Annotated in this window: 112 protein-coding genes, 2 tRNA genes and 2 pseudogenes (2 of these 116 cut by a window edge); 51 read left to right on the forward strand and 65 right to left on the reverse strand. The window is 57.5% G+C overall.

Annotated elements, in window-relative coordinates; genetic code table 11:
- Positions 1 to 841, forward strand: the final stretch of a protein-coding gene (gene betT, locus ACA053_RS01025) for a choline transporter BetT (RefSeq protein WP_497396106.1). The gene continues 1,115 nt to the left of window position 1, outside the view; 841 of the gene's 1,956 nt are visible here — the last part of the coding sequence; the start codon falls outside the window, past its left edge; it ends in the stop codon at positions 839 to 841.
- An 18-nt stretch (positions 842 to 859) separates the two neighbouring features.
- Here the strand turns inward: betT and ACA053_RS01030 are convergent, their stop codons facing one another.
- Entirely contained in the window at positions 860 to 1,120 is a 261-nt protein-coding gene (locus tag ACA053_RS01030) for a hypothetical protein (RefSeq protein WP_497394355.1), read from the reverse strand.
- A 296-nt stretch (positions 1,121 to 1,416) separates the two neighbouring features.
- Between ACA053_RS01030 and ACA053_RS01035 the strand changes: the two are divergent.
- From ACA053_RS01035 to mgrA, 4 genes and pseudogenes are all read left to right on the forward strand, one after another.
- A pseudogene (locus tag ACA053_RS01035) lies at positions 1,417 to 1,679 on the forward strand (type 2 periplasmic-binding domain-containing protein); the annotation flags it as partial.
- Between the two features lie 129 nt (positions 1,680 to 1,808).
- Positions 1,809 to 1,990, forward strand: a pseudogene (locus ACA053_RS01040) (type II toxin-antitoxin system HicA family toxin).
- Entirely contained in the window at positions 1,987 to 2,451 is a 465-nt protein-coding gene (locus ACA053_RS01045; protein ID WP_497394356.1) for a type II toxin-antitoxin system HicB family antitoxin, read from the forward strand. Before ACA053_RS01040 ends, ACA053_RS01045 begins: the two are co-directional and overlap by 4 nt.
- Before the next feature lie 137 nt (positions 2,452 to 2,588).
- Entirely contained in the window at positions 2,589 to 3,626 is a 1,038-nt protein-coding gene (gene mgrA, locus ACA053_RS01050) for an L-glyceraldehyde 3-phosphate reductase (protein ID WP_102593420.1), read from the forward strand.
- A gap of 136 nt (positions 3,627 to 3,762) precedes the next feature.
- On the opposite strand, the gene tauD is transcribed toward mgrA, so the two are convergent.
- From tauD to ACA053_RS01085, 7 genes are all read right to left on the reverse strand, one after another.
- The gene (tauD, locus tag ACA053_RS01055) at positions 3,763 to 4,605 is read right to left on the reverse strand and encodes a taurine dioxygenase (RefSeq protein ID WP_497314917.1); all 843 of its coding nucleotides are present in this window, start codon (positions 4,603 to 4,605) and stop codon (positions 3,763 to 3,765) included.
- 55 nt (positions 4,606 to 4,660) lie between these two features.
- On the reverse strand, positions 4,661 to 5,494 hold the full coding sequence (gene tauC / locus ACA053_RS01060; protein ID WP_109627318.1) for a taurine ABC transporter permease TauC: 834 nt from the start codon (positions 5,492 to 5,494) through the stop codon (positions 4,661 to 4,663).
- Positions 5,491 to 6,285, reverse strand: coding sequence for a taurine ABC transporter ATP-binding subunit (gene tauB, locus ACA053_RS01065; protein ID WP_497394357.1), 795 nt, complete (start codon positions 6,283 to 6,285; stop codon positions 5,491 to 5,493). Before tauB ends, tauC begins: the two co-directional genes overlap by 4 nt.
- Before the next feature lie 16 nt (positions 6,286 to 6,301).
- Positions 6,302 to 7,279, reverse strand: coding sequence for a taurine ABC transporter substrate-binding protein (gene tauA, locus ACA053_RS01070; protein ID WP_497394358.1), 978 nt, complete (start codon positions 7,277 to 7,279; stop codon positions 6,302 to 6,304).
- A 296-nt stretch (positions 7,280 to 7,575) separates the two neighbouring features.
- Positions 7,576 to 9,159, reverse strand: a complete 1,584-nt coding sequence (gene gshA, locus ACA053_RS01075) for a glutamate--cysteine ligase (RefSeq protein ID WP_497394359.1) — start codon at positions 9,157 to 9,159, stop codon at positions 7,576 to 7,578.
- Between the two features lie 271 nt (positions 9,160 to 9,430).
- Entirely contained in the window at positions 9,431 to 9,814 is a 384-nt protein-coding gene (locus tag ACA053_RS01080; protein WP_497314922.1) for a PaaI family thioesterase, read from the reverse strand.
- Positions 9,814 to 12,138 carry a Tex family protein gene (locus ACA053_RS01085; protein ID WP_497394360.1) on the reverse strand — a complete coding sequence of 775 codons (2,325 nt, stop codon included), beginning with the start codon at positions 12,136 to 12,138 and terminating at the stop codon, positions 9,814 to 9,816. Before ACA053_RS01085 ends, ACA053_RS01080 begins: the two co-directional genes overlap by 1 nt.
- 360 nt (positions 12,139 to 12,498) lie before the next feature.
- On the opposite strand from ACA053_RS01085, the gene ompR reads away from it, so the two are divergent.
- Together ompR and ACA053_RS01095 are read left to right on the forward strand one after the other, a co-directional pair.
- Positions 12,499 to 13,239, forward strand: a complete 741-nt coding sequence (ompR, locus tag ACA053_RS01090; RefSeq protein WP_010464774.1) for an osmolarity response regulator transcription factor OmpR — start codon at positions 12,499 to 12,501, stop codon at positions 13,237 to 13,239.
- Between the two features lie 101 nt (positions 13,240 to 13,340).
- The gene (locus tag ACA053_RS01095; protein ID WP_109627327.1) at positions 13,341 to 14,654 is read left to right on the forward strand and encodes an ATP-binding protein; all 1,314 of its coding nucleotides are present in this window, start codon (positions 13,341 to 13,343) and stop codon (positions 14,652 to 14,654) included.
- A 182-nt stretch (positions 14,655 to 14,836) separates the two neighbouring features.
- Here the strand turns inward: ACA053_RS01095 and rimK are convergent, their stop codons facing one another.
- From rimK to rimA, 3 genes are read right to left on the reverse strand one after another with little or no spacing between them, the layout of a single operon-like run.
- The gene (rimK, locus tag ACA053_RS01100; protein ID WP_007949201.1) at positions 14,837 to 15,742 is read right to left on the reverse strand and encodes a 30S ribosomal protein S6--L-glutamate ligase; all 906 of its coding nucleotides are present in this window, start codon (positions 15,740 to 15,742) and stop codon (positions 14,837 to 14,839) included.
- The gene (rimB, locus tag ACA053_RS01105) at positions 15,739 to 16,218 is read right to left on the reverse strand and encodes a retropepsin-like aspartic endopeptidase RimB (RefSeq protein ID WP_010464766.1); all 480 of its coding nucleotides are present in this window, start codon (positions 16,216 to 16,218) and stop codon (positions 15,739 to 15,741) included. The genes rimK and rimB overlap by 4 nt, the downstream gene beginning before the upstream one ends.
- A gap of 17 nt (positions 16,219 to 16,235) precedes the next feature.
- On the reverse strand, positions 16,236 to 17,015 hold the full coding sequence (gene rimA, locus ACA053_RS01110) for a S6 modification regulatory phosphodiesterase RimA (protein WP_497394361.1): 780 nt from the start codon (positions 17,013 to 17,015) through the stop codon (positions 16,236 to 16,238).
- A 116-nt stretch (positions 17,016 to 17,131) separates the two neighbouring features.
- Between rimA and ACA053_RS01115 the strand changes: the two genes are divergently transcribed.
- Positions 17,132 to 17,539, forward strand: coding sequence for an RNA-binding S4 domain-containing protein (locus tag ACA053_RS01115; protein WP_497394362.1), 408 nt, complete (start codon positions 17,132 to 17,134; stop codon positions 17,537 to 17,539).
- Between the two features lie 168 nt (positions 17,540 to 17,707).
- Here ACA053_RS01115 and ACA053_RS01120 read toward each other — a convergent pair whose 3' ends face one another.
- Entirely contained in the window at positions 17,708 to 18,511 is an 804-nt protein-coding gene (locus tag ACA053_RS01120; RefSeq protein ID WP_497394363.1) for a phosphatase PAP2 family protein, read from the reverse strand.
- 103 nt (positions 18,512 to 18,614) lie between these two features.
- Between ACA053_RS01120 and hslO the strand changes: the two genes are divergently transcribed.
- Together hslO and ACA053_RS01130 are read left to right on the forward strand one after the other, a co-directional pair.
- The gene (gene hslO / locus ACA053_RS01125; protein WP_109627335.1) at positions 18,615 to 19,517 is read left to right on the forward strand and encodes an Hsp33 family molecular chaperone HslO; all 903 of its coding nucleotides are present in this window, start codon (positions 18,615 to 18,617) and stop codon (positions 19,515 to 19,517) included.
- 182 nt (positions 19,518 to 19,699) lie between these two features.
- Positions 19,700 to 21,241: a phosphoenolpyruvate carboxykinase gene (locus tag ACA053_RS01130; RefSeq protein ID WP_077747502.1), complete on the forward strand. Its 1,542-nt coding sequence runs from the start codon at positions 19,700 to 19,702 to the stop codon at positions 21,239 to 21,241.
- Positions 21,242 to 21,314: 73 nt separating this feature from the next.
- Here ACA053_RS01130 and ACA053_RS01135 read toward each other — a convergent pair whose 3' ends face one another.
- The 9 genes from ACA053_RS01135 to ACA053_RS01175 all read right to left on the reverse strand — a co-directional run bounded on the left by ACA053_RS01135 (position 21,315) and on the right by ACA053_RS01175 (position 30,015).
- Entirely contained in the window at positions 21,315 to 23,504 is a 2,190-nt protein-coding gene (locus ACA053_RS01135) for a DEAD/DEAH box helicase (protein WP_497394364.1), read from the reverse strand.
- A gap of 3 nt (positions 23,505 to 23,507) precedes the next feature.
- Positions 23,508 to 24,446 (reverse strand): HamA C-terminal domain-containing protein, encoded by a 939-nt coding sequence (locus ACA053_RS01140; RefSeq protein WP_497394365.1) that lies wholly within the window; start codon positions 24,444 to 24,446, stop codon positions 23,508 to 23,510.
- 658 nt (positions 24,447 to 25,104) lie between these two features.
- Positions 25,105 to 26,376, reverse strand: a complete 1,272-nt coding sequence (locus ACA053_RS01145; RefSeq protein ID WP_497394366.1) for a type II toxin-antitoxin system HipA family toxin — start codon at positions 26,374 to 26,376, stop codon at positions 25,105 to 25,107.
- Positions 26,377 to 26,378: 2 nt separating this feature from the next.
- A complete protein-coding gene (locus ACA053_RS01150; RefSeq protein ID WP_497394367.1) occupies positions 26,379 to 26,867 on the reverse strand; it encodes a helix-turn-helix domain-containing protein in 489 nt (162 codons plus the stop codon).
- 190 nt (positions 26,868 to 27,057) lie between these two features.
- Complete coding sequence (locus ACA053_RS01155) at positions 27,058 to 27,411, reverse strand: DUF1493 family protein (RefSeq protein WP_497396108.1); 354 nt, start codon at positions 27,409 to 27,411, stop codon at positions 27,058 to 27,060.
- A gap of 267 nt (positions 27,412 to 27,678) precedes the next feature.
- Positions 27,679 to 27,978, reverse strand: a complete 300-nt coding sequence (locus tag ACA053_RS01160; RefSeq protein ID WP_497394368.1) for a hypothetical protein — start codon at positions 27,976 to 27,978, stop codon at positions 27,679 to 27,681.
- A 322-nt stretch (positions 27,979 to 28,300) separates the two neighbouring features.
- Positions 28,301 to 28,483: an antitoxin PaaA2 family protein gene (locus ACA053_RS01165; RefSeq protein WP_438661621.1), complete on the reverse strand. Its 183-nt coding sequence runs from the start codon at positions 28,481 to 28,483 to the stop codon at positions 28,301 to 28,303.
- Positions 28,484 to 28,535: 52 nt separating this feature from the next.
- The gene (locus tag ACA053_RS01170) at positions 28,536 to 29,663 is read right to left on the reverse strand and encodes a hypothetical protein (RefSeq protein WP_497394369.1); all 1,128 of its coding nucleotides are present in this window, start codon (positions 29,661 to 29,663) and stop codon (positions 28,536 to 28,538) included.
- Positions 29,664 to 29,751: 88 nt separating this feature from the next.
- Entirely contained in the window at positions 29,752 to 30,015 is a 264-nt protein-coding gene (locus ACA053_RS01175; protein ID WP_109627351.1) for a hypothetical protein, read from the reverse strand.
- A 269-nt stretch (positions 30,016 to 30,284) separates the two neighbouring features.
- Between ACA053_RS01175 and ACA053_RS01180 the strand changes: the two genes are divergently transcribed.
- Positions 30,285 to 30,788, forward strand: coding sequence for a polysaccharide deacetylase (locus ACA053_RS01180; RefSeq protein ID WP_109627353.1), 504 nt, complete (start codon positions 30,285 to 30,287; stop codon positions 30,786 to 30,788).
- An 18-nt stretch (positions 30,789 to 30,806) separates the two neighbouring features.
- On the opposite strand, the gene ACA053_RS01185 is transcribed toward ACA053_RS01180, so the two are convergent.
- Positions 30,807 to 30,953: a hypothetical protein gene (locus ACA053_RS01185; protein WP_497394370.1), complete on the reverse strand. Its 147-nt coding sequence runs from the start codon at positions 30,951 to 30,953 to the stop codon at positions 30,807 to 30,809.
- A 263-nt stretch (positions 30,954 to 31,216) separates the two neighbouring features.
- On the opposite strand from ACA053_RS01185, the gene ACA053_RS01190 reads away from it, so the two are divergent.
- From ACA053_RS01190 to ACA053_RS01200, 3 genes are all read left to right on the forward strand, one after another.
- Positions 31,217 to 33,151 carry a RecQ family ATP-dependent DNA helicase gene (locus ACA053_RS01190; protein WP_497394371.1) on the forward strand — a complete coding sequence of 645 codons (1,935 nt, stop codon included), beginning with the start codon at positions 31,217 to 31,219 and terminating at the stop codon, positions 33,149 to 33,151.
- Between the two features lie 142 nt (positions 33,152 to 33,293).
- Positions 33,294 to 34,520 carry a 3-hydroxyacyl-CoA dehydrogenase gene (locus tag ACA053_RS01195; RefSeq protein WP_497394372.1) on the forward strand — a complete coding sequence of 409 codons (1,227 nt, stop codon included), beginning with the start codon at positions 33,294 to 33,296 and terminating at the stop codon, positions 34,518 to 34,520.
- Positions 34,521 to 34,694: 174 nt separating this feature from the next.
- Positions 34,695 to 35,126, forward strand: coding sequence for an acyl-CoA thioesterase (locus ACA053_RS01200; protein ID WP_497394373.1), 432 nt, complete (start codon positions 34,695 to 34,697; stop codon positions 35,124 to 35,126).
- Between the two features lie 67 nt (positions 35,127 to 35,193).
- Here ACA053_RS01200 and ACA053_RS01205 read toward each other — a convergent pair whose 3' ends face one another.
- The 4 genes from ACA053_RS01205 to ACA053_RS01220 form a co-directional block, all read right to left on the reverse strand.
- Positions 35,194 to 35,682 (reverse strand): glycine zipper domain-containing protein, encoded by a 489-nt coding sequence (locus tag ACA053_RS01205; RefSeq protein ID WP_109627361.1) that lies wholly within the window; start codon positions 35,680 to 35,682, stop codon positions 35,194 to 35,196.
- A 356-nt stretch (positions 35,683 to 36,038) separates the two neighbouring features.
- A complete protein-coding gene (locus ACA053_RS01210; RefSeq protein ID WP_497394374.1) occupies positions 36,039 to 38,387 on the reverse strand; it encodes an FdhF/YdeP family oxidoreductase in 2,349 nt (782 codons plus the stop codon).
- A complete protein-coding gene (gene fdhD / locus ACA053_RS01215; RefSeq protein ID WP_109627367.1) occupies positions 38,384 to 39,223 on the reverse strand; it encodes a formate dehydrogenase accessory sulfurtransferase FdhD in 840 nt (279 codons plus the stop codon). Before fdhD ends, ACA053_RS01210 begins: the two co-directional genes overlap by 4 nt.
- A 94-nt stretch (positions 39,224 to 39,317) precedes the next feature.
- On the reverse strand, positions 39,318 to 40,205 hold the full coding sequence (locus ACA053_RS01220) for a LysR family transcriptional regulator (RefSeq protein WP_497394375.1): 888 nt from the start codon (positions 40,203 to 40,205) through the stop codon (positions 39,318 to 39,320).
- A gap of 135 nt (positions 40,206 to 40,340) precedes the next feature.
- Here ACA053_RS01220 and lysM point away from each other — a divergent pair, with 135 nt between their 5' ends.
- Positions 40,341 to 40,781, forward strand: a complete 441-nt coding sequence (gene lysM / locus ACA053_RS01225) for a peptidoglycan-binding protein LysM (protein ID WP_109627370.1) — start codon at positions 40,341 to 40,343, stop codon at positions 40,779 to 40,781.
- A gap of 120 nt (positions 40,782 to 40,901) precedes the next feature.
- Here the strand turns inward: lysM and yrfG are convergent, their stop codons facing one another.
- A complete protein-coding gene (gene yrfG, locus ACA053_RS01230) occupies positions 40,902 to 41,564 on the reverse strand; it encodes a GMP/IMP nucleotidase (protein ID WP_497394376.1) in 663 nt (220 codons plus the stop codon).
- A 90-nt stretch (positions 41,565 to 41,654) separates the two neighbouring features.
- Between yrfG and nudE the strand changes: the two genes are divergently transcribed.
- Both nudE and cysQ read left to right on the forward strand, forming a co-directional pair.
- Positions 41,655 to 42,221 (forward strand): ADP compounds hydrolase NudE, encoded by a 567-nt coding sequence (gene nudE, locus ACA053_RS01235; RefSeq protein ID WP_109627374.1) that lies wholly within the window; start codon positions 41,655 to 41,657, stop codon positions 42,219 to 42,221.
- Positions 42,218 to 43,045: a 3'(2'),5'-bisphosphate nucleotidase CysQ gene (gene cysQ, locus ACA053_RS01240; RefSeq protein WP_497394377.1), complete on the forward strand. Its 828-nt coding sequence runs from the start codon at positions 42,218 to 42,220 to the stop codon at positions 43,043 to 43,045. Before nudE ends, cysQ begins: the two co-directional genes overlap by 4 nt.
- Positions 43,046 to 43,202: 157 nt before the next feature.
- Here cysQ and ACA053_RS01245 read toward each other — a convergent pair whose 3' ends face one another.
- The 7 genes from ACA053_RS01245 to rfbB are packed head-to-tail and all read right to left on the reverse strand — an operon-like array spanning position 43,203 to position 50,296.
- On the reverse strand, positions 43,203 to 43,658 hold the full coding sequence (locus ACA053_RS01245; protein WP_497394378.1) for a YiiD C-terminal domain-containing protein: 456 nt from the start codon (positions 43,656 to 43,658) through the stop codon (positions 43,203 to 43,205).
- A 39-nt stretch (positions 43,659 to 43,697) separates the two neighbouring features.
- Positions 43,698 to 45,092 carry a sigma-54-dependent transcriptional regulator gene (locus ACA053_RS01250; RefSeq protein WP_109627380.1) on the reverse strand — a complete coding sequence of 465 codons (1,395 nt, stop codon included), beginning with the start codon at positions 45,090 to 45,092 and terminating at the stop codon, positions 43,698 to 43,700.
- Positions 45,089 to 46,897 carry a sensor histidine kinase gene (locus ACA053_RS01255; protein WP_109635917.1) on the reverse strand — a complete coding sequence of 603 codons (1,809 nt, stop codon included), beginning with the start codon at positions 46,895 to 46,897 and terminating at the stop codon, positions 45,089 to 45,091. The genes ACA053_RS01250 and ACA053_RS01255 overlap by 4 nt, the downstream gene beginning before the upstream one ends.
- 36 nt (positions 46,898 to 46,933) lie before the next feature.
- Entirely contained in the window at positions 46,934 to 47,803 is an 870-nt protein-coding gene (rfbD, locus tag ACA053_RS01260; RefSeq protein ID WP_497394379.1) for a dTDP-4-dehydrorhamnose reductase, read from the reverse strand.
- Positions 47,800 to 48,345 (reverse strand): dTDP-4-dehydrorhamnose 3,5-epimerase, encoded by a 546-nt coding sequence (gene rfbC / locus ACA053_RS01265; protein ID WP_497394380.1) that lies wholly within the window; start codon positions 48,343 to 48,345, stop codon positions 47,800 to 47,802. Before rfbC ends, rfbD begins: the two co-directional genes overlap by 4 nt.
- Positions 48,342 to 49,217 (reverse strand): glucose-1-phosphate thymidylyltransferase RfbA, encoded by an 876-nt coding sequence (gene rfbA / locus ACA053_RS01270; RefSeq protein WP_497394381.1) that lies wholly within the window; start codon positions 49,215 to 49,217, stop codon positions 48,342 to 48,344. The genes rfbC and rfbA overlap by 4 nt, the downstream gene beginning before the upstream one ends.
- A complete protein-coding gene (gene rfbB / locus ACA053_RS01275; RefSeq protein WP_497394382.1) occupies positions 49,214 to 50,296 on the reverse strand; it encodes a dTDP-glucose 4,6-dehydratase in 1,083 nt (360 codons plus the stop codon). The genes rfbA and rfbB overlap by 4 nt, the downstream gene beginning before the upstream one ends.
- 177 nt (positions 50,297 to 50,473) lie before the next feature.
- Here rfbB and ACA053_RS01280 point away from each other — a divergent pair, with 177 nt between their 5' ends.
- From ACA053_RS01280 to ACA053_RS01295, 4 genes are all read left to right on the forward strand, one after another.
- Positions 50,474 to 53,386: an aminotransferase gene (locus ACA053_RS01280; RefSeq protein WP_497394383.1), complete on the forward strand. Its 2,913-nt coding sequence runs from the start codon at positions 50,474 to 50,476 to the stop codon at positions 53,384 to 53,386.
- Between the two features lie 241 nt (positions 53,387 to 53,627).
- Complete coding sequence (aguB, locus tag ACA053_RS01285) at positions 53,628 to 54,506, forward strand: N-carbamoylputrescine amidase (protein ID WP_497394384.1); 879 nt, start codon at positions 53,628 to 53,630, stop codon at positions 54,504 to 54,506.
- Positions 54,507 to 54,510: 4 nt separating this feature from the next.
- Positions 54,511 to 55,617, forward strand: coding sequence for an agmatine deiminase (gene aguA, locus ACA053_RS01290; protein ID WP_497394385.1), 1,107 nt, complete (start codon positions 54,511 to 54,513; stop codon positions 55,615 to 55,617).
- A 246-nt stretch (positions 55,618 to 55,863) separates the two neighbouring features.
- A complete protein-coding gene (locus ACA053_RS01295) occupies positions 55,864 to 56,076 on the forward strand; it encodes a hypothetical protein (RefSeq protein WP_094469623.1) in 213 nt (70 codons plus the stop codon).
- A 221-nt stretch (positions 56,077 to 56,297) separates the two neighbouring features.
- On the opposite strand, the gene ACA053_RS01300 is transcribed toward ACA053_RS01295, so the two are convergent.
- The gene (locus tag ACA053_RS01300) at positions 56,298 to 58,391 is read right to left on the reverse strand and encodes a TonB-dependent receptor (RefSeq protein ID WP_497394386.1); all 2,094 of its coding nucleotides are present in this window, start codon (positions 58,389 to 58,391) and stop codon (positions 56,298 to 56,300) included.
- 244 nt (positions 58,392 to 58,635) lie between these two features.
- On the opposite strand from ACA053_RS01300, the gene ACA053_RS01305 reads away from it, so the two are divergent.
- The 6 genes from ACA053_RS01305 to ACA053_RS01330 all read left to right on the forward strand — a co-directional run bounded on the left by ACA053_RS01305 (position 58,636) and on the right by ACA053_RS01330 (position 63,219).
- Positions 58,636 to 59,250, forward strand: a complete 615-nt coding sequence (locus tag ACA053_RS01305) for a DsbA family protein (RefSeq protein WP_497314961.1) — start codon at positions 58,636 to 58,638, stop codon at positions 59,248 to 59,250.
- Positions 59,251 to 59,482: 232 nt separating this feature from the next.
- Positions 59,483 to 60,769, forward strand: coding sequence for an OprD family porin (locus ACA053_RS01310; RefSeq protein WP_497394387.1), 1,287 nt, complete (start codon positions 59,483 to 59,485; stop codon positions 60,767 to 60,769).
- Positions 60,770 to 61,000: 231 nt separating this feature from the next.
- A complete protein-coding gene (locus tag ACA053_RS01315) occupies positions 61,001 to 61,750 on the forward strand; it encodes a 2OG-Fe dioxygenase family protein (protein WP_094469618.1) in 750 nt (249 codons plus the stop codon).
- Positions 61,751 to 61,796: 46 nt separating this feature from the next.
- The gene (locus ACA053_RS01320; protein WP_178082335.1) at positions 61,797 to 62,210 is read left to right on the forward strand and encodes a GNAT family N-acetyltransferase; all 414 of its coding nucleotides are present in this window, start codon (positions 61,797 to 61,799) and stop codon (positions 62,208 to 62,210) included.
- Complete coding sequence (locus ACA053_RS01325; RefSeq protein ID WP_010464674.1) at positions 62,207 to 62,923, forward strand: AzlC family ABC transporter permease; 717 nt, start codon at positions 62,207 to 62,209, stop codon at positions 62,921 to 62,923. The genes ACA053_RS01320 and ACA053_RS01325 overlap by 4 nt, the downstream gene beginning before the upstream one ends.
- Entirely contained in the window at positions 62,902 to 63,219 is a 318-nt protein-coding gene (locus tag ACA053_RS01330; RefSeq protein WP_497314967.1) for an AzlD domain-containing protein, read from the forward strand. The genes ACA053_RS01325 and ACA053_RS01330 overlap by 22 nt, the downstream gene beginning before the upstream one ends.
- On the opposite strand, the gene ACA053_RS01335 is transcribed toward ACA053_RS01330, so the two are convergent.
- Positions 63,136 to 64,062, reverse strand: coding sequence for a LysR family transcriptional regulator (locus tag ACA053_RS01335; protein ID WP_109627420.1), 927 nt, complete (start codon positions 64,060 to 64,062; stop codon positions 63,136 to 63,138). The genes ACA053_RS01330 and ACA053_RS01335 overlap by 84 nt on opposite strands.
- A gap of 787 nt (positions 64,063 to 64,849) precedes the next feature.
- Between ACA053_RS01335 and ACA053_RS01340 the strand changes: the two genes are divergently transcribed.
- The 5 genes from ACA053_RS01340 (at position 64,850) to fic (ending at position 70,399) form a co-directional block, all read left to right on the forward strand.
- Positions 64,850 to 65,863, forward strand: a complete 1,014-nt coding sequence (locus ACA053_RS01340) for a 2-keto-3-deoxygluconate permease (RefSeq protein ID WP_109627424.1) — start codon at positions 64,850 to 64,852, stop codon at positions 65,861 to 65,863.
- Entirely contained in the window at positions 65,860 to 67,140 is a 1,281-nt protein-coding gene (locus ACA053_RS01345; RefSeq protein WP_497394388.1) for a four-carbon acid sugar kinase family protein, read from the forward strand. The genes ACA053_RS01340 and ACA053_RS01345 overlap by 4 nt, the downstream gene beginning before the upstream one ends.
- 5 nt (positions 67,141 to 67,145) lie before the next feature.
- Complete coding sequence (gene pdxA, locus ACA053_RS01350; RefSeq protein ID WP_497396110.1) at positions 67,146 to 68,147, forward strand: 4-hydroxythreonine-4-phosphate dehydrogenase PdxA; 1,002 nt, start codon at positions 67,146 to 67,148, stop codon at positions 68,145 to 68,147.
- A gap of 55 nt (positions 68,148 to 68,202) precedes the next feature.
- Positions 68,203 to 68,976 (forward strand): DeoR/GlpR family DNA-binding transcription regulator, encoded by a 774-nt coding sequence (locus tag ACA053_RS01355; RefSeq protein WP_497394389.1) that lies wholly within the window; start codon positions 68,203 to 68,205, stop codon positions 68,974 to 68,976.
- 298 nt (positions 68,977 to 69,274) lie between these two features.
- Positions 69,275 to 70,399 (forward strand): protein adenylyltransferase Fic, encoded by a 1,125-nt coding sequence (gene fic, locus ACA053_RS01360; RefSeq protein WP_497394390.1) that lies wholly within the window; start codon positions 69,275 to 69,277, stop codon positions 70,397 to 70,399.
- 58 nt (positions 70,400 to 70,457) lie between these two features.
- On the opposite strand, the gene ACA053_RS01365 is transcribed toward fic, so the two are convergent.
- The 3 genes from ACA053_RS01365 to ACA053_RS01375 all read right to left on the reverse strand — a co-directional run bounded on the left by ACA053_RS01365 (position 70,458) and on the right by ACA053_RS01375 (position 73,358).
- Positions 70,458 to 70,751: a DUF3077 domain-containing protein gene (locus tag ACA053_RS01365; RefSeq protein WP_497394391.1), complete on the reverse strand. Its 294-nt coding sequence runs from the start codon at positions 70,749 to 70,751 to the stop codon at positions 70,458 to 70,460.
- Between the two features lie 826 nt (positions 70,752 to 71,577).
- A complete protein-coding gene (locus ACA053_RS01370) occupies positions 71,578 to 72,429 on the reverse strand; it encodes a hypothetical protein (RefSeq protein WP_497394392.1) in 852 nt (283 codons plus the stop codon).
- An 11-nt stretch (positions 72,430 to 72,440) separates the two neighbouring features.
- Positions 72,441 to 73,358, reverse strand: coding sequence for a hypothetical protein (locus ACA053_RS01375; protein WP_497394393.1), 918 nt, complete (start codon positions 73,356 to 73,358; stop codon positions 72,441 to 72,443).
- A 314-nt stretch (positions 73,359 to 73,672) separates the two neighbouring features.
- Between ACA053_RS01375 and dgt the strand changes: the two genes are divergently transcribed.
- From dgt to ACA053_RS01405, 6 genes are all read left to right on the forward strand, one after another.
- Positions 73,673 to 75,154 (forward strand): dGTPase, encoded by a 1,482-nt coding sequence (gene dgt, locus ACA053_RS01380; RefSeq protein WP_497394394.1) that lies wholly within the window; start codon positions 73,673 to 73,675, stop codon positions 75,152 to 75,154.
- Entirely contained in the window at positions 75,151 to 75,729 is a 579-nt protein-coding gene (locus ACA053_RS01385; protein ID WP_497394395.1) for a primase 1D-like protein, read from the forward strand. The genes dgt and ACA053_RS01385 overlap by 4 nt, the downstream gene beginning before the upstream one ends.
- 396 nt (positions 75,730 to 76,125) lie before the next feature.
- Complete coding sequence (locus ACA053_RS01390; RefSeq protein ID WP_094469609.1) at positions 76,126 to 76,347, forward strand: tautomerase family protein; 222 nt, start codon at positions 76,126 to 76,128, stop codon at positions 76,345 to 76,347.
- A complete protein-coding gene (locus tag ACA053_RS01395) occupies positions 76,344 to 77,000 on the forward strand; it encodes a DsbA family oxidoreductase (protein WP_497394396.1) in 657 nt (218 codons plus the stop codon). Before ACA053_RS01390 ends, ACA053_RS01395 begins: the two co-directional genes overlap by 4 nt.
- A 46-nt stretch (positions 77,001 to 77,046) precedes the next feature.
- Positions 77,047 to 77,757: an SDR family NAD(P)-dependent oxidoreductase gene (locus ACA053_RS01400; RefSeq protein WP_497394397.1), complete on the forward strand. Its 711-nt coding sequence runs from the start codon at positions 77,047 to 77,049 to the stop codon at positions 77,755 to 77,757.
- Between the two features lie 67 nt (positions 77,758 to 77,824).
- Complete coding sequence (locus tag ACA053_RS01405; protein ID WP_497394398.1) at positions 77,825 to 78,667, forward strand: oxidoreductase; 843 nt, start codon at positions 77,825 to 77,827, stop codon at positions 78,665 to 78,667.
- 152 nt (positions 78,668 to 78,819) lie between these two features.
- On the opposite strand, the gene ACA053_RS01410 is transcribed toward ACA053_RS01405, so the two are convergent.
- The 8 genes from ACA053_RS01410 to ACA053_RS01445 all read right to left on the reverse strand — a co-directional run bounded on the left by ACA053_RS01410 (position 78,820) and on the right by ACA053_RS01445 (position 84,873).
- Positions 78,820 to 79,026, reverse strand: a complete 207-nt coding sequence (locus ACA053_RS01410; protein ID WP_497318154.1) for a hypothetical protein — start codon at positions 79,024 to 79,026, stop codon at positions 78,820 to 78,822.
- A gap of 320 nt (positions 79,027 to 79,346) precedes the next feature.
- Positions 79,347 to 79,422, reverse strand: a tRNA-Thr gene (locus ACA053_RS01415).
- Positions 79,423 to 79,500: 78 nt separating this feature from the next.
- Positions 79,501 to 80,325, reverse strand: coding sequence for an FkbM family methyltransferase (locus tag ACA053_RS01420; protein ID WP_497314981.1), 825 nt, complete (start codon positions 80,323 to 80,325; stop codon positions 79,501 to 79,503).
- Between the two features lie 344 nt (positions 80,326 to 80,669).
- Positions 80,670 to 81,899 (reverse strand): methyltransferase, encoded by a 1,230-nt coding sequence (locus ACA053_RS01425; protein ID WP_497394399.1) that lies wholly within the window; start codon positions 81,897 to 81,899, stop codon positions 80,670 to 80,672.
- A complete protein-coding gene (locus tag ACA053_RS01430) occupies positions 81,880 to 82,569 on the reverse strand; it encodes an ABC transporter permease (RefSeq protein WP_109627445.1) in 690 nt (229 codons plus the stop codon). The genes ACA053_RS01425 and ACA053_RS01430 overlap by 20 nt, the downstream gene beginning before the upstream one ends.
- Entirely contained in the window at positions 82,566 to 83,261 is a 696-nt protein-coding gene (locus ACA053_RS01435; RefSeq protein WP_059406395.1) for an ABC transporter permease, read from the reverse strand. The genes ACA053_RS01430 and ACA053_RS01435 overlap by 4 nt, the downstream gene beginning before the upstream one ends.
- A gap of 78 nt (positions 83,262 to 83,339) precedes the next feature.
- Positions 83,340 to 84,086, reverse strand: coding sequence for an ABC transporter substrate-binding protein (locus ACA053_RS01440; RefSeq protein WP_109627446.1), 747 nt, complete (start codon positions 84,084 to 84,086; stop codon positions 83,340 to 83,342).
- 13 nt (positions 84,087 to 84,099) lie between these two features.
- On the reverse strand, positions 84,100 to 84,873 hold the full coding sequence (locus ACA053_RS01445; protein WP_007897462.1) for an ABC transporter ATP-binding protein: 774 nt from the start codon (positions 84,871 to 84,873) through the stop codon (positions 84,100 to 84,102).
- Between the two features lie 553 nt (positions 84,874 to 85,426).
- On the opposite strand from ACA053_RS01445, the gene gabP reads away from it, so the two are divergent.
- Entirely contained in the window at positions 85,427 to 86,818 is a 1,392-nt protein-coding gene (gabP, locus tag ACA053_RS01450; protein ID WP_109627448.1) for a GABA permease, read from the forward strand.
- Between the two features lie 358 nt (positions 86,819 to 87,176).
- Positions 87,177 to 87,503 carry a hypothetical protein gene (locus tag ACA053_RS01455; protein WP_497314988.1) on the forward strand — a complete coding sequence of 109 codons (327 nt, stop codon included), beginning with the start codon at positions 87,177 to 87,179 and terminating at the stop codon, positions 87,501 to 87,503.
- Positions 87,504 to 87,583: 80 nt separating this feature from the next.
- Here the strand turns inward: ACA053_RS01455 and vapC are convergent, their stop codons facing one another.
- From vapC to ACA053_RS01485, 6 genes are all read right to left on the reverse strand, one after another.
- Positions 87,584 to 87,991, reverse strand: a complete 408-nt coding sequence (vapC, locus tag ACA053_RS01460; RefSeq protein ID WP_497394400.1) for a type II toxin-antitoxin system tRNA(fMet)-specific endonuclease VapC — start codon at positions 87,989 to 87,991, stop codon at positions 87,584 to 87,586.
- Entirely contained in the window at positions 87,991 to 88,221 is a 231-nt protein-coding gene (gene vapB / locus ACA053_RS01465) for a type II toxin-antitoxin system VapB family antitoxin (RefSeq protein ID WP_497314992.1), read from the reverse strand. The genes vapC and vapB overlap by 1 nt, the downstream gene beginning before the upstream one ends.
- A 176-nt stretch (positions 88,222 to 88,397) precedes the next feature.
- Entirely contained in the window at positions 88,398 to 88,850 is a 453-nt protein-coding gene (locus tag ACA053_RS01470) for a hypothetical protein (RefSeq protein WP_497314993.1), read from the reverse strand.
- 5 nt (positions 88,851 to 88,855) lie between these two features.
- Positions 88,856 to 89,272 carry a hypothetical protein gene (locus ACA053_RS01475; RefSeq protein ID WP_109627451.1) on the reverse strand — a complete coding sequence of 139 codons (417 nt, stop codon included), beginning with the start codon at positions 89,270 to 89,272 and terminating at the stop codon, positions 88,856 to 88,858.
- 34 nt (positions 89,273 to 89,306) lie between these two features.
- Complete coding sequence (locus ACA053_RS01480; RefSeq protein ID WP_497394401.1) at positions 89,307 to 90,284, reverse strand: alpha/beta hydrolase family protein; 978 nt, start codon at positions 90,282 to 90,284, stop codon at positions 89,307 to 89,309.
- A 72-nt stretch (positions 90,285 to 90,356) separates the two neighbouring features.
- Positions 90,357 to 91,397, reverse strand: coding sequence for a PDDEXK nuclease domain-containing protein (locus tag ACA053_RS01485; RefSeq protein ID WP_497314997.1), 1,041 nt, complete (start codon positions 91,395 to 91,397; stop codon positions 90,357 to 90,359).
- Positions 91,398 to 91,660: 263 nt separating this feature from the next.
- On the opposite strand from ACA053_RS01485, the gene ACA053_RS01490 reads away from it, so the two are divergent.
- Entirely contained in the window at positions 91,661 to 92,110 is a 450-nt protein-coding gene (locus tag ACA053_RS01490; protein WP_497314999.1) for a carboxypeptidase regulatory-like domain-containing protein, read from the forward strand.
- A gap of 37 nt (positions 92,111 to 92,147) precedes the next feature.
- On the opposite strand, the gene ACA053_RS01495 is transcribed toward ACA053_RS01490, so the two are convergent.
- The 6 genes from ACA053_RS01495 to ACA053_RS01520 form a co-directional block, all read right to left on the reverse strand.
- Positions 92,148 to 92,609, reverse strand: a complete 462-nt coding sequence (locus ACA053_RS01495) for a DUF4234 domain-containing protein (protein WP_010464610.1) — start codon at positions 92,607 to 92,609, stop codon at positions 92,148 to 92,150.
- 335 nt (positions 92,610 to 92,944) lie between these two features.
- Positions 92,945 to 93,020 (reverse strand) — tRNA-Phe (locus ACA053_RS01500).
- 102 nt (positions 93,021 to 93,122) lie between these two features.
- On the reverse strand, positions 93,123 to 93,395 hold the full coding sequence (locus tag ACA053_RS01505; RefSeq protein ID WP_010464608.1) for an oxidative damage protection protein: 273 nt from the start codon (positions 93,393 to 93,395) through the stop codon (positions 93,123 to 93,125).
- Complete coding sequence (mutY, locus tag ACA053_RS01510; protein WP_497394402.1) at positions 93,392 to 94,459, reverse strand: A/G-specific adenine glycosylase; 1,068 nt, start codon at positions 94,457 to 94,459, stop codon at positions 93,392 to 93,394. The genes ACA053_RS01505 and mutY overlap by 4 nt, the downstream gene beginning before the upstream one ends.
- Complete coding sequence (locus ACA053_RS01515) at positions 94,456 to 96,678, reverse strand: AsmA family protein (protein ID WP_497394403.1); 2,223 nt, start codon at positions 96,676 to 96,678, stop codon at positions 94,456 to 94,458. Before ACA053_RS01515 ends, mutY begins: the two co-directional genes overlap by 4 nt.
- A gap of 78 nt (positions 96,679 to 96,756) precedes the next feature.
- On the reverse strand, positions 96,757 to 97,161 hold the full coding sequence (locus ACA053_RS01520) for an acetyl-CoA sensor PanZ family protein (RefSeq protein WP_497394404.1): 405 nt from the start codon (positions 97,159 to 97,161) through the stop codon (positions 96,757 to 96,759).
- Between the two features lie 224 nt (positions 97,162 to 97,385).
- On the opposite strand from ACA053_RS01520, the gene ACA053_RS01525 reads away from it, so the two are divergent.
- The 6 genes from ACA053_RS01525 (at position 97,386) to hisF (ending at position 102,368) form a co-directional block, all read left to right on the forward strand.
- On the forward strand, positions 97,386 to 99,050 hold the full coding sequence (locus ACA053_RS01525) for an OFA family MFS transporter (protein ID WP_109627467.1): 1,665 nt from the start codon (positions 97,386 to 97,388) through the stop codon (positions 99,048 to 99,050).
- A gap of 268 nt (positions 99,051 to 99,318) precedes the next feature.
- On the forward strand, positions 99,319 to 99,912 hold the full coding sequence (gene hisB / locus ACA053_RS01530) for an imidazoleglycerol-phosphate dehydratase HisB (RefSeq protein WP_003218037.1): 594 nt from the start codon (positions 99,319 to 99,321) through the stop codon (positions 99,910 to 99,912).
- Complete coding sequence (gene hisH / locus ACA053_RS01535) at positions 99,912 to 100,550, forward strand: imidazole glycerol phosphate synthase subunit HisH (RefSeq protein WP_090176778.1); 639 nt, start codon at positions 99,912 to 99,914, stop codon at positions 100,548 to 100,550. Before hisB ends, hisH begins: the two co-directional genes overlap by 1 nt.
- Complete coding sequence (locus tag ACA053_RS01540) at positions 100,551 to 100,808, forward strand: DUF2164 domain-containing protein (RefSeq protein WP_008024930.1); 258 nt, start codon at positions 100,551 to 100,553, stop codon at positions 100,806 to 100,808.
- Positions 100,809 to 100,850: 42 nt separating this feature from the next.
- Positions 100,851 to 101,588 carry a 1-(5-phosphoribosyl)-5-[(5-phosphoribosylamino)methylideneamino]imidazole-4-carboxamide isomerase gene (gene hisA, locus ACA053_RS01545; protein WP_010464588.1) on the forward strand — a complete coding sequence of 246 codons (738 nt, stop codon included), beginning with the start codon at positions 100,851 to 100,853 and terminating at the stop codon, positions 101,586 to 101,588.
- A gap of 9 nt (positions 101,589 to 101,597) precedes the next feature.
- Entirely contained in the window at positions 101,598 to 102,368 is a 771-nt protein-coding gene (gene hisF, locus ACA053_RS01550; protein ID WP_497394405.1) for an imidazole glycerol phosphate synthase subunit HisF, read from the forward strand.
- A gap of 30 nt (positions 102,369 to 102,398) precedes the next feature.
- On the opposite strand, the gene ACA053_RS01555 is transcribed toward hisF, so the two are convergent.
- Positions 102,399 to 103,928, reverse strand: a complete 1,530-nt coding sequence (locus ACA053_RS01555; protein WP_497315006.1) for a trypsin-like serine peptidase — start codon at positions 103,926 to 103,928, stop codon at positions 102,399 to 102,401.
- Positions 103,929 to 104,142: 214 nt separating this feature from the next.
- Here ACA053_RS01555 and ACA053_RS01560 point away from each other — a divergent pair, with 214 nt between their 5' ends.
- Entirely contained in the window at positions 104,143 to 104,898 is a 756-nt protein-coding gene (locus tag ACA053_RS01560; RefSeq protein WP_497315008.1) for a substrate-binding periplasmic protein, read from the forward strand.
- Between the two features lie 144 nt (positions 104,899 to 105,042).
- Here ACA053_RS01560 and ACA053_RS01565 read toward each other — a convergent pair whose 3' ends face one another.
- From ACA053_RS01565 to gpmI, 4 genes are all read right to left on the reverse strand, one after another.
- Complete coding sequence (locus ACA053_RS01565) at positions 105,043 to 105,819, reverse strand: divergent polysaccharide deacetylase family protein (RefSeq protein WP_109627472.1); 777 nt, start codon at positions 105,817 to 105,819, stop codon at positions 105,043 to 105,045.
- A 1-nt stretch (position 105,820) separates the two neighbouring features.
- Positions 105,821 to 107,137: a S41 family peptidase gene (locus ACA053_RS01570; RefSeq protein ID WP_109627473.1), complete on the reverse strand. Its 1,317-nt coding sequence runs from the start codon at positions 107,135 to 107,137 to the stop codon at positions 105,821 to 105,823.
- A gap of 34 nt (positions 107,138 to 107,171) precedes the next feature.
- Positions 107,172 to 108,464: a murein hydrolase activator EnvC family protein gene (locus tag ACA053_RS01575; protein WP_497315010.1), complete on the reverse strand. Its 1,293-nt coding sequence runs from the start codon at positions 108,462 to 108,464 to the stop codon at positions 107,172 to 107,174.
- Between the two features lie 251 nt (positions 108,465 to 108,715).
- On the reverse strand, positions 108,716 to 110,245 hold the full coding sequence (gpmI, locus tag ACA053_RS01580; RefSeq protein WP_497315012.1) for a 2,3-bisphosphoglycerate-independent phosphoglycerate mutase: 1,530 nt from the start codon (positions 110,243 to 110,245) through the stop codon (positions 108,716 to 108,718).
- Between the two features lie 153 nt (positions 110,246 to 110,398).
- Between gpmI and ACA053_RS01585 the strand changes: the two genes are divergently transcribed.
- From ACA053_RS01585 to secB, 3 genes are read left to right on the forward strand one after another with little or no spacing between them, the layout of a single operon-like run.
- The gene (locus ACA053_RS01585; RefSeq protein ID WP_010464571.1) at positions 110,399 to 110,812 is read left to right on the forward strand and encodes a rhodanese-like domain-containing protein; all 414 of its coding nucleotides are present in this window, start codon (positions 110,399 to 110,401) and stop codon (positions 110,810 to 110,812) included.
- Between the two features lies 1 nt (position 110,813).
- Positions 110,814 to 111,068: a glutaredoxin 3 gene (gene grxC / locus ACA053_RS01590; RefSeq protein ID WP_010464569.1), complete on the forward strand. Its 255-nt coding sequence runs from the start codon at positions 110,814 to 110,816 to the stop codon at positions 111,066 to 111,068.
- 41 nt (positions 111,069 to 111,109) lie between these two features.
- Positions 111,110 to 111,595: a protein-export chaperone SecB gene (gene secB, locus ACA053_RS01595; RefSeq protein WP_007949026.1), complete on the forward strand. Its 486-nt coding sequence runs from the start codon at positions 111,110 to 111,112 to the stop codon at positions 111,593 to 111,595.
- A 129-nt stretch (positions 111,596 to 111,724) separates the two neighbouring features.
- Here the strand turns inward: secB and ACA053_RS01600 are convergent, their stop codons facing one another.
- Positions 111,725 to 111,770 carry the 3' portion of a tRNA (cytidine(34)-2'-O)-methyltransferase gene (locus ACA053_RS01600; protein WP_007949025.1) on the reverse strand. It continues 410 nt past the right edge of the window, so the window shows 46 of its 456 coding nt (coding positions 411-456); its start codon lies off the right edge, out of view — the gene reads right to left on this strand; it ends in the stop codon at positions 111,725 to 111,727.

The raw sequence follows: 111,770 nt of genomic DNA on the forward strand, positions 1-111,770 counted from the left end.
GCTCGGCATGTCGGCCGTCGACAACCCGTCGATGACCCTCTACCTGCTGCTGGAAACCTATCCGTGGAGCAAAACCGTGATTGCGGTCACGGTGTTCATCAGCTTCGTGTTCTTCGTCACCTCGGCCGACTCCGGCACCGTGGTGCTGTCGACGCTGTCCGCCAAGGGCGGTAATCCGGATGAAGACGGGCCGAAATGGCTGCGGGTGTTCTGGGGCGCCATGACCGCGCTGGTAACCAGTGCGCTGCTGTTCTCCGGCAGCATCGATGCGCTGAAGTCAGCGGTGGTGCTGACCTCGTTGCCGTTCTCGATGATTTTGCTGCTGATGATGTGGGGGCTGCACAAGGCGTTCTACCTGGAGTCGCAGAAACAGATCGCACAGCTGCATTCCCTGGCACCGGTGTCCGGTTCGCGGCGTGGCGGTTGGCGTCAGCGCTTGACTCAGGCCGTGCACTTCCCGTCTCGCGATGAGGTTTATCGATTCCTCGATACGACGGTGCGCCCGGCGATTGAAGAGGTGAGTGCGGTGTTCGTCGAGAAGGGTTTGAACGTGGTCACTCAGCCGGACCCGGCCAACGACAACGTCAGCCTGGAAATCGGTCACGGCGAGGAGCATCCCTTTATCTATCAGGTGCAGATGCGTGGTTACTTCACGCCATCGTTTGCCCGGGGTGGCATGGGTTCCAAGGAACTCAACAACCGTCGTTACTACCGGGCCGAGGTGCATTTGAGCGAGGGCAGTCAGGACTACGATCTGGTGGGTTACACCAAGGAACAGATCATCAACGACATCCTTGATCAGTACGAACGGCACCTGCAGTTCTTGCATCTGGTGCGTTGATCGCCGGGGCGGTGGTGCTCATGTTTCAGTGCTCAGCACCATGAACAGCACCATCGCCGCCACGGGTACACCGAACACCGCGCTGCCGACTGCCAGTTCCGTGCTCAACGGCTGGCCGGCATGCACCATGCCGACTGCGCCGTTGATCAGCGTCAGTGCCAGCCACAGCACCACAAAACTATAGGCCAGGGTCTGGCGGCTGAAGCCGATTTTCTCGCCGATGAACAGCATCAGCGCCAGCAGGATCAGGCCGAAGGTGATGATGATCGTGGTGTGCATGATGCATTCCGTCCTTTAGATGTGTGCTGCCCTTTAGATCGCCTTCGCGGGCAAGCCCGCTCCCACAGGGATCGTCAGTGAACATAATGCTTGTGTTTACCGGCGTCCCCTGTGGGAGCGAGGCTTGCCCGCGAAGGCGTCTGGCCTGCCTGCAAACCAGCTTAAACCAATCCACCATTAGCCCGCAGAATCTGTCCATTGACCCAAGCCGAATCCGATCACCGCGCCGATGCCGCGGGGGGCGCCGGTCACGAGGGCAACTTTCGAAGTTTGAGGGGTCATGGCGGTGATTCCTACTGTCCATCAGCGAGGCCGACCGCTTTGTCGACCTGATCGCAGAAGGCGTCGACTGCGTCCTGCGCGCCGGCACCTTGAGTGATTCGGCGCTGATCGGAAAACGCATCGCCAACCTGCGCCAGATTACCTGCAAGAAGTCCTCATCGACATGCCGCCACCGTCAATGCCGGTCTCGGTGCTGTACCCCCCCAACCGACACATGTCGCCACGAGTTCGGGTGTTTGTGGATTGGCTGGGGGAGGTGTTTGCGAATGCACGGTAGCCGCTGGTCCGGGAGCAAAATCCGGTTGCACCAGAACCGCTAATATTTATCGGAGTGTGTATGGTGTGTATTAAAAATACGTTCGTCGCGTAGTGTGCGCAGCAGAAGCTGCCCACAAGGACGAAGCTGATGCGAAGTCGAGAAATGATCAGGATGATCGAGGACGATGGTTGGTATCTGGTAGCCGTGAAGGGCAGTCACCATCAGTACAAGCATCCGGGCAAGCCTGGAGGGTGACGATAAAACACCCTGACTCGGATCTTCCAAAAGGGACGATCAATAGCATATTGAAACAGGCGGGTCTGAAATGAGGCCCGAGATCGGAAACGAGAGCCTCGAAGAGGCCACATCACAGGAAGGGCTCGCCGAAATGAAATTCCCGGTCGTTCTGCACAAGGATGCCGACTCAGACTACGGAGTGATTATCCCGGACGTACCGGGTTGCATCTCCGCAGGCGCTACTGTGGCGCAGGCATTTGAAAACGTAAAAGAGGCGTTGTCATTGCACTATGAAGGTCTGGTCGCCGATGGCGATCCGCTTCCGCAAATACGCGAAATCGATGCTCACCTTGATAACCCCGATTACGCTGGTGGCGTGTGGGGTGTGGTCGAGTTTGATATCACGCCGTACTTCGGTAAATCAGTGCGTTTCAACGCCACATTGCCAGAGCAATTGCTTGAGCGTATCGATCAGACGGTCAGGCGGGACCAGCGCTACAGTTCAAGGTCAGGCTTTTTGGCGGCTGCCGCGCTACGTGAGTTGTCGGCTTAAACGTTGAAGGATCAAAAATCTGTGAAACGTTTCAGCATTTTCTCGAGTCCGAGGTTTATCGGCTTTTGTCTGGGCGTATGCTGGGCAACTTGCGAAGCAGTCGATACCAACTTCAAAGACAGACAAGAGAGGATTCGATGACTTACACCGCTGCCGAAAACCGCTACGACTCTATCCCTTACCGCCGCGTGGGCCGCAGCGGTCTGGTGCTGCCGGCGCTGTCCCTGGGCTTGTGGCACAACTTTGGCGACAGCACGCCGATCGACACTCAGCGCTCGCTGTTGCGCACCGCTTTCGACCTGGGCATCAACCACTTCGACCTGGCCAACAACTATGGCCCGCCGTACGGCAGTGCCGAGATCAACTTCGGTCGTTTGCTGCGTGAAGACTTCAAGCAGTACCGCGACGAGCTGATCATCTCGAGCAAGGCCGGTTGGGACATGTGGCCCGGTCCTTACGGCCAGGGCGGCGGTTCGCGCAAATACGTGCTGGCCAGCCTCGACCAGAGCCTGCAACGTCTGGGCCTAGACTACGTGGACATCTTTTATTCCCATCGCTTCGACCCGGACACCCCACTGGAAGAAACCGCCAGTGCACTGGCCACCGCCGTGCAGCAGGGCAAGGCGTTGTACATCGGTATCTCGTCGTATTCCGGGGTGAAAACCCGTGAGATGGCGGCGCTGTTGAAAGAGTGGAAAGTGCCGTTGCTGATTCACCAACCGGCGTACAACCTGCTCAATCGCTGGGTGGAAAAGGACCTGCTGGATGTCACCGACGAACTTGGCACCGGTGTGATTGCATTCACGCCGCTGGCGCAGGGCTTGTTGACCGACAAATACCTCAATGGCATTCCGAAGGATGCTCGGGTCAACCGTCCGGGTGGTGGTTCGTTGCAGGAATCTCATCTGTCCGAAGCCAACATCGCCCATGTGCGTGGGCTCAACGAAATCGCCAAGCGTCGCGGTCAGAGCCTGGCGCAACTGGCGCTGGCGTGGACGCTGCGCGATCCGCGCGTGACTTCGGCGCTGATCGGCGCGAGCCGGCCGGAGCAGATTATCGAGAACGTCGGGGCGTTGAAGAATTTGAGCTTTAGTGCTGAGGAGCTGGCGGAGATTGATCGGTTTGCCCAAGAGGGTGGGATCAATCTTTGGGAGAAGCCTTCGACGGCTGAATAAGTGTTCGGCGCCGGGTCTTCCGGCGCCTGTCATGTCGCCTTCGCGAGCAAGCCCGCTCCCACAGGGGAACGCATTCCCAATGTAGGAGCGGGCTTGCTCGCGAAGGGGCCAGACCAGTCAATAAAGAAATCAGCGTTCAGTTAAAAAACGGCACATCCCCCAACACCGTAGCCCGCTGCATCACCCGCCGTGCCGGCCGGTAATCGTCCACGGCGTAATGCTGTGTCACACGGTTATCCCAGAACGCCACATCGTCTTTCTGCCAACGCCAGCGGATCGTAAATTCTGGCCGCGTTGCGTGAGCAAACAGAAACTTCAGAATCGTTTCACTCTCGGTTTCCGACAGCTCATTGATCTTCGATGTGAAGCCTTCATTGACGAATAACGACCGACGCCCGCTCACCGGATGCGTGCGAATCACCGGGTGCGAAAGCGGTGGATTCTTGCGGCGCGCTTCTTCCCACTGAGCCAATGCTTCAGGCGTGTTGCCATAACGCTCCAGCGGGAACGAGCGAGTGAAATCGTGAGTGGCGGTCAGCCCTTCGAGCAAGCTTTTCAGCGGCGCCGACAACGCTTCATACGCCGCAATGCCGCTGGCCCACAACGTGTCGCCACCAAACTCCGGCAACAGCTTGGCACTCAGCACCGCGCCCATGGCCGGGGTCGGCAGGAAGGTCACGTCGGTGTGCCAGATCGCGTTGTCGCGCACGTCGGTGACGGCGGTGTCGAGGATCAACACTTCGGGCTGTTCCGGCACGTTCGGGTAGATAGGGTGGATGTGCAGATCGCCAAAGTTTGCGGCGAATCGTGCCTGCTGCTGAGGTGTGATCGGCTGGTCGCGGAAGAACAATACTTGATGCTTGAGCAGCGCTTGCTCGATGGCATCGCGCTGTTCCTGATTCAGCGGCTGGCTCACGTCGATGCCGCTGATTTGCGCGCCGAGGGCGTAGCTGAGGGGAACGATGGTCAGGTTACTCATGGTCTTTCTCTTCAATCCAGGGTGCCGAGCTGTCGGCATGGTCAATGACAAATCTTTAGTGAGCCTGGCCGTGCCACGGCACCAGTTTGCGCTGCAGGGCGCGCAGGCCCATTTCCATGGCGAAGGCGATCAGCGCGATGACCAGAATCCCCAGCACCACCACATCGGTGACCAGGAACTGCGCGGCCGACTGCACCATGAAGCCCAAACCGCTGGTGGCGGCAATCAGTTCGGCGGCGACCAGTGTCGACCAACCCACACCCAGACCGATACGCACGCCAGTCAAAATATCCGGCAAGGCACTCGGCAGAATCACATGGCGAATCAACTGCGCCCGGGTCGCGCCCAACGATTGCGCGGCGCGCAATTTGGCCGGGTCGACGGTACGCACGCCGGTCGCGGTAGCGATGGCAATCGGGGCGAAGATCGCGAGGTAGATCAGCAAGACTTTCGACAGCTCACCGATGCCGCACCAGATCACGATCAGCGGCAGATAAGCCAGCGGTGGAATAGGGCGGTAGAACTCGATCAGCGGATCGAGAACGCCGCGCGCGATGCGGTTGTGGCCGATGGCGATGCCGACGGGCACTGCGGTCAGCACGGCAAAGCCAAGGCCCAGACCGATACGGCTGAGACTCGCGCCCAAGTGCTGCCACAACGTGGAATCCATGTAGCCGGTGGTCACCAGTAGCCAGCCTTTTTGCAGCACGGCGGACGGTGGCGGCAGGAACAGCGGTTCGATCATTCCAGTGGCGGTGACGGCCCACCAAATGACAACGAGCGCCACCAGCGTCAGCAAGCTGATCCACCGAGTGCTGAGGCTGCGTCGCACCGGAATGGCTGCGGACCCTGGTTTCACCGCAACGGTAGGAATTTCATAGCTGCTCATGCGCGCTCCTTCCGCTGGGCGGTACTGCGTTGGGAGAACACTTTGGCGAGCACGTGTTCGCGGGTTTCGATGAAGCGCGGGTCGGACTTGATCGAGCGAGCCGACTCACCGGCCGCGTAACGCTGACCGAAATCCAGGCTCAGGCGCTCAACGATTTGCCCAGGATTCGGCGCCAGCAGAATCAAATCCGTGGCGAGGAACACCGCTTCTTCGATGTCGTGGGTAATCAGGAATACCGGTTTGGCGGTGCGCTGCCAGACTTGTAGCAGCAGCTCCTGCATCTGTTCGCGGGTGAAGGCATCGAGGGCGCCGAAGGGTTCATCCATCAGCAACACGCGCGGGTCGGCGGCGAGGGCTCGAGCCAAACCGACACGCTGTTTCTGACCACCCGAGAGCTGCCAGATGCGGCGATTTTCGAAGCCGGAAAGGTCCACCAGCGCGAGCATTTCCCGAGCACGGATTTCGCGTTTTTCTCGGCTAACCCCCGCCAGTTCCAGACCGAAACCGACGTTGGTCAATACGTCCTGCCAAGGCAGCAGGGCGTCATCCTGGAACACCACGCCGCGCTCGGCACTCGGGCCTTTGACCGGCACGCCATCGAGGGTGATGCGCCCGGCACTGGGCTCGACGAAACCGGCAATCAGGTTCAACAGCGAAGTCTTGCCACTGCCGGACGGGCCGAGGGCCACCAGCAATTGCTGGGGCCCCAGGCTCAGGGAAATATCCGCCAGTACCGGTTCGGCGGCGCCGGGGTACTGTGCGCTGATGCGCTCCAGCTGTAGCAAAGCCATCGCGGTTAACTCCCGATTAGTTGGTGATGTACTTGGCGCTGACGTACGGCGCGTAGTCCGGCAGCACAGCCTCGACCTTGCCTTGTTCCTTGAGGAACACAGCGGTGTCGGTGATGGCCTTGGTGGTCGGCGCGCCGAGGGTGATCACTTGATCCGCCGCCAGCGGGAAGACGTTGCCTTGCAGCAGCAACGGAATGTCGCTGGCTTTGGCGCCGGAGAGTTTCATCAGTTTGTCGACGTTGGATTGGTTGGCGAGCCAGGCTTCCGGGTCTTTGCGGTAATCGGCGTAGGCGTCGAGGGTCACTTTGGCGAATGCGGTGACGATTTCCGGGTGCTTCTCGGCGAAGTCTTTACGCACGATCCAGGCATCGAAGGTCGGCGCGCCGAACTTGGCCAATTCGCCGGAGGTGATCAGCACCTTGCCGTTTTCCTTGGCGACGCCGAGTGCTGGGTCCCACACGTAAGTGGCGTCGATGTCACCGCGTTTCCATGCGGCGATGATGGCGGGCGGAGCGAGGTTGAGTACGGTGACTTTCGACGGGTCGATGTTCCAGTGCTTCAGCGCCGCCAGCAGGCTGTAGTGACCGGTGGAAACGAATGGCACGGCGATTTTTTTGCCGATCAGGTCCTGCGGGGTTTTGATCCCGGAACCGTCGCGGGCGACCAGGGCTTCGGCGGCGCCGATCTGGGTGGCGATGAGGAAGGTTTCGACCGGGACTTTGCGGGTGATGGCCGCCGTTAGCGGGCTGGAACCGAGGTAGCCGATCTGTACGTCGCCGGAAGCGATGGCGGCGATGATATCGGCGCCATTGTCGAATTTGCGCCAGTCGATTTTGGCGTTGGTGGCTTTTTCGTAAGCGCCGTCGGCCTGGGCGACTTTCGCCGGGTCTACGGTGGTCTGGTAGGCGACGGTGACGTCAGCCGCCTGGGCAAAGAAACTCGCCGCAGCCAGAGACGCGGCCGCCAGGAGGCGAAGGGGGAAAGTCAGTTTCATTGAGAAGCTCCTTGTCAGGCGACCGAGAGTCGGCGTGAAAAGGAGACTAAATGATATAAGAATCCTAAAATAAATAACTTTTTAGAATGAGCTTATGAGCGGAAAATTCTAAGGCCCGTTACTGTGGATTGCTTTTGTGGCGAGGGGATTTATCCCCGTTGGGCTGCGAAGCGGCCCCAAAACCTTCAATCGCGGTGCATCAGTAAAACCGAATCGAATAGCTTGCGACTGCTTCGCAGCCGAACGGGGATAAATCCCCTCGCCACAGAAAACCCTGTTACCAGAGAGATTGCAGATTAGTTGCTGATCGCCAGAATGCTCGCCTGGTACGACCCGACAAACACATCGAAATCGCCGACTTCGTTCTGCTCCAGCTCCACTTGCTCAGCCAGAGAGGAACGGGCGCGTTCTTCAAACTTCGCCTGGTCTTCGCTATTCAACGGCTCGCTGCGGAAAAACTCCGCATGCGCCTGGCTTTGGCGCAGGGAGAATTGAGCAAAGCTCTCCTTGTGCTCCGCCATCGCCGCCAGCACTTGGGCCGATGGCGTCAGGGACGAGTCCTTGACCTTGGCCAGTTGCGCATCCAATGCCTTGCTGTGGGCATCGCCGCCATGGCTCTGATCCAGCAACGCTGCCAAAGGCGCAATCTTCTCCAGCAATTCGCCGGCCCATTCCTTCAGGTCGACCGGTTGACCGTCGCGCTGCAATTGCAGGCCCGGACGACGACCTTCCTTGACCACGCTGAGGAAGTTCGAGGTCGCGTTGCCGCACGAAGTATTGGTCAGCAGCGGGCTGTCGTTCAGCGCGCAATACAGCAGGAACGCGTCGAGGAAGCGCGACTCGGTGAGGTCGATGCCCATCGGCAGGAACGGGTTGATGTCCAGGCAACGCACTTCGACGTACTGAATGCCACGGGCCACCAGTGCCTGGATCGGCCGCTCGCCGGTGTAGGTCACGCGTTTCGGGCGGATGTTGGAGTAGTACTCGTTTTCAATCTGCAGGATGTTGGTGTTGAGCTGAACCCACTCACCGTCCTGATGCGTGCCGATTTCGACGTAGGGCGCATACGGCGTGGCGACCGCTTTGCGCAGGCTGTCGGTGTAGCTGGCCAAATCGTTGTAGCACGGCGTCAGGCCGGCCTGGGCGTTGCTCTGGTAACCCAGGTCACTCATGCGCAGGCTGGTGGCGTACGGCAAATACAACGTGTCCGGGTCCAGTTGTTCCAACTGGTGCGAACGACCGCGCAGGAAACCGGCGTCCAGCGCCGGCGAAGCACCGAACAGGTACATCAGCAGCCAGCTGTAGCGGCGGAAGTTGCGGATCAGCGCGATGTAGGCCGACGATTGATAGTCGCGGTCGGTGCCGACAAAGCCTTCAGTCTCGCTCAGCAGCGGCCAGAGCTTCTCGGGCAGGGAAAAGTTGTAGTGAATCCCGGCAATGCACTGCATGGTCTTGCCGTACCGCAGGGCCAGGCCCTTGCGGTAGACGTACTTGAGCTGACCGATGTTGGACGTGCCGTAATAGGCGATCGGGATGTCTTCCTCGGCCGGCAACGGGCACGGCATCGATGGGCTCCACAGAAACTCGTTGCCGAGCTTGCTGTAGGCAAAGCGGTGGATCTTGTCCAGGCTCGCCAGCGTATCGGCCGGGTCTGGCAGGGCCGGGGTAATGAATTCCAGCAGCGACTCGGAATAGTCGGTGGTGATTTGTTCATTGGTCAGCGCGGAACCCAATTCTTCCGGGTGCGGCGTTTGCGCCAGGCGACCTTCGCCGGTCACGCGCAGGCATTCACGTTCGATGCCGTGAAGGCACTGTTCGAGCAGAGAGAGGTTAGCGCGCTCGCCGAGCAGAGCCAGGCGGCGGTTGAGAAGTTCGCTCAAGTTGGATTCCTTCACGCGTCAGTCGCCCCAATATGGGGGTGGGCAAGACGGTCTACAAGGGTGAAGTTAAAACTGGCGTTTTCGCCTGGTTTTTGAGCCTGACAGGCCATTTGCCGATTATTCAAGAACTGCACGTTCCCTGTGGGAGCGGGCTTGCCCGCGATGAGGGAGTGTCAGTCACCGTTTACATCGTCTGACACACCGCCATCGCGGGCAAGCCCGCTCCCACAGGTTCTTTGCGCTGAAATTAACTCAAATGGGTGACATCTAGCTACAGGACAGCGAACGTGCCTTGTGCTTTTGCGACGAGTTTGTCGCCTTGCATCACGTCAGCTTCGACCACCAGCGTGCGACGGCCCGGGTGAATCACCCGCGCCGTACACATCACTTCACCGTCCGAAACGGCGCGAATGTAGTTGATCTTGCATTCGATGGTCGCGCTCTGCTGGTCAAAGCCGTGGGTGCTGGAACAGGCCAGCCCCATGGCAATGTCCACCAGACTGAACAAGGCCCCGCCGTGCAGCTTGCCGCCGCGATTGCGCAGTTCTGGCTCAAGCGCCAGGGCGACTTGCGCCACCCCGGTTTCCAGGCTGTGCAAGCGACACCCCAGCAGCTTGAAAAACGCGCTTTCGGTCAGGCCGGCGGGAACCTCCATCAACGCTTCTTCAACTGCTTGGCGTTGGCGAACAGCGAAGCCATGGCGTTGTTGGCCGGGGCCGCCGCCGTGGTTTCCTTGCGCGGTGCGTTGTTCTGGGACTGGCGTGGAGCCGACCCCGGACGTGCACCACGGGCACCGTCGATTTTCTCGCCCGGGGTGTCGCTCATGCGCATCGACAGACCCACGCGTTTACGCGGGATATCGACTTCCATGACCTTCACTTTCACCACGTCACCAGCCTTCACCGCTTCACGCGGATCCTTGATGAACTTCTCCGAAAGCGCGGAGATGTGCACCAAACCGTCCTGATGCACGCCAATATCAACAAACGCGCCGAAGTTGGTCACGTTAGTCACGACGCCTTCGAGGATCATGCCCAGTTGCAGATCCTTCAAGTCTTCGACGCCTTCCTGGAACTCGGCAGTCTTGAACTCGGGACGCGGGTCGCGACCGGGTTTTTCCAGCTCTTGCAGGATGTCGGTGACCGTTGGCAGACCGAAAGTCTCGTCGGTGTACTTCTTCGGATCGAGGCGCTTGAGGAAGCTCGCGTCGCCGATCAGCGAACGAATGTCTCGGTCGGTTTCAGCGGCGATGCGCTGCACCAGCGGATAGGCTTCCGGGTGAACCGCCGACGAATCCAGCGGGTTGTCGCCGTTCATGACACGAAGGAAACCGGCGGCCTGTTCGAAGGTTTTTTCACCCAGGCGTGCGACTTTCTTCAACGCGGCGCGGGTTTTGAATGCGCCGTGCTCGTCGCGGTGGCTGACGATGTTCTGCGCCAGGGTCGCGTTGAGGCCGGAGATGCGCGCCAGCAGCGCCACGGAAGCGGTATTCACGTCCACGCCCACGGCGTTCACGCAGTCCTCGACCACAGCGTCCAGGCCACGCGCCAGTTTCAGCTGCGACACGTCGTGCTGGTACTGACCGACGCCGATGGATTTCGGATCGATCTTCACCAGTTCGGCCAGCGGATCCTGCAGGCGACGGGCAATCGACACCGCGCCACGGATCGACACGTCGAGGTCCGGGAATTCCTTGGAAGCCAGTTCCGACGCCGAGTAAACCGATGCACCGGCCTCAGAGACCATGACCTTGGTCATCTTCATGGCTGGGTATTTTTTGATCAGCTCAGCGGCGAGCTTGTCGGTTTCACGGCTGGCGGTGCCGTTGCCGATGGCGATCAGGTCGACCGAGTGCTTGGCGCACAGGGCGGCGAGAATCGCGATGGTCTGGTCCCATTTGTTATGCGGCACGTGCGGGTAAACCGTGGCGTGATCCAGCAGTTTGCCGGTGGAATCGACCACGGCGACCTTGCAGCCGGTGCGCAGACCCGGGTCGAGGCCCAGGGTGGCGCGCGGACCGGCCGGGGCCGACAGCAGCAAGTCGTGCAGGTTGTGGGCGAACACGTTGATCGCTTCGGTTTCCGCGCCATCGCGCAGCTCGCCCAGCAAATCGGTTTCGAGGTGGGTGTAAAGCTTGACCTTCCAGGTCCAGCGCACCACTTCGCCCAGCCACTTATCGGCGGCGCGGTTCTGGTTCTGGATGCCGAATTGCTGGCCGATCATGCCTTCGCACGGGTGCATGGTGCCCGGCAGCTCGTCGCCGACTTTCAGTGCGGAGCTGAGAATGCCTTCGTTGCGGCCACGGAAAATGGCGAGCGCGCGGTGCGACGGCATGCTTTTCAGCGGCTCGTCGTGTTCGAAGTAGTCGCGGAATTTGGCGCCTTCCTCTTCCTTGCCGGCGATGACGCGGGCACTGAGGGTGGCTTCCTGCTTGAGGTAGCTGCGCAGTTTGTCCAGCAAGCCGGCGTCTTCGGCGAAGCGTTCCATCAGGATGTATTTGGCGCCTTCGAGGGCGGCTTTCACATCGGCGACGCCTTTTTCGGCATCGACGAAGCGCGCGGCTTCAGCGTCTGGCGTCAGGGTCGGGTCGTTGAACAGGCCGTCGGCCAGCTCGCCGAGGCCGGCTTCCAGGGCGATCTGGCCCTTGGTGCGGCGCTTCTGCTTGTACGGCAGGTACAAGTCTTCGAGGCGGGTCTTGGTGTCGGCGAGCTTGATGTCGCGTTCGAGCTGCGGGGTCAGCTTGCCTTGCTCTTCGATGCTGGCGAGGATGCTGATGCGCCGTTCGTCGAGTTCTCGCAGGTAGCGCAGACGCTCTTCCAGATGACGCAACTGAATGTCATCGAGGCTGCCGGTCACTTCTTTCCGGTAACGGGCGATGAAGGGAACGGTAGAGCCTTCATCGAGTAGCGCGACGGCCGCTTCGACCTGTTGTGGGCGTACACCGAGTTCCTCGGCGATGCGGCTGTTGATGCTGTCCATAAAACCACCTGACAAATTGTGAAAGCAGGCTCGCAGGCGCAGAGATAAAGGCTCGGCGAGTCTGGTTGAGCGGCCTGGCCTGCGCCGCTACCTGGATCAACAGGTATCCCGTTGACCCGTGAAATCGAACAATGACTGCCGGCGCCATGAAAATAAAAAGCGGCCACCTGCAGCCATGATCAGACGTTGCCTGACACAAAAGGCCGCGCATTATAACCAGCGTTCTATCATTCAGGGGCATCGCAGGCGGTAGCGCGAGGGCCGGATTTCTGGCGGTGAAGGAAAAATCTGCTAACAATGCACACGGTGCGTATAACGGCAGCTACGCCATAATGCGCGCCGAGATCAAAGGAGCATCTAATGAGCAGCACTGCAAACAATGCTGAAGGCGAAAAAATTCTTATTGTTGACGACGATCCAGGGCTGAGCAGCCTGCTGGAACGTTTTTTCGTCAGCAAGGGCTACCGAGCCCGCGCCGTACCGAACACTGAACAAATGGATCGCCTGCTGGCGCGTGAAGTGTTCAACCTGGTCGTCCTCGACCTGATGCTGCCCGGCGAAGACGGTCTGACCGCCTGCCGCCGGCTGCGCACGGCGAACAATCAGATCCCGATCATCATGCTGACCGCCAAGGGCGATGAGCTGAGCCGCATCAAGGGCCTGGAACTGGGCGCCGACGATTACCTGGCCAAGCCGTTCAACCCGGATGAGCTGATGGCCCGTGTCAAAGCGGTCCTGCGTCGCCAGTCGACGCCTGTGCCGGGCGCACCGGGCAGCGAAGACGAAAGCGTGACCTTCGGTGACTACGAGCTGTCCCTGGCCACCCGCGAACTCAAGCGCGGTGACGAAGTGCACATGCTGACCACCGGTGAATTCGCGGTGCTCAAGGCCTTGGTCATGAACGCGCGTCAGCCACTGACCCGCGACAAGCTGATGAACCTGGCCCGTGGCCGTGAATGGGATGCCCTGGAGCGTTCCATCGACGTGCAGATCTCCCGTCTGCGCCGGATGATCGAACCCGATCCATCCAAACCGCGTTACATCCAGACGGTCTGGGGCGTGGGATACGTGTTCGTACCGGATGGCGCCGCCACCAAGTGATCGGCGATTTGTAGGAGCGGGTCTTGCGGACGATTGTCCGCAGACTCGCGATCCGCAATATGCGAGCATCGCTCGCTCCTGCAAGTGTGTAGCGGTTATCCATGAAAACCCCCGTTTGGTTCCCCCAGAGTTTCTTCTCCCGCACCCTGTGGCTGGTGCTGATCGTCGTCCTGTTCTCCAAGGCGCTGACCCTGGTTTATCTGTTGATGAACGAAGACGTGCTGGTGGATCGCCAATACAGCCACGGCGTCGCCCTTACGCTGCGCGCCTATTGGGCTGCCGATGAAAAAAATCGAGAGAAAATTGCTGATGCCGCCACGCTGATCCGGGTCGTGGGCGCGGGTGTGCCGGAAGGCGAGCAACACTGGCCTTACAGCGAGATCTATCAGCGGCAGATGCAGGCGGAGTTGGGTGCCGACACCGAAGTGCGATTACGCATGCACTCGCCGCCGGCCCTGTGGGTTCGGGCGCCTAGCCTGGGCGACGGCTGGCTGAAAGTGCCGCTCTATCCGCATCCGTTGCGCGGCCAGAAAATCTGGAACGTGCTTGGGTGGTTCCTTGCTATCGGCTTGCTGTCCACCGCCTCGGCGTGGATCTTCGTCAGCCAGCTCAATCAACCGTTGAAACGTCTGGTGTATGCCGCACGGCAACTCGGTCAGGGGCGCAGCGTGCGCCTGCCGATCAGCGACACGCCGAGCGAGATGACCGAGGTGTACCGTGCCTTCAACCAGATGGCTGAAGACGTCGAGCAGGCCGGTCGCGAGCGTGAGTTGATGCTGGCCGGGGTATCACACGACCTGCGTACGCCGCTGACCCGTTTGCGCTTGTCCCTGGAGTTGATGGGCGACCATAGCGACCTGTCGGACGATATGGTGCGTGACATCGAGGACATGGACGCGATTCTCGACCAGTTCCTGGCGTTTATCCGCGATGGTCGTGACGAGTCTGTCGAGGAAGTAGACCTGAGTGACCTGGTTCGTGAGGTTGCGGCACCGTACAACCAGAACGAAGAAAAAGTGCGGCTGCGCCTGGAGCCGATTCAGCCGTTTCCCCTGCGTCGGGTATCGATGAAGCGGTTGCTGAACAATTTGATCGGTAACGCTTTGCACCATGCTGGCAGCGGGGTTGAGGTGGCGGCTTATGTGTCTGGCGATACCAGCGCGCCTTATGTGGTGCTGAGCGTCATGGACCGTGGGGCGGGGATTGATCCGTCCGAGCTGGAAGCGATCTTCAACCCATTCACCCGGGGTGATCGTGCCCGGGGTGGGAAGGGGACAGGACTTGGACTGGCCATCGTGAAGCGGATTGCTTCGATGCATGGCGGGAATGTTGAGTTGCGCAATCGGGCCGGTGGTGGTCTCGAAGCTCGGGTGCGGTTGCCGCTGGGGTTGATGTTGCCTAGAGACGCGGTGTAGCCAAGAGCCACCCCTCACCCCAGCCCTCTCCCCACAGGGGAGAGGGGGAAAGGGAGCAGATCTCGGTTGTTTTCAAAACCTGAGCTCGACTCGATTTTTCAGGTCGATGTAGCTCGAAAGAACACCACTGTCAGTCCCCTCGCCCCTTTGGGGAGAGGGTTAGGGTGAGGGGGCTCTTAGCTTTAGCCCTTGCCTTTGGTCCGGGTCATATTCGGCCCGCCATTTTTCTCAAGATGCTCAATGATGATCCCCGCCACGTTCTTCCCGGTGGTGGTCTCAATCCCTTCCAATCCCGGCGACGAGTTCACTTCCATCACCAGCGGCCCGTGATTGGAACGCAGGATGTCCACCCCCGCCACCGCCAGACCCATGACCTTCGCCGCACGCAACGCCGTCATGCGTTCTTCCGGGGTGATCTTGATCAGGCTGGCGCTGCCGCCGCGATGCAGGTTGGAGCGAAATTCTCCAGGCTTGGCCTGGCGCTTCATTGCCGCGATCACCTTGTCGCCGACCACGAAGCAGCGAATGTCCGCGCCCCCGGCTTCCTTGATGTATTCCTGAACCATGATGTTCTGCTTCAGGCCCATGAAGGCTTCAATCACCGATTCTGCGGCGGTCGCCGTTTCACACAACACCACGCCGATGCCCTGAGTGCCTTCCAGCACCTTGATCACCAGCGGTGCGCCGTTGACCATGTCGATCAGGTCGGGAATGTCATCCGGGGAGTGCGCAAACCCGGTCACCGGCAAACCGATCCCGCGGCGCGAGAGCAATTGCAGCGACCGCAGTTTGTCCCGCGAACGGGCAATGGCCACCGATTCATTAAGCGGGAAAACCCCCATCATTTCGAACTGGCGCAACACCGCGCAGCCATAAAACGTCACAGACGCACCGATCCGCGGGATCACCGCGTCGAAACCTTCCAGCGGCTTGCCGCGGTAGTGGATCTGCGGCTTGTGGCTGGCAATGTTCATATAGGCGCGCAGGGTGTCGATCACCACCATTTCATGGCCACGCTCGGTACCGGCTTCGACCAGACGACGAGTGGAATACAGACGCGGGTTCCGCGACAGCACAGCGATCTTCATGCAACACCTGTGGAGGAGGTAGATACCGGGAACACCGGCTTGTCTTGTACATATTTAATCCCCGGATTGACCACCAGCTGGCCGTCGATCAGGGCTTTGGAACCGAGTAACAGGCGATAACGCATGGATTTGCGGCAGGCGAGGGTGAATTCGACCCGCCATACCCGATCACCCAGGGCCAGTGTGGTGCTGACCACATAACGCATCTGCGCGTGACCGTTGGAGCTTTTAATGGTTTTGCGCGTCACCAGTGGCGCCTCGCAGCGTCGATGACGCAACTGCACCACCGTGCCCAGGTGCGCGGTGAAGCGCACCCAGCTTTCACCGTCGCGCTCGAACGGCTCGATGTCGGTGGCGTGCAGGCTCGAGGTGCTGGCGCCGGTGTCGATTTTTGCGCGCAGGCCCGCGACTCCCAGATCCGGGAGCGCCACCCACTCGCGCAGACCGATAACGGTCAAATGGTCAAATGTCTTCAATAGGAAAAAACCGGCGATTAACGCGTCCACGCCTCAGGCGTTACCTGGGCCAACGCTTTGAATACAGGCTTGGCGAACCAGTAACCCTGCATCAGAAATATTCCACAGTCCGCCAGGAAATCCCGTTCTCCGGCGCTTTCGATGCCTTCGGCGATGACTGTAACGTTCAACTCCGCACACATTGTGACAACCCCTCGAACGATAGCCTGACGAACACGATCGCGATCGACATCGCGGATCAGTGCCATGTCGAGTTTGATCAGGTCCGGTTGGAAATCAGCCAGCAGATTGAGCCCCGAGTAGCCCGCGCCGAAATCGTCGATGGCGGTCTTGAAGCCGAATTCGCGGTATTCACGCAGAATATTAGTCAAATGGCGATAGTTATCTACGTGCTGGCTTTCCAGCGTTTCGAAAATCAGACGGTTGATGGGGAAGTTGTGTTTTTTTGCAGCCTCCAGAGTGGTGCGGATGCACAGTTCCGGGCGGTACACGGCGTTGGGCATGAAGTTGATGGACAAGTGTGTCTGCATGTTTAGATTGGCCGCCCCTTCAATGGCGCGGGTCCGGCAGAGCTGGTCGAAGCGGTAGCGATTTTCCTCGTTGACCTGATCGAGCACCGACAGTGCGCCTTCCCCGGCAATGCCGCGGACCAACGCTTCATGAGCAAAAATCGACCGGTCGCGCAGATCGACGATCGGTTGGTAGGCAAAAGAAAAATCGAAGCCCAGCGGCTCGCTTTGCTGACAGCCTTGGCAACCGCCCTGGGGCGAAGTCAATGAAGACGGGAATATAGTCACTCGATCACTCCATGCCGGTGAGCCGGCCAAGATCACAGTTTATCTGGAGGGCCGAGTTCTTGCGCCCGACAGAAACGGTAGTACAGTTCCGACTATGGGCTGAAAGAGGAATTCAAGTGGCACAAAAAAACGAAGAGGACGACAAGGTCCGTCTCGATAAGTGGTTGTGGGCTGCGCGTTTTTACAAAACACGTGCCTTGGCCAAGGCGGCGATTGAAAGTGGCAAGGTGCATTGCCGGGGTGAGCGCTGCAAACCGGGCAAGGAACCGAGGGTCGGCGACGAGTTTCAGATTCGTGCAGGGTTCGAGGAACGTACGGTGGTGGTTCAGGCGCTATCGATTGTGCGTCGTGGCGCGCCTGAGGCTCAGACGTTGTATGTGGAAACCGATGCCAGCATCGCCAAGCGCGAAGCGGCCGCGGCCATGCGCAAGGCCGGCGCGTTGGGCGTGAGCACCGATGGCAAGCCGAGCAAGAAACAGCGGCGGGATTTGTTCAAGTTTCGCGGTAGTAGCAACGACGAGTAGTCATTGCTCACATGATTTGTGACGAGGGAGCTTGCTCCCGCTGGAGGCCGAAGGACTCCCTATACCGACAACCGGGTTCTTTCAGATAGATCCCTGTCGCCTGGTTTTGCGGCTGCTGCGCAGCCGAGCGGGAGCAAGCTCCCTCGCCACAGAAATGGCATCAAGGCATTAGCCGGCCGCCCTTACCACACTCATCCGCGAAACCACCGGCAATTTCCCTAGCAACCCGAACACCGGTGCCGTCACCTTCAGGAAAAACGCCGAAGCGTGATAGGCAAACGGCGTGTAGTAACCCCAGCCCAACGCCCATACCGCCAGCAACACACCACCAATGTAATCGTCCTGGCCCCAATGGGCGCCCGCCACCAGGCGCGGCATCATGAACAGCAGCGCCAGGGCCCAAATCACCAATGTCTGCCAGGAATTTCGGCTGAACACGGTCATGAACAGCGCCCAGATCAGCAACACCGAAGCGTGGTCACCCGGAAAGCTTTGCGTCGACCGATCCTTCAATTCCCAGGACTTCTCAAGGCCCGGGAAATAGTCACTCATACGAATCGCACCCTCGATCATCATCGACGGGCTGCTGTGTTGCCAGCTCATGTATACGGCAAGCTTTGAGAACAGCATGCGGATAAACAGCAGCACCAGCAGAACCGCGAGAAAACCGAAAAACGCCTGACGCACCTCAGTCTTCTCGAACACCCAATCGCCCTTGATCAGCAGCGTCAGCAGAATCACTCCAACCACCACATCGAACGGGCGCAGACTTGCAATCGCCCAGATGCGTAGCCATATCGGGTTGCTGGCCAGCGGCGCATTCAGCAGATGAAATAGCCACTCGTCGAAAATCACACACAGCATCTGACCCGTAGGCCATAACCAGAAGGCCAGCAGTGCCAGAGGCACGAAATTGCACAGAGCCAACCGGCGGAGGTTCCACCTTGCTTGGAACAAACCCGGATTGTTCATAAAATGCCTCCCATGGCTGAACATCGCGCACCAAAGCGGTGCTGCAAAGGCGCAATCTTCACGATTTGTAACCATTTTGTCATTACTTCAGATACCCAGACCTATGACCGATCTACCGGATACCGACTACACCCAACGCTTCATCTTCGATGACAGCGACACCCGCGGCGAGCTGGTTTCGTTGGAACGGAGCTACGCCGAAGTCCTCGCCAAGCACCCGTATCCGGAGCCGGTCGCGCAACTGCTCGGCGAGCTGATGGCGGCCGCGTCGTTGCTGGTCGGCACCTTGAAGTTTGATGGCTTGCTCATTCTTCAGGCCCGTTCCGACGGCCCGATTCCGCTGCTGATGATCGAATGCTCCAGCGAGCGCGAAATCCGTGGCCTCGCCCGTTATGAAGCCGACCAGATTGCCCCCGACGCAACCCTCGCCGACTTGATGCCCAACGGCGTACTGGCGCTGACCATCGACCCGACACAAGGCCAGCGTTACCAAGGCATCGTTGATCTGGATGGCGAAACCCTGTCGGAGTGCTTCACTAATTACTTCGTGATGTCGCAACAGGTCGGCACCCGTTTCTGGCTGTACGCCGATGGCCGTCGCGCCCGTGGTCTGTTGCTGCAGCAGCTGCCTGCCGATCGCTTGAAAGACCAGGAAGAGCGCGACGCCAGTTGGCAGCACATCACCGCGCTGGGCGGCACCCTGACCGCTGACGAATTGCTGAGCCTGGACAACGAAACCGTGCTTCACCGCCTCTACCACGAAGAACAGGTGCGCCTGTTTGATGTGCAGAGACTGCGTTTCCGTTGCAGCTGCTCGCGAGAACGTTCAGGCAATGCACTGGTCAGTTTGGGTATGGAAGACGCGCAGGCGTTGGTTATCGAGCACGGCGGCAACATCGAGATCGATTGCCAGTTCTGCAACCAGCGTTACCTGTTTGATGCGGCCGATATCTCCCAACTGTTCGCTGGAGCGGGTGTCGATACGCCGTCAGATACCCGGCACTAAAACGGTTCAGCGCAGGTAAATTCACTGGATAGCGCCGGAATAACGCCGTTCTGACGGGAGGGCCCTACTATTTTTGGGCGTTTCTGGCATAATCCGGCCCACTTTTTGTCGCGGTAGTAGTGCACGACTTTCTACTACAAAACGTTTGGAGCACACTCGGCCACTGGCCGACGGGGAATCTCATGACGCAAGCCAATAACGCCGTGTACACCGATCTGAGTGTTGATGATCTGGTAAAAGAAGCCTTGAATCGCGGTGAAGGCGAGCTTGCCGACACTGGCGCGCTGGTTGTTCGCACCGGTCACCGTACCGGTCGCTCGCCAGTCGACCGTTTCATCGTTGAAGAACCGTCCACTCAGGCCGCCATTGCCTGGGGCCCGATCAACCGCAAGTTCCCGGCCGACAAGTTCGATGCCCTGTGGGACCGCGTCGAGGCCTTCAACAACGCGCAAGAGCATTTCGTTTCCCACGTTCATGTAGGTTCGGCTGAAGAGCACTACCTGGCCGTGAAAATGACCACGCAGACTGCCTGGCAGAATCTGTTCGGTCGTTGCCTGTTCATCAATCCGGCTCAGTACAACCCGGCCGGTCGTGAAGAGTGGCAAGTTCTGAACGTCGCCAACTTCGAGTGCGTTCCAGAGCGTGACGGCACCAACTCCGACGGCTGCGTGATCATCAACTTCGCCCAGAAGAAAGTGCTGCTCGCCGGCATGCGTTACGCCGGTGAAATGAAGAAAGCCATGTTCTCGGTGCAGAACTTCCTGCTGCCGGCCGCCGACGTGCTGCCAATGCACTGCGCTGCCAACATCGGTGAAGCGGGCGACGTAACCCTGTTCTTCGGTCTGTCGGGCACTGGTAAAACCACCCTGTCCGCCGACGAAAGCCGTTACCTGATCGGTGACGACGAACACGGCTGGGGCGAAGGCGTTGTCTTCAACATCGAAGGCGGCTGCTACGCCAAGTGCATCGACTTGTCCGAGAAGAACGAGCCGGTCATCTGGAAAGCCATCAAGCACGGCGCAGTCCTGGAAAACGTCGTGATCGATGACGCCAAGCACGCCGACTACGCCGACGTCAGCCTGACCCAGAACAGCCGCGCCGCTTACCCGCTGGAGCACGTTGCCAAGCGTTCCGAGAAGAACCTCGGTGGCGAGCCAAACGCTGTGATCTTCCTGACTTGCGACCTGACAGGCGTCCTGCCGCCAGTCTCGATCCTCAGCGAAGAACAAGCGGCCTACCACTTCCTGTCCGGCTACACCGCTCTGGTGGGCTCGACTGAAATGGGTTCCGGTAGCGGCATCAAGTCGACCTTCTCCACCTGCTTCGGCGCACCGTTCTTCCCGCGTCCGGCCGGCGAATACGCAGAGCTGCTGATCAAGCGTATCCGCGGCTTCGGCTCCAAGGTCTACCTGGTCAACACCGGCTGGACCGGCGGTGGCTACGGCGTTGGCAAGCGCTTCAACATCCCGACCACGCGTGGCGTGATTGCAGCGATCCAGAGCGGCGCGTTGATCGGTGCTGAAACCGAGCACCTCGACACCATCAACCTCGACGTGCCATTGGCTGTGCCGGGCGTTGAGACTGGCCTGTTGAACCCACGTAATACCTGGGCTGACAAGGCTGCTTATGATGAAGCTGCGAAAGCACTGGCCGGGTTGTTTGTTGAGAACTTCAAGAAGTTTGAAGTGAGCGACGCGATCAAGGCTGCGGGTCCTAAGCTGTAAGGCTTGGATTTAGCGAATGAAAAAGCCGCCCTTTGAGGGCGGCTTTTTTATTGAGCTGTATAATTCGAAAATGTTAAGTTTGTGACACTACGCCAATTATTTTTTCTTTTTCATAGGTTAAAAATTCTTTATTGTTGTAGCAAGCTGTACTTCTAATTATGTTTAATACTTTTTCCTCGTTTGCATCTTCTGGAATGTACTTTCCGAGTTTTTCAATTGCAGATTTAGGAATTCCATACTCATCAAGAATGGTAAGATTCCCTCTTAAGAAATCATTTTCAATTTGACTTGCGAAGTGTAGATAGTTACCAGGCTTAATGCCCCGCTCTGAGCATATATAGCTCTGAAGGCTATTCATAACTATTAGCCATTTTGGTACTTTGTATTGTAGCCAGTGCCTTAGGATCTGAAACCCGTCTCTAATGGCCGCATCCCAAACTTCCTGTTCTGATGTTCCTTCCTTTTTCCTTTTTAGCTCGTATTCATAGATGTTTCTAATGATAGGGAATATAGACTCGTTTATACTATAAATTGACGTTAGCGTAATTAACCTCGGTTTCGACATTAGTCGACTCTTTTCATGAGGTGGCGCGAGTAAGTCGTAAGCCGTTCCTAATACATACTCAAGTTGGGCCTTTGTTGGGTATGTTGTCCAATTAATAAGGTGGTAGTGGCTCGAAAGCTCTGATCTCAGTTTTTGAATGACAGAGTGCTGGCCTTGAATGTTTATTTGGTTTTGTTTGAGTATATTAAACTCCGTTGGATCGAACCTTTTCAGAGTTTTGTATTGGTCACTCTGCTGGTCTCTTACCTCGTTGTCGTCAAGTTGTATTAATATCTCCGTGGAGATAGGGTTCTGTTCAAAAAACGGGATATCAACTACTGTCTCTTCTTTTTCAGGCGGCGGACTGAAGTTATAGATGTATCCACTGTAATGTTTCATCATTCGACCAGCTCGACCTTTGATGTTTGAATAATCAAAATAATCGATAGCATTGTCACCTTTTTTGCTGTCGAAATATATTACGTTTTTTGCACTGGTGTTTACACCTTCAATAATCGTCGCCGTACAGAATAGATAGCTAATGGACCCGCTTTCGAAATAATCGATAATGGATGAAGTGATGTGTTTTTGAAGCGCTCCGTCATGGAATGCTATACCGTGCCTTAAAAAATCAATAAGCGACCATCTTTCCGAGATGTTTTGCTGTATCCATGGGATGATACTTAGCTCTTCGCGAACTGTGGAGTTTCTAGCTGTTAGATATTTATAGAACCCATACGAAAGCTGCCTAGCCTTACGTGGTGATGAGCAGTATATTATATTTTGATCTGCTGATAATTTTGTGAGCAGTTCATATAATGTTTCTTCTTTGTATATTTTTTTTGGGCCGCTAATTCCAAATTTGCCAATATGATCTTTGTATAGATCTATTTCTATGTTTCTAACGAGTTTGAAGTTTGTCTTTATAAATTCGGCATTATACTTTTCTTCAAAGCCAGGGGAGATGCCATCGATATTCGGTCCAAGCAAATAGAACCTACATTTGAATCTTTGCAGTACGTGGTGGAATGCATTATTAAGCGAGTCCGATCGCTCATCGTCCCTTTGAGCACTTAGCTTGTAAAATTCGTCAATTATTAAGAAATCAACATCTTTAAAATATTGATATTCATTCACTCGTTCAGCGGTTAGAAGGAACAAGTTACCTAGGGCTGTGGACGGCTCTTGAGTTGTACGAACTATTATTTTGTATGAGTCTCTATACTTGGTTAGTTTTTTTCTAGTCTCATCGAGTAACGCTAGTGTAGGTTGGATGATTACAATATTTTTGTGTTTTTTCGAAGCTACTATTTCCTCTATTAGAAGACTTTTCCCAAAACTTGTTGGAGCGCTGACTATCAAGTTTTTTGTTGAGGTTTTAATTTTTTCGAGAATGTATTTTTGAGCATCGTGGAAGCTGAAACTCGTTCCGGAGTCGGATTTATGGTAGGCGCTTCGAATTTCTGAAGATGTAGAAGTAGGGTTGAGCTTTTCTCGATTTAAATATGGATATAGTCCATATGCTTCGATTAAATCCGTGAGAATTTCATCGAGTTGTGGTGAGAATTTCTTTCTATGCTCGATGGTCGTAATGATAAGTTCGTTAGACTCATCCTCACTCAACAAGAGGCTTGAACATTTCTTATAGATTCCAAAGGTCTCATTGAAATCAAAATTATCTTTTTGTTCAATATGCTTTACTAGAGCAGTAACATCCATGTGTTAATCTCCGACAGCTTGTAGTAATGAAAGCTTTGTATGGAGTCTTTTGACAAGTTCGTTTTTGCACTTGACGGGAAAAAACATTAATACGATGTTGATTTTTTCTTTTAGGGGGTGGTCATTTTTACTCAAGAATAGCTGGCTAAGCTTGCTAATTTCTACCCTGAGTTCTTCTTTGAAATCTTCGAGCTCATCGTCGTCATGGTTCGCAAATGACTGTGAGCTGTAAGTGCATAACATAGGAATAACAATGTCGTTTAGTCTTGTCTTGAGCTTTTCACTTGTAGATAGTTTGTTGGTCCAGTACTCAACGTCTGGGTGGAAGTTAAAATGTTTGGTTTTTTTTGTAATTATATTAAATTCGGAATTTATATAGTCTGCGGTTATATGTTCCTTTAGATCTTGTATCAGCGCATTGACCCCAAGTGTCGGGTCGATGTAGAGCTTTGATTCACCTAACCATAATGTTTTTGTAATGGGGTTGATATGTACAGAGTCGAAGCCGTGGACGGTGAACCCATAAGAGTCTTTAAAATAAATTTTTGATAGGAGAGGAATTGTCTGATGATGGTCTCTCAGCAATAGATGCAATATAAGCTCTCCAAACTCCCCGCGTCGTAGATATTTATCTTCTATATCGTCTGCGATATGTCCTCCGCTTAGATATAGTTTCTTTACGTTCTCAAAGTTTTTAATTTTGTACACGGAATTGGCAGCTTCGATTACCTTTTCAACCGTCTCTGTGTTGTTAGTGACAGCCTCTTCATGCAGGCCAAATGCAAACTCATGAATTGCAGATATTATTGTTTTTACTAAAGGCTTCCATCTGTATGCTTGTGCCCCTTGATCATCTAGATCGTATCCTACAATGTAACACCGGAGGTTCTCTTTAGAGAAAAACTCTTCAATGATACCGTTAGATTTAAAAGGTTTAGACATTGATGGTTCTTCTTTTTTCAGAGTTGCTCGGTATGGCCGAGAGGTACAAGATGGTATCGCATGGATGCTGTGTCGATTCTTGCTTAACAGAGGAGTAAGGATGTTGCGCTATTTTAAACTGAAGTTTCAGACGTTTTCCAGATGAGGCTGCGTTGCAATAGTATAAGGAGGATGAGAAATACATGCCGCAAGGAAGGGGGATCAAATGTCTAATTGAATATATAGCTTTGGAGTTATAATTTTTTCTTTTGAAACGTAGAGGCTTTCGACTCCCCTCTGTTGTAGGACTATAATTTTTGCGGGGGTAATTGAGTTGTTTGATTTTAAGCGTCATGGCTTTGGTTCATCCCTGGCTGACCTCACACAGTTAGGCAGTCGCTACATCCTGTTAGCCTGAGATTAAACTGGAATGGCATCATTTTGCTAGCATTTGCTGGTGTGAGGCCATCGGCTCAGGTTGAGCCATTCAAAGTAATTGCTGCCTCGCTGCGGTAATCAGTTAGAAGTCCTTGAAAGGCCTGATCTTCACGAAGAACGCTCAAAAAACGACCTTATCAATACAGGAGGAATGCTTCATCGCTGTGGAAGCTTTCTGCTCAGGGTCCTGAGCGTCCCCGCGTTGGGCATTGATGGCTTGGTAGAGAATTTGGCCGCACAGCTATTTACCAGACAAGCGAAACGCCGGAGCCATATTGTCTTGCTCACGCTTCGACAACCCCGCCGCGCTGGCCACTTTTGGCCACTGGCTCACCACCTCCTGGAAACGCTCAATAATCTCTTGTGCATCATCACGGCTGACTCGGAAGATCTCGGCGACTTCGCGAGCGAGTTCGAGATCCAACGCATTGTCGGCTTCGGTAATGTTGAGCTTCAACCCATCGGCATGTGCGACCGGATTCATGTCGTAGGCATCTGACAAACGCCATCCACGCCCAGGATCAAGAAGAAAACCATGGTTACGCATGTGGTCGTCGGTGTTGGAAACCAGGATGTTGAATATGATCCGCGACCACAACTCGCGGAGATCTTCGTCGGGTTCTGAGCCGTGCTGCACGAGTACTTCAGCCAACTCAAGGTAGCTGGCGCCTACCGACGCATCATCACCGTCCACGCGGTCGGTCATGGTCATGGCTGAGGCGAAATGCAGTCGCCCACTCGTTGCGGTGCGGTCGAAGCGTTTGACCATGAAGCAGTGATGGTCGCTCGCATAACGTTGCGCCATCCCCCTGGCCACTCGCAGACCACATTGTTCCGCGAGGGCATTTACCACGAATTCCCACCCGCCGATGTCATAGTCGTCGCGCGTGCTCGGGAACTTGGCGATCCACAGATGACCGTTCTTGTCAGCAACGCTGGCCTTGGGTCTGGCGCCGCCCAGTGAGCCACCGGGCGCGATCAACATTCTCAACCACTCACGCCCATCGAGCGAGGTGTTGTCTGGATCGTTTTCCAGCGCGCGACTTGCCTGTTCCAGTTCACGTAACTTGATAAAGGGCGGCGCTGCCAACCCATCCCGATCGTCCAGAAAACTACCTTCGTCATTCAACTTGTAGCGAATAGCACCCACTCGATAGAGGTCATGAACGCCTAGCAGGTAATCCGACTCGTATAGTTTTGTACCTTTCGGGATGAGTCCGTCGCGGATGTCTCGCTCCAGTCGGCGCTTCATCAGCAATTGTCCCCAGCGATCCGGGCTTGAGTCCGCAAAAACGCCAAAGCGGGTCTGGTGCTGCCCAGGGAATTGTCGTCCTTCGAAGAGACCGATGCGGGGATCCAGCGTCGTGAAGTTCAGCTCGGGATCGGCCAAAGCGGCAGGGTCGTATTCAAACTCGAACACGTTGGTGGAGCGAGCCTTTCGGGCATGGAGAAATCCAAGACGCCTTGGTCCGTTCAGGGTTTCCCAATCGGCATACACCGCGATCAGCGTCATTTTCAATCCGTCTCAGGCTTGGTTTTTTTCGTGGTAAATAACTTGGAAAACGAATGGGTGTTCAACGGGAAATCAACCTCAATGTCCGAATCGGAAATGGGGCTTTCCGATGCGTCCTCTGTCCTGTCGCGAATCGGTGACGACGTTTTCGTTGCAGTCATGTTGCGTACTCGTTGACGTTTACTGGCTGCTGCGTTCGCTTGTGGAGTTAAACGCGCGTCTTGCAGCTGGCGCCCCAACTCATCCGTTGCTGCGAGCTTGCTCAAATCTTTCTCCAAGCCCAGAACCTGCATCACAGACACATAGGCGCCCATCGTCACGCCTGAACCGCCTGACTCCAGAGAGCGAAGCGTTGTCAGCGACATGCCCGCCCTTTCGGCAACTTGCTTTGCGGTCAGCCTTCGACGCAGTCGAGCGAGTTTCAGACGTTCGCCAAACTCCGCGAGCAGTCTGGATGCGGATGGCATGAGAGGCGCTGTTTTCTTAGCCATGTGCCATTATTCCTTCACTTTTAGGCTTTAACTGCCAGAATAATAGCACTTATGTGGAGATTTACAGGGCGTTGCTAGACTCTGTTTTCGGGACAGCCGCAATCGGTGGGGCCGAATTCAGTTTTATAACTGTCGTTATTCCAGCTGAATTCCAGATAAACAGCCAGAATAATGCCACTTATTGGCTCGCCTAGAGACCTTCCAGAGTTTGCGTTTCCCAGCGCTGTACTTTGACCGCGTGGTAAAGCATGCCAATGGTCAGCGAAACCTTGTCGCCGCGTCCTTTTGCCCTTCGCTTGAGATGCACATCAAATCCTTCCGGCTGAAAATAGCGATAGGCGTCGTAGTCCACGAGGTCGATCCCGAACTGTTCTTCCAGCGCTTCCATCAAATGTCGCGCATCAGCGCCGTTGCAGCCCAGGTCGAAGTTGATCGAGGTGATGAGGCTGATGGTTTTGCGTTCGGGCAGGCCGAGTTCTTCGTGCAGTAGCTGCATGAGCAGGTGCATGGTGTGGTCGTCGGGGAAGTTGGGGGCGAGGTTCATGGAGCGTCTTCCGTTAGGGGTGTTTCGATGAGACTGATTAAGCCTGATTTTGCGATGTTGATCAGTGCTGTTTACATGATGCACTCGGGAAGGTTGGCGCTCGCCGCGTAGGATTTCGTTCATCTGTTGCACGCTTTCCATTAGCTCATCGAAAAACTTGCTCATGGTTATCTCCGATGGGTGACGTTTGACGTTCCAAGAGCCGAACGCGGAGCTTCCGTAGAGGCATTCCCACGCAGAGCGTGGGAACGTTCTTTTCACTCGACGTCAGGCAGGTGCTTTCCAGCCCATCATGCGTTGTTGGGCGACTTGGAGCAGGTCGCAGCCGTCCTGGGCCAAGAGGAAGAGCGCGTGGGTAATGTGGGGGATGTCTTCGACGTCGCCGTGTTTGAAGCAAACGCAGTGCAGGGTTTTGAGGAGGTCACTGGAAGCCCGGATGCGCTGGAGGGCGGCTTCGAGGATGTCCTGGGGGTTGGCCTCTGTGTCGATGATCAGGGGCGGAGATTCGGTAAGGTTGGTTTTCAGCGGGAGGTAACGATCGTTTGTGGACGGATTCCATGTTTTCATTTTATGTATTCTCAAATGCATTAGATGAAGCCAACACCATCGTGACCAAGCGATGGAGGCGACTGCGTTCGGGTTGGTCAACCGGAGGAATACATAAGACCGGCACGCCTAAAGGCGTCCCAAACACAGCCACCATATAGCGTGCAGACACTTGAGTGCCGGCAGCATACAACGGACGCGTTTATGTATTCCATCGGGTGACCAAGCCCGAGTCGCTGATTTGGCAGCGACAGTCACGACTATAGATATGAGCCTCCAACCCGCGATAGGCGACAAAGAGTCCCCGCTTGTAGGATCGGGCCGAACCTCGGATAGGCCCTTTCTATAGGATTATTCCGCGACGTATTTTCTCGCGTTTTTCCGCCATCAGCTTCCTTGCGTCCTCATCGGAAATGCTCGGTCGTGGATCATCGATGCTGGCTTGAACCTGCCGGATGAACCACGCCTCGTAGGCAGCATCGTCGATGGGAGCCTCACAGCATTTGCATGTCGCTTTTTCCTTCATCGGTTTTACCTCTAATTATTTGCAATTGAGCTGACGACCCCACCCTCATCACTTAACCAATATGCTGATAAGCCGCCACATCCATCAGGCCAGTGGTCAACCCAGTCGCCGGCGCGTAGATCGTGCCTTTCACTGCCGAAAACTTGACCCCGTTGCTGCCCAGCGAAACATAGCGCTCGCCCTGGTCCAGTTCGGTGAAGTAGGTGTAGGAGAATTTTTCCATCGCTTTGTATTTGGCGGCGGCGCTGGCCATGGCGTTGTGGTGGTTTTGCAGGCCGGCTGGGGTCAGGTTGGAGGTTTTGATCAGCGGAACGCCCCAGCGTTTCAGGCACACTTCGGCAAAGTGGCGGACGATCAGGCCGGGTTCGGCCAGCGCTTTAGGGCCGCTGACGCCATCGACTGCTGCGTTGCCGACCAGCGTGCCGTGGCGGCCGGGCATCGGGTAGATGTGGGTTCGGGTGCCGGTGGCCGTTTGCGGGATGACGCAGCTGAAGCCTTTGGAGCGTTCGTCCCGGGCGTAGAAGCCGACGTACTCTTTGACGTTGGAGTTGAGTTTTACTTTGTCTTCCTGAAAGTTGCCGATGCCGGGGACCGGATCAATAGCGAAGATATTCACCGGGATGTTCTTCAGTGCGCTGTCCTTGAACATGGCATTGGCCAGCATGTGGCAACTAATGCCGCCGCGACTCCAGCCAACCAAGTTGATTTTTGTTGGAATAATGCCGTCCTTGCGGAATGTCTTGATGATTTGCTCCTGTAACTTCTGTTGTGTCACGCTGCGGTCGCCGTAGTTGTACTTGCGCCACATCCAGGAGCCTTCGACGATCACATCTTCAATAGGAATGCCGGCAGCCTTGAGACGGTTGTATTCTGCCTCCGTCAGTTTTTCACGCTCCCAGTCACACTTGCCTTTGATGATGTTGATGGCGTGCTTGACGTTCTCTTCCCAGCCCTTGCCGAACAGCGTGCCGCTCAGGCCGTAGTCCTTGGATTGGGTAAACAGTTCGTCAGCTTGCAGATTGCTGGTGCCAGGGCCGTCAATCACGATCCATTCGGCAAATTCGCGACCACCGTGATGGGAAGCCAGTGTCGAGACCAACTCTCCATTCCAGTAAGTTGGGTTCTGGCTGTCGAATTTGGTCGAGCCGGTGCCGCAAAAGAAAATAGTTAATGTAGTCATTGTAGTGCTCTTGATTGGTTTAAGAGCTTGCAGACTAATGTTTGTTGTTTGCGAGTTGAAGAAGTTAGTTGTTTCTATGTTTGTGTTTTTAAAGTTCTATTCTTTGTCTTCCAATGTCGAGAAGCTCACAGCCATCCTGCGTTAATAAATAAAGTGCATTCACTATATGGGGGATGTCTTTTACATCAGCTTGTTTGAAGCACAGGCAATAAAGTGTTTCGAGCAGGTCGCTGGCGGCACTCAGGCGTTGGTGAGCGGCGTCGAGGACGGCGCGGGTGCTGGCGGCGGTATCAATGACCAACACGGGCGTTTCGCTGTAGCTGGTTTTGAGCGGGCGATAGCGGTCTTGCATGAGGTCAGTCCTGTATTCAGGGGCGCGGCAAACTATAGAGGCGCGGATACAGGCGTCGCAATACAGCGCAAATGGACAGTATTTGTAGGGGATTTACCTGCGTTGTGGCCTTTTGCCTACGTGTAACCCGAGGCTTTTTTCAGCAATTCCCCTAGAGGTCGAATTTCCTACGGGTTTGTCAGGCGCAACGCACCAATCCTCTGTATCGTGCGCGCCAGAATCTGTAGGACGTTAAAAAACGTCTGTCTAACGCTTAAAGGGAATTAAGTATGCAATGGCTACGTATGGCCTCGATTTTGTTGCTGTGGGCGGGTGTTTGTCGTTTGGCGGGTGCAGCTGACACGGATAACTCTTTGATCCTCGCCAATATGGATCGCACCGGTTGGCCGGATGCGCTGACAAGCCAGGCGAACGTGGACACTGCGTCCCGCGCCGAGGTGTTGATGTTCGGCAAGGCACTGCTGGCCAGCGAAAGGCTCGACGAACAAAGTCTGAAGCAGCGACTGGGTGTGCAGGATGTGAAGCTCAAGTCGGTCAGGCAAGTGCGTGACGGTCTGTGGGATCGGTTGCTGACCACCTACCGCAGCGCCAGTCAGAACTGCGACGGTGAACCCTTTTGCCCCCGCGTGCGAAGCGTCGCGGATTTGCGTCAGTTGGCGGCCGCGTTCACAGGCGAAATCAGCCCGGCTCATGCGGTTTGGGCGAGCAAGAGCCGGGTGTATCAGGAGCAGATATTGAACGAGCAACTGCGGGTGGCGGTGATGGTGCCGTAGCCACCTATGGCGTAGTCGTCAGGACGTTCGCCAGGCGTGTTGGGCTGCGCATTCCAGGGTGTCGCACGTAGCGAGCAATGGGGGTTCTTCGGGAATCCTGTCGCAGCCGTTCAGCAGCAGGGATGTCAGGATCAGGGCGATCGCGAAAAGCGATTTTTGAGACATGGTCGTTCCTTGTTCAAATGCCGCGCTCATCAGGCGTCCTGCCATGATGTGAAGTGCACGGGCGGTGGTTTTGCGAAAAGACCTTAGCGTCAGATCCAAGGGCTGCGCGAGGAACAAAGTGTTTCGTTTGTTTCATCCTGTGGCAAAGGACTCTGGAGCGAGGCTGTATCATCCCGTATCGTTTTGGTCCCCGACCTTTTCTCGACTCGCTGCGTTTGCCGGCTAGGCTTTGGGCTTCGCAGCGGTCAACGGAGTGACAGCTTATGCACAACACCCTGGAACAGGTTTTCGGTTATCCACAGTTTCGGCCCGGCCAGGAGGCGGCGGTCAGCGCGGTGTTGGCCGGGCGCTCGGCGGCGGCGATTTTTCCCACCGGCTCAGGCAAATCCCTTTGCTATCAATTACCGGCTCTGTTGCTGCCGCACCTGACGCTGGTGGTCTCGCCGCTGCTGGCGTTGATGCAGGATCAGTTGGCCTTCTTGCAGCGCCATGGCATCGCAGCGGGCAGTATCGATTCGGCCCAGAGTCGCGATGACGCAAGTGATGTGATGGCTCGTGCCAAGTCCGGCGAACTGAAGATTTTGATGATCTCTGTGGAGCGCCTGAAGAACGAGCGCTTCCGCAATTTCCTGCAGCAGGTGCCGATCTCGCTGCTGGTGGTGGACGAAGCGCACTGCATCTCGGAGTGGGGCCACAACTTCCGCCCCGACTACCTCAAGCTTCCCGACTACCAGCGCCAGTTCAACATTCCGCAGGCGCTGCTGCTGACCGCCACCGCAACGCCCAAAGTAATCGCGGACATGGAGGCCAAATTCGGCATTGCGCCGGAAGATGTGGTGACCACGGGTTTCTACAGGGCGAACCTGAATCTGCTGGTCGAGCCGGTACGCGGTCAGGACAAGCGCCGACGTCTGGTCGAATGGATGAGCGAACGTCCCGGCCAGCCGAGCATCGTCTACGTCACCCTGCAAAAAACCGCCGAGCACATCGCTGAACATTTGGGTCGCAATGGCATTCAGGCCGAGGCCTATCACGCCGGTTTACCCCACGAACAACGCGAAGCTATTCAAAAGCGTTTCATGGGCGGGCAGTCCAATTGCATTGTTGCGACCATTGCCTTCGGCATGGGCATCGATAAAAGCGACATCCGCAACGTGGTGCATTTCGATCTGCCCAAATCCATCGAAAACTACAGCCAGGAAATCGGCCGTGCCGGGCGCGATGGGCAACCATCCGATTGCCTGGTGCTGGCCAATCGCGACAGCCTTAACGTGCTGGAAAACTTCGTCTACGGCGACACGCCCGAGTTGGATGGCATTCGCTGCGTGCTTGATGAGATGCAAGCTGCTGCGCCAGAGGGGCAGTGGGAGTTTCTGTTGGGGCCTTTGTCGGACCAGAGCAACATTCGGCAACTGCCGCTCAAGACCTTGCTGGTGCAACTCGAACTGCGTGGTTTGATCGCTCCGCGCTACGCCTATTACGCCGAATACCGCTTCAAGTATTTGCAAGAGCCGGAAGCCTTGCTGGCTCGTTTCGAGGGCGAGCGCAAAGACTTTGTCGCGGCAATCATCCAGACCTCCAGCCGCGCACGGACCTGGGCCACGGTGAATTTCGACGCGCTCTATGAGCAGCATCAAGCCGAACGCAACCGAGTGGTCAAGGCGCTGGATTATTTCCAGGAGAAAGGCTGGGTCGAGCTGGAAAGCAAGCAAATGACCGAGGTCTACAGCCTGCTGCAAACCAACGTCGACAGTCAGGCACTGAGCGCCGAACTGCACACGTATTTCACTCAGCACGAACGCACCGAAATCGCACGAATTCACGCGATGCTGGATCTGTTCTCCACCGATCATTGCCTGGGCTATCGCCTGGCCGAGTACTTCGGCGACGAAAACGCGCCTCGTCAGTGCGGGCATTGTTCGGTGTGTCATGGGCACGTGGCGCGCCTGCCATCGCCGCCGGAATTGCCGGCGCTTGTGGATAAAAACTTTGAAGCGCTGTGCGGTGATTTTATCCACAGGCATGAACAGCACACCGGTGACGTACCGTCGGCCGAACGGGTAACGCGGTTTTTGTGCGGGATCAGCGTGCCGCTGTTTACCAAGCTCAAGGCGCGTTCGATTCCGGGATTTGCTGCATTGGAAAATTATCCATACGCCGACGTGCGGGAATGGACTGAAGCGCATCTTCCCAGTTGAAGCCTGCTCCCACAGGGATCTTTGGTGTGTTCGCGGGTAGATCCATCCGCTGAATGTCCCTCATCACAGGAATAAATTTCAAAAATACCCAGCGGCTGACTATGGTGAGGGCTGTCTTTGGATCGCCAACAAGAGAACAACCATGAGCCAGACACCGTTCAACATTCAGCGCGCCGCCGTGATCGGTGCGGGCACCATGGGCCGTGGCATAGTCATGTGCCTGGCCAACGCCGGCGTTCCGGTGCAATGGGTGGATAACAATCCGGAGATGCTGGAACAGGCGCTGGCCACCGTGGCGGACACTTACGCACACAATGTGCGACAGGGCCGCATCGATCAGACCGAGGCAGACGTGCGCATCGCACGGGTCACGGCAGCGGCTGATTATGCGGCGATCCGCGATGTTGATCTGGTGATCGAAGCGGTTTACGAAAACCTGGAGCTCAAGCAAAAGATTTTCCGCGAACTGGACGGACTGCTCAAACCCGAAGCGATTCTGGCCAGCAACACTTCAGCGCTGGATATCGACGCCATCGCCGCGGCGACTCGCCGTCCGGCTCAGGTTCTGGGACTGCACTTCTTCAGCCCGGCTCACATCATGAAACTGCTGGAAATCGTCCGTGGTGCGCAGACTTCGCCCGCAGTGCTCGATGCGGCGCTGGAGCTGGGCAAACGCATGGGCAAGGTCAGCGTGGTGGCGGGCAACTGCGAGGGTTTTATCGGCAACCGGATGCTCAATACCTACGTGCTTGAAGCGCGCAAGATGCTGCTGGAGGGCGCTTATCCCTATCAGGTGGATGCGGCGCTGCAAGGCTTCGGTTTTGCCATGGGACCGTTTCGCATGTACGACGTGGTTGGCGTCGATCTGGGATGGCGCGCTCGGGAGTTGGCGGGTACAGGGCAGGATGCGCCCGAGGTTCAGGTGGATAACCGTCTGTGCGAATTGGGGCGTTTTGGTCAAAAGAGCGGCAACGGCTATTACCACTACGAGCCAGGTAGCCGACAGGCTGAGCACGATCCGGAAGTCGATGCGCTGGTGTTACAGGTCAGCGAAGGGTTGGGCTTCCAGCGTCGCGAGATCAGCCCTGAGGAGATTCTCGAGCGCTGCCTGCTGGCACTGGTCAATGAAGGGGCGAAGATCCTTCAGGAAGGCATCGCGAGATCGGCGCACGACATCGATCTGGTGTACCTCAACGGTTATGGTTTCCCGGCGGATAAGGGTGGGCCGATGGCGTGGGCGGATCAGCAAGGGCTGGCGGATATTCATCAGCGCTTGATGGCGCTGGAGACTCGCCAGGGTGATCACTGGAAGCCGGCGCGGTTGATTGGTGAGTTGGAAGCGGTGGGTAAGGGCTTTTCTGACAAGTGATTGATGCAGCGCCTGTGCCGGCGCTTTCGCGAGCAGGCTCGCTCCTACAAGGGATCTCGGGTCGTCCACACATGCTGTGTTCACAGAAGATCAAATGTGGGAGTGAGCCTGCTCGCGATGAATACAACGCGGTATTCGCCTTAGACTGGCAATCCAACTCCAGGAATCGACACGATGTCCAACCCGATGCCCCAACGCACCGAATACCCGCACTTCCAGCCTATCACCACCCGCTGGCACGACAACGATGCCTATGGCCACGTCAACAACGTCACCTACTACAGCTTTTTCGACACAGCGGTGAACACTTACCTGATCGACGTCGGTGGCCTGGATATCCATGACGGCGAGGTGGTGGGTTTTGTGGTGAGTTCGTCTTGCGATTACTTCGCCTCCATCGCCTTTCCGGACCGGATCGAGATCGGTTTGCGGGTGGGCAAGTTGGGCAACAGCTCGGTGCAATACGAGCTGGCGGTGTTCAAGGCTGGGGAAGATGAGGCCTGCGCAGCCGGGCGCTTCGTGCATGTTTTTGTGGATCGCGCGTCGAATCAGCCAGTGGCGATTCCTGCCGGGTTGCGCGGTGCATTGGAGCGGTTGGTCGTTTGATGGACAAAAAAATCGCAGCCCTTGGGCTGCGATTTTTTATCTAGCTGTCAGTGATGCCGTTCAGGCCTCAATGATGACGATTGTGCTTGTGATGTTTGCGATGACCATAGGCATGACCACGGCCCGGGTGGCCGTCACGGTAGTAACGACGATCATCGCGGCCGCCGCGATAGGAGCGACGATCATCGTCCTCATCGCTTTTGTTGCCCATGTAGTTACCCAGCGCGCCACCGGCGCCGCCGCCTGCTGCGGAGCCGATCAGGCTGCCGGTGGTGCCGCCCATGCTGCGGCCGACCACGTTACCGCCCGCTGCGCCCAAGGCACCACCGATGGCGGCTTCGCCACGGCTGCGTTTGTCTGCGCCGACTGCGCTACCACCCGCGCCGCCTAGGGCCGCGCCAATGGTGGAACCTGTATTGCCGCCTAACGATTGACCGACGACCGAGCCAAGAACCCCGCCCAATGCGCCGCCCACACCTGCTTCGGTGGTGCCTCCGGCAGAAGCGAAGCCACTGACCAGGCCAAGGGACAACAAGAGAATCGAGGAGAACTTCATAGAGGAACCTCAAGGGGATGACGGCGCGATCCTGAGGCTGTGTCAGGGTCGTGACAATCGAAATCCGACGAGTAACACGACTTGAGCACATTTCTATAAGTTGCTGTTTTTTGGGCGGAACTTAACGGTTTTTCGCCGGTCTTTAGTTACTTCGGATAGGCCGTTTTTGTGAAAAAACGGCCTTTTTTGTGGGTGATTGGAAAGTTGCCGAAAGTCCCGATCATGTTTTGCCATGTCGGACGCCTTCGCGGGCAAGCCACGCTCCCACAGGAACTGTGTTGTACGCATTTTTCGAATACGACACGGATCCTGTGGGAGCGTGGCTTGCCCGCGAAGAGGCCAGACCTGCAGTCGCGTTAAGCCGACTTGGCCAAGATCAATCCGGTCTCACTTGCCGCTTCCAACCGGATCGCCACAAACTTCGACGTCGGCGTATGGCTGCCATCCCCGGTGCTTTCCAGCGGCACCAGCGGATTCACTTCCGGGTAATACGCAGCGGCCTGCCCCGCAGGAATATCAAACGCCAGCAGGGTAAAGCCCTTCACCCGCCGCTCACGCCCGTCATCCCAGATCGAAACGATGTCAGCCTTCTGCCCCGGCTTGAAGCCCAGGCGAATGATGTCAGCTTCGTTCACAAACAACACATCCCGCTGCCCCTTCACGCCACGATAACGGTCATCCAGCCCATAAATCGTGGTGTTGTACTGATCGTGGGAACGCATCGACTGCATAATCAAGTCTGGCAACACGCCGGTGGCGCGGGTGCGTTCGTGCACCAGGTCTTTGGGCAGCGTGTTCGGGCGGAAATTGGCGCGCCCGGACGGAGTGTTCCACTTGCGTGAACCGGCACTGTTGCCAAGGTAGAAACCGCCCGGATTTTTGATCTTCTCGTTAAAGTCGCGAAAGCCCGGAATGGTATCGGCGATCAGATCGCGAATGCGGCTGTAATCGGCCACCAGCCAGTTCCAGTCCACCGGTTTGCTGCCCAGGGTCGCGGCAGCTATGCCGGCGATGATCCACGGCTCCGAGCGCATCTGATTCGACAGTGCCTGCAACTGGCCGTTGGAGGCGTGGACCATGCTGAACGAGTCTTCGACGGTCACCGCTTGCGCGCCTTCGGTCTGGATGTCGATGTCGGTACGGCCCAGGCACGGCAGGATCAGCGCGTCTTTACCGTGCGCCAAGTGGCTGCGGTTGAGCTTGGTGCTGATCTGCACGGTCAGGTCGCAATTGCTCAAGGCCTGGAAGGTGCGCGAGCTGTCCGGGGTTGCCTGGGCGAAGTTGCCGCCCAAACCGATGAAGACTTTCGCGCGGCCGTCGGCCATCGCGTGGATCGCCTCGACCACGTTATGCCCGTTTTCACGCGGCACCTTGAACTGGAAGCGCCGCTCCAGGGAATCGAGGAACGCCACCGGTGGACGTTCGTTGATGCCCATCGTCCGGTCGCCCTGCACGTTACTGTGGCCGCGCACCGGGCACAGACCGGCGCCCGGCCGGCCGATGTTGCCGCGCAGCAGCATCAGGTTGGCGATTTCCTGGATGGTCGCCACCGAGTGGCGGTGCTGGGTGATGCCCATAGCCCAGCACATGATGACGTTCTTGCCTTTGGCGTACATCCGCGCCGCTTGCTCGATTTCTACCAGGGGCAGGCCGGACTGCTCGACGATCTGCTCCCACGAGGTGTCGTCGACGATGCCCAGGTATTCCAGCACGTTGACGCTGTGTTCATTAAGGAAGTCGTGGTCGAACACCGCAGGCTCACCTGCTTTCTGCGCGTCGCGTTCCCATTGCAGCAGGAATTTCGCCATGCCACGCATGATCGCCATGTCGCCGCCCAGTGCCGGACGGAAGTACGCGGTGTTGGTCGGCTTGTCGCCGTTGGTGAGCATTTCGATCGGGTGTTGCGGGTGCTGGAAGCGTTCCAGGCCGCGCTCTTTCAGCGGGTTGATGCACACCACCTGAGCGCCGCGTTTAACCGCTTCACGCAGGGGTTCGAGCATCCGTGGATGGTTGGTGCCCGGGTTCTGGCCCCAGACAAAAATGGCATCCGCATGTTCGAAGTCGTCGAAGGTCACGGTGCCTTTGCCGACGCCGACACTTTGCGCCAACGCCACACCGCTGGCCTCGTGGCACATGTTCGAGCAGTCGGGGAAGTTGTTGGTGCCGTAGGTGCGCACGAACAATTGATAGAGGTAGGCCGCTTCGTTGCTGGCTCGGCCCGAGGTATAGAACTCGGCCTGATTCGGGCTCGACAGGCCCTGCAAATGTTTGGCGATCAAGGCGAACGCCGCTTCCCAGCTGATCGGCTTGTAGCGATCGGTTTCGGCGTCATAGCTCAATGGCTCGGTCAGACGACCCTGATATTCCAGCCAATAGTCACTTTGTTCCAGCAACGAACTGACGCTGTGTTTAGCAAAGAAAGCGCCGTCGACACGCCGTTTGGTCGCTTCCCAGTTCACCGCTTTGGCGCCGTTCTCGCAGAACGCCACCATGCCGGCTTCGTTGGAATCGCCCCAGGCGCAACCAGGGCAATCGAACCCGCCGTTCTTGTTGGTTTTGAGCATCATGCGCAGGTTTTTCAGCGCGTTGTCACTGGTCAACCAGGCCCGGGCAACGCTGGCCAGTGCGCCCCAGCCACCGGCCGGGCCTTTGTAGGGCTTGTAGCGAGGGACGGGTTTCTGGTCGGCTTGACGGTGTTGACTCACGCTTGATTCTCCAATGCCGGGCTGTAGACCCGCGGTGCATTTTTCTGGGGCAGATGGATGAGATTGAGGTTGTGACGACGGGCCCATTGCACGGCAAGGCCCGTGGGCGACGACAGGCTGACGAGGGTCTGGATGCCTGCGCGCAACACTTTCTGGATCAATTCGAGGCTGCAACGGCTGGTGACAATCGCCAGGCCGCCTTCAGTCGGGATCTTCTGGCGAATCAACCCACCGATCAATTTGTCGAGGGCGTTATGCCGGCCGATGTCTTCACGGCCCAGCAGCAATTCGCCCTGGCCGTTCATGAACACCGCCGCATGCACCGCGCCGGAGTACTGGCCAAGTGGCTGGAACGCACCGATGCGCTGACGCAGGCCATCGAGCCACTCGGCGGGTGGCAAGGGCGCGCCGGGCAAGACCTTGAGGTCTGGCAACGCCTGTTCAACCGCTTCCACGCCGCAGAGCCCGCAACCGCTGGTGCCGGCCATTTGCCGACGCTGCTGTTTGAGGTTCCAGAATGCGCGGTTGGCGATGGTCACTTGCGCGTATTGCGCCGAGCCCGAGCCGCTGAGTTGCAAGTCATAGATGTCGGAGGCGTCTTCGATGATGCCGCTGCCGAGACTGAAACCAACGATGAAATCTTCAAGGTCCGTCGGCGTGACCAACATCACCGCCTGGCTGATGCCGTTATAAGCGATCGCCAACGCGACTTCTTCGGCGAGCGCGGTGCTGGCCGATTCGGTGTATTGAAGGTCGCTGTAACTGTAGGTCTGGCTGGCGGCGGGCGCGGGCGCTTCAAAGGCTGGCGCCGCGCAGGCAGGGCGCTTGGCTTTCATGGGCATCCACCGACGGTTTGGTCAGCTTTAAGCCTAGGCGCGTCAACATGTCGCGTCTAATCGCTATTACTGATCTGCCGATAGATGACGTCGATCAAGAAGCTGTCAGCGATTTCTGATAGATCGCAAAACAGGCTTCGGCCAGCGCAGAGCGCGGAGCACTGCGGCGCATGATCAGCCCAAGCCGGGCAAGGGTCTGGGCGTTTTCGATAGGTTGCAGGCGCAAATGGTCAGTAAGGTTTTCCAGGCCGCCGTCTAGCGGCATCACCGCGCAGCAGAGGCCGCCGTGCACCGCTTGTAACAATTGGTGGACGGCGTCGGTTTGCAAAAGCGGTCGTGGCGTCAGGCCGCGGCTGTGGAAATTGTGATCAATGGACTGGCGAAAGTGCATGCCACTGGTGAGCATGCCCAAGGGCAGTTCGATCAAGGACTCCCAACTCAACGGCGCCTCGCCGAAGCTGAAGAAGCGTTGATCGTAGAGCAGGCCCATGTGGGTTTCGCTGAAAGCCAGGGAATCGAAGCGCTCGTTGTCCAGACGCTCCAGATACGACACGCCGAGGTCCAGGCGATTGTTCGCCAGTTGCTCGAGGATTTGTTCGGAACTCAGGGCCGAGAGTTCGAAGCGCAGGTTCGGGTGTTCGGCGTGCAGGCGTTGCATCAACGGCAGCGGATCGAAGCTCGACAACGGCACCACACCCAACCTCAACGTACCGACCAGATTGCCGCGGCAGGCGGCGGCCTCGGCCTGCAAGCCGTCATAAGCCGCCATCACCGTACGCGCCCACGCCAACACGCGCTCGCCGGGCGCGGTAAAGCCTTCGAAGCGCTGGCCGCGATTGACCAGCGGCAGGTCGAGTTCTTCTTCGAGGCTGCGCAGGCGCATGGACAGGGTCGGCTGGGTGATATGACAGCGCGCCGCGGCCTGACCAAAGTGGCGGGTTTCGTCGAGGGCGATGAGGAATTTGAGCTGCTTGATGTCCATCTTCGCTCCAGGGCGCGTGAAGACGCGGATTCTAGCGCTTGGGGGAGGCGGCGTCATTGGTCGGCTAGTAACCTTGAGTGGCCGGCGTGGTCTAGGCTTTTGCGTCTGGAACCTAAAACCCAAGGAGAGTGCACCATGAGTATTTTTAGCTTTGTGAAAGAAGCAGGCGAAAAACTTATCGATCTACTGACACCGGGCAACGCCAATGCCAGTGAGCAGTTGAAGGAACACATCAACAAGGTCGGCCTGGGTAACCCGAATGTGCAGGCCACGGTGGATGGCGACAAGGTCACCGTGACGGGTGAAGTCAGCAGTCAGGAAGAGAAGGAAAAGATCCTGCTGGCCGTAGGCAATATCGCCGGTGTCGGTAGTGTGGATGACCAGATTACAGTGACTGGGCCGGTTGCGAAGGCTGCGGTGTTTGTGACGGTCGTGAAGGGCGACACCCTCAGCGCGATTTCCCTGCGCGTGTATGGCGATGCCAACAAGTACAACAAAATCTTTGAGGCCAACAAACCGATGCTCAAGCATCCGGACAAGATCTATCCGGGGCAGTCGTTGCGGATTCCTGAGTAAGCCTCAAGACCGCCATCGCGAGCAGGCTCGCTCCCACAGTAGATCTTCAGTGAGCACAGTATTTGTGTACGAAGGAGATCCCATGTGTACGAGCCTGCTCGCGATGGAAGCGACTCGGTCTCAGAGCCCGGCAATCAACTCTCGATAATCCCCCACCGCCGCAAACTCCGCCGTATCCTTCGGCCCTTTGCGACTGTCCGGTTCACTCACCGCCAGCAAATGCGCCACTCCAAAACTGCGCGCACTGCGCAGGATCGGCAACGTATCGTCGATAAACAGACTGCGCGCCGGATCAAAACCTATGTCCGCCTGCAACGCCTCCCAGAACTGCGGATTCTCCTTGGGAAAACCGTAGTCATGCGAGCTGATCAACCGCTCGAAGTACGGCGCCAGTTCAATCCTTTCCAGTTTCAATGACAGCGAATCACGGTGTGCATTGGTGATCATCATCACGCGCTTGCCGGCCTGTTTGATCGCCGCCAGGAACGTATCCGCATCCGGGCGCAGGGCGATCAAGTGTGCGGTTTCAAGCTTCAGTTCACGCACCGGCAGTTTCAGCTCGGCGCTCCAGAAATCCAGGCAATACCACTGCAATTGCCCGGCGTTGCGTTCGAACAGCGGCTGCAATTCCATCTCGGCCATGGCCCGGCTGACCCCGTGCAACTCAGCGTAACGCTGAGGCAGGTGCTCCATCCAGAAATGGTTGTCGTAGTGCAGGTCCAGCAGCGTGCCGTCCATATCCAGCAGAACGGTGTCGATGTCGCGCCAGGGCAGCAGGGACATAAAAAACTTCTCCAGCGGTAATAAAGATATCCGAGGTCAACAATCAGGATAGGCCGGGTATAGTAACCCGCTTACGCCAAGGAGCCTTTCATGCGCCAGAAACCCACCGTACTCGCCCGCGAGATCGTCGCCACCAGCCGCTTGTTCTGCGTCGAAGAGCTGAAACTGCGCTTTTCCAACGGCGTGGAGCGCACCTACGAGCGCCTGGTCGGCAAGGGCGCCGGGTATGGCGCGGTGATGATCGTGGCGATGCTCGATGCGGATCACGCCGTGCTGGTCGAGGAATATTGCGGCGGCACCGATGCCTATGAGCTGTCGTTGCCCAAAGGCTTGATCGAGCCGGGCGAAGACGTGCTGGCGGCGGCCGAGCGCGAGCTCAAGGAAGAGGCCGGGTATGGTGCGCGGCAGCTGGAGCATCTGACCGAGTTGTCGTTGTCGCCCGGTTACATGAGCCAGAAAATCCAGGTGGTGCTGGCCACCGACCTGTACGAAGAAAGCCTGGAAGGCGACGAGCCCGAGCCGATGGGCGTGGACAAGATCAACTTGCGCGAACTCTCGGCCCTTGCGCAGAATCCGCGATTCACGGAGGGCCGTGCCTTGGCGGCGCTGTACCTGGCCCGTGATCTGCTGACTCAGCGTGGGGTGTTTCTGCCATGAATTTTCCGCATCCATTGATGGCGCCGGTGGTTGAGCTGGCGTTGAAGGCTGGCGAAGCGATTCTGCCGTTCTGGCGCATCGGCACGGCGGTGACCGCCAAGGCTGACGATTCACCGGTGACGGCGGCGGACCTCGCCGCTCACCATTTGATTCTGGACGGGCTGACGGCGCTGGACCCGAGTATTCCGGTGCTGTCGGAAGAGGACGCTAACATTCCCCAGAGCGTGCGTGCCGGCTGGCAGCGATGGTGGCTGGTCGATCCGTTGGACGGGACCAAGGAGTTCATCTCCGGCAGCGAAGAGTTCACCGTCAATATCGCGCTGATCGAGCAGGGACGGGTGGTGTTTGGCGTGGTGTCGATGCCGACCAACGGGCGCTTTTATGTCGGTGGCGCCGGTCTGGGCGCGTGGCGTGGTGATAAAGATGCCGAGGCGTTGCCGATTCAGGTTCGCGACGTTCCTGCTGCGGGCGAGGCGTTTACCGTGGTCGCCAGCCGCCGGCATTCAAGCCCCGAGCAGGAACGCTTGCTGGCCGGGTTGAGCGCCAGTCTGGGTGAGCTGCAACTGGCGAGTATCGGCAGTTCGTTGAAATTTTGTTTGCTGGCGGAAGGGGCGGCGGATTGTTATCCGCGGTTGGCGCCGACGTCGCAGTGGGACACGGCGGCGGCTCAAGGTGTGCTGGAAGGGGCAGGCGGTGAAGTGCTGGATTTGAGCGGGAAGCCGTTTTGTTATCCGGCGCGGGAATCGTTGTTGAATGAGTTCTTTTTGGCGCTGCCGGCGAAGGCTGCGTGGCGCGAGAAGTTACTGGAACTGGCCCGATCCTGAGTTCACCCAAACCTGTGGCGAGGGAGCTTGCTCCCGCTGGGCTGCGAAGCGGCCCCAAAACCTGCAACTCAATTACACCAGGAAAACAGTGGTGACAGGAATGGGAGTGCTGCGCACTCCAACGGGAGCAAGCTCCCTCGCCACAGGTTTTGTGTCTTTACCGGTGGAGGACGTACTGCCCGGTAAACCTCACCGCATCGTCATTGCTATCAGCATTGACGATCCTTGAATGCAACGCTAACCGCGCACGTCCGTATCGCTGATACGTCGCCAGAAACTTCTTCCACACCGCCGCGCTCGGTGCCTGACAGATCGCAATCGCATCCATGGTCACCGGCAGCGGATAAGTGATGTGCCCTTCGTGAATCACGATGTGCCCGCCTTCACTCCCCTCTTCATGCAAGCGCAAATGCAGCCAGCCCCAACCGGCCAGCACCGCGCCGCAATACAGGCTGCCGCCGAACATGGTGCTTTTGTGATTGACGTTGGCGTCCAGCGGCATGTGCAGGCGCAGTTGCTGGTCGTGCCAGTCGAGCACTTTGAGGCCCATGTCCCGGGTCAACGGGATATCGCGATGGAGGACTGATTCCAGGTGACGACTGTCGCGGCTCATGCAAGGGCCTCTTGTTTGAAGATATGGTTTGACGGTAGCTCAATCGAGTTCGTCGGTGTGGCTGCTGGCGCCACCGTCGGCGAAGTTCAGGCCGTGTTTTCGCAGTTTGTCGTGCAAGGTCTTGCGCGGAATGCCGAGGGCTTCGGCGAGGCTACGCACCGAGCTGTGAGAGCGGGCCAGTTCGGCGGCTATCAACGATTTCTCGAAGTTTTCCACCTGCTCGCTCAGGCCGCCGCTGACCACTTCGACCGTCATACCGGCAGCGCCTTCCTGCGTGTTGTTATCCAACGCGAGTTCCAGACCCAGGGCGAAACGTTCGGCGGCGTTTTGCAGTTCGCGCACGTTACCCGGCCAAGTGTGGCGCAGCAGCAGGGCTCGTTGCCCCGGTTGCAATTCATGGGGCGGCAAGCCGTGACGGGCGCTGGCTTCGTCGGCGAAATGCTGGAACAGCATCAGCGCATCTTCGCCGCGTTCACGCAACGGCGGAATGCGCAGCGGCGCGACGTTCAGGCGGTAATACAAGTCGGCACGGAAGCGCCCTTGATCGGCGGACTGGCGCAGGTCTTCCTTGGTCGCGGCGATGATGCGGATGTCCAGCGGGATCAGTTGATTGCCGCCCAAGCGCTCGACCACGCGCTCCTGCAGCAATCGCAGCAATTTCACTTGCACGTCCAGGCTCATGCTTTCGATTTCATCGAGGAACAGCGTGCCGCCATTGGCGAATTCGAACTTGCCGATGCGGCGCTTTTGCGCGCCGGTGAAGGCGCCCGGCTCGTGACCGAACAGTTCGCTTTCCACCACCGACTCAGCCAAAGCCCCAGCGTTGATCGCCACGAAAGGACCGTTACGGCGGCTCGACAAATCGTGCAGCGCCCTGGCCACGACTTCTTTACCGGCACCGGTTTCGCCGAGGATCAGCACGTCAGCCTTGGTCGCCGCCAACGCGCCAATTTGCTCGCGCAAGCGCAGCATCGGGGCCGATCGCCCGACCAGTCGGGTGCTCAGTTCATTGCGATCGCTCAGGGCCAGGCGCAGGCTGCGGTTATCCAGCACCAGTCGGCGCAGAGCCAATGCGCGGCGCACGCTGTCGAGCAGCGCGTCGCTGGCGAAAGGTTTTTCCAGGAAGTCATAAGCACCGGCGCGCATGGCCTGCACGGCCAGCGGCACATCGCCGTGGCCGGTGATCAGCAGCACTGGCAGCTCCGGGTCCTGGGCATGCAGTTCGGTCAACAGTTCGAGGCCGTCCATGCCCGGCATGCGGATGTCGCTGACCACCACGCCCGGCCAGTCGCGCTCCAGTTGCCCGGCCAAGCCTTTGGCTTCGGCCAGAGGCAGGATTTTCAGGCCCGCCAGGTCCAGTGTCTGGCCCAGGGCCTGACGCAGGTGGGGATCGTCGTCGATCAGCACGACCTGGACACGGTTATCGATGGTCATGCACTTCGGTCCTCGGACGGTTGCAGGCTTACACCCGGTGCGCCGGCGCGCAACTTCAGGGTAATCAGGGCGCCGCCTTCCTTGTGGTTGGCGAACGACAGTTCACCGCCGAAGGCGCGCATCAGGGTTTCGCAAATCGCCAGCCCCAGGCCAAGTCCCTGGGTGCGGGTCTTGGTGGTGTAGAAGGGCTCGCTGGCGCGACCAAGGGCTTCCATGCAAAAGCCGGGGCCGTTGTCGCGAATGTACAGAGTGACGCCGTCTGCGGTGGATTGAGCACTCAACCAGAGTTTACGCGGCGGACCTTTCTCGGTCAGCGCGTCCAGCGCGTTCGCCAACAAGTTGCCGAGCACTTGACGCAGACGGGTTTCCCCGGCCTCGACCCACAATGTGGCCGCCGGCAAATCGCGGATCAGTTCGACTTCCATGCTGCGCCGGCGCTTGGCCAGCAACGCCAGCGCGTCATCCAGCGCCGGTTGCAGGGCGACGCTTTCCGGCGCATGGCGATCGCGCCGGGCGAAGGCGCGCAAGTGGGCGATGATCGATGCCATGCGCCCGGTCAGTTCGCTGATCAGCTTGAGGTTGCCGCGGGCATCGTCGGTGCGCTGATGATCGAGCAGCACCTCGGCGTTTTCCGCGTAGCTGCGAATGGCCGCGAGCGGTTGATTCAATTCGTGGCTGATGCTCGCCGACATGGTCCCCAGCGCCGACAACTTGCCGGCCTGCACCAGATCGTCCTGGGCGCGCACCAGTTCCTGCTGAGCGTGTTCGCGCTCCAGCACTTCCTGTTTCAGTCGACGGTTTAGGCCTTCGAGGTCGCTGGTCCGCTCGGCGACCCGGCCTTCCAGTTCGTGCCGGGCCTTGGCTTCGAAGGCAATGCGTTCGAGGTAATGGCGGCGACGCTGCATCATCAGACCGAGCAGCAGCATCAACACCAGCAACGTCGCGCCGCCAATGGCGACGACCGTACGCACCGGTCGATCGATCAGCGTGCGCGGGGCGAGGATGCTGACGTTCCAGCCGGTTTCGGCGATCTGCTGGGTTTGGGTCAGCCAGGCGTTGGGGTTGAGCCTCAACGGTTTCGGGTCGCGGGTCGGGTACGGTTGAATCGCGGTGATCGCTTTGCGTTCTTCTTCGCTCAAGGGTCGGGTCGAGCGGAATCGCCACTCAGGCCGCGACGTGAGGATGACCACGCCGTTATGGTCGGTCAGCAGCAGTTGTTCCGGGGTTTTGCCCCACAGGCTTTCGGTGTGGTCCAGGTCGACCTTGACCACCAGCACGCCGATGATTTTTTCGCCGTTGCGCACAGCGGCGGCGAAGAAATAGCCGCGTTTGGCCGACGTTGTGCCTAAACCGAAAAAGCGCCCGAGCCGTCCGGCCATGGCTTCGCTGAAATACGGCCGGAAGGAGAAATTGCGCCCGACGAAACTGTCGTGCTTGTCCCAGTTCGACGCGGCGAGGGTCTTGCCCGTGGTGTCCATCAGGTACATGACTTCGGCGCCGGTCTGGGCGCTGATGTTTTTCAGCAGGCGATTGGCATTGCCCTGGGTGACGCTGTCATCCGGCGCCCCGAGCACCGCGCGCAGGGCCGGCAGATCGCCGAGGATCTGCGGCAACACTTCATAACGGTGCAGCGTGCCCAGCAGGTTGGCGACGTACAGGTCGAGGGTCTGACGGTTTTGCCCGGCCAGTTCGCTGCGGTAATAACGCTCGGCCAGATGCTCCAGCGGCCACAGCAATGGCGCCAGGCACAGTGCAAGCAGTGCGAGGCTGCGCCAGCGGGGTCTGGGAGGGAGGGTCGGAGTCATGAGCATCGGGCGCCTGTGAGTACAGGCGCATTATGCCTAGGCTTGCTCGGCAAGACACTCGCGCAGCGCGGATTGCCAGTCAGGCTGACTGACACCCCATTCGCGTTGCAGGCGACTGCAATCCAGGCGCGAGTTCAGCGGCCGGGCGGCCGGCGTCGGATAATCGCTGGAGGGGATCGGCAGCAGGTTGGCGCAAGGCTTGCCCTGTTCCCGCAGCGCTTCGCCGATGGCCTGGGCGAAACCGAACCAGGAGGTTTCACCCTGAGCGGTCAGGTGATAAGTGCCCCAGGCACCGGCTTGTCCCGCCTGCCAGCGTTCGATCAGTGCGAGAGTGCTGGCAGCGATGGTGCCGGCCCAGGTGGGCGCGCCGATCTGGTCAGCGACAATGCGCATCTCCGGTTTCTCTTGCAGCAGGCGTTGCATGGTCAGCAGGAAATTGCGGCCGTGGGTCGAGTAGACCCAACTGGTCCGCAGGATCAGGTGTTGACCTTGTACTGCGGTGATCGCTTGCTCGCCGGCCAGCTTACTGTTGCCGTAAACGCCGAGCGGGTTGGGCGCGTCGGCTTCGTTGTACGGCTCGGCTTTGCTGCCATCGAACACGTAATCGGTGGAGTAGTGAATCAGCGGGATGCCGAGCGCCGCTGCTTCTTCGGCCAGGATGCCCGGGCCAATCGCGTTGATGGCAAACGCAAGCTCGGGCTCGCTTTCAGCTTGATCGACTGCGGTGTGAGCCGCCGCGTTGATGATCAGGTCCGGGCGAATGTGCTGAACCTGCTGGCGAATCTGTTCCGGTTTGGCTAGGTCGAGCTGATCTCGCCCCAGCACAATCAACTCGCCAACAGCACCAAGGCGAAGCTGCAACTCACGCGAAACCTGACCGTGCTGACCGCTGATTAGAATTTTCATGGAAACAGATCGGCCTCTTTCAGGCTCTTGCCGTTCTGATCCTTGGCCGACAGCTTGGGCGCTTCCTCCAGTTGCCAGTCGATGGCCAGGGTCGGATCGTCCCAGCGAATGCAACGCTCGGCGGACGGCGTGTAATAGTCAGTGGTCTTGTAGAGAAACTCGGCAAAATCGCTGAGCACCACAAACCCATGGGCAAACCCTTGCGGCACCCAGAGTTGGCGATGGTTTTCTGCGGACAGTCGCACCGCTTCCCACTGACCGAAATTCGGCGAGCTGCGACGGATGTCCACCGCGACGTCGAGCACCTCACCGGCGGTTACCCGCACCAGTTTCCCTTGGGTATTTTCCAGCTGATAGTGCAGGCCGCGCAGCACGCCTTTCTGTGAGCGGGAATGATTGTCCTGAACAAACTGCGTGTTCAGGCTTGTCGCTTCTGCAAACGCCTTGGCATTGAAGCTTTCATAGAAAAAGCCGCGCTCGTCACCGAACACCTTGGGTTCGATGATCAGCACGCCGGGCAGGGTGGTTTCAATCACATTCATTGTTCTTCCCCGGCCAGTTTGAACAGGTACTGGCCATAGCCGGTCTTGCCGAAATAGCTGGCGCGCTCCAGCAGCTGTTCGCGGTTGATCCAGCCATTTTCGTAGGCGATTTCTTCGAGGCAGGCAACTTTCAGGCCCTGGCGGTGCTCGATGGTCTGCACGTACTGCGAGGCTTCGAGCAGGCTGTCGTGGGTGCCGGTGTCGAGCCAGGCGAAACCGCGACCGAAGCGCTCGACCTGCAGATCACCGCGCTGGAGGTAGGCATTGTTGACGTCGGTGATCTCCAGCTCACCGCGAGGCGAAGGCTTCACTGCTTTGGCGATCTCGATCACATCGTTGTCGTAGAAATACAGGCCGGTCACGGCATAGCTGGATTTCGGCTTTTTCGGTTTCTCTTCGATCGACAGGGCCCGGCCTTCGCTGTCGAAATCAATCACGCCGAAACGCTCTGGATCCTTGACCCAATAGCCAAATACGGTGGCGCCAGAAGGGCGTATGGCGGCGTTTTTCAACTGATCGCCAAAGTGCTGACCATGGAAGATGTTGTCGCCGAGGATCAGGCACACCGGGTCGTCGCCAATGAATGCTTCACCAATCAGGAAAGCCTGGGCCAAACCGTCCGGCGACGGCTGTTCGGCGTAGCTGAAGTTGACGCCGAACTGGCTGCCGTCACCCAGCAGGTTGCGGTATTGCGGCAGATCCTGTGGCGTGGAAATCAGCAAAATATCTTTGATGCCGGCCAGCATCAGTACCGAGATCGGGTAGTAGATCATCGGTTTGTCGTACACCGGCAGCAGCTGTTTGGAGACGCCGAGCGTGATCGGGTGCAGACGCGTACCGGAGCCACCGGCCAAAACGATGCCTTTCATCATGCGAGCAGCTCCTTGGTATTGATGGCGCCCAGGCGTTCGCCCTGATAGCTGCCGTCCTGAACGCGGCGACACCACTCAAGGTTGTCCAGGTACCACTGGACGGTTTTGCGCAGGCCGGTTTCGAAGGTTTCTTCCGGCACCCAGCCCAGTTCGCGTTCGATCTTGCTCGCGTCGATGGCGTAGCGCAGGTCGTGACCCGGACGGTCCTGGACGAAGGTAATGAGGTCGGCGAAGTGCGCCACGCCTTCAGGCTTGTTCGGCGTCAGTTCTTCAAGCAGCGCGCAGATGCCACGCACTACGTCGATGTTCTTCTGTTCGTTGTGACCGCCAATGTTGTAGGTCTCGCCGACCACGCCTTCGGTGACCACTTTGAGCAGCGCCCGGGCGTGATCTTCGACAAACAGCCAGTCGCGTACTTGCAGGCCGTTACCGTAAACAGGCAAAGGCTTGCCGGCCAAGGCGTTGAGGATCACCAGCGGAATCAGTTTTTCCGGGAAGTGAAACGGCCCGTAATTGTTCGAGCAATTGGTCAGCAATACCGGCAGGCCGTAGGTGCGCTGCCAGGCGCGGACCAGATGGTCGGACGCCGCTTTGCTCGCGGAGTACGGCGAGCTCGGTGCGTAGGGCGTGGTTTCGGTGAACAGATCATCGACGCCGTGCAGGTCACCGTAGACCTCATCGGTAGAGATGTGATGGAAGCGGAAGGCGCTTTTTTCCGGCTCGGCCAGCGTCTGCCAGTAGGCGCGAGTCGCCTCCAGCAGGCTGTAGGTGCCGACGATATTGGTCTGGATGAAATCCGATGGACCGTCAATAGAACGGTCGACGTGGGATTCTGCCGCCAGGTGCATGATCGCCTGCGGCTGGAAGCGTGCCAGTACCGCGCTCACGGTGGCCTGGTCGACGATATCGGCCTGGACGAACTCGTAGCGGGTGTCGGTGGCAATGCTGGTCAGCGACTCGAGATTGCCGGCGTAGGTCAGTTTGTCCAGGTTGAGCACTTCATGCTCAGTGTGCCGAATCAGGTGGCGAATCAGGGCAGAGCCAATGAAACCGGCACCGCCGGTGATGAGAATACGCATGTTGGCCAGCCTTTTTCTGTAAGACGATAAAGCGAATGAGCATAGCTTGTCGGCAGGAGCAGGGCGGTGCAAGAGGGTTGTTGGTCGTAATTGGCATTTGCCGCGCTGTCGGGGGGGTTGATTATCGACCGATGCAGTGGCGATATAGGCGCCTAATAAAACTTCAGGGGTCGTTGTATGCCGCTCGCCACGTTGATTCACCGCGCCAGTTTGCCCAGCCCGCAAGTGTCTGCGGAGCAAGCGCTAGAGCTGCTGGAGGGGCATTACGGGTTGAGCGGCAGGTTGCACGCCCTGGGCAGCCAGCAGGACCTGAACTTCCGGGTCGACAGTGATGAGGGGCGTTTTGTCCTGAAAATCTGCCGGGGCGACTATTCGGCGCTGGAGCTGCAAGCCCAGCATGCCGGGCTCAAGCATTTGGCTGAGAAATCCAGAGTGCATGTGCCGCGAGTGATCCCTGCCAAAAACGGCGCTGACCTGCTGACCCTGGAAGTCGGTGGTCAGGCCGTGCATGTGCGTTTGCTCGATTACATCGAAGGCCAGTCGCTGACCCACCTCGATCATCTGCCCGGTTCGGTGGTGGCCGGTTTCGGTCGACTTTGTGGCGAAATGGACCTGGCGCTGGCCGCTTTCGAGCATCCGGGCCTTGAGCGCACTCTCCAATGGGACGCCCGCCACGCCAATGCGCTGATCGGTCATTTGCTACCGGTGATCAAGGATGACGCACAACGCCGGTTGATCGCCGACGTGGCCGAACGGGCCGAGCGTCATTTGCAGCCGCTGGTGGAAAAGCTGCCGGTGCAGGCGATTCACATGGACATCACTGACGACAACGTGGTCTGGCAGCGCGACTCGCAACGCCAGTGGCAGTTGCAGGGCGTGATTGATTTCGGCGACCTGATCCGCACCTGGCGCATTACCGATCTGTCGGTTACCTGCGCGGCATTGCTGCACCACGCCGCTGGCGATCCGTTTTATATCTTGCCGGCGGTTCAGGCGTATCACGCCGTCAATCCGCTCACCCATGAAGAATTGTTGGCGTTATGGCCGCTGATCGTCGCGCGCGCGGCGGTGCTGGTGCTGAGCGGCGAACAGCAGGTCAGCATTGATCCGGGCAATGATTACAGCCGCGACAACCTGACCCACGAGTGGGAGATCTTCCGCGTGGCCACGTCGTTGCCGCTGGTATTGATGGAAGCGGCGATTCTGACGTCAGTCGGCCAGACGCTGCCGAGCATTGGCAGCGAAGGTTTCGCGCCATTGCTGCCGAGCCTGGTCGGGCGTGAATTTGCCTTGATCGATCTGGGCGTGCTGAGCCCGCATTTTGAAGCCGGTAACTGGGAGCAGGAGGGCGTTGATCAGCGTTTGCTGACTGAAGCGGCTGCGGCGCACGGCCTGGCGGCCAGCCGTTATGGTCAATATCGTTTGTCTCGCACTCAACCGGACAGTGCCGCTGAACCCGACACTTGCCCGTTGCACGTGGAGTTGCGAGTGCCCAACGGCACGGCGGTCGAGTCGCCATTTGCCGGCGTGGTTCATCAGCCGACGGCGGGTGTGCTGCAACTGGACGGTCCGCAACTGAGTGTGCGGTTGTGGGGCGTGACGCCGTCGCTGCACGTCGGTGCGGCGCTGGTCAAAGGCCAAGTGTTGGGCGCGGTCAGCGGGCCATTGATCGTGCAGTTGAGCCGCGGCGCTTCGTTCGATGCACCGTTGTTTTGCACACCGTCTCGCGCTGCGGCCTGGCAAGCGTTGTGTCCGTCACCAGCGGCACTGCTGGGACTGGCTTGCGATGCTGAAGCAGAGCTCGATTCGCAGACGTTGCTGGCGCGTCGCGACGCCAGTTTCGCGCGCACGCAGAAGCACTATTACGTCGACCCGCCACGCATCGAACGCGGCTGGCGCAATCACCTGATCGACATGCAGGGCCGCTCCTACCTCGACATGCTCAACAACGTCGCGGTGCTCGGCCACGGTCATCCGCGCATGGCGGCTGTGGCCAGTCGTCAGTGGTCGTTGCTCAACACCAACTCACGCTTCAACTACGCCGCGGTGGCCGAGTTTTCCGAGCGTTTGCTGAAGTTATCGCCGGAGGGCATGGACCGGGTGTTTCTGGTCAACAGCGGCAGCGAGGCCAACGACTTGGCGATCCGCCTGGCATGGGCCTACAGCGGCGGTCGCGACATGCTCAGCGTGCTGGAGGCCTATCACGGCTGGACGGTGGGCGCGGACGCGGTCTCGACCTCGATTGCCGACAACCCGAAAGCCTTGAGCAGCCGTCCCGATTGGGTGCATCCGGTGACCGCGCCGAATATCTATCGCGGCGAATTCCGTGGCCCGGGCAGCGCACCGGACTACGTGCGCAGCGTCGAACACAACCTGGCAAAAATCGCCGAGCAGAAACGCCAGTTGGCCGGTTTTATCTGTGAGCCGGTGTACGGCAATGCCGGCGGGATCTCGCTGCCACCGGGTTATCTGAAACAGGTCTATGCGCTGGTTCGCGCGCAGGGTGGTGTGTGTATCGCCGATGAAGTGCAGGTCGGTTACGGCCGCATGGGTCACTTCTTCTGGGGCTTCGAAGAGCAGGGCGTGGTGCCGGACATCATCACCATGGCCAAGGGCATGGGCAACGGCCAGCCGCTGGGCGCGGTGATCACTCGCCGGGAAATCGCCGAGGCGCTGGAGGCTGAGGGGTATTTCTTCTCGTCGGCGGGCGGCAGTCCGGTCAGTTGCCAGATCGGCATGGCGGTGCTGGATGTGATGGAAGAAGAAAAGCTCTGGGAAAATGCTCAGGTGGTAGGCGGGTATTTCAAGGAGCGGCTTGAAGCGTTGATCGATATTCATCCGTTGGTGGGCGCGGTGCATGGTTCCGGGTTCTATCTGGGCGTGGAGCTGATCCGCAATCGCGAGACTCTGGAGCCGGCGACTGAAGAAACTGCGGCGTTGTGTGATCGCTTGCGGGAGTTGGGGATTTTCATGCAGCCGACGGGGGATTACCTGAACGTGCTCAAGATCAAACCGCCGATGGTGACTTCGCGGCGGAGTGTGGATTTCTTTGTCGACATGCTCTCGAAAGTCCTCGCGGAAGGCCTGTAAACACCTATCCCTGTGGGAGCGAGCCTGCTCGCGATAGCGGCGGATCAGTCGATTCACATGTTAAATGTTCAACCGCCATCGCGAGCAGGCTCGCTCCCACAGGGGTGATGTTGTAGTTCGATTGTTATCGGGATTAAGTGCATAAAAATAGACGGGTGGAAGATTGTTTGCTTTTAAAGTCGATATTTATCGGCTATAAAGTCGACACTGCCAACGTTAAGCACTTGCCCGGAGATGATTCATGAGCCGTATCGTTACCGTCGCTGCCACCCAGATGGCCTGTTCCTGGGACCTTGAAGCCAACCTCGAGACCGCTGAGAAATTGGTTCGTGAGGCCGCGGCCAAAGGCGCGCAGATCATCCTGATCCAGGAACTGTTCGAGGCGCCGTACTTCTGCCAGAAGCCGAATCCGGATTACCTGCAACTGGCCACGGCGGTTGAAGACAACGTCGCCATCAAGCATTTCCAGAAAGTCGCCAAGGAGCTGCAAGTGGTGCTGCCGATCAGCTTTTACGAACTGGCGGGCCGCGCGCGTTTCAACAGCATCGCGATCATCGATGCCGACGGCAGCAACCTCGGGATTTATCGTAAAAGCCACATCCCGGACGGCCCGGGCTATCACGAAAAGTATTACTTCAACCCGGGCGATACCGGTTTCAAAGTCTGGAACACCCGTTACGCGAAAATCGGCGTGGGCATCTGCTGGGACCAGTGGTTCCCGGAATGCGCCCGCAGCATGGCGCTACTCGGCGCGGAAATCCTGTTTTACCCGACCGCCATCGGCAGCGAGCCGCACGACAAAACCATTTCCTCCCGTGACCACTGGCAGCGCGTGCAACAGGGCCATGCCGGCGCCAACCTGATGCCAGTGATCGCCAGCAACCGCATCGGCAATGAAGAACAGGACGGCTACGACATCACGTTCTATGGCTCATCGTTCATTGCCAATCAGTTCGGTGAGAAGGTCCAGGAACTCGACAAGACCGAAGAAGGCGTGCTGGTTCACAGCTTCGACCTCGACGAACTGGAGAACATTCGCAGTGCGTGGGGTTCGTTCCGTGATCGTCGCCCGAACCTATACAATGCGATCAAAACCCTCGACGGTTCCCTGGAGTCCTGACCGCATGACCACTTTAAACAGCACCCCGCGCGCCGACGGCTTCTACATGCCCGCCGAGTGGGCGCCACAAACCCAGACCTGGATGATCTGGCCGGAGCGCCCGGACAACTGGCGCCTGGGCGGCAAACCCGCACAAACCGCGCACGTGGCCGTGGCCAAAGCCATCGCCCGCTTCGAACCGGTGACCGTGGCGGTATCCGCCGGCCAATACGAAAACGCCCGTGCCCGTCTCGACGTGCCGAATATTCGTGTGGTCGAGATGTCCAGCGATGACGCCTGGGTTCGCGACACTGGCCCGACATTCGTCATCAATAACAGCGGCGAAGTCCGTGGCGTGAATTGGGACTTCAACTCGTGGGGCGGTTTCGATGGCGGCTTGTACTCGCCATGGAACCGTGACTCGCAGGTGGGCGGCAAGATCCTTGAGATCGAGCGCAGCCAGCGCTACCGCACCGAGGGCTTCGTGCTTGAGGGTGGTTCGATCCACGTCGATGGCGAAGGCACTCTGATCACCACCGAAGAATGCTTGCTCAACCGCAATCGCAACCCGCACCTGAATCGTGCAGACATCGAGGCGGTGCTCAGCGCCAACCTGGCCGTGGATAAAATCATCTGGCTGCCGGACGGTTTGTTCAACGACGAAACCGACGGCCATGTGGATAACTTCTGCTGCTACGTGCGTCCGGGTGAAGTATTGCTGGCCTGGACCGATGACCCGCAGGACCCGAACTACCCGCGCTGCCAGGCGGCAATGAAGGTGCTGGAAAGCAGCACCGATGCCAAGGGTCGCCCATTCACGGTGCACAAGATGCCGATCCCGGGACCGCTATATGCGACCGAGGAAGAGTGCGCCGGTGTGGATCCGGTGGACGGGACTCAGGAACGTAATCCGACCGTCCGTCTGGCCGGTTCCTACGTGAACTTCCTGATCGTCAACGGCGGAATTATCGCGCCGAGCTTCGACGACCCATTGGACGGTCCGGCCAAAGAGATTCTGCAGGCGCTGTTCCCGCAGCATGAAGTGGTGATGGTGCCGGGCCGCGAACTGTTACTGGGGGGCGGTAACATCCACTGCCTTACCCAACAACAGCCGGCGCCGCACAAGGAGTGAGTGGGGTTGTAACAGCCTGACCCGGTTGTAAAACCGCCAAGGCACCGGTTTATCCCTGCCGTTCATCAAGAAGCCCGCAGCCCGAAAGGGACTGCGGGCTTCTTTGTATCCGCTTGTCGACACTTGAGAAATATTGGCACAGCTCTTGTATCTGGTATGGGGTGAAACAGGGAGGGGGAGGACTTCGATGTTCTGTCATAAACCTTGGATAAGTTAGCCGCTCACAAACCGGGAGAGAGCGCCGAAATGAACGCCGAAGTGAACGTAGTGAGCGAGCGGGCATTGCATCCCCTGGCAGTTAATAGCGAATCGCTCCAGGTTCTTGCGCACTGGTTGAAGTCCAATGGAACGCGTCAGATCAGAGAACCTGATCCGCGCCGGATGATGATCGAGCGTTACCCCGCTGGTTTATTCAGCGAGGCGGAACTGGAAGCGTTGTGGGATGTGATGGAAGGATAAGAAGAATAAACAAAGGATTGATAAAAGCGCTGCCGGGAGGGCGGCGCTTTTTTATGGGCGATGGTTTTTTGAAATACAGACTTTTGGTCACCACCAACCCCCTGTGGGAGCGGGCTTGCTCGCGAATTGCGGTAGATCATTCAGCATCTATGTTGACTGAACCACCGTATTCGCGAGCAAGCCCGCTCCCACAGGGGGTTGGTGTGGACATCCTGTGGTGTTTAGAAGCTATAGGTGCCAGTCACCACCAGGCTACGCGGTTCGCCTGGTTGTATCTGTGCGGCGCTGGTGGCCGACGAGTAATAGGTCTTGTCGCTGATGTTGTTCAGCGCCGCGCGCAAGTCCCAGTCCTTCTGCCGGAACCCGGCCAGTGCATCCCAACGGCCATAACCCGGCAGCACGACGGTGTTGAGGTTATCGGCATAACGCTGGCCGACCAGGGTCAACCCGGTTTCCGCATACCAGCCCATTTCCGGTTTCCAGGTCAGGAACAGGCTGCCGTTGTGCTTGGCCACGTTGCTGATGCGTTTGCCTTCAAAGCCGTTGTTGTCCTTCTCGACCGTCGCGTCTTGCACGCCGACGCCACCGCGCACGTACCAGTTGCCGGCGATTTTGCCGGTGCCGGTCAGCTCGATCCCGCGGGAACGTTGCAGGCCCGAGAGCAACGTGATGGTCGGGTTGAGCGGATCGCTGGTGCGACGGTTGTAGAGTTCCAGTTCGTAGATCGCGAGGGTGGTGCTCAGGCGGTCGTCGAGCCAGTCGCTCTTCACGCCGATTTCCTTCTGCTTGGTCAGCTCGGGGCTCAAGTCGTTGCTATTACCGGCAACACCCGGGGTGATGCCGATCAAGCCGCCGCCCACTGGCGAGAATGTCTTGGTCCAGGACGCATAGAACGAGTGATTCTGCAGCGGCGTCCAGACCAAGCCTACACGCGGGCTGGTGCTGTGGCTGTCACGGTCTTCGGAAATGTTGCGCAGCTTGTTGGTCGATTCGATGTCGAAGGTGTCGTAGCGCAGACCGGCCAGCAATTGCCATTGGTCGTTCAGGCGCAATTGATCCTGTACGTACACCGCACGGCTTTCGACTTCCGTGTGGTTGGCGCTGGACACCTGCATGCGCCCGGTATGACGCAGATCGCGATTCGGGTTGTACAGGTCCAGCGCCGGCACCGGCGAGCTACCTCGGCCGGAAGGGGCCGCGGTGTACAAGGTCGGATCGCGGCGTTGGCTGCCGATCTCGATGCCGGTCAGCAGGCGATGCTCAAGACCGAAGGTGTTGAAACCGCCCTCCAGTTCGACGTTGTTATAGACGTTACGGGTGGTCAGGTCTTGCTGCCAATGCTGGCGCGTGACCTTGTTGGTGGCCGGGGTGTAACCGGTCAGGTACGTGTTGTCGAAATCGCTGTCGAGCTTGAACACGCCCAGTGTGTGGCGCAGCTGCCAGTTGTCGCTGAGTTCATAGCTGAGTTTGGAGCGCAGGGATTGCGATTTGTCGTCGATGAAATCGTGCTCGCTGCCATAGGTCGTATCGCGTCCTACGTCTGCCGGGCGTCCGTTGACGCCGGGGATGCCGCGATCCGGCGTTCGGTTGTAGCGGCTGTATTCGTACTGCACCAGCCAGTTCAGGTCCGGCGTCAGTTGCCAGCTCATCGACGGCGCGAACAGTTGGCGATTGCCGCTGACACCATCGCGGAAGCTGTTCTGATCCATGTTGCCCATGTTCAGGCGCAGGCTGATGTTCTCGGACGGATCGGTGCTGAGGTCAGCATAAAGGCTGCGCAAGTCATCGCTGCCGCCTTGGGCTTCGATGGTCGAACGACGGCCAAACTCGGGCAGTTTGCTGACCCGGTTGACGATCCCGCCCTGGCTGCCACGACCGTACAGAACGGCCGCCGGGCCCTTGAGTACTTCGATGCGCTCGATATTGTGCAAGTCGCGCACGTATTGGCTGTCGTCACGAATGCCATCGAGGTAGAAGTCGTTGCTGGCGTCGAAACCGCGGATGCGCAGGCTGTCGAAACGGGTGTCGGCGCCGCTGCTGACGTTGGGGATGCCACTCAACGCGGTGCCCAGGTCATTGGTGCCGTAATCCGAGACGTTCGAAGTTTTCATCGAATCGATGGCCTGTGGCACGTAGCGTACCGGTGTCGCGGTGCGGGTTGCGGTGCTGGTTTCCTTCACTCGCGGATCGTCGACTTCTGCTTCGGCACTGATTGAGGTTTCGGGTAAAACGGTGGTCGCGGCGCAGGTGAAACCGGCAGACAGAAAAGCAGAAAGCCCAAGGGTGACGGGCGTAAGGCGGAAGGGGGCAGGCATCTGAAGCGCATCCGAAAGGGTTGAAGAATTCAAGGGTGCGAATGGTAATGCTTGCTATTTACTTTCGTTAATTATTCTTGAAAAGCACCGTTGTTTGATTGTTTCGAGTTGTGTCGAGATTGTTACGGGGTCTCGGTGAGGGAATTCGCCCGATTCCTGAAACAGACTGAAAGTCATTCCAGCGTTTTTCCGCAACGGTCCGAGGATTAGTCTGCCGGCATCGAATTTTCCTGATGGCCCCCCTATGATCCTTCACTATATTTACGACCCTTTATGCGGCTGGTGCTACGGCGCCAAACCGCTGGTGCAAGCCGCCCAGGACGTGTTGCCGGTGATCGCCCACGGTGGCGGAATGATGAGCGGCGCCAACCGTCAAACCGTTTCACCACAGTTGCGCAACTACGTGATGCCCCACGACCGCCGCATCGCCGAGTACACCGGCCAGCCATTTGGCGAAGCGTATTTCGATGGGCTGTTGCGCGATGACACCGCTGTGTTCGATTCCACACCGCCGATTGCGGCAGTGTTGGCCGCCGAAGAGGTGGCGGGGCGCGGGCTTGAATTGCTGGGGCGTTTGCAGACGGCTCATTACGTGGAAGGTCGGCGCATCGCCGATCACGCGGTTTTGTTTGAACTGGCAAAGGACATAGGCCTGAAACATCAACCTTTTGAGGCCGCTTTCAACAGTGCCGATACCGATCAGCACATCAAGAGCAGTCGCGCCTTGTTGGCCAGAATCGGCGGACAGGGTTTTCCAACGCTGGCCCTTGAGCAAAATGGCCAATTCACGCTGGTCGATGTCAGCCCATGGCTCGGCAATCCGCAGGCCTTTGCAACCTGGCTTGCTCAGTTCGCTTAGACGTTTTCAGCCTATCGTTAGACGATTCATCAAATTGACATGGTGTTCTGGGCGCGGCTAGCATTCGCTCAACGCCTGTGGCTAACCGCCATGACTCATAAAACAATAAAAAGGCCCGCCACGTTTTTCTCGTGGGCGGGCCTTTTTGTTTTGGGGTGAAAAAAGAGTGCGATAGCGCCGTTTCAGCCGTTCGACACAGCGCGTATCAACCGGTAATAAGGAAAAGAACAAAATGTTGAATAAGCGAATCAGCCTGATCGCTCTGGGGATGTTGAGCGCTACACAGGCCATGGCTAACGACCAGGCCGAATCCAAGGGATTTGTTGAAGACAGCAGCCTCAAAGTGCTGCTGCGCAACGCCTACATCAATCGTGATTACAAAGACGGCAACCCGGACAAAGCCGAATGGGGCCAAGCGGCCATCGGTACGTTCTCGTCCGGCTTCACCCAAGGCACCGTCGGTGTCGGTGTGGACGCGTTCGGTCTGTACGCATTGCGCCTGGATGGCGGCAAGGGTCGCACCGGCGCACAAGGCATCGACTTCTTTAAAAAGGGCGACAGCGGCAACGCGGCTGACGACCTGTCAAAGGGCGGCGCAGCGGTCAAATTCCGTCTCTCCAGCACCACGCTGACCTACGGCGACCAGATGCCGGCCCTGCCGGTGCTGAGCTACGACAACGTGCGTCTGCTGCCAGAAAGCTACACCGGCACCTTGATCACCTCCCGGGAGATCAAAGGCCTGGAGCTGAACGCCGGTCGCTTCACCGCCGAATCGCGCAAAAGCGCTGAAGGCCGTGACAGTGGCGGCCTGAAGTCGATCAACGTGTTGGGCGGCAGCTACCAGTTCACCGAACAATTCAAGGCTGCGCTCTACGCCTCCGACGTCGAAGACGTGCTGAAGAAGCAATACGTGAACGCCAATTACGTGTTCCCGATCGACAAGGATCAGTCCCTTACCCTGGACTTCAACGGCTATCGCACCAAGCTGGACGATTCCTACGTCCGCGAAAGCGGCGCTACCGGCGACGACAACAAAATCTGGAGCCTGGCAGCGACCTTCGCCACCGGCCCGCACTCGTTCACGCTGGCTCACCAGCGCAGCACCGGCGACAGCAACCTGGGCTACGCCTACGGCGGCTATCAGAAGGATCAAGGTCGTGTCGGCGACGGTGGCAACACCATCTACCTGGCGAACTCCTACTGGTCCGACTTCAACGCCGAAGACGAGCGCAGCTGGCAGTTGGGCTACGGCCTGGACTTCACCGCATTTGGCGTTCCCGGCCTGAGCTACAACTTCGCCTACGTGCGCGGTGACAACATCACCACGTCCACCAGCGAAGGCGGCACCGAGCGCGAAATCTTCAACCAGTTCAAGTACGTCGTGCAAAGCGGCCCGGCCAAAGACCTGAGCGTGAAACTGCGCAGCTCGATCCTGCGTGTCTCGCAGAAATCCAGCGAGTACAACGTCAGCGGTAACGAAGTGCGTGTGTTTGTGGATTACCCGATCAACATCTTCTGATGATCGATTGAGTGTTCAACACTCGCTGAAAAACCCCGAATGGCTCGGGGTTTTTTTTGCCTGACAACCATCGAAAAACGCATAAAACGGCCATTTTCGATCGTAAAAAGTCGAATTAAAGCAACGTCATCCTCCGTTTCAAACAGCGCTTGATATGCCTCAAATTCTTTCTCATGGACGTAAATCCTGTGCTCTCTAGATTAGGCAGCTAAATGCACGGAGATTTTTAAAATGATCGTTTTGAACAAAGAAGTGGGCGAATTTCTACGGCGTGACAAATATGCCAACGTCCGGGGTGCTGACTTCAATCTCTTCGGTCATTTCAACGATTTCGTCAGATTGACCAGAAGTTGGGAAAACATGGAGCCGGACAGTTACTACGGTCAGGCCGAAGCGGGCATGCGTTATCGCCGCTACAGCGATTTCGAATACAACCCGGTCACGCGCGACCTCAAGCAACTGGAACACCGCGCCTATGTTCAGTCCAAGGCTAACAACAGCTACGTGGGCGGGATGGTTCGGCACTTCCAGGACTTCTCCGATGAGATCATCAGTTCGCCGGTGATGCGCAGCCTGATCGACACCGACTTCGAAGTGTACAAAAACGTTTTGCCACCTGAGTTGCACGACGAAATCTGGCAATGCCAGATTCATCAGATCCGCATCGAGATCAAACCTGGCAAACAACTGGAAATCACCCCGGAAGGGATTCACTGCGACGGTTATCCGTTCAGCGGTGTGCACTTCTGGGGACGCAATAACGTTGAAGGGGCAGAGAGCCGTTTGTACGACACCGAAAACCAGGAACACCTGGCCTCGACGACGTATCAGGAAATCCTCGACACCACCTACTTTCTCGATCGCGACATGCGTCACTACGTGACACCGGCACGCAATACCCATTCTCACGACATGGCGTACCGGCAGATTCTGGCGATCTCTTTCTCGCGGCCCGGGACCGCTTTTGACATTGTTCGCTGAACAGTACAACGCCGTAAGCAGCCTCGCCGAGTGCCCCGCACCGGTGATGCTGCGGCGTACGACAGCCAAGGATGCACAGCGCCTGGAACGCTTCTTTCGACAATTCGAAGAGGTGTCTTTCTGTGAATGGCAGGACGCCAAATGCCTGCGCGGTGTGCTGGTGCAGAAAACCACCACCGCGTTTATCGCACTGGATGTCAGCGGCGAAATCGTCGGCGCAGTGTTGGGCGGAATGCTCGGTAGTCGCGGCACGATCAACCACCTCGCCGTGAGCCCGGATTACCGCAGCCAGGGCGTCGGTCAACGCCTGGTTGAAGCGGCATCCTCGGACATGAAACGCGTGGGTGTGCTGCGCATGTTCCTGTTTGTCGACGATGCTAACCTTGCCGGCCAGCGCTTCTGGAGTGCCCAGGGTTTTTGCGAACCGCGCGGTGAAAGAACATTTGAGAGGGACCTATGAATGAGACGTCCAGCAGCCAGCCGCTGATGGTCGAGCCGCATGCTTCGCGCACCTTCGCCGAAGCCAGCCCGGTGGTTGCGGGTTACTTCACGGTGTCGTTTGTGTTCGGTTTGATGGCGGTGAATGCCGGGTTGCCCGTGTGGCTGCCGGTCGCCATGTGCCTGTTCGTGTATGCCGGCGCTTCGCAGTTTGCCGCCCTGGCGCTGATTTCCAGCGGTGCTTCGCTCACCACTATCATCCTCACCACGTTTCTGATCAACGCGCGGCACATGCTGATGTCGGTCTATATGGCCAAGGCGTTGCAAGCGATGGGGCTCAGTCGAATGGAGCGCTGGTGTTACGCGGGCGGGCTGACCGATGAGTCGTTTGCCTTCCACAGCGTCAAGTTGGGCAAGGGCTCGCCCGTCAACGTGCGCTACCTGATCGGTTTCAATCTGTATTGCCACACTTCGTGGGTGCTCGGCGGTTTGCTGGGGGCGATTTGCGCGCAGTACGCGGCGCACTTGATCCAGTATCAGCTCGACTACGCGCTGACCGCGATGATGCTCTACGTGCTGGTGTCGCTGTGCAACACGCGTAATAAACTCATCGCCGCACTGGCCGCTGTCGCCTGCATGGGCGTACTGAGCCTGGTCGGCAGTTCGCCTTTCAACGTCTTCATCGCCACATTCGTCGGCTGCGGGGTGGGTGTATGCCTGACCAAACGTTCCTGATTCTGGTGGTCGTGCTGATGATGGCCGTGACCTTTCTGCCGCGCGCATTGCCGCTGCAAGTGAGCACCGACCATTGGCCGCCCTTCGTCGCCCGGGCGCTGGAATACCTGCCGGTGGCGATCGTCGCTGCAATCAGCCTCACGCCGTTGTTGATCAAGGATCAGCACGTGCAGCTCGATCGCCCGGAATTTTATGCCGCGATTCCGACGTTGTTATGTGCGTATTTCAGCAAAAACCTCTTTCTCTCCGTTGCGGTGGGAACGGCTGCGTACATTGCGCTCGGCTCGTTCATGTAGCGGGAGGTCGACCACATCGTGCAAGGCCTGACCCGACAACTCTGGATTATTGATCGCCAGCCGCACTTCGAGGGCGTCCTCGAAACCGGGGAAAATCGTCAGGCCATTACGCTGGGCCGCATCCCGCGAGACCATGCCGAGGCCGTCCATCTGCGTGATCAACGACAGCGTCAGGGTTTCGCTGCACGAATAGACCATCCGCTTGCCCGACTCGTAATTGCCCAGGCCTGCGTCGAGAAAGCGCAGGAAGCTGTGGGAATACGGACAATCGTCCGCCGGACGCACCTGAAATTTGTTGCCGAGCAACACCAGCGGATCATGTTCCTGACCGCAATGCGCACCGACCACCTGCACCTGGACCTCGGGCAGGATGATGCTGGGCAGCCCCGGCTTCTGCGGACCGATCAGCACCGCCAGGTCGAAGTCTTCGTTCTTCAGCTTACTAAGGTTTTCCATCGACTCGGCGTAGCTGAATTCCAGCTGATAGTCGGGAAACACCTCGATCAGGCGTCCGATCATTCGCCGATTGAAGTCAGCCGACAGCGTCGTGTTCAGCGCCACCTTGAGCGTGCGCTGCCCCGGCACCTTCAGCGCAGCGACTTTTTCTTCCAGTTGCCGCGTGGCAACCAACACCTTGTCCATGTAAGGCGTGAGTTCCGTGCCCTGCGGAGTCAGGGTCAACCCCTTGTTGGAGCGACGAAACAACCGAAAACCAAACTGCTCTTCGACCTTGTTCAACTGCGCGGCCAACGCCTGCACGGTTAAACAGGAATGCTCTGCCGCCGCCGACAAAGAGCCGGTCTGCACAATGCGCATCAGGTTGCGTAAGGTTCTGCTATCCATTGGGTAATGCCCTCTAAAGTGGGCTGGCTATTGTTGAGTACCTGGCCGCCGGTTGGGCGATACGTGCTGGCTATAATCCTGCACATGAACACGCTTGTCCCGAGTTTAGTAGCGAAATGATGCTGCGTCCGATGGCTGGAGGCTTACATAGAGTCGAGGTTTTTGGGGAGGGGTGGGTGATCGGGGTCAAAAAAATGCTCGGACCGGGAGGTTTGGGCATTTTTTTTGTTGAAACTCACTGCGTTGTGGGGTTTTTTCCTGCGAAAGAAGCACGAGAATTTTGCCAGCAGTTCGACTCGATTGAGGACATGCAGAGGTGAAAGCGAAACGGGAGGCAAAGCCCTGACTGGTTCGGGGCTTTTTTTCGCCAATAAAAAAGCAGCCTGAGAGACTAATGCCAGCCAATTAAGCCGTAACGCGATGGGTAGCAGCTGGCGCAGCCTGCGTCCGGCTGCGCAGCAGTCGTAAAATCAGACAATGGGTGTTTCAGGAAGACCGCAAATTCAGGTTTTACGACTGCTACGCAGCCGGACGCAGGCTGCGCCAGCTGCTACAAAAATTGCATTGCCGCGGAAATTGCTTTCAATGGGCGTTGTGCCAGCGAGGGCATGTCATTCCGAGGTTTTCTTCCTTCACAAATGATCAAAACGATCATTTGAATGATTGGTTTGCGCAATTCAGGACGATCACCTAAGATAATTTTGACTGGATCAATCATAAAATGATCGAACCAGTCAGTTTTCGAGGTGATAAACGTCTTACCAAACAATTATAAAAGGAGACCCTCGTGGCCCAAATTCCTATCAAACGCACCATTGAACGCATCCCTGGCGGCATGATGATTGTCCCGCTGCTGATCGGTTCGCTGGTGGCTACATTCCTTCCCGACACACCAAAGTTTTTCGGCTCCTTCACCAATGCGCTGTTCACTGGGGCGTTACCCATCCTCGCGGTGTTCTACGTTTGCATGGGCGCGAGCATCAATATCAAGGCCACGCCTTATCTGCTGAAAAAGGGCGGCACGCTGCTCATCACGAAAGTCGGCATCGCCGTGCTTATCGGCATTGTGCTCGGGCATTTCCTCGGCGAGCAGCCGATTTCATCGGGTCTCTTCGCCGGTATATCGACGCTTGCAGTGGTCGCCGCGATGAACGACACCAACGGCGGCTTGTACATGGCACTGATGGGGCAATACGGTCGATCTGAAGATGTCGGCGCCTACTCGGTCATGTCCCTGGAGTCCGGGCCTTTCTTGACGATGGTCACTTTGGGTATCGCCGGCCTGTCGGCATTCCCGTGGCCGACGCTGGTGGGCAGCATCCTGCCACTGGCCCTCGGCATGCTGTTGGGCAACCTCGACCGTGACATGCGCGATTTCCTGGCCAAGGCTGTCCCGGTGATGATCCCGTTCTTCGCCCTGGCACTCGGCGCCAGCCTGGACTTGCATAACGTCTGGCAGGCCGGCTTGTTGGGTCTCGGCATGGGCGTTGCGGTGGTTGTGCTGACCGGCATTCCGCTGTTCTTCGCCGATCGTTTGACCGGTGGCACGGGCGTCGCGGGTGTTGCCGCAGCCACCACTGCCGGGAATGCCGCCGCCGTTCCGGCGCTGATTGCAGCGGCCAATCCGGTGTACGCCGAAGCGGCCAAGAGCGCGACGATTCTGGTAGCCGCCTGCGTCGTGGTCACTGCAATCCTCGCACCGCTGCTCACCGCCGCCGTCGCCAAACGCGTGCAGCAGCGCAACCCGGTCGTCATACCCGAGCCGGAGATCGCGCCGCAAAAGCAGGAGGCGTTGCGATGAGGATTCTGATCATCGCTGACGATCTGTCCGGCGCGGCGGATTGCGCCATCGGCTTCGCGAGCGTGGGGATGCAAACCGTCGTCACGCTCGACCCTCTGAATGACAAGGCCGACGCTCAGGTGATTGCCGCCGATACGGACACTCGGCGTCTCTCCCCGGCGCGGGCCGCCGAGCGCACCGTCGCCGCGTTCAAGGCACTGCATCAACCCGGGCAACGGCTTTACAAGAAAATCGATTCGACGCTGCGCGGTAACTGGGCGGCCGAAGTCGCCGCCCTGCAACCGCTGGCCGGCCTGGCCATTGTCGCCCCGGCGTTCCCCGCCACCGGGCGTACGCTGCGCGGCGGTCGGGTGTTCGTGAACGGTCAGCCGCTGGAAACCACAGATACCTGGAAACTGGAAAACGCTGACCGTCCTGCGGATGTTGAAGCGATGCTCGTTGCCGCCGGCCTGAGCACCGCGAAGCTTGACCTAGACACCTTGCGCGGCAACGAAAAAGCGCTCGAGCGGCACATTGCTGAAATTGCCGGCAATGGCACCCAGGCATTGATCGTCGATGCGCAAACTGAAGACGATCTGCTGACCCTCGCTCGGCTGACCGCATCGATGGAGCAGCCGCTGTTCTGGATCGGTTCGGGTGGCCTTGCACGGGAAATTGCCAGCCTTCCTGATTTCTCTGAGGTACGTTTCACGGCCAGCGAACCGACAGCGCAGGGAAAAAGCCAGGCGCCGATTCTGATCCTCGTCGGCAGCCTATCCGGCGTCTGCGAGCGGCAGTGCGCTTTGCTCAAAGAACGAGGCGGCGTCAGCGAATTGGTTGTCCCGCCAGAAGTCCTTCGCCAAGGCACAACCCATGACGACTGGGCGCTCTGGCAATCGCGCATCGGCGAACAATTGGACGGCTGGAGTGACCTGCTGCTGCGCATCGGCCGCGATGAAGCGTTCGATCCCCAGGAGGGCGCGCAACTCTCAACCATGCTGGCCGTATTGGTCGAACCGCACTTCGCCAAGGTCGGCGGCCTGATCGCCACCGGCGGCGAAACCGCGCGGGCCATCTTGACCACCGTCGGCATCGACAGCCTGCAACTGCTGACCGAAATCGAAGCCGGCGTCGCCTTCGCCCGCCCGACCGTTTCCCGCCAGGGCCATCGCCCCGGCATCGTCACCAAGGCCGGCGCGTTCGGCACCGACAACGCTTTGTATGCGGCGTGGCAGCACTTGAGCGCTAGCGCTGATCGCTCCCCGCCCCAACGCACACGAATCCAAGGACTCGAATGAACACTATGAGCAACTACCTGCCCATCATCGGCATCACCATGGGCGACGCCACCGGTGTCGGTCCGGAAATCATCGTCAAGAGCCTGACTCATGACGTCGTCTACCAACAATGCCGGCCGCTGGTGATCGGTGATGCCCGTCGCCTCGAACAGGCCAACGTCATCGTCGGCGGCAGCGCCAAAGTGCGCCGCATCGAAGACGCCTCCCAAGCGCTGTACGAAGCCGGCACCATTGACTGCATCGACCTCGACCTGATCCCCGACGACCTGCCGTTTGGCGAGCTGTCGCCCATCGCCGGTGACGCCGCTTTTCAGTACATCGCCCGCGCCGTGCAACTCGCCGAAGCCAGCCAGATCGACGCGATCTGCACCGCGCCGCTGAACAAGGAAGCGCTGCACGCTGGCGGCCACAAATACCCTGGCCACACCGAAATGCTCGCGCACCTGACCAACGTCGACGAAGTGTCGATGATGCTCGTGGCGCCGCAACTGCGCGTGATTCACGTCACGACCCACATCGGCATCATCGACGCGATCCGCAAGATCGAGCCGGGCCTGGTCCAGCGCACCATTGAGCGCGGCAACGCGACACTGATCAAGGCCGGCATCGCCAGACCGCGAATCGGCGTTTGCGGGATCAATCCCCATGCCGGTGAAAACGGCTTGTTCGGCTACGGCGAAGAGGAAGAAAAAATCATCCCGGCGGTGAAGCTGCTCCAGGAACGCGGCCTCGACGTCACCGGCCCACTGCCCGCCGACACCCTGTTCTTCCGCGCCGGCCGCGGCGACTTCGATCTGGTGGTGGCGATGTATCACGACCAGGGCCACGGCCCGGTCAAAGTGCTCGGTCTGGAAGCGGGCGTGAACGTCACCGTCGGCCTGGATGTGATCCGCACCTCTGTCGACCACGGCACTGCGTTTGATATCGCCGGCAAAGGCATCGCCGATGAACGCAGCCTGCTCGAAGCGCTGCGCCAGGGCGCCGAGCTTGCCACGCGACGGGGATGAGTCGCGTGGGTGCTGTCGTGTAAGATCGACCACCGTCCACACAACGAGACCCGCCATGAAAGCCTCCGAACGCCACCGCGCCATCCTCGATCTCGTACGCATTGGCGACGCCAACGTCGAGCAATTGAGCGCGGCACTCGGAGTCTCGGAAGCCACGGTGCGACGCGACCTGACCATGCTCGCCAAACAGCGGCACCTGGTGCGGACCTACGGCGGCGCCACTTCAGTTGTCGGCGTTCATGAGCCGGAAGCCTCGCTCGAAGAACGCAAAACGTCGCAGTGGGAACAGAAAGACGCCATCGCCCAGGCTGCGGCCGCTCATGTTCAGGATGGCGATACCGTGCTGCTCGACGGCGGCACCACGTGTGCTGCGCTGGCCCATCATCTTTGCTCGCGACAAGACGTGCATGTAGTGACCAACAACTTGCTGGCCGTGATGACCTTGGCCAATGCGCCGGGCGTGCGGCTGACTTTGATCGGCGGTGATTTGCGCGGTTCGAGCATGAGCACGCTGGGGCCGTTGGCGGAACTGACGTTGAGTCGGTTGAGTGTCGACAAAGCCTTTCTTGGTGCTGATGGTGTAGTTGCGGAGTTTGGGTTGTGTGAAGCGAGTGCGCAGCAGGCGTATTTGAAGGAATGCATCATCAAGCGAGCGGCGCAGATTGTTGTTCTTGCCGACACCGACAAGCTTGGGCGTGCGCGGCAGCAGCACTGGACGCCGATTGATCGGGAGTGGCGGTTGATTACCGGTGCTACGGCGGATGAGGCGGCGCTTGCACCGTTTTATGCGCTGAAGCAGATCACTGTGGAGACAGTAGACGTCGCTTGATCGCTCCGTGGCGAGGGAGCTTGCTCCCGCTGGGCTGCGCAGCGGCCCCAAAAATCTGCGAAGCAACACCGTTTGTTTGCACTCAAGCAGTAGCAATTGCCCTCGCGACAAGACTCATGTCGCAAAAAGCCAATTTCGGCGACACGTGTCGCCAACATGTCGTCCGCGGCGACACGTTCCAAAGACGTGTCGCAAAAAGTGAAAAATTGCGACACGTTATGACCTCATGTCTACACTGGCGACATGAGTGAAGCCAATCTTTGCTCAAAAAACATACAAAATGACCAGGATCGCGTCCATGACCGAATCGTTACTGCCATGGCAGGCTGACAGGCCATACAACCAACTACCGTTGTTGCCGCCAGGAATTGAGCTGGAAACACGTGCAGTCCTCAAAAAATGCATTGAGGCACGTACCGCGTTGGCTGAACTGAAACAGGCAGCAGAGTTGATCCCGAATCAGACGGTCCTGATCAATACAATTCCGCTGCTGGAAGCCAAAGACAGTTCGGAAATAGAAAGCATCGTCACCACAACGGATTTGCTGTTCCAGCATGCGCAAGACACTGAAAACCATGCGGACCCGGCAACCAAGGAAGCTCTGCGTTATCGAACAGCGCTGAATCAAGGCTTCCAATCCTTGGCCCAACGACCGCTGTCCACCAACACCGCTGTAGAAATCTGTCGCACCCTAAAAGGTGTGAAGTTGGATATCCGCCGCACGCCAGGCACCCAACTCGCGAACGATCGTACCGGCGAAGTTATCTACACCCCGCCCGAGGGGGAGGAACACTTACGAAACCTCCTCGCCAACTGGGAACGCTTCCTTCACAACGAAACCGATCTCGATCCCCTTGTTCGTATGGCAGTCGGGCACTATCAATTTGAGGCTATCCATCCTTTTATCGACGGTAACGGTCGCACCGGAAGGGTTATAAACACGTTGTTTTTGATCCAGGAAGGCCTGCTAAACCTGCCTATCCTCTACCTCAGTCGCTACATCATTGCCTACCGTGCCGATTATTACCGGCTCTTGCTGGAGGTCACGACTAAACAGGCTTGGGAACCTTGGCTGTTGTTCATGCTAAGCGCCGTAGAAGAAACCGCTCGGTGGACGACGGCCAAGATTGCGGCGATTCGGGCGTTGTCCGAACACACCACACTGTTTGTGCGTGAGCAACTGCCAAAAACCTACACGCGTGAACTGGTCGATGTCATTTTCGAGCAGCCTTACTGCCGTATCAGCAACGTCGTCGAGAAGAAAATTGCTCAGCGCCAGGCCGCGTCTCGTCACCTGAAAGACCTCGTGACTATTGGAGTGTTAGAAGAGGTTCAGGTAGGTAAGGAGAAGCTTTTCATCCATCCGAAATTGATGCAGTTACTTGTCCGCGATAGCAACGAATTCAGACATTACGCTGGTTAAAACAGCGGAAACTAAAAAGCCCCGATTGATTCGGGGCTTTTCATGCGTGCAATTTAGATCACGTTACGACGTTCGCGGCTCGGTTGTTACACGGTGCATCGAGCACCTTCACCACGTCATCGATGATCGCCTTGCTCATATCCTGCAAATAATGCGATGCCCAGGCATGCCGGTCGGTGTCGCGAACCATGGCCGCGTCTGATGCGAGCAGTTTGGCGACGTGGAGCAAATCGGAGGCGTGGGAGAGGGCTTCGATCACCGGGACGCCGGCGTTGATGCGGAAAAGCGGTTCGTTGGCGTGGTAGGAGAAGGGGGTGAGCCCGATGGTTTTGAGGTCTTTGGGGTTGGTCATTGGGCACCTCCGGTTTTTGGGCGGTGGTGGGCGTGTAGCGGGGGAGACGTTGAGCAAATTTTGAACGGAACGATAGCGGGCATCAGCAAAAACTCCTGAATCAAAGTTAGAGCTACCACGTTCGTTCTCAGGCGAATGGGTGGCAGCTATGCGCGGGCTGAGAAACCGGAGATACAGGAACCCGGCAGACCCGAAGGTCTCCCACGCACAGCCGCCATTACACAGAAATGCAGGCACAAAAAACGCCAACAATCGTGATTATGGGCGCTTGTGCGCCTGTATCTTACTCGGGTTCTCAGGCCCGGTCGCTGAATTGGCAGCGACGGTCTGAAGGTAGCTTGAGGGCGGCGTATGCGCAATCGTGGCTAGGTGGTGGCGTGGTGTGAATGGTTTAGTGATTTTTATGGCGGGGCAATAATTTTTAATAAAGTCCGCGAATTAAACTTCAAAGAATTTTTGATATGGCCACAACGGAATTGAGGTGCAGGAGGAAAACTTAAATAGTTTGAATAAGGTAATTAACTGTTGCGGCGGTTCAGGATGCGGGAGGTGGTCAGTGTATTGAAGGATATAACTAATAAGGCGCAATATTTTAATATTTTAATATTTAAAGGAGAAAATTTGGTCGTTGCTTGCGGTTTAGTCTGACGAAGCTATAATGCCAAGAGTAAGTATGGCGGCCATATTCTAGTAAGTATAGACGGCTCTATGGGGTTGGCGAGTTCTCAAGAGTGCTGTAAATATATTGTGAAGTAAACCTCCAGATCCAGATCCAGATCCAGATCCAGGTTCGGGAGGTTAGTGCTCTGTTGTTTTGTAAGTTAAATCATGCCCGGGTGGTGCCAATAGTTAGATACTTAATAAAGCGATTGTAGTGAAATTCATTTAGTTCGCTAACGAATGCTTTTAGTTTTTCACTTGCGTTAGCGTTCCCGAGTAAAGTTGCCCTAGAGCAATCGTAGGTTTTTGTTAGTTGTGAAAGTTCGAGGATTAATTCGGCACGACCTTCACCATATGAACGAAGGAAAGTTTTTTTAGGGGAGATTTTTGAAACTTCATCTATTAAAAGTCCGCCCCCATAGACGCAGTTATCTACAATAATGTAGGCCCAATGTTTAAAGGGTACTATCTCATCAGGCACTGTGCAGTTGAATTCTGGCGAGGTACAATCGACTCGTCCGAATCTTTCATTCAGCGTCTTGCCAAATGCATAAAATTTATCCGTTGCATTCCCTAGCATCTCTACGTTCTCATAAAGTAAGTTGAATTCACTACTGCTCTTTAAGCACTCTCCATCTCTATCGAAATTAGTTGAGCCAGCAGAACGTAAGCTTATTGCGAGATCGGAAATATCATCAAGTGCTGTCGGGTTGAAAACAATCTGTATCGGTCCATACGGGTTTGGAAAAGATTTAGATTGGGGTCTTGCGAAATTATTTCCGAAATCAGAAAAATTACCGAAAACTTTATCCCAGAGTTGATGTTTTTTGTCGATCTGATCTGTTTCAAATACTGTAAAATTTAAATTGCTATTCGATATTTTATTTCTCGATGGGATTCCGCCAAGTTCAATATAAGATCTGAAATCTTGAAGTTGGCAAGCGTGAAATAATTTTGTCTGGCGACGGGTGAGCTCGTTCTTTATTGCATTTATTTCCGATCGATTTGATATTGTCATGTAAATCTTCCCTAGATTAGTCTTTCTTGTTTATTTATTGTGGTGTTGTAACTAAGCTCTGATGTTTTTAGGCGGTGAATCAAATTTTCTTGCTGGGTTGTCAGTAATTCTTCTAAATAGGAAGACGCGTCATTCCAAATTTGTTCTGCTTTGGTTATGTCTAGTCCGTACTTAGATAGGCGCCATGATTTTTCTCTGGTCCACCAATAAGAGTCTTCTAATCCATAACATTTTGCGCTCTCTAGATAAAATTGAATCCAACCGAGGATTTCTTTGTCTATCTTAAGTTTGTCTTCACAGCGGTTGAGTGCTCTCTTGCCTTCCGGAGTATGTTTATCAATTGCAACCCAGTATGGAAAAGTATTGTCGCTCTCAACCGAAACTGTTTTTTGCGAAGGTATCGCCGCTGTAGCTGATAAATAGGCTGTAGATATGGCAAATGCTTTATCCCAAGGCCAGCCAGCAAATCTGAACCCGCTCTCCGCATGCGTCACTATTTTAGTTTGTCTTTCGTTAAGCTCGATATTTTTAACCCAAGACCAGAAATCATTAGGTCTTTTGATTGCTTCACAAATGATCTTCAAGTGACGGTTGTTTGAATCGTTGCTAATGAGTACAGAGCTATTCCCTTGGGAGAGTTCATATGCAAGACTACCTAATCCAGCAGCATCTTTATTCTTGTTTGATTTTGCCAGAGCAACATACTGAGAAATCAGGTTCTCTGGGTCTGGGTTGAAATTGATGTTTTCAGCCGTTTGCCAGCACTCCTCAAAGGATATAACTCCGAGCCTGCTCCTTAACCATAACGTTTCATTATGATCTATGAGCCGTATCGTAGCTGACACTGTAACTCGCACATCAGCTCTGCGCACGGCTTTTTGCAATAGAGATCTGCATATTGCATCGATTGGAGTTCGGATTTGCGTCATTATTTAAGCTAGTCCCTTGCCACTTATTTGAAATCTAATTTGGAGAAAATGCTTGCCGGGCTAGTTTGCTTTCTGAACTTTACACTATCTGTTATAAATTAGTCAATTTGTTGTATTTGCTTGGTTGTGGGGTTTTGATGTTTTTGTGCCGCGGGGTTGATGCAAGTTGTTCACGCTTGTTGTTAGCGTTGTTTTAGACGACTTGTGAATATTGTTAAGTTTTAAAAAAACTAGCAAAGGAATGGTTTTTTTGATAAAAATGTTTGCTGGTCGGCGTAGGTTCAGCTTTTTAGTTATAAAAATAAGGAAGTGAGATGAGTTCGATTTATAAGGAGTTGCTTTCAATAAAGCGGTTTAGGGCTTCAGCGGTGGGTGACAGAAGCACACTTCTGGAAGCGGAAAGTGACCGGGGACGGTTGCTATTTTGCCCAGCGTTTCGACGCTTGCAACAAAAGGCTCAAGTGTTTTCGTTGGAATCAAATGCCGCGGTAAGAAGCCGACTTACTCACTCGTTAGAAGTATCCCAGATGGGGCGATATATTGCAGATCAAGTATCACTACAATTAATTGAGAGAGAGTGGGCAACACCTTTAGAGTGTGCGGCACTAACTACTTTTGTTGAAACTGCTTGTTTGATGCATGATATTGGAAATCCACCTTTTGGCCATTTTGGCGAATCCGCTATATCTCAGTGGTTCAGGGAAAAAGGACGTGATGCGATTCTAAAATCTTTCTCAAGCCCAGATTTTAGCTTGTCTGAGCTCGAAAGTGTTAAGATCGCAAATGCTTTGGCGGACTTTACTGAGTTTGATGGTAATCCTCAAGGGATTAGAGTAGTCACTAAATTGCAGCGGAACGCCGATGAGTACGGACTAAATTTAACTATTACCACCATTGCATCTTACTTGAAGTATGTGAGGCCAAGTGGCAGTACGGATAAGGTTTCTGCGCCGTTCACTAAAAAATGTGGCTATTTTTCAACAGAAGCTAACTTGGTGCAACAGGTTTGGACCGGATTAGAGTATAAGTCGCCGCAACGTTTTCCCTTGGCTTACATAATGGAGGCGGCAGACGATATTGCTTACTGTATTAGTGATCTCGAGGACTCAATTGAAAAAGGTCTTTTGGAAAAAGAAAAAGCACTAGCTGATATATACGAAGCCTGGACGGGAAAGGGGCCTTATGATGATGAGGTTTCAGCAAGCATCAATACTGTATTGGCTGACGCTGTAAGAGGCCATAGAGAGAATGGATCTGTATTCACGTATACGGATTTTAGAACAAGTTTGAATAGACATCTTGTGGTATTTTCAGCCTCTCAATATATACAGTGTCATGCTGAAATTTTGAAGGGGACATGCTTGTCTCTTATACCCGCAAACTCGTCTGCGGGGAAAATACTGGAAACTTTGAAAGACTATTGTCGAGAGAAGGTCTATCGGCATGAATCAGTTCAAATGGTAGAGCTTGCTGGTTACAGAGCCATTTATGGGTTGTTGGATCAATTCAAGTGCTTGCTTGAAGCAAGTGAAAGTAGGTTTGTTAGTTCTCTAAAATATGAGAGTAGAGACAGTGCGGGGAAACCCATAATTGTTGAAAATAAGCTGCTTAGCATTTTGCCAAAAAATTACAAGGCGGTTTACGAGGAACATCGAGCGAAGCTGGATCCCCAAAGTCACGATTATAAATTTTTGGAGTGGAACCTTCGCGCACATTTAATTACCGATTTTATATCCGGTATGACAGACGACTTTGCCATAAAGACATATCAAATTTTGAATGGGATAAAGCTGTGAATGTATTTCTCTTTGATGAACATCCTTATTGGGGTGTGCGTTCCGTCATTGAGGCTAGTTTAGATGTAATGGGTCTATGCTTTAGTTATTACACATACACGCCTCAATCGCTGATTGATGAGCGAACGGTTTTTTCTATTTCACGAGTCGATTTTCTCAACGAAAATTTTATTAAACGGATGATTTATAACGCTCCAGTGGGGCAAGAGCTTGCAATACACTCTACAGTGGCCATGAGAAGCGGGCATTACATGCATTTGCCGATGATAGATATGTCTACTGGTTCTCCCGCACAGCTAGAAAAGGTCCGACCCATTCTCGGTGAAGAAATTTTCTTGAGTTTTGATTGGTACAAAAGCGGGCGTTCTTATCATGGATATGGAGGATATTTGATGGGGCAGCGAGAGTGGGCTACGCAGATGGGCAAGCTCCTTCTAGTAAATCAAACAGGGTTGCCCCCTACCGTTGATCCTAGATGGGTAGGCCACCGTTTGATCGCAGGATATGCTGCGTTACGTTGGACAAAAAACACTGCACATTATGTCGATATTCCACGTCGAATTTTGAACCGATAGCTATTCTGAAGGTGAGTTTTATTCTGTGCTTGATTTCTAGGCAGATTCCTATAATAGCTAGCTATTAGCTCATTGAAAATTTGTGATGGTGCCAGTGGAAAGTTGAGGCCTTCATTGTAAAAACCATTTGGCTTGCGGCTTGCTAGTGAATGAAAATGAAACGGATCATCCGCGAATTGAATGGCCATGAAGGCGTTACAAGCCATTTAGTCGATATCCAATCCAGCAGATTGATCGTTTCGGAAGTAAGCGTACGCTGTCTGAGCGAAAGTATTCATTACGCCACGTAACTAATGATGTTCCCGCCCCCACCTTTATCCCCTCCAGCTAACTCCATACATTGAGCTCCAACGCCGACCCATTCATTCCGAAGGGAAGGTCACTTGGAGATTCCTCATGCCTTTCGTAAGCGTACGCATCACCCGCGATGGCGTTACCTCTGAGCAGAAAGCTCAGGTGATCGCCGAAATCACTGAAACCCTGGAACGCGTCCTGAAGAAGGATCCGCACCTGACCCACATCGTGATCGAAGAAGTCGACACCGATAACTGGGGCTACGCCGGCATCACCACCACTAAGTACCGCAAGGAACTGGCAGAGGCGGAGGGCAAGTCATGACCGCGTCCGTCTCCATCGATTTCATCTCCGACGTGGTGTGTCCGTGGTGCGCATTGGGTGCGACGGCGCTGGAGCAGGCGATCGAGAACGTGGCCGGTGAAATTTCGGTGGAGCTGACCTACAAGCCTTTCGAGTTGAACCCAGACATGCCGGCGGTCGGTGAAAAAGCGGTCGAGCATTTGATGCGCAAATATGGACGCACCGCCGCAGACGTCGCCGCCGGCAAGGCGATGCAGATCGAACGTGGCGCAGCCCTTGGCTTCAAGTTCGATCTGGAGAAGCGCACCCACTTCTACAACACGTTTGATGCGCATCGGCTGCTGTTGTGGGCGTTGCAGGAAGGGCGGCAGGTCGCTCTCAAGAAAATCCTGCTCCGCGCTTATTTCACCGACGGCCAGAACCCGAGCGATCGCGAGACGCTGGTTCGTCTGGCGGCTGAAGCAGGACTGGATGCGGCGGCTGCTCAAGAGGTGTTGGCGTCCGGCGCGTTTGCCAAAGAAGTGCGTGAGCTTGAAGCGTTTTACCGCCAGCACGGCATCAACTCGGTTCCGGCCATGGTGCTGAACGGCCGCCACCTGGTGTCCGGTTCGCAGTCGGTCGAGTACTACGAACAAGTGCTGAGACAAATGGCCAAGGCCCCCGCCGAAGCCTGATTTTTACTTACTTTTTCAAACCATTCTTAATTAGTAGAGGTTCATCATGAGCAATTCGAAAAAAGTCATCGTTATCACTGGCGCATCCCAAGGTCTCGGCGCAGGCATGGTCAAAGCCTTCCGCGAACTGGATTACAAAGTCGTCGCCACTTCGCGTTCGATCAAACCGTCCACCGACCCGGACATCCTCACCGTGGCGGGCGACATCGGCGACCCGGCTGTTGCGCAGCAAGTGATTCGTGAAGCCATCGCACGTTTTGGCCGCATCGATACTCTGGTCAACAACGCCGGGATCTTTGTTGCCAAGCCGTTCACTGCCTACACCCCTGAAGACTACGCCGCGGTGTTGTCGGTGAACCTGAATGGCTTCTTCTATATCACCCAACTCGCGATCGCCGAGATGGAAAAACACGGCAAAGGCCACGTCGTCAGCATCACCACCAGCCTGACAGACCACGCAATTGACGGTGTGCCGTCGGTACTGGCTTCGCTGACCAAAGGTGGTTTGAACGCGGCGACCAAATCCCTGGCGATTGAGTACGCCAAGCGCGGGATTCGGGTGAACGCGGTTTCCCCTGGCATCATCAAGACCCCGATGCACGGCGAAGAAACCCATGCAGCGCTGGGCAGTCTGCACCCGGTCGGCCACATGGGCGAAATCAACGACATCGCTCAGGCGGTTGTGTATCTGGACAACGCCAACTTCGTCACCGGCGAAATCCTGCACGTCGATGGCGGTCAGAGCGCCGGTCACTAAGACCTGGGTTGACTTGTCCGCAGCGCCGTCGATCACTATCGACGGCGTTTTTATTGGAGAACGCAGCATGAACACCCACGTTCACAAGGTTTTCCTGATCACCGGCGTCAGTTCAGGTTTCGGCCTGGCCTTTTCGCGAGCAGCGCTGGCGGCGGGGCACACGGTGGTTGGTACGGTGCGGCGCGAATCCGAGCGAGCCGCGTTCGAAGCGCTGGACGCCCATCGAGCTAAAGCGTTCGTGCTCGACGTCACCGATTTTCCGGCCATCGAGCCGTTGGTGGCTGACATCCTGCGCGAAGTGGGGCAAATCGACGTGTTGGTGAACAACGCGGGCTATGGTCATGAAGGCATTCTCGAAGAGTCGCCGCTGACTGAAATGCAGCGCCAGTTCGACGTCAATGTGTTTGGCGCGGTGGCAATGATGAAAGCGGTGCTGCCCGGCATGCGCGAACGGCGTAGCGGGCATATCGTCAACATCACCTCCATGGCCGGCTTCATCACGTTACCGGGCATCGCTTACTACAGCGGCAGCAAATTCGCACTGGAAGGCATCAGCGAAGCGCTGGCTAAAGAAGTCGAAAGCCTGGGCATTCACGTAACCGCCGTGGCACCTGGCTCATTTCGTACCGAATGGGCGGGGCGCTCGATGATCCGCTCCGGTCGCACTTTGAGTGACTATGACGCGGTGTTCGATCCGGTGCGCAAGGCGCGGGAAGAGAAGAGTGGCAAACAGGCCGGTGATCCGCACAAAGCGGCGCAGGCGTTGCTGACCTTGGTCGCTGCCGAAAAACCGCCGGTTCATTTGTTGCTGGGTAAGGATGCGGTGAGATTGGTGCGTGAAAAGATTGCGCGGTTGCAGGGGGAAATTGATGCTTGGGAGCAGCTTTCGGTTTCGACGGAGTTTGAGTGATTGCTGGCCGCTGTATAAAAATCCAAAACCCAGAAACAACAAAGCCCTCGTATTTCTACGAGGGCTTTGTTTTGTGGTGTCGGCAATAGACCTGAGAATCATCTGGGCGCCCCCCACCTCTCGTAGGTGGGGAGGGATCCCATTCGCTACAGTCAGAAAAGCGCCACGTCTTCTTCGTCGGGGACTTCGTCCGTAACAATCACTCGTGCGTGCGCGCTGTGCTCGTCCTCCATACGCAACCCGAAGTAGCGGGTATCGTTGGCGTCCCAAAATGCCTCTATCTGCGCCATGGGTGCATGTTCAAGCAGCACCTCGGCGCTGTGCTCCAAGATGATCGAGTAACGTCGTTCGGTGTTCATTACTAAGGGGCTCGCAACGGCGGAGTGAAGTGGCAGGTTGTGCATAAGCACTGCTGTCATTATGCCGCCTCACTGATTTTCAACCGTAACCGCTCATCGTTTCGGTGAGGTATGTAGATGCGCGGTACCAGAATTGGATGCATCGATTCCGCACGCAAGTATCTTGGAAAAGCAGCTTTTGTCTTGGTCAGTAGAGCGTCGTTGGGTTTGACGGACTCATCGCGAGCAGGCTCGCTCCCACAGGTTCCAGTGTGTGGACGAAAAGTGGACGTTCCAGAAACAACAAAGCCCCTGCATTTCTGCAGGGGCTTTGTTTTGTATGGTGCCGGCACCAGGAGTCGAACCCGGGACCTACTGATTACAAGTCAGTTGCTCTACCAACTGAGCTATACCGGCGTGTTAGGGCGACGATTATAGCGATTGGATTGGTTCTGTAAACCCCTGAATTCAGACTATTTTTACGCAGCCTTCAAGTCAGGCGCGGAGCAGGGTTTTCTTGAGTTTCTGAAGAGCTTTCCAGGTGCGGCTGTTTTGCATCGCTCGCAGCTGCGCTTCGGCCTGTTCGGCGCGTTGCACAGCGGCGGCGAGCTGGTGTTCGGCGTCGCTGACGGGGTGGCTGAAGTTGTGGCCTTTACAGAACTGGAACTCGTCCAGGTTGCACGGCGGGATGTCGAAGGCGGGTTTGAGGTTCAGGTGTTCTTCGGCGAGGTAGTAAGTGTTGATGCCGTCGAACAGGATGGAGTGGTAGCCGGCGCCGGTGACGAGGGTTTCCCAGACTTGGTCGCGGTCCCACGGGGTTTCGATGAGGATGATCCACGGACGCCATTGGGTGAAGTCCATGCCGCGCAGGACGGTTTCTTCGTGGCCTTCGACGTCGATTTTCAGGAAGTGAATCTCGCGGCCTTGGGCGTGTTCTTCGCAGATGGAGGTCAGGGTGCGGGACTGGACGGTTTGGCTGCGCACGTCCATGCCGGCGTCTTTGTGCATTTGCGCCATCGCCGGGTCCAGTGTCGAGAGGCCGGTACCGGCGATGCCATAGAAGGTCAGGTCGTCGGCGCTTTCGCCGGCCACGCATTGCAGGTTGGTGTCGTTGGGGCGTTCCTGGCACAGGGCGTCGTAGTAAATGGGCATCGGTTCGACATTGATGCCAGTCCAGCCACGGTCATAGAAAGCTTTGGTCACGGAGTCGTGGGTGGGGTGGTTGGCGCCGACGTCGATGTAGAAGCCGTCTTCCACGGTTTTGAGGGCGCGCCACAGGCGTATGTCTTCGAAATTCTGTGCGTAAGAAATGAACGTCACTGTGGCTTCCTGTCTGTCAGAGATTTCTTGTTCTTCGGCGCGCTGTTGGCGCTCCTGTCTGCCTGTATAACAAGGGTGGTCGCGGCACGCAATTTTCCGCCGAGCGCGACCGGGTTTCGGCGGTTATGTAGTTTTCGTCTGATGCTTATGCACAACGGGCGTACTCAGAAACGGCGCTCATGACTTTTTTGTGGACCCGTTCTCATTTGTGCGCAAATGCCTGTTTTTCTCGGTTTTTTATCAGGTGTACGAAAATTGAACAGTTGCGTTTCACCCCTGAAACAGCTGCTTATATTGGATCCACGATAATTTCATCAACAGAGTTATCCACAGGCTTTGGATTTTTATGGGCGTTCGGCAAGGAGCAGGAAGTTGCGCGGCGTGAGCGGGGTTTCGCAGAAGGTTCCGAGCCGAACGGTGTAACCCTGATCGGCGAGGAAAAGAGCCCGATCGAGTACCAGCCAAAGCTCCAGCGGGCGTCGGAAAAGGCCGCGCAGCAGTTCCAGGTTGCGTACTTCGGCGAGTCGTTGCCAGCCAGCGGCTTCGAGTGCGGACCAATCTTGCGGGCCGACTGTGGATAACTCTTTCAGCTCGGCCAGATGATGGCAGTAGTCGGCAAAGGATTTGTCCAGCCAGGTACTGGGCAAGGAAGGGGTCGGCAGGTAGTCGTCAATGCCGCGCAGTTGCCGTTGTAACAGGTCGAAACCCAAGCGCCGGGCCATGGAGGTATCGCGCTGGCGTCGGACGCGAGCCCCGGCGGTGACAGTTTCGCTCATCGGCAGCGAGAGATCGTCGAGCGAGAGTTGTAGGTCGGATCGCAAACCGGTCGGGGAAAGCGCTTGGTACGCAGGAAGGTTGATCCGGTTATAGCAGCAGGGCGCGATGGCCAACTGTTTGCAGCCTGCCGCACTGGCGAGCTGCATCAACCGTACATGCAGATCCCCGCAGGCGTGCAGCGCTACTGGCGTGTGATCGGCATTCAACATAGCCGCAGCATCCACCGCGAGTACATCCTGTTCGACATGCAGCGCATGCAAGTGATGACGTTGGCTAAGTGCCTGACCACTGGCAACCAGCGCCGGGTCGTATTCCAGACACGTCAGTTGTTGCCCGGGTTGCAGCAAACGCCGACCCAAGTGGCCCTTGCCCGAACACCAATCCAGCCAATGCTTCGGCGGCGAGGTAAACGCCAAGCGACTGGCAAATGCCTCAATCTGCTGCCACTTGCGCCCCGGCACATCAACATTCAATCGATGCCCGGCGGCCTCCAGTGCATGCGCCGGCATCTCACCCACCGAACTCAGCTCAAGAGACAACGCCGCCAACGAAGCAAACGGCTCCGGCGCATCCAGTAAACATGGTTGGTTATGACTGCTTTCCGCCTCCTCCAGCGACCGCCCCCGTAGCCAAATCGCCAGTTCCGGGTAGGACGCTTCCCAAGGAAGCTGCAGATGAGTAAACGGACGAGGTTTCCACAACGCCTGATGCTCAATCAGAAAAGCATCCAGCGCCAGGAAACGGGCGAGTAAGGCGTCGCCCGTCAGCACGTGGGAATCAACGCCCTTGGCAGGCATCGACGCGCAGCCAGCGCTCCAGCAGCTTGAAGCCGCGAACCAGCACGTAAGCCATCAGCAGGTAGAACATGCCCGCGGCGAAGAAGATCTCCACCGGCAGGTAGGTCCGGGCAATGATCGTGCGGGCCATGCCGGTCAGTTCCAGCAGGGTCACGGTGCTGGCCAGCGCGCTGGCCTTGAGCATCAGGATCACTTCGTTGCTGTAGGCCGGCAGGCCGATGCGCGCGGCACGGGGCAGGATGATGTAGAACAGCGCCTTGGCTTTGGACATGCCCAAGGCGCGTGCGGCTTCGATCTCGCCCGGCGGAATCGCTTGAATCGCGCCGCGCAGGATCTCGGCGATGTAGGCCGCCGTGTGCAGGGTCATGGTTGCCGTGGCGCACCAGAACGGATCGCGCAGGTACGGCCACATCGAGCTGTTACGAACCGCGTCGAACTGCGCCAGGCCGTAATAGACCAGGAACAACTGAACCAGCAACGGCGTGCCACGGAAAAAGAAGATGTAGCCGTAGGGAAATGCCCGCACCCACCACAGGCGCGACGAGCGCGCGATGCCCAGCGGAATCGCCAGCAGCAACCCGGCGATCACAGCGATGGCCACCAGTTCCAGGGTCAGCGTCGCGCCTTGGGCCAGTTTCGGCAGCCACTTGATGATGACTTCCCAGTTCATTGGGTGCTCCTCGCGAAGCCGCGAGCGGCGCGTTTTTCCATGAAGTGCATACCGGTCATGGCCAAAATGGTCAGGCCCAGGTACATGAACGCGGCCACCATATAGAAGGTGAACGGCTGTTTGGACACGGTCACGCCGATTTGCGCATGGCGCATGATTTCTTCCAGGCCGATCACCGACACCAGCGCGGTGTCTTTCATCAGGATCATGAACAGGTTGCCCAGGCCGGGCAGGGCGATGCGCCACATCTGCGGCATGATCAACCGGGTAAAGATGCGGAATTTCGACAGGCCCAGGGCTACGCCCGCTTCACGGTGACCTTTGGGAATCGCCAGAATCGCACCGCGGAACACTTCCGTGGCGTAGGCGCCAAAGCACAGCCCCAGCGCAATCACGCCAGCGGCGAAGGCGTTGAGTTCGAGGTCGGGATTGCCGAAGAACTCGCCCAGTGCACGCATCAGGTTGACCGTACCGAAGTAGATCAACAGCACCCAGAGCAATTCAGGGATGCCGCGCACCAGGGTCGAATACGTACCGCCAAGCCACTGCAGCGGCTTGTACGGGGAAGTCTTGGCCAAGGCGCCGAGCAGACCGAGCACCAGCCCCAGGCACAAGGCCGAGAGTGCCAGTTTCACAGTCATCAGCGCGCCAGCGGCGAGCGCCGGGCCGAATCCGTAGAGATCGATAGTCATGGATTTCTTTTCAATTTGCAGCAGGCAATGCCAGGGGCTGGCGCCGTCAGAGAGCGGCGCCAGCCAGGCAAGTCAGAATCAATAGATGCTGAACGGGAAGTACTTGTCGTTGATCTTCTTGTAAGTGCCGTCCTCGACGATTTCTTTCAAGGCAAGGTTCAGCCTCGCGCGCAGGGTGTCGCCTTTACGCACAGCGATACCGATCTTGTCGCTTTCTTCCACCGGGTCGCCCTTGAATTCATACGAACGACCGGCGTCGCTTTTCAGCCACTCATAGTTGACGTACTTGTCCGCCAGGATGCCGTCCAGACGACCGGAAGTCAGGTCGAGGTAAGCGTTTTCCTGAGTGTCGTAGAGTTTGACTTCAACGCCGGGCATGTTGTCTTCCATCCAGGTGCCGGCGAGGGTCGCACGTTGTGCGCCGATCACTTTGCCCTGCAGGGAATCCTTGTCGGTTTTGAACTCTTTGTCTTTCGGCGCGATGAACTGCAGTTTGTTCGAGTAGTACGGTTCGGTGAAGTCCACCGCTTGCTTGCGCTCGTCGGTGATCGACATCGAGGAGATCAGGAAGTCGAACTTCTTGGCGTTCAGGGCCGGGATGATGCCGTCCCAGTCGGACGTGACCACGGTGCAGTCGACTTTCATCTTGGCGCACAGGGCGTCGCCGATTTCTTTGTCGAAGCCGACGACATTGCCACTGGCATCTTTGTTGTTGAACGGCGGGTAGGCCGCTTCGATGCCCATCTTCAAGGTTTCGGCGGCGGCACCGGCGCTGAACGCCAGGGTGACGGCGGCCGCCAGGAAGATTTTTTTGTAGTTCTGCATGCGGGTAGCTCCGTTAGCGGTTGCTGGACATGAATTGTTTGCAGCGCGCCGAAAGCGGGTTTTCGAACACCTGCTGTGGCGATCCTTGCTCTTCTACCAGGCCCTGGTGGAGGAACACCACCTCGCTGGACACTTGACGGGCGAAGCCCATTTCATGGGTGACCAACAGCATGGTGCGGCCTTCCTCGGCCAATGCGCGGATGACATTAAGTACTTCCTGGACCATTTCCGGGTCAAGGGCGGAGGTGGGTTCGTCAAACAGAATCACCTTCGGCTGCATCGCCAGCGTGCGGGCGATGGCGGCGCGTTGTTGCTGGCCGCCGGACAGTTGCGCCGGATAGGCGTGGCGTTTGTCAGCGATGCCGACCTTGGCCAGCAGGGCTTCGGCGACTTCGATGGCTTCGGCCTTGCTTTGACCGAGTACGCGGCGCGGCGCTTCGATGATGTTGTCGAGCACGCTCATGTGCGGCCAAAGATTAAAGTTTTGAAATACAAAACCAATCTCGCTGCGCAAGCGGTTGATCTGCTTGCCGTCGGCAGCGACCAGTTCGCCGTTCTTGGCGGCTTTGAGCTTGAGTTCTTCGCCGGCCACCAGGATCTGGCCCTGGTGCGGGTTTTCCAGCAGGTTGATGCAACGCAGGAACGTGGACTTGCCGGAACCGGAAGAACCCAGGATCGAGATCACGTCGCCGTCGCGGGCGGTCAGCGAGATGCCTTTGAGCACCTCAAGCTGTCCGTAGCGTTTGTGCAAGTTGCGGATTTCAAGCGCGGGCGTGGCCTCAGCCATGTGCGTTCCTCATAGTGTTTCGCTCCTGCTGTTGGTTGGCCTTCCTGGCGAGGCGGCCAAGCTAGCATAGCGTTCGAATGGCAGCCAACAGCGCTACGGGCGGTAAACGGGTGGCATGTGGCAGGTTGTCGCATCGGTACAGCAGACTGTCGCGCTGCTATCAACCGAACAGCCGTTTGAACCAGCTGCCCCGCGGGTGTCGCGTAAAAAAGGGCGCGATGTTGCCAGCTTTGACGGGGTGTTGGAAGCGCTAACCGGCCAAACGTTCCTGATCTGCACTTTTATTGTGCGTCGTGACATTTTCGGGTGTGTTTCTGGTGCGCTGGTTCGTTCCCAAAGTGGGTCGCAGGGTAACGCTCTGGCGAATTGCCATTAATCTCAATGACTTGCGATGACTGTCCGGTCACGCCACAGCCCCCGCGCATAAGGAGTTTGAAACATTTTGGCGCAATTATTGCGTGCAGAATCCGAAACGCCCTGTTGGTTTCTTTTTACGAGAAGGAACGCCAGACGGGATGCAAGCACACCGCTTTCCCTTACAAAGGTAGTTTCAATGAGCAGTACCCCAAGTTCCAATGGCCTCGAACAGGGGCTCAAACCGCGTCACGTGACCATGTTGTCGATCGCCGGGGTTATCGGCGCAGGGCTGTTCGTCGGCTCGGGCCATGCCATCGCCGCCGCCGGTCCGGCTGTTCTGTTGGCTTACGCTGCCGCCGGTGCTCTGGTGGTTCTGGTCATGCGCATGCTCGGCGAGATGGCTGTTGCGTCGCCAGATACAGGCTCCTTTTCGACCTACGCCGATCGCGCGATCGGTCACTGGGCCGGTTTCACCATTGGCTGGTTGTACTGGTGGTTCTGGGTATTGGTGATCCCGCTGGAAGCCAACGCCGCCGCGACCATCCTGCATGCCTGGTTCCCCAACGTGGCGATCTGGGCTTTCACCCTGGTTATCACCTTGCTGCTGACAGTGACCAACCTGTTCAGCGTGAAGAACTACGGTGAGTTCGAATTCTGGTTCGCCCTGGTCAAAGTCATCGCGATCATCGGCTTCATTGGCCTCGGCATCATGGCGATCTTCGGCTTCTTGCCGAACAGCCAGGTCAGCGGCGTTTCCCATCTGTTCGACACCCAGGGCTTCCTGCCGAACGGCATGGGCGCGGTACTCGGAGCCATTCTGACTACCATGTTTTCCTTCATGGGCACCGAGATCGTGACCATCGCGGCCGCGGAATCGAAGAACCCAGGCCAGCAGATCTCCAAGGCCACCAACTCGGTGATCTGGCGGATCGGCCTGTTCTACCTCGTGTCGATCTTCATCGTCGTGGCCCTGGTGCCATGGAATGACCCGGTGCTGGCCGCCGTCGGTTCCTATCAGACCGTGCTTGAGCGCATGGGCATCCCGAATGCCAAGCTGATCGTCGACATCGTGGTGCTGGTCGCTGTGACCAGCTGCCTGAACTCGGCGCTTTACACTGCATCGCGCATGATGTTCTCCCTGGGCAAGCGCGGTGATGCACCGGCCGTTTCCCAGCGCACCAACAAAAGCGGCACGCCGTACTGGGCCGTCATGTTGTCCACTGGCGCCGCGTTTCTCGCCGTGTTCGCCAACTACGTGGCCCCGGCTGCGGTGTTCGAATTCCTGCTGGCCAGTTCTGGCGCCATCGCGCTGCTGGTGTACCTGGTGATCGCGATTTCGCAACTGCGTATGCGCAAACAGCGTATGGCTCGCGGTGAAAAAATCGTCTTCAGCATGTGGCTGTTCCCGGTCCTGACCTACGCGGTGATCATCTTCATCGTCGCCGCCCTGACCATCATGCTGTTCCAGGAAGCCCATCGCGTGGAGATCCTCGCGACCGGTCTGCTGAGCTTGTTGGTCGTGGCTGCGGGCCTGTTTGTGGCGCGCCGTCGTCGCAACGAGAAGTTGATCGCAGCGGTAGCGCGCTGAGTGGTTTGACTCAAGCCGACCGCTGTTGAACCACACAAACGACCGCCATCAGAAATGATCGCGGTCGTTTTTGCTTTCATTCAGGCGAGTTATCGAGCGGTTACCTGATGGACACGATGATGGCTAGATAGTAGCCTTCTCGTCGAATGTGTATCTCGCTGTTGCGGGATGCGATGGAGTTTCAGGACACGGATTGTTCGACGCCCCCAGCCTTTCTGGCTAAAGCCCCCGACCCTTTCTTGCCTGCTCCTCATCTGACGCAAGTCACAGATGCATTTGCGTGTGCTTGCCGTTTATAGCGCTGCATGGAGCTAGCCCGGCCATTCAGCCAACCCATTGGGGCATCAAGGAGTCAGGCATGGCGTTTACATCGGTTGTGTTCAAAAACCCTAACACCGGTGCCATGAAAGAAGCGCCAATCGGCTTCTCGTGGACCGTATTTTTCTTTGGCTTTTTCCCGGCCTTGTTCCGTGGTGATTTCAAGTGGGCGGCGATCATGTTCGTGGTGGCCTGCTTCACGTTCAGCCTCAGCAACCTTGTGTTCATGTTCATCTACAACAAGCTGTACGTGCAGGACCTGATCGGTGCCGGTTACAAGGCTCAATCCATCGCCAAAGGCGATCTGAGCTATGCCAGCGCCAAGATCGGTATTGAAATTCCGCGTCTGGAAGGTGTTGCTGCCTGATTGTTGTAAGTCAGGTGTGAAAAAAACGGCCGCTGTCAGTGATGACAAGCGGCCGTTTTTTTTCGTTAGCTTTATTCGATTCAATCGGGATGAACCCAATCCTCTACACGTAATCCTGGCACCCGTTCGAACTCACGCAGATTGTTGGTGACGACAATTAACCCTCGTGAGCGCGCATGTCCGGCAATCATTTGGTCATAGGGACCAATGGGCGTTCCGGCCTTCGCTAGCTCGGACCGGATCATTCCGGTATGCGCAGCTGCTTCATTGTCGAAAGGGAAAACTTCAAGGCGGGCTGTGAAACTTTCAATTACGGCGATGTTCTTTTCGGGGGTCGCTGATTTTTCGGCACCGTAGATCAACTCCATCAGCGTAATCGCGCTGATGCATAACTGTCCGTCATGCAAGTTGAAAGCTTCTCTGACTATTTGCGGTTTGTTCTTGATGGTGAAGATGCAGATATTGGTATCGAGCATGAACTTGATCATCAGAACGACTCACGCTCCTGATCAGCGGGTTGTTGGCGATCAGTCATAAAATCTGGGCTGACGTTATCTCCATCGAACCAGCTATCCCATGTCTCGTCTGCAGGCGTAATGATGCGAGCCCGACCGATGGCAAATACGTTGACCCGTTTGACGTCACTTGGCATCGCCACAGCTTTCGGCAGACGGACAGCCTGGCTTCGATTGCTCATGAAAAGGGTAGTCTGTTCCATTGTGGCCTCCTGCGTTTTTACGGGCGTCTGAGTCCAGAGAATAGATCTCTATTGGGATATGTCAATGGGATATACCTGCCCGATGACGAGAGGTCGATGAGCTTTGGAAATGGACATAAAAAAACGGCCGCTGTCAGTGATGACAAGCGGCCGTTTTTGCTTTCAAGGGCGAGGGTTTATTCGCTCTTTTCTTCCTGCGCATCCAGTGACTGACGATAGCTGTCCAGCGCATCGCCAAAATCGGTGATGAACTGCGGATCGGTCAGCCAGGCTTGTGCGGCATCGCGGTCCATGCCGTCGGCCCACATGCGGTAGTCGATCAACATGTCGGCGGCCAGGTGAGTGGCGGCCATGGCTTCGTTGTCGGCGTTTTCCATGTCCAGCAGTTCTGGATGGTCGCTGATGATCCCGGCGAGGTCCGACAACAGGGCCAGCAGCATGTCGTTGCGGCTGATGGCTTCGGCGTCGCGCATTTTGCTGAACATTGCCAGCGTGTATTCCGGAATCGGCTCGCCGATTTCACCCAGGTCATCGTCCAGCGCGGCGGGTTTGCGGCCGTGGATGTTGATCTGTCTGGCTTTGATCTTGGCCCGCTTGGCGCGTTTTTGCTGCTTGTTCAGGGATGCCATTAAATTCAGTTCGCTTTCTGTTGGGTTTGGGCCGCAATGACGTCGGACGCCGCGACGTAGTCAGCCTGGAAGGCCGGTGATTCGATCCACGCCAGGGCGCCGGCTTCATCGGCCTCGGTGGACCATTGGCGATATTCGATCAGCGCAGCGAGGATGAAATCCATCGCGCCTTCTTCGCCTTCCTGCTCGTACACCAGTTCCAGCAGCGGGTCTTCGAGGAAGGCCAAGCACATCGCTTGCTGGCTGGTTTTTTCGGCATCGATCATTTTCTTGAACAGTTCAGTCAGGTCCACCGATTCGAAGTCGATGCGATCATCGTTCGGGTCCAGCTCGACCGGCGCGGCAGCCCGCTGGGTGCGGTTTTGCTTGGCCTTTGCCTTGGCGCGGGAAGCGCGTTTGTTCTGCTTGTTGGCGGATGCCATGGGTGAAATTCCGTCATTCGGTGAGAGGGGCGGGTCAATCAGTTGCGTGGCACTTGCGCCCCGGTGTATCGGTGGCCAGTTCGCCGGTCTGCAACCAGGACAATGCAATGGGCCATAGTGTGGCTTGGTATGCGCTGCGAAAAAAGGCGAAATGTCCGACTTCTTTTTCGCCGATGTCTTCCGGGGCGATTCGCAGGTGGGTGTTTGTGCTGCCGGTGAAGTAGCCGAGCAGGCGTTCAATGGCGGCGATCGTACCGTAAGGATCGTCGCTGATGCTGATGGCCAGGGTTTTTGCGGTGACTGATGCAAAGGGAAGCCGGCCGGTTTTTGCGTGCATGACACGACCGCTGGGCCGCGTTTCGTAGCGCGCAGTGGGCGTGCTCCAGTCGCGAACCACTGCGGCGGGCGTGTCCTCCAGCCAGCCGAGACGTTTGCCGGGGAAGTAGCCGTAAAGCAGGGTCATCAACGGCATCACCACGTGCCACTTGCCGAACATCCGCCAGCGATGGGCGGGCGCATAGTCGCGCCAGTACGCGAATTGCGCGCCGACCGTCACCAAGTGCCGAATCAAATGCCCAGACGCTCCCAGGCCCGCTGCACAGCCTCCAAAGCTGTGGCCGACCACGTCGATGGGCTGGCCAGGGAATTCGCGCTGAGCGCGCTTGAGCATCGCCTCGAAATCCAGCACGCCCCAATCAGACCAGGACGCCTCCAGCCCTTTCAACGACGTTGGCCGCGATTCGCCGATGCCGCGGTAGTCATAGGTGATGACATCGAAATCATTGGTGAACAGATAGTCGGCGAAACGCGAATAGTGCCGGCAACGAACCGAGGTGGCTGCGTTGATCACGACGACCGGGCGCGCGCGGTCCTGAGAGGCGTGCCGCCAAGTGAAGCCGCCGAGGATGAAGGCGTCTGCGGCGGGCTCCTTGAACGGTTCTCCAGCGGTGTCGGTGGTCAGCGACAATTCGATTTGAGTCGGTGTCAGGGAAGGCATGTCCTGCAAATTCATCGGCTTTGGACCTTTGCGGGTAGTTGCCAACGATAGTCCTCACACCGCCTGTGAACAATCAGCCCGTATTTATCAGGGGGTCAGATCAAGCAGTCGCTCCTCGATTGCCGCCCGTTCTCGATCCAGTTCTGCACGCAGTTCCTCTTCGCTCGGCAGCACTAGTTTGTACTTGCTGGCGAACAGTTGCTCATTGCCTTCCAGTACTGAATAGCGCACCACCGACTCATCTTTTTGCGCGCAGAGAATGATGCCGACGGTAGGGCCGTCTTCCGGTCCGCGTTTGAGGTCGTCGTACATCCGCACGTACATGTCCATCTGGCCGACATCCTGGTGGGTCAGTTCGCCGCGCTTTAGATCGAAGATAACGAAGCAATTGAGCAGGTAGATGTAGAACACCAGGTCGATGTAGAAGTCTTTGCTGTCGGTGCTGATGCGTTGTTGGCGGGCGATGAAGGCAAAGCCTTTGCCCAGTTCAAGCAGGAAGGCTTGAAGCTGCTGGATCAGTGCTTGTTCGAGATCGGTTTCCTGGGTCAGGCCCAGAAATTCCAGCATTACCGGATCCCTGATGAAATCTCTAGGGTGTGCGTTCATTTTCTGGATGTTGGTTGCGGCTTCCTGTTTGACGGCGGGGCGGTCGCGACTTGCTAACAAACGTTCGTAGTACAGGGTGTTGATCTGGCGTTCCAGGGCGCGGGATGACCAGTTTTGTATGGCAGATTCGTTCATGTACCAGTGACGGGCGTGTTCATTATCGACACGCAGTAGCCTGCGGTAGTGGGTCCAGCTCAATTCGGAACGCACTGCGTCCCAAATTGGAAAGGTCTGATAAAAGTCCCGCATATAGCGCAGGTTGCGTTCATCAAAACCTTTTCCAAATTGCGTAGTAAGAGTTTTGGCCAGTGTTGGAAGCAAGCGCTTGCCGTATGCCGCCCGCCGAGCCCCCTCCTGCTCAAACTCGACAATATGCCTTCCAATCTGCCAGCAGGTTTGCACCTGAACGGTATCGACCGCTCGCAACACCTTCTGGCGTGCCTGACGTATCAGTTCTCCAAGGTTTCCCACCAGAGAGGCAAGTTGTGGGTCTTGAGTGTTTTCGGTTTTGACGATGCTCATGAAGTCTTCCGCGGCTGGAGGAACAGGCGAAAGAGAATGCCAAGAGAGGGCAGGGTGGCGATGCAGGGCGTGGCCGGGAAATCCGCAGGAAATGCCGGATTCGTTTTGCAGGATCGTGCCGACGGCTGCGCGTGTTTGAGGAATACAAGGCGTAGTCCATTTCGCAGTGATCTCAAGGTCGAATCAATCTAAAACTTGGACATCGCCCGGCAAATCAAAAGTGAAGGACCAGGAGGGCGCTGTGAAGCCCAGGAGTCGTCATCATGAAGTACCTCCATTCACTCATGTTGCCCATCGTCGCTATTGGCGTATTGATGTTTCCAGCCACGTCGTGGGCTGCGAGCCTCGAGCCCATCGACAGTTCAGGCGTGCAGATTCAGCGGCAGGAACAGGACGGGATTACCTATTTGTCCGGCGGTATTGGCGAGGATGAAGCGAAGGCCATTCAGCAAACGACCGGCTACAACCTGCACATGACCTTTTCCATTGGGCCGGAGGGCAAATATGTGCCGGACGTGGAATTGGTTATTCAGAGTGCTCAAGGGCAATCAGTGCTGACACTCAGTCAGGCAGGGCCTTTGGTATATGTACAGTTACCGGCTGGCAAGTACACCGTCGTCGCCACCCGTAACGGTGAGGCAAAGCGCGACACGACAGATGTCGACAGCGCTGGTGTGCGTAATCTGGTGTTCAACTGGAAGGGTGATGAGTGACGGTGGCAGTCCTTCGAGACTGCCGCCCGCCGATTGATCAGGCTTGCGTCGTCTGGCCGCGCAGGATCAGTTGTTTGCGCTGTTCTTCAGGCAAGTCGTTGATGCAGTAATTCACGTAAAAAATGTTCAGGAAGAACGTATAGAACCCGTTCATGCGCAAGTCGATTTTGTGCTCGTTGAGAGCGTATTCCGACAGCGCGTTTTTTGCCTTGAAGGCCCACACGATGTACAGCGCGTTCAATGCGATCAGCAGAATGCCGGAAAGCGAGTCGAACAACACGTCGCCCAGGTTCGACAACGCGCCGCTCCAGCCAAGGCAGACAGCGACCCAAATCACGTAAGTGTCGTCGACCACTTTGATTTTCGTCGTTTCGTTGATCTTCTGGTTGCTCTTGTACAACCACAACAGCAAGTAGATCCCGGCGGTCGCAATCGACAGCAGGACCATGTTCAAGGTTTTGGTGTTGACCTTGTCTTTCAGTTCATTGATGTCGGACATAACTGTTCCATGTTCAGGGCTTTCGAGAAGGGAGCGTGCCTGGAAGGCTGGCTTCGTGTCGTCGAACAGGGAAGGGCAGTGTTTTGCGGGGAGGGGTGAAAAGCACGCACTCCTTGCGCTGTCTCTATCCTGTATCGACTGATTCGGATGTGGGGGGCATCAGGATCAATGTTGGCTATATTCCATGCACGCGCAAAATCATAGCACGGTGCCATCATCGTGCCCGAGTACTAAAGAGTGATTGTTTTTCCGGCATCTGTGCTGCGGTGGATTGTCGTTATCAAATCCCAGGCATAAAAAAACCCTGAATCTTGCGATTCAGGGTTTTCGGTATTTGGTGCCCAGAGACGGAATCGAACCGCCGACACGGGGATTTTCAATCCCCTGCTCTACCGACTGAGCTATCTGGGCAACGGGGCGCATTAAACGGGTTTTTCAGGGGGTCGTCAAGCAAGTTTTCAAAAAAATTTAACTATTACCGTCGCTTACGTTCCGACCCCCGATAAATCGGGATTATTCTGCCGGTGGAACGTAGCCGTCAGCCTTGGCGTATTCCTCGCCGGAGAAGTACTTGTCCATCTCGCCCTGAAGGTATTTGCGGTCTTCGGCGTTCATCATGTTCAGGCGTTTTTCGTTGATCAGCAGGGTCTGGTGTTTCTGCCAGTCGGCCCAGGCCTTGGCCGAGACGTGGTCAAAAATGTCCTGACCTTTGGCGCCCGGGAATGGAGCGCGCTCAAGGGCGGGCAATTCTTCTTTGTACTTGCGGCACATGATGGTGCGGGTCATGACGACTCTCCTGCGTTCAATACGGCGGCCGCGCGTTCGAGCAAGGTCTTGACCGGGGCGGCAAGGCCCAGGCGCGGCGGGGTGGCGAGGTTATACCAGAGCCAGTCGGCCTCGGCCACGTGATGGCCGGCATCCTGGACCTGCACCAGCCAGGGTTCGATGGACAACTGGAAGTGGCTGAAGGTGTGGACCAGGCTCGGCAGCGCTTGTTGGTTGCCCAGTTCCAGTGAGTGCTGCGTGGCCAGATGTTGCAGGTCGTTGAGGTCGTCGAGTTCCGGCAGGCTCCAGAGACCGCCCCACAAGCCCGTGGAGGGCCGGCGGTAAAGCAGAATCGCGCCTTCGCCGTTGGCGAGCATTGGCATCAACGTGCGCTTCTGTGGCACGGTTTTGCGCGGCTTGGGGATCGGGTAGCGGGTTTCCAGGCCGAGCATGTGTGCTTCGCAGCCTTTTTCCAGCGGGCACAGCAGGCAGCTCGGTTTGCTGCGTGTGCAAAGCGTGGCGCCCAGATCCATCATCGCCTGGGTGTAGGCGTTGACCCGATCATGCGGCGTAAAGCGCTCAGCGTTCGCCCACAGCTGCTTGGCGACTTTCGGCTCGCCCGGATAACCCTCTTGCGCGGTAAAGCGCGCCAGCACGCGTTTGACGTTGCCGTCGAGGATCGGCGCCCGCAGGCCCATGCTCAGGCTGGCGATAGCACCGGCCGTAGACAGGCCGATCCCCGGCAACTCGACAAGCTTTTCGACATCCCGGGGAAACTCGCCACCGTACTCGGCCACGACAATCTTCGCGGTCTTCTGCAAATTACGCGCGCGGGTGTAGTAACCGAGGCCGGTCCACAGGTGCAGCACTTCGTCTTCCGGCGCAGCGGCCAGCGCCTCGACCGTCGGCAGCGAGGCCATGAACCGGTCGAAGTAATTCAGCACGGTGCTGACCTGGGTTTGCTGCAACATGATCTCCGAGACCCACACTCGATACGGCGTGATGCCTTGTTGCCAGGGCAAATCGTGGCGGCCGTGGCGGTCGTACCAGTCCAGCACCGCCGATGAAAACTGCTCGGCTCTCATCGCTTGAACAGCCCCTTCAGCGCGTCTTTCAGTTCAGGGCTGACCTTGTCGCCAAGCTTCTCGTCGATTTTTTCGCTGATCCGCTCGCCCGCCAGCTTGCTCGCGACCTGGCCCATACGTTCGTTATCGAGGCGGCAAGCCTTGGCGCCCAGCTCAAGCGGGCCACGGCAGCGCAGCGGCCATTCGATGCCGACGAACTTCTCGCCGACCTGGCACGCCGGGTCCGGCATGTCGCTCTTGTCGCCTTCGACGATGACGCCGACGCGGTAATCCATGCCCAGCACCCGCAGGTCGACATCGCCATCACCCTTCACGGTCATGCCCGGGATGCGCACTTTCAGGTCAGGGTTACTGGCCACGCCGTTACGGAACGTCAGGTTGCCGTTGAGCTCCTGGAACGGTGTGTCCTTGCCCCGTGGCTCGCCGCTGAGGGATTTGCGGTTCAGGGTGGCGATGCCTTTGCACAGCTGTTGCTCGAGGTTGGCATTGAGCAGCACGCCGTTGTTGATGACGAAACTGGCGTTGCCGTTGAGCGTTTCGATTAGCGCTTGCTGGCTATTGCCGCTGCCAGTCAGCGCACTGTTGAGCGTTACCAGGCCTTGGACCGGTGGATTCTTCCCTTGGCTTTCGAGGATTTTTTCCACCGGCACTTTAGTGATGCGCGTCTGCATGTTCAGCGCCGGCACTTCCTGGCGCACGTCCAGGGTGCCCTTGGCTTCGAAGTTGCCGCCGTACAGATCGCCGCGCAGGTTCTCCAGGGTCAGCAGGCCGCCTTGGCCGGTGGCCTTGAGTGCTGCGTTCTGGATCGGCAGTTTGTCGAGGGTCAACTGGCCGAAGGTCAGGTCGGCGTCCACGTCGAGTTTTCTCAAGCGTTCTACCGGCAACAGGCGTTCAGTGCTCCATGCTGTTTTGGTCGGTGCGGCGGGCAACGGTGTGCTGCCGGCGCCTGCCATGGCATCGGCCTCTGTGCTGGCGACTTCGGCCTGGCGCACTTGAGTCGCGCTGTTGGCTTCGGCGGATTTTGGCGGCAGGTAACGGTCGACGTTGAAGGTGTCAGCCTTGAGGTTTGCGCGCAGCGATTGCTTGGCGAAGTCCTCGACGGCGATGCGGCCGCTGAAGCTGCTGTCGTCGACTTTCAGGTTGATGTTGTCGAGCGACAGGCTCGCAGGCGTGCCCGCCAGACGGCTGACCAGCTCGACCTTGCTCAGGCTGCCTTCGGCCATGACCGGGAGTTTCTGGCCGATGCTGTCGACGAATTTCGCCAGGTCGAACTGGGCGATCGAAATGCCGCCGCTGATTTGCGGCGTCTTGTCGAGGTCGTTGACCTTCAGTTCGCCCAATGCGCGCAATTGGTTGGCGGAGATTTTGATGCCGGTCCATTCGGCGACGTTCGCGGCTTTATCCAGCAGCAACTGGCCTTGGGCGGCGAAGGTCATGGTCTTGCCTTGCAGCGGATCGCCGGCGACTTCGCCGGAGAGTTTCATGTCTTCGAATTTGTAGCGCTGCAAGGCGCGTTCGAAACGCAGCTCGCCATTGAGCTCGGTGCGTACGCGCAAAACCGGCTGATTGGTGCCGAGGAACGCGGTGAGCTTGACTGGAATGTTGGTCGAGTCGTGGACCGGGCCGGTACTCAGCTGGATGCTTTCGGCGCTGAACTGCTTGCCGGTCTTCTCGTCGTTGTATTCAACGCGGGCGTTGTTGACGGTCAGGCTGTCGATGTCCAGGCGAATCGGCTGGGCCGGTTTTTCCGCCTGGGCGGTGGTGTCTGGCGCAGGAGCCGGTTCGCCAGGCGTGGCCGCCGGGGTAGCTGGCGCCGGGGCCTTGCCAATGTCTTCCCAGTTGCCATGGCCATCTTTGTCGCGGCTCAGGCGCAGGTTCAAGCCTTCGACGCGCACGTCACTCATCTGCACTTCGCGGCGCAGCAGCGGCAGCACGCGCACGGACAGGCCAAGCATCTGCAAGTCGGCAAATGGCTCGGTGGGCTTGGCCAGGGTCGCGACACTGGCTTCGTGCAATTCCAGGCCAAGCCACGGAAACAGGCTCCAGCCGATATCGCCATTGAGCGTCAGCTCGATGTGGGCCTTGTCGCGGGCAATCTGGCGAATCTCGTCTTTATAGTCGTTGGGATCGAAAAGGTGGGTCAGGGCAAAGCCCAGCGCCACAATGATCAGCAACAGCCCGAGAAGTACCAGACCCAGGATTTTGCCGAACGCTTTCATGGGCGAGTCCTTGTAGTTAGTCGAATTCGAAATTTAGCCGGGGAGTATAGCGCTCCGAAGCGGACGACCGGTCAGCGATCACGCCGGCAACACATCCAGCGGCACTTTCAGCTTGGCGGCCAGGGCTTGTGCTTCGAGATGCCCGGCAGGTGCAAGCAAACGCAATGTCGCGCCCGATTGCGACGCCATCTTCTGCGCTTCGTTCACCATCCGCTCGGCAACGCCTCGACGACGGGTAATTTTTCGCACGCAAAGTTGGGACAAGTGCCAGACGTCCTGGTGCCGTTGCAAACGGGCCGCACCGAGCAGTCGATCATTGAAGCGTCCGGCGATCAGCGAACCGTCGCCCAGGCAGCCTTCGATCAGCTGCGCATCCCCGGAAAACGGGGCGAACAGCCAGTCCGGGGCGTCGCGGTAAATCTTTTGCAGGTCTTGCTGATCCTGATAAGTGGCTTCGTTCAGCGGCTCGACAATGATCGGCATGGCGGTTCCTTCAGTGGTACGAGAACAGACGACTTACAGAAAGGTGATATCACTTTGGTTTTTCTGTCACGTACAGATGGTAACCTCTGCCAGTTCGTCCGTCCTTCTGCGACGTGATGTCGCACCAAAATGGAGCTTCACCCTGAAAAAGACAGTCATGCGTGCGCATAAGGCTGGGGGTGAAGAGTGGCTGGCGAACCATACTAATAATTGGGGGATACACAATGACCACGAGCATCACGGCGGACGGCCTCAAAGCCGATCAGCCCGCGTTCCTGTCCAAGGAACGCATCATCGCCAAGCCCGGTTTCAACCGTTGGCTGGTTCCACCGGCCGCTTTGGCCATCCACCTCTGCATCGGCATGGCCTATGGCTTCTCGGTGTTCTGGCTGCCGCTGTCCAAAGCCCTGGGCGTGACCAAGGCAGTGGCCTGCGCACCGGACATGAGCTTCATCTCGCAGGTTTTCTCTTCGCAATGTGACTGGCCGATCTCGATGCTCGGCTGGATCTACACCCTGTTCTTCATCTTCCTCGGCTGCTCGGCAGCGATCTGGGGCGGCTGGCTGGAGCACGCCGGGCCGCGCAAGGCGGGTGTCGTATCGGCTTTGTGCTGGTGCGGTGGCCTGCTGATCTCGGCGCTGGGGGTTTATACCCACCAGATCTGGCTGATGTGGATCGGCTCCGGGGTTATTGGCGGTATCGGTCTGGGGTTGGGTTACATCTCGCCGGTGTCGACCCTGATCAAGTGGTTCCCGGACAAGCGCGGCATGGCGACCGGCATGGCAATCATGGGCTTCGGGGGTGGTGCGATGGTCGGTGCTCCATTGGCCGCAGCCTTGATGGGCCACTTCGCTTCGGCAGAGAGCGTCGGCGTATGGCAGAGCTTCCTGGTGATGGCCGCGATCTATTTCGTGTTCATGATCGGTGGCGCACTGTCCTACCGCGTGCCGCCAACCGGCTGGAAGCCTGAAGGCTGGACTGCTCCGGCGAAGAAAGCTTCGAACGCGATGATCACTCACCGCCACGTCCACGTGAATGTGGCGTGGAAAACCCCGCAGTTCCGTCTGGTGTGGCTGGTGCTGTGCCTGAACGTGTCGGCGGGTATCGGCATCCTGGGCATGGCGTCGCCGCTGTTGCAGGAAGTCTTCGCGGGCAAATTGCTTGGCACTGATCAGACGTTTGGTCAGCTGGACGCCGCGCAATTGGCGTCGATTGCTGCCATCGCTGCCGGTTTCACCGGTTTGTTGAGCTTGTTCAACATCGGTGGCCGATTCTTCTGGGCTTCGTTCTCGGATTATCTGGGCCGTAAAAACACCTATTTCGTGTTCTTCGCCCTCGGTTTTGCGCTGTACGCGTTGATTCCGAACCTCGGTCACCTGGGCAACGTTGCGCTGTTCGTGGCGGCGTTCTGCATCATCCTGTCGATGTACGGCGGTGGTTTTGCGACCGTGCCGGCTTACCTGGCGGACCTGTTCGGTACGCAAATGGTTGGCGCGATCCACGGTCGTCTGCTGACGGCATGGGCAGCGGCGGGCGTGTTGGGTCCGGTGTTGGTGAACTACCTGCGCGAGTATCAGCTGAGCATCGGCGTTGAACGCGCTGCGGCTTACGACATCACCTTGTACATCCTCGCAGGCCTGCTGGTGCTGGGCTTCCTGTGCAACCTGATGGTTCGCCCGGTGGCCGACAAGTACTTCATGACCGACGCTGAACTGGCCGCCGAACAGGCGCTGGGCCACGACAAGGGTGCTGATGCCAGCACCGTGCTGGAGTGGAAAGCGGATGCGGGCACCAAGCCGTTGGCAGTAGCTGCGTGGCTGGTGGTGGGTATTCCGTTGGCGTGGGGTGTTTGGGTGACGCTGCAGAAAACGGCTGTCCTGTTCCACTAAGTTAAGTAAACGCGATACCCCTGTGGGAGCGAGCCTGCTCGCGATAGCGGTCTGACAGTCGACAGAGATGTTGAATGTGCGGGCCTCATCGCGAGCAGGCTCACTCCCACATTTGTTCTGTGGTGCGTGCAAATGGCTTGTATGGACATGTCTATCCCCGACAGCGCGGTGTTCTGTCCGTCAGTCATATCACCTCCCGTGTTTCTGTTTCGCGCCCGCGCCCCTATAATGGCTGCCTTTTTCGCCCAATGATTTTGCGGAGCTGGTGATGGCCGAACGTAAGGCGTCAGTCGAGCGCGACACTCTGGAAACCCAGATCAAAGCCTCGATCAACCTGGATGGCACCGGAAAGGCCCGATTTGATATCGGTGTTCCTTTTCTTGAGCACATGCTGGACCAGATCGCCCGTCACGGGCTGATCGACCTGGATATCGTCAGCAAAGGCGACCTGCATATCGACGACCACCACACCGTGGAAGACGTCGGTATCACCTTGGGTCAGGCCTTCGCCAAAGCCATCGGCGACAAAAAAGGCATCCGTCGCTATGGCCACGCCTACGTGCCGCTCGATGAAGCGCTGTCGCGCGTGGTGATCGACTTCTCCGGCCGTCCTGGCCTGCAGATGCACGTTCCCTATACTCGCGCCACCGTTGGCGGTTTCGACGTGGACCTGTTCCAGGAATTCTTCCAGGGCTTCGTCAACCACGCGCTGGTCAGCCTGCACATCGACAACCTGCGTGGCACCAACACCCACCACCAGATCGAAACCGTGTTCAAGGCATTCGGCCGCGCCCTGCGCATGGCCGTAGAGCTCGATGATCGCATGGCCGGTCAGATGCCGTCGACCAAAGGCGTTCTGTAATGCAGACGGTCGCGGTTATCGATTACGGCATGGGCAACCTGCACTCGGTGGCCAAGGCCCTTGAGCACGTCGGTGCCGGCAAGGTCTTGATCACCAGCGATGCCGATGTGATTCGCGAAGCCGATCGGGTGGTTTTCCCCGGTGTCGGCGCGATTCGCGATTGCATGGCGGAGATCCGTCGCCTGGGCTTCGATTCGCTGGTGCGCGAAGTTAGCCAGGACCGTCCGTTCCTCGGCATCTGCGTCGGCATGCAAGCCTTGCTCGACAGCAGCGAAGAGAACGATGGCGTTGACTGCATCGGCCTGTTCCCGGGCGCGGTGAAGTTTTTCGGCAAAGACCTGCATGAAGACGGCGAACACCTGAAAGTCCCGCACATGGGCTGGAACGAAGTGAAGCAGACGGTGAGTCACCCGCTGTGGCACAACATTCCGGACCTGGCGCGGTTCTACTTCGTGCACAGCTACTACATCGCCGCCGGCAATGCGCGGCAGGTGGTGGGTGGCGGTCACTACGGTGTCGATTTCGCCGCGGCGCTGGCCGATGGCTCGCGCTTCGCCGTGCAGTTTCACCCGGAGAAGAGCCATACCCATGGCCTGCAATTGCTGCAGAACTTCGCTGCGTGGGACGGTCGCTGGTAAATGGCCGTCAAGAAGAAGCCGCCGATCCTGACCCTCACTCCTGAACAGGAGAACGAGGCCAATCACAAGATCAAACGCTTCATGGAGGATCGCTTCGAACTGGACCTGGGTTCGTTCGAAGCGGCCGAAATCCTTGAGCTGTTTACCCGTGAAATTGCGCCGCACTATTACAACAGGGCGATTTTCGATGTGCAGACGCACCTCAAAGAGAGGTTCGAAAGCATCGAAAGCGACTTGTGGGCGCTCGAGAAAAACTGATTTCCGAGCGAAGCTGAACACTCGAATTTGAAGGTTTGCCAGATGCTGATTATTCCCGCTATCGATCTCAAGGACGGTGCCTGTGTTCGTCTGCGCCAGGGCCGCATGGAAGATTCCACGGTGTTCTCCGATGACCCGGTGAGCATGGCAGCCAAGTGGGTGGAAGGCGGTTGCCGCCGTCTGCATCTGGTCGACCTGAACGGCGCTTTCGAAGGCCAGCCGGTCAACGGCGAAGTCGTTACCGCGATTGCCAAGCGCTACCCGAACCTGCCGATCCAGATCGGCGGCGGTATCCGTTCCCTGGAAACCATCGAGCACTACGTCAAAGCGGGCGTGAGCTACGTGATCATCGGCACCAAAGCCGTGAAAGACCCGGCCTTCGTGGCTGAAGCCTGCCGCGCGTTCCCGGGCAAAGTGATCGTCGGTCTGGACGCCAAAGACGGCTTCGTGGCCACCGACGGCTGGGCTGAGATCAGCACCATTCAGGTCATCGACCTGGCCAAACAATTTGAAGCCGATGGCGTTTCCGCGATCGTTTATACCGACATCGCCAAAGACGGCATGATGCAGGGTTGCAACGTACCGTTCACCGCTGCGCTGGCTGCTGCCACACGCATTCCGGTCATCGCTTCCGGCGGTATCCACAATCTGGGTGACATCAAGTCGCTGCTCGACGCCAAGGCGCCCGGCATCATCGGCGCGATCACCGGCCGGGCGATCTACGAAGGCACCCTCGACGTCGCTGAAGCGCAAGCTTTCTGCGATTCGTACAAAGGCTGAGGACTGACCATGGCGCTGGCCAAACGCATCATCCCTTGCCTGGACGTGGACAACGGCCGGGTCGTCAAAGGTGTGAAGTTCGAGAACATTCGTGATGCCGGTGACCCGGTGGAAATCGCCCGTCGCTACGACGAGCAGGGTGCCGACGAGATTACCTTTCTCGACATCACCGCCAGCGTCGATGGCCGCGATACCACGCTGCACACCGTCGAGCGCATGGCCAGCCAGGTGTTCATCCCGCTGACCGTCGGCGGCGGCGTGCGAACCGTGCAGGACATTCGCAACCTGCTGAACGCTGGCGCGGACAAGGTCTCGATCAACACCGCAGCGGTGTTCAACCCGGAATTCGTGGGCGAAGCCGCTCAGCATTTCGGTTCGCAGTGCATCGTCGTCGCCATTGACGCCAAGAAAGTCTCCGGCCCGGGCGAAACCCCGCGCTGGGAAATCTTCACCCACGGCGGCCGCAAACCTACCGGTCTCGACGCCGTTGAATGGGCGAAGAAAATGGAAGGCCTCGGTGCCGGCGAAATCCTGCTGACCAGCATGGACCAGGACGGCATGAAAAACGGCTTCGACCTGGGCGTTACACGCGCCATCAGCGATGCCCTGGGTATCCCGGTGATCGCCTCCGGTGGCGTCGGCAACCTGCAGCATTTGGCCGACGGCATCATCGAAGGCCACGCCAGCGCGGTGTTGGCAGCGAGTATTTTCCACTTTTGCGAATACACCGTGCAGGAAGCCAAGGCCTACATGGCCCATCGCGGCATCGTGATGCGATAACGCGTCCGGAAAAAAACTTCCGGGCCGATGTCAGTTGGCAACTTCAGCCATGGGAGTCGCCGCTTCGTGAGTGTCTGTCGAGGAGCCCAACAAGTCGACCCTCGGCGCTGACGCCTGCCCCGACTTGTCGTAGGCAATAGAGCAGAGCTTGCCCGGAAGCTTGTCGCTTGGAACGAAGAAATCCATTTCCATGTTGTTCCTGTATTTGTCAGGTTGATTGCAGTCTGTTGTTGCGGCGGGACCATATTTTATCGAATAGGTCCTGTGCGGCTCCTCCGTTTTCGCGAGGGTCACAAAAACTTCGGTGACGATTGACAGAACAGGCGGGGTGGTTGGCTGGTTATCCAGTATCTCGACTGGCAGGGACAGTGCATTTTTCAGAAGCCCCGATTCGGGTTTTTGCGTCGCAGAATCCAATCCGAGAATGCACAGAAAATAGAGACCGGGTTCACTCCCTATTTCGGAATTGATGAAGGCATTCGCTGAGCCCTCGACATCGCTGTAGTGATGAGGGTTCTCGCACTCCATTGCCTTGCGCACGGTTTTATGGCGATAGAAGTCGGTGCTGATAGAGAATCGATAGTTCCAGGTCGGAATGGCAATTGAGCCGTCATCCTGATGTTTGACCCGTTGATAACTTTCCAGCGTGGTAGCGTCATTGTCGATGGTGAACGCCGGGAAGAGTTGGCAAGACGACGGCGGGTTTTTTGCGATCCGGCCTTCCAAGAAGCACCCGTTGAGAAATGCCGTCGGATTGCCGTAGACATTTCCCGGTATTGCCTGATAAGCCTCTCCAGCGAGTGTGCAAGGAGCATGCACGCGGCATGGAACAAGGCCTTCATCAAAATTTCCTGTCCCGATCACTCCAACGATCTCATTGGAGGAGCGATCGAGTAGCGGGCTTCCTGATCCGCCTCCCCGGATATCCTGACAGCGTGTCATGAACGTGTTGCGCCATACCCAGGCGCCTTCAACTATTTCCTGCGCCGGTTGCAGAGCACAGGCCGACATCCGCAACGTGGTTTGATCAAAGCCTTTTGGCGCCCCGACGATCAATACGTCGGTCCCGTCCGCTGGTGTTTCACGCGCCAGTTTCAATGGCTGTACACCATTCTCGATGAGCTTCTGAAGGCTGACATCCAGTTCGACGATGGCCATATCAACGCCTTGAATGCTCCGCCATGTCGTCGACTTCAGCGGATAGGTCTTGAACGCGGTGCTGTCAGTGAAATAGTTGAATATGAGGGTGCCGTTAACCGGTTTGTCTGTGACGATGTTGCCATTGGTCCATTCAATGCAGTGGCCCGCAGTGAGCACGTAAGCAGGAGTTCCAGGCCGCTCGAGTTCATCGCGGGTATCCAGGAGGGTCGCGGTACAGTTGCCTGAGCCGGTCGTCAGGCGCCCGATGCCTTGCCAGTGGTCGCGGGAGCCGTCGGTGTTTTCAAGGACTACGGAAGGCGTCAGGTTCTGCAGGCCTTCGCCATAATCGCTGCCGTTTGCAAAGCACGGAATGCACAGTGAGCACACAGCGCTGGCAAGAAGTAAGGGGATCGAATTCATAGAGCGTTGTCTCTGATTAATATAAAAAACCGGCCTGTCGCCGGGTGTTGGCAATTAATCAGATGCGGTGGAGTGGAGTGCGGTATCTATCTACCGCAGTGACGGTCACACCCGTTATTTCAACGATATGCATACGGCTGTTATCAAAAGGCCAGTAGACAGTGTGTCGGGCTCAAGGCACTCTTGGGAACGCCATGGATTTCGGTAGCCCGACATGATCAAACGCCTGCTTCTTGCCCTCGCCAGCGCTTCTCTGTTGCTCATCAATGGAGTCCACGCTGAAGAAAGTCCCGCCACCGACCTGGTGCTGCTGACGGAAAATTTCCCGCCGTACAACATGGCGAAGAACGGCAAGAACTTCGCTCAGGACGAGAACATCAACGGCATCGCCGTGGACATCGTCCGCGAGATGTTCAAGCGTGCCGACATCACCTACAGCCTGACGCTGCGCTTCCCTTGGGAGCGAATCTACAAACTCGCCCTAGAGAAGCCCGGTTACGGCGTATTCGTGATGGCGCGTTTGCCGGACCGCGAGAAGCTCTTCAAGTGGGTCGGCCCGATCGGCCCGGATGACTGGATCATGCTGGCCAAGGCTGACAGCAAGATCAGCCTTGAGTCGCTGGAACAGGCGCGCAAATACAAGATCGGCGCGTACAAGGGCGATGCGATTGCCGAGACACTGGCCAAGCAAGGGTTGAAGCCCATTGTGGTACTGCGCGATCAGGACAACGCGAAGAAACTGGTCAGTGGTCAGATCGATTTGTGGGCCACGGGCGATCCGGCCGGCCGCTATCTGGCGCGTCAGGAAGGCGTTAACGGTCTCAAGACGGTGTTGCGGTTCAATAGCGCCGAACTCTATCTGGCGTTGAACAAAGAGGTGCCGGATGAAACCGTCGCCAAGCTGCAAGCCGCGCTGGATCAGCTGCGCAAGGAAGGCGTGGTGGACGACATCATGGCGCGGTATCTCTGAATCCAAACGCCGACCTGACCCAACACAAAACACTGTGGGAGCGGGCTTGCTCGCGAATGCGGTGTATCAGTCAGCATTAATGTCGACTGACACACCCTCTTCGCGAGCAAGCCCGCTCCCTCAGTGATTTTTTGTTGTTGCGGATTAGCGGTACACGCCATCCTTGCCGTGCGCAGCCGTTGCGCGATTGCTGCGCACGCTGATCATCTGTTTGATGTCGATCCACTCAATGCCCTGAGCCTTGAGCTTGGGCAACTCCCGCTCCAGCACCGCCAGCGTCTGCGGATACGGATGGCCGATCATCACGGCTGAACCCTGCTTGCGCGCCAGGCTGATCGCCGTCTGTAGCTGCGTAAAAATCGCCGCTTCCGTGGGCTCATCATCCAGGAACACATCCCGCGAAACGCTCGCCAATCCAATCTTCTGCGCCTCGGCCGCCGCAACCGTCTGCGCGCTGGTGCGACTGTCAACGAAGAGCTTGTGTCGCTGCTGCAAGTTCGCCATCAACCAGGCCATGGCCGGTCGCTGAGCGGTCATGCGGCTGCCCATGTGATTGTTGATGCCAGCGGTGTAAGGCACGACTTTGAACGCCGCGTTCAAGCGTTTCTCAAGTTCTTCGATGGGCAGCTCGGGATGCCAGGCGAACGGACCGGTGGCCGGATCCATGGGCATGTGCAGGATGACGATCTTGCCGGAGCGATGGGCTTCACGGGCGAATTCGGTGGCGTGGGGCGTGTCGGGCATGATCGCCGCAGTGACAGGGCCGGGCAGGGCCAGCACGCGACGATCCCGGGGCAGGTTCTGCCCCAGGTCATCGATGATCAGCGTGAGATAAGCCTTTTGCGGCGCAGGTGTAGCGGGCATCGCGTGGGCAACACCCGCCAGACAACACAGCAGGCCGATAAAGCATCGCAGGCGCACCTCAACGACCGGAGGTGATGCTCAGCCCTTTGAGCAGGCTCAGCGCCTGGGCCAGTTGGTAATCATCATCCTGTGGCATTGCCTTGGCTTTGCTGCTGGAAGTCGGTTTGTCGGCACCGCCGTTGCCATTACCCAGGTGACCTTGCAGATCGGCTTCCTTGAAGTACTCGCCGTCCTGCTCGCTGGTTATCTTGGCCTTGCGCACTTCGATGTCCGGGACGATGCCCTGGGCCTGGATCGAGCGTCCGTTCGGCGTGTAGTACAGCGCCGTGGTGATCTTCAGTGCGCGATCGTTGTTCAGCGGCAGCACGGTTTGTACCGAGCCTTTGCCGAAACTGGTGGTGCCCATGATCACTGCGCGTTTCTGATCCTGCAAGGCGCCGGCGACAATTTCCGAAGCCGAGGCGCTGCCGCCGTTGATCAGCGCAACCATTGGCACGGCTTCGCTTTCGTCTTTGCCGGTGGCAGAGAAGCGCAGCTCGGAGTTGGCGATGCGGCCCTTGGTGTAAACGATCAGGCCCTTGGTGATGAAGTGGTCGACGACTTCCACCGCTGATTGCAGCACGCCGCCCGGGTTGTTGCGCAGGTCGAGAATGATGCCATTGAGCTTCTTGCCGTTGTCCTTGCGCAGCTTGGCCAGGGCTTTGGAGACTTCTTCGCCGGTCTTGACCTGGAACTGGGTGATGCGGATGTAGCCGTAGCCCGACTCCAGCAGCTGCGCCTTGACGCTCTTCACCTGAATGATCGCGCGGGACAAGGTCACGTCGAACGGCGTACCGCCATCGCGCACCAGGGTCAGGGTGATTTTCTGGCCGATCTTGCCGCGCATCTTGTCCACGGCTTCGGTCATGCTCTGGCCGCGAGTCGGCTGGCCGTTGATCTTGACGATGAAGTCGCCGGCCTGGATGCCAGCCTTGGACGCAGGGGTGTCATCGATGGGCGAAACCACTTTGATGAAACCGTCTTCGGCGCCGACTTCGATGCCCAGGCCGCCGAATTCGCCGCTGGTGCTTTCCTGCAATTCAGCGAAGTCTTCCGGGCCCAGGTAGGCGGAGTGCGGATCGAGGTTGCTGAGCATGCCCTTGATGGCATTTTCCAGCAGGGTCTTGTCGTCTACCGGCTCGACATAGGCTGCCTTGATCCGATCCATGACCTCGGCAAAGGTGCGCAACTCTTCCAGAGGCAACGGCGCCTTGGTGGTCGCGGCAGTGCCCGCAGGCGCGACAGCCGGAGCAGGTTGAGCGGCGAACGCCAGAGGCGCGCCGATCACCAGGGCGATCGTCAGGGCCAGCGAGGTAAGGCGGGACAAATGCAGCATGTCGAACGAACTCCTAATGTAGGTGACTCAACGCCTATCCTTGCGCGCGGCACCATTGCGCCGGATCACTCGGGTGACCCTGCTGACGAATAGCGAAATACAGCGCTGGTGTGTCCTGCCCGCCACTGTTACCGACAGTGGAGATGGATTCACCGGCTTTTACTACGTCACCCGCAGACTTGAGCAGCGTCTGGTTGTGACCATAAAGACTCAAAAAGCCGTTGCCGTGGTCGAGAATCACCAGCAGTCCGGCGCCGCGCAGCCAGTCGGCGAACACCACGCGACCGCCATGCACGGCGTGCACCTGGCTGCCGGCGGAAGCGCTGATCATCACGCCGTCCCACTTGGTGCGGGCATCGTCGCCACGGGATTCACCGAAGCGCGCAAGCAGTCGACCATCAACGGGCCACGGAAGTTTTCCCCGGCTTGAAGCAAAAGGGCCGCCAAAGGTTTCGCCTGAACTGGAAACCAATGCGCCCGGTGTCGATTTGACCGGTTTGCGTGGGGCGTCAGTGGCGTTTGCCTGTTCCTGAGCCTCACGTAAACGCTTTTTTTCGGCTTCCTGCTGGGCGATGAGCGCTTTTTGGCGCGCTTCTTCCGCCTCTCGAGCCTGGCGGGCCAGGGTTTCTTCGATGGTTTTAAGGACTTTAGACAGGTCTGCCTGATCCTGCTCGCGGGCGGCCAGCTTCTGATCGCGCGCCTTCACGTCGTCACTCAGCTTGGCCAGGACTTGCTGGCGCTCCTTGCGAACCTTGTCGAGTTCGTCGCGCTGGCTGTCGAGGCTACTCTTCTGCACCAGCAGTTGCGCCTGCTGCAAGGCGATGTCTTTTTCGACATTGGCCAGTTGGCGCAGGGTTTCGTTGAAATTCTTCAGCTGCTCCAGGCGGGCCTGGCTCAGGTAGTCGTAATAGGTGAGGGTGCGGGCGAATTTTTCCGGATTCTGCTGGTTCAGCAACAGCTTCAAGTACTCCTGACGGCCGTTCTGATAGGCCGCACGGGCCTGAATGGCGATCAGTCGTTGCTGTTCAGTGCGCGCGCTCTGGAGTTTTTTTTTCTCAGCATCGAGTCGCTGCAGCTCGGATTCGCTTTTCTTCAGCTCTTTTTGCAGGGCTTCGACCTGCTTCTCGAGCTTGCCCATCTCGGTCTCGGTGCCCTTGAGGTCTTTCTGCACACCGGATTTTTCTTCCTGGAGCTTGCCCAGCAGCTTTTTCAGCTCGGCAATGTCCTGACGCGTGGCGTCCAACTGTTGTTGGGTTTGCGCGCGCTCGTCAGCGAAGGCCGGTTGGAGCAGGCAAGTCAGAGCAAGGGCTATCAGGACGCGAAGCATAGAGGCGGGCGACACCAGGGAAAGGGACGGCCTAGTATGCCCGCCAAGCGCCGCAAAAAAAACGCCCAATTGGGGTTGTGTGATAACCGGGCTGGCAAGTGGGTGCAATTAATCTTTGAAACCACCAGAAACCACTGTGGGAGCGGGCTTGCCCGCGATGGTGTCCTGACATTCAACATATTAGTTGGCTGTCAGATTGCTATCGCGGGCAAGCCCGCTCCCACAGGGTTTGCGGCTTTCGAAGAGGCTGATTACACCAGAATCGACGTACCGGTCATTTCAGCCGGTTTCTCAAGCCCCATCAGCATCAGCATGGTCGGCGCCACATCCGCCAGCACGCCGCCATCGCGAACCTTGAAGTCCCGCTTGCCGACATAAATGAACGGCACCGGCTCGGTGGTGTGAGCGGTATGAGCCTGGCCAGTGGATTCATCGGACATCTGCTCGACGTTACCGTGGTCGGCGGTGATCAGCGCTTCGCCGCCCACCTTGTCCAGCGCATCGACGATGCGGCCAACGCACAGGTCCAGGCATTCAACGGCTTTCACCGCCGCATCAAACACGCCGCTGTGGCCGACCATGTCGCCGTTGGCGTAGTTGACCACGATCACGTCATAACGCTGGTTTTCGATCGCGTCGACGATGCGGTCGGTGACTTCCGGCGCGCTCATCTCAGGCTGCAAGTCATAGGTGGCGACTTTCGGCGACGGGATCAGGATGCGCTCTTCGCCCGGGAACGGTTCTTCGCGACCGCCGGAGAAGAAGAAGGTCACGTGAGCGTATTTCTCGGTTTCGGCGATGCGCAGTTGCGTCTTGCCGTTTTTCGCCAGGTAATCGCCCAGCACGTTGTCCAGGCTGCCGGCGGCGAAGGCCGATGGCGCAGGGATGCTGGCAGCGTATTGGGTCAGCATCACGAAACCGGCCAGTTTCGGCTGGCGCGCACGTTCGAACTCCTTGAAACCGTCTTCGACGAACACACGGGTCAGTTCACGGGCGCGGTCGGCGCGGAAGTTCATGAAGACCACGGCGTCGCCGTCTTCGACTTTCACCGGCTCGCCGATGGAGGTGGCTTTGACGAATTCGTCGCTCTCGCCACGCTCGTAAGCGGCTTGCAGGCCTTCCTGGGCGGTGGCGGCGTTGAATTCGCCGTTGCCGTCGACAATCAGGTTATAGGCCTGGGACACGCGGTCCCAACGGTTGTCACGGTCCATGGCGAAGTAGCGGCCAACGATGCTGGCGATCCGGCCTTTGCCGAGGGCCTGGAAGGTCGCATCGAGCAGTTCGATGGACGACTGGGCGCTTTTCGGCGGTGTATCGCGGCCGTCGAGGAAGGCGTGCAAGTAGATTTTTTCAGCGCCACGCTTGAAGGCCAGTTCGGCCATGGCAACCAGGTGATCCTGGTGGCTGTGAACGCCGCCATCGGACAGCAGGCCCATGAAGTGCACGGCTTTGCCGGCAGCAACGGCTTTATCGACTGCAGCGCAGATGGTCGGGTTCTCGAAAAACTCGCCGTCGCGGATCGATTTGGTCACGCGTGTGAAGTCTTGATACACCACGCGACCGGCGCCCAGGTTCATGTGGCCGACTTCGGAGTTGCCCATCTGGCCGTCCGGCAGGCCGACGTCCATGCCGCTGCCCGAAATCAGGCCGTTCGGCACGGTGGCCCACAAACGGTCCAGTACGGGCTTCTTCGCCGCAAACACGGCGTTGGATTCAGGGCTCTCACTGTGACCGAAGCCGTCGAGAATAATCAGGACCAAAGGTTTAGGCGTGGTAGTCATGGATTCCACTCGTGGCTGAATTAAAAGAGGGCGATGGAAAAGGGAGTGGCAGTTTAAAGCGAAGTTCCTGCGCCGTCACCGCCGGACGGGGTTTGGCCCACCATAGTGGCTGTGTATACTGGCCGACATTTTAACGCCCTGGAACCTCCTTCGATGGTTGCTAACCTGATTCAATTCGCCACTAACCACTATCTGCTCGTCGGTATCTTCGTCGTACTGCTGGCGTTGCTGATCGCTTATCAGATGCAAGGCGGCGGCCGCAGCCTGAGCACCGGTGAACTGACCGGGCTGGTCAACAAGGACGCGGGCGTTGTGATCGACATTCGTCCGGTCAAGGATTTCGCCGCCGGTCACATTGTTGGCGCGTTGAATATTCCTCACGACAAACTGACCGCTCGCATTGCCGAACTGGAAAAGCACAAGGCCAAGACCATCATTCTGGTCGATGCCATGGGCCAGACCGCCGGCACCCATGCCCGCGAACTGATGAAATCCGGCTACACCGCCGCCAAGCTGTCCGGCGGTATTTCCAGCTGGAAAGGCGACAACCTGCCGCTGGTGAAGTGATATGAGCAACGTCGTCGTCTATTCCAGCGATTACTGCCCTTACTGTTCGCGAGCCAAATACCTGCTCGAGAACAAAGGCGTGGCCTTCGAAGAGATCAAGGTCGATGGCAAGCCGCAGGTGCGCGCCGCCATGGCCCAGAAGGCCGGACGTACGTCCGTGCCGCAGATCTGGATCGGCGAGCGCCACATTGGTGGCTGTGATGATTTGTTTGCCCTTGAGCGCGCCGGCAAGCTCGACGCCATGCTCAAGGCCTGAACGCCTTCCCTATAAGACCCCAAGATCAGAAAGGATCTGAGATGACTGACCAACAGAACACTGCAGCTAGCGAAGAAGAAACCGCACCGCAATTCTCCTTGCAGCGCATCTACGTACGTGACTTGTCGTTCGAAGCCCCGAAAAGCCCGGCGATCTTCCGCCAGCAGTGGGAACCGAGCGTCGGTCTGGATCTGAATACCCGTCAAAAGGCCCTGGAAGGCGACTTCCACGAAGTCGTGCTGACCCTGTCCGTGACCGTGAAAAACGGTGACGAAGTGGCGTTCATCGCTGAAGTGCAACAGGCCGGCATCTTCCTGATCAAGAACCTGGACGACGCTTCGATGAGCCACACCCTCGGCGCGTTCTGCCCGAACATCCTGTTCCCGTACGCTCGCGAAACCCTGGACAGCCTGGTGACCCGCGGTTCGTTCCCGGCCCTGATGCTGGCTCCGGTGAACTTCGACGCGCTGTACGCTCAAGAACTGCAACGCATGCAGGCGGCTGGCGAGACTCCGACCGTTCAGTAACGGTCCTGAGTCAAAGCAAGTCCAATGTGGGAGCGGGCTTGCTCGCGAAAGCGGTGTAACAGTCAACGATGATGTTGAAGGTTATGGCCCCTTCGCGAGCAAGCCCGCTCCCACATTTGTTATGCGGTATTACTTGAACCCGAGCTGGCGCCAGCCTTCGTAGACGGCGACCGCC

This window comes from Pseudomonas sp. LBUM1672, from assembly GCF_059695655.1.

Bases quoted from the DNA above. Each gene is read 5' to 3' on its own strand.
- ACA053_RS01030 (WP_497394355.1), bottom strand. From the start codon at position 1,120: ATGCACACCACGATCATCATCACCTTCGGCCTGATCCTGCTGGCGCTG.
- ACA053_RS01045 (WP_497394356.1), top strand. From the start codon at position 1,987: ATGAGGCCCGAGATCGGAAACGAGAGCCTCGAAGAGGCCACATCACAG.
- mgrA (WP_102593420.1), top strand. From the start codon at position 2,589: ATGACTTACACCGCTGCCGAAAACCGCTACGACTCTATCCCTTACCGC.
- tauD (WP_497314917.1), bottom strand. From the start codon at position 4,605: ATGAGTAACCTGACCATCGTTCCCCTCAGCTACGCCCTCGGCGCGCAA.
- tauC (WP_109627318.1), bottom strand. From the start codon at position 5,494: ATGAGCAGCTATGAAATTCCTACCGTTGCGGTGAAACCAGGGTCCGCA.
- tauB (WP_497394357.1), bottom strand. From the start codon at position 6,285: ATGGCTTTGCTACAGCTGGAGCGCATCAGCGCACAGTACCCCGGCGCC.
- tauA (WP_497394358.1), bottom strand. From the start codon at position 7,279: ATGAAACTGACTTTCCCCCTTCGCCTCCTGGCGGCCGCGTCTCTGGCT.
- ACA053_RS01080 (WP_497314922.1), bottom strand. From the start codon at position 9,814: ATGGAGGTTCCCGCCGGCCTGACCGAAAGCGCGTTTTTCAAGCTGCTG.
- ACA053_RS01085 (WP_497394360.1), bottom strand. From the start codon at position 12,138: ATGGACAGCATCAACAGCCGCATCGCCGAGGAACTCGGTGTACGCCCA.
- ompR (WP_010464774.1), top strand. From the start codon at position 12,499: ATGAGCAGCACTGCAAACAATGCTGAAGGCGAAAAAATTCTTATTGTT.
- ACA053_RS01095 (WP_109627327.1), top strand. From the start codon at position 13,341: ATGAAAACCCCCGTTTGGTTCCCCCAGAGTTTCTTCTCCCGCACCCTG.
- rimK (WP_007949201.1), bottom strand. From the start codon at position 15,742: ATGAAGATCGCTGTGCTGTCGCGGAACCCGCGTCTGTATTCCACTCGT.
- ACA053_RS01120 (WP_497394363.1), bottom strand. From the start codon at position 18,511: ATGAACAATCCGGGTTTGTTCCAAGCAAGGTGGAACCTCCGCCGGTTG.
- hslO (WP_109627335.1), top strand. From the start codon at position 18,615: ATGACCGATCTACCGGATACCGACTACACCCAACGCTTCATCTTCGAT.
- ACA053_RS01130 (WP_077747502.1), top strand. From the start codon at position 19,700: ATGACGCAAGCCAATAACGCCGTGTACACCGATCTGAGTGTTGATGAT.
- ACA053_RS01135 (WP_497394364.1), bottom strand. From the start codon at position 23,504: ATGGATGTTACTGCTCTAGTAAAGCATATTGAACAAAAAGATAATTTT.
- ACA053_RS01140 (WP_497394365.1), bottom strand. From the start codon at position 24,446: ATGTCTAAACCTTTTAAATCTAACGGTATCATTGAAGAGTTTTTCTCT.
- ACA053_RS01145 (WP_497394366.1), bottom strand. From the start codon at position 26,376: ATGACGCTGATCGCGGTGTATGCCGATTGGGAAACCCTGAACGGACCA.
- ACA053_RS01150 (WP_497394367.1), bottom strand. From the start codon at position 26,867: ATGGCTAAGAAAACAGCGCCTCTCATGCCATCCGCATCCAGACTGCTC.
- ACA053_RS01155 (WP_497396108.1), bottom strand. From the start codon at position 27,411: ATGAACCTCGCCCCCAACTTCCCCGACGACCACACCATGCACCTGCTC.
- ACA053_RS01160 (WP_497394368.1), bottom strand. From the start codon at position 27,978: ATGAAAACATGGAATCCGTCCACAAACGATCGTTACCTCCCGCTGAAA.
- ACA053_RS01165 (WP_438661621.1), bottom strand. From the start codon at position 28,483: ATGAAGGAAAAAGCGACATGCAAATGCTGTGAGGCTCCCATCGACGAT.
- ACA053_RS01170 (WP_497394369.1), bottom strand. From the start codon at position 29,663: ATGACTACATTAACTATTTTCTTTTGCGGCACCGGCTCGACCAAATTC.
- ACA053_RS01175 (WP_109627351.1), bottom strand. From the start codon at position 30,015: ATGCAAGACCGCTATCGCCCGCTCAAAACCAGCTACAGCGAAACGCCC.
- ACA053_RS01180 (WP_109627353.1), top strand. From the start codon at position 30,285: ATGCAATGGCTACGTATGGCCTCGATTTTGTTGCTGTGGGCGGGTGTT.
- ACA053_RS01185 (WP_497394370.1), bottom strand. From the start codon at position 30,953: ATGTCTCAAAAATCGCTTTTCGCGATCGCCCTGATCCTGACATCCCTG.
- ACA053_RS01190 (WP_497394371.1), top strand. From the start codon at position 31,217: ATGCACAACACCCTGGAACAGGTTTTCGGTTATCCACAGTTTCGGCCC.
- ACA053_RS01195 (WP_497394372.1), top strand. From the start codon at position 33,294: ATGAGCCAGACACCGTTCAACATTCAGCGCGCCGCCGTGATCGGTGCG.
- ACA053_RS01200 (WP_497394373.1), top strand. From the start codon at position 34,695: ATGTCCAACCCGATGCCCCAACGCACCGAATACCCGCACTTCCAGCCT.
- ACA053_RS01205 (WP_109627361.1), bottom strand. From the start codon at position 35,682: ATGAAGTTCTCCTCGATTCTCTTGTTGTCCCTTGGCCTGGTCAGTGGC.
- fdhD (WP_109627367.1), bottom strand. From the start codon at position 39,223: ATGAAAGCCAAGCGCCCTGCCTGCGCGGCGCCAGCCTTTGAAGCGCCC.
- ACA053_RS01220 (WP_497394375.1), bottom strand. From the start codon at position 40,205: ATGGACATCAAGCAGCTCAAATTCCTCATCGCCCTCGACGAAACCCGC.
- lysM (WP_109627370.1), top strand. From the start codon at position 40,341: ATGAGTATTTTTAGCTTTGTGAAAGAAGCAGGCGAAAAACTTATCGAT.
- yrfG (WP_497394376.1), bottom strand. From the start codon at position 41,564: ATGTCCCTGCTGCCCTGGCGCGACATCGACACCGTTCTGCTGGATATG.
- nudE (WP_109627374.1), top strand. From the start codon at position 41,655: ATGCGCCAGAAACCCACCGTACTCGCCCGCGAGATCGTCGCCACCAGC.
- cysQ (WP_497394377.1), top strand. From the start codon at position 42,218: ATGAATTTTCCGCATCCATTGATGGCGCCGGTGGTTGAGCTGGCGTTG.
- ACA053_RS01245 (WP_497394378.1), bottom strand. From the start codon at position 43,658: ATGAGCCGCGACAGTCGTCACCTGGAATCAGTCCTCCATCGCGATATC.
- ACA053_RS01250 (WP_109627380.1), bottom strand. From the start codon at position 45,092: ATGACCATCGATAACCGTGTCCAGGTCGTGCTGATCGACGACGATCCC.
- ACA053_RS01255 (WP_109635917.1), bottom strand. From the start codon at position 46,897: ATGACTCCGACCCTCCCTCCCAGACCCCGCTGGCGCAGCCTCGCACTG.
- rfbD (WP_497394379.1), bottom strand. From the start codon at position 47,803: ATGAAAATTCTAATCAGCGGTCAGCACGGTCAGGTTTCGCGTGAGTTG.
- rfbC (WP_497394380.1), bottom strand. From the start codon at position 48,345: ATGAATGTGATTGAAACCACCCTGCCCGGCGTGCTGATCATCGAACCC.
- rfbA (WP_497394381.1), bottom strand. From the start codon at position 49,217: ATGATGAAAGGCATCGTTTTGGCCGGTGGCTCCGGTACGCGTCTGCAC.
- rfbB (WP_497394382.1), bottom strand. From the start codon at position 50,296: ATGCGTATTCTCATCACCGGCGGTGCCGGTTTCATTGGCTCTGCCCTG.
- ACA053_RS01280 (WP_497394383.1), top strand. From the start codon at position 50,474: ATGCCGCTCGCCACGTTGATTCACCGCGCCAGTTTGCCCAGCCCGCAA.
- aguB (WP_497394384.1), top strand. From the start codon at position 53,628: ATGAGCCGTATCGTTACCGTCGCTGCCACCCAGATGGCCTGTTCCTGG.
- aguA (WP_497394385.1), top strand. From the start codon at position 54,511: ATGACCACTTTAAACAGCACCCCGCGCGCCGACGGCTTCTACATGCCC.
- ACA053_RS01295 (WP_094469623.1), top strand. From the start codon at position 55,864: ATGAACGCCGAAGTGAACGTAGTGAGCGAGCGGGCATTGCATCCCCTG.
- ACA053_RS01300 (WP_497394386.1), bottom strand. From the start codon at position 58,391: ATGCCTGCCCCCTTCCGCCTTACGCCCGTCACCCTTGGGCTTTCTGCT.
- ACA053_RS01305 (WP_497314961.1), top strand. From the start codon at position 58,636: ATGATCCTTCACTATATTTACGACCCTTTATGCGGCTGGTGCTACGGC.
- ACA053_RS01310 (WP_497394387.1), top strand. From the start codon at position 59,483: ATGTTGAATAAGCGAATCAGCCTGATCGCTCTGGGGATGTTGAGCGCT.
- ACA053_RS01315 (WP_094469618.1), top strand. From the start codon at position 61,001: ATGATCGTTTTGAACAAAGAAGTGGGCGAATTTCTACGGCGTGACAAA.
- ACA053_RS01320 (WP_178082335.1), top strand. From the start codon at position 61,797: ATGCTGCGGCGTACGACAGCCAAGGATGCACAGCGCCTGGAACGCTTC.
- ACA053_RS01325 (WP_010464674.1), top strand. From the start codon at position 62,207: ATGAATGAGACGTCCAGCAGCCAGCCGCTGATGGTCGAGCCGCATGCT.
- ACA053_RS01330 (WP_497314967.1), top strand. From the start codon at position 62,902: ATGCCTGACCAAACGTTCCTGATTCTGGTGGTCGTGCTGATGATGGCC.
- ACA053_RS01335 (WP_109627420.1), bottom strand. From the start codon at position 64,062: ATGGATAGCAGAACCTTACGCAACCTGATGCGCATTGTGCAGACCGGC.
- ACA053_RS01345 (WP_497394388.1), top strand. From the start codon at position 65,860: ATGAGGATTCTGATCATCGCTGACGATCTGTCCGGCGCGGCGGATTGC.
- pdxA (WP_497396110.1), top strand. From the start codon at position 67,146: ATGAGCAACTACCTGCCCATCATCGGCATCACCATGGGCGACGCCACC.
- ACA053_RS01355 (WP_497394389.1), top strand. From the start codon at position 68,203: ATGAAAGCCTCCGAACGCCACCGCGCCATCCTCGATCTCGTACGCATT.
- fic (WP_497394390.1), top strand. From the start codon at position 69,275: ATGACCGAATCGTTACTGCCATGGCAGGCTGACAGGCCATACAACCAA.
- ACA053_RS01365 (WP_497394391.1), bottom strand. From the start codon at position 70,751: ATGACCAACCCCAAAGACCTCAAAACCATCGGGCTCACCCCCTTCTCC.
- ACA053_RS01370 (WP_497394392.1), bottom strand. From the start codon at position 72,429: ATGACAATATCAAATCGATCGGAAATAAATGCAATAAAGAACGAGCTC.
- ACA053_RS01375 (WP_497394393.1), bottom strand. From the start codon at position 73,358: ATGACGCAAATCCGAACTCCAATCGATGCAATATGCAGATCTCTATTG.
- dgt (WP_497394394.1), top strand. From the start codon at position 73,673: ATGAGTTCGATTTATAAGGAGTTGCTTTCAATAAAGCGGTTTAGGGCT.
- ACA053_RS01390 (WP_094469609.1), top strand. From the start codon at position 76,126: ATGCCTTTCGTAAGCGTACGCATCACCCGCGATGGCGTTACCTCTGAG.
- ACA053_RS01395 (WP_497394396.1), top strand. From the start codon at position 76,344: ATGACCGCGTCCGTCTCCATCGATTTCATCTCCGACGTGGTGTGTCCG.
- ACA053_RS01400 (WP_497394397.1), top strand. From the start codon at position 77,047: ATGAGCAATTCGAAAAAAGTCATCGTTATCACTGGCGCATCCCAAGGT.
- ACA053_RS01405 (WP_497394398.1), top strand. From the start codon at position 77,825: ATGAACACCCACGTTCACAAGGTTTTCCTGATCACCGGCGTCAGTTCA.
- ACA053_RS01410 (WP_497318154.1), bottom strand. From the start codon at position 79,026: ATGAACACCGAACGACGTTACTCGATCATCTTGGAGCACAGCGCCGAG.
- ACA053_RS01425 (WP_497394399.1), bottom strand. From the start codon at position 81,899: ATGCCTGCCAAGGGCGTTGATTCCCACGTGCTGACGGGCGACGCCTTA.
- ACA053_RS01430 (WP_109627445.1), bottom strand. From the start codon at position 82,569: ATGAACTGGGAAGTCATCATCAAGTGGCTGCCGAAACTGGCCCAAGGC.
- ACA053_RS01435 (WP_059406395.1), bottom strand. From the start codon at position 83,261: ATGACTATCGATCTCTACGGATTCGGCCCGGCGCTCGCCGCTGGCGCG.
- ACA053_RS01440 (WP_109627446.1), bottom strand. From the start codon at position 84,086: ATGCAGAACTACAAAAAAATCTTCCTGGCGGCCGCCGTCACCCTGGCG.
- ACA053_RS01445 (WP_007897462.1), bottom strand. From the start codon at position 84,873: ATGGCTGAGGCCACGCCCGCGCTTGAAATCCGCAACTTGCACAAACGC.
- gabP (WP_109627448.1), top strand. From the start codon at position 85,427: ATGAGCAGTACCCCAAGTTCCAATGGCCTCGAACAGGGGCTCAAACCG.
- ACA053_RS01455 (WP_497314988.1), top strand. From the start codon at position 87,177: ATGGCGTTTACATCGGTTGTGTTCAAAAACCCTAACACCGGTGCCATG.
- vapC (WP_497394400.1), bottom strand. From the start codon at position 87,991: ATGATCAAGTTCATGCTCGATACCAATATCTGCATCTTCACCATCAAG.
- vapB (WP_497314992.1), bottom strand. From the start codon at position 88,221: ATGGAACAGACTACCCTTTTCATGAGCAATCGAAGCCAGGCTGTCCGT.
- ACA053_RS01470 (WP_497314993.1), bottom strand. From the start codon at position 88,850: ATGGCATCCCTGAACAAGCAGCAAAAACGCGCCAAGCGGGCCAAGATC.
- ACA053_RS01475 (WP_109627451.1), bottom strand. From the start codon at position 89,272: ATGGCATCCGCCAACAAGCAGAACAAACGCGCTTCCCGCGCCAAGGCA.
- ACA053_RS01480 (WP_497394401.1), bottom strand. From the start codon at position 90,284: ATGAATTTGCAGGACATGCCTTCCCTGACACCGACTCAAATCGAATTG.
- ACA053_RS01485 (WP_497314997.1), bottom strand. From the start codon at position 91,397: ATGAGCATCGTCAAAACCGAAAACACTCAAGACCCACAACTTGCCTCT.
- ACA053_RS01490 (WP_497314999.1), top strand. From the start codon at position 91,661: ATGAAGTACCTCCATTCACTCATGTTGCCCATCGTCGCTATTGGCGTA.
- ACA053_RS01495 (WP_010464610.1), bottom strand. From the start codon at position 92,609: ATGTCCGACATCAATGAACTGAAAGACAAGGTCAACACCAAAACCTTG.
- ACA053_RS01505 (WP_010464608.1), bottom strand. From the start codon at position 93,395: ATGACCCGCACCATCATGTGCCGCAAGTACAAAGAAGAATTGCCCGCC.
- mutY (WP_497394402.1), bottom strand. From the start codon at position 94,459: ATGAGAGCCGAGCAGTTTTCATCGGCGGTGCTGGACTGGTACGACCGC.
- ACA053_RS01515 (WP_497394403.1), bottom strand. From the start codon at position 96,678: ATGAAAGCGTTCGGCAAAATCCTGGGTCTGGTACTTCTCGGGCTGTTG.
- ACA053_RS01520 (WP_497394404.1), bottom strand. From the start codon at position 97,161: ATGCCGATCATTGTCGAGCCGCTGAACGAAGCCACTTATCAGGATCAG.
- ACA053_RS01525 (WP_109627467.1), top strand. From the start codon at position 97,386: ATGACCACGAGCATCACGGCGGACGGCCTCAAAGCCGATCAGCCCGCG.
- hisB (WP_003218037.1), top strand. From the start codon at position 99,319: ATGGCCGAACGTAAGGCGTCAGTCGAGCGCGACACTCTGGAAACCCAG.
- hisH (WP_090176778.1), top strand. From the start codon at position 99,912: ATGCAGACGGTCGCGGTTATCGATTACGGCATGGGCAACCTGCACTCG.
- ACA053_RS01540 (WP_008024930.1), top strand. From the start codon at position 100,551: ATGGCCGTCAAGAAGAAGCCGCCGATCCTGACCCTCACTCCTGAACAG.
- hisA (WP_010464588.1), top strand. From the start codon at position 100,851: ATGCTGATTATTCCCGCTATCGATCTCAAGGACGGTGCCTGTGTTCGT.
- hisF (WP_497394405.1), top strand. From the start codon at position 101,598: ATGGCGCTGGCCAAACGCATCATCCCTTGCCTGGACGTGGACAACGGC.
- ACA053_RS01555 (WP_497315006.1), bottom strand. From the start codon at position 103,928: ATGAATTCGATCCCCTTACTTCTTGCCAGCGCTGTGTGCTCACTGTGC.
- ACA053_RS01560 (WP_497315008.1), top strand. From the start codon at position 104,143: ATGATCAAACGCCTGCTTCTTGCCCTCGCCAGCGCTTCTCTGTTGCTC.
- ACA053_RS01570 (WP_109627473.1), bottom strand. From the start codon at position 107,137: ATGCTGCATTTGTCCCGCCTTACCTCGCTGGCCCTGACGATCGCCCTG.
- ACA053_RS01575 (WP_497315010.1), bottom strand. From the start codon at position 108,464: ATGCTTCGCGTCCTGATAGCCCTTGCTCTGACTTGCCTGCTCCAACCG.
- gpmI (WP_497315012.1), bottom strand. From the start codon at position 110,245: ATGACTACCACGCCTAAACCTTTGGTCCTGATTATTCTCGACGGCTTC.
- ACA053_RS01585 (WP_010464571.1), top strand. From the start codon at position 110,399: ATGGTTGCTAACCTGATTCAATTCGCCACTAACCACTATCTGCTCGTC.
- grxC (WP_010464569.1), top strand. From the start codon at position 110,814: ATGAGCAACGTCGTCGTCTATTCCAGCGATTACTGCCCTTACTGTTCG.
- secB (WP_007949026.1), top strand. From the start codon at position 111,110: ATGACTGACCAACAGAACACTGCAGCTAGCGAAGAAGAAACCGCACCG.